The organism is Paraburkholderia sp. GAS33, from assembly GCF_050436645.1.
In the GTDB taxonomy this organism is placed as follows: Bacteria; Pseudomonadota; Gammaproteobacteria; order Burkholderiales; family Burkholderiaceae; genus Paraburkholderia; species Paraburkholderia phenazinium_B.
Genome location: NZ_JBNDMP010000011.1, coordinates 173,015 through 269,720, shown reverse-complemented (window position 1 = coordinate 269,720; position 96,706 = coordinate 173,015). Strand labels below are relative to the sequence as shown.

The 96,706-nt window shown below is 62.1% G+C and carries 93 protein-coding genes, 1 tRNA gene and 1 riboswitch (1 of these 95 only partly in view); of the genes, 42 read left to right on the top strand and 52 right to left on the bottom strand.

The window, feature by feature from the left end; all coding sequences use genetic code 11:
• Positions 1 to 253: 253 nt before the first annotated feature.
• Both miaA and mutL read right to left on the bottom strand, forming a co-directional pair.
• Positions 254 to 1,207 carry a tRNA (adenosine(37)-N6)-dimethylallyltransferase MiaA gene (gene miaA, locus P3T24_RS29620; RefSeq protein WP_074265801.1) on the bottom strand — a complete coding sequence of 318 codons (954 nt, stop codon included), beginning with the start codon at positions 1,205 to 1,207 and terminating at the stop codon, positions 254 to 256.
• Between the two features lie 55 nt (positions 1,208 to 1,262).
• On the bottom strand, positions 1,263 to 3,338 hold the full coding sequence (gene mutL, locus P3T24_RS29615) for a DNA mismatch repair endonuclease MutL (protein ID WP_074265800.1): 2,076 nt from the start codon (positions 3,336 to 3,338) through the stop codon (positions 1,263 to 1,265).
• Between the two features lie 257 nt (positions 3,339 to 3,595).
• Here mutL and P3T24_RS29610 point away from each other — a divergent pair, with 257 nt between their 5' ends.
• Complete coding sequence (locus tag P3T24_RS29610) at positions 3,596 to 4,267, top strand: VTT domain-containing protein (protein WP_074265799.1); 672 nt, start codon at positions 3,596 to 3,598, stop codon at positions 4,265 to 4,267.
• Positions 4,268 to 4,324: 57 nt separating this feature from the next.
• Here P3T24_RS29610 and P3T24_RS29605 read toward each other — a convergent pair whose 3' ends face one another.
• Positions 4,325 to 5,137 (bottom strand): mechanosensitive ion channel family protein, encoded by an 813-nt coding sequence (locus P3T24_RS29605; RefSeq protein WP_074265798.1) that lies wholly within the window; start codon positions 5,135 to 5,137, stop codon positions 4,325 to 4,327.
• A gap of 272 nt (positions 5,138 to 5,409) precedes the next feature.
• Between P3T24_RS29605 and P3T24_RS29600 the strand changes: the two genes are divergently transcribed.
• Positions 5,410 to 6,030: a ParB-like protein gene (locus tag P3T24_RS29600; protein ID WP_074265797.1), complete on the top strand. Its 621-nt coding sequence runs from the start codon at positions 5,410 to 5,412 to the stop codon at positions 6,028 to 6,030.
• Positions 6,031 to 6,070: 40 nt separating this feature from the next.
• Here P3T24_RS29600 and P3T24_RS29595 read toward each other — a convergent pair whose 3' ends face one another.
• The 10 genes from P3T24_RS29595 to ydfG all read right to left on the bottom strand — a co-directional run bounded on the left by P3T24_RS29595 (position 6,071) and on the right by ydfG (position 13,465).
• On the bottom strand, positions 6,071 to 6,493 hold the full coding sequence (locus P3T24_RS29595) for a hypothetical protein (protein ID WP_429440189.1): 423 nt from the start codon (positions 6,491 to 6,493) through the stop codon (positions 6,071 to 6,073).
• A 449-nt stretch (positions 6,494 to 6,942) separates the two neighbouring features.
• Positions 6,943 to 7,018: transfer RNA gene (locus tag P3T24_RS29590), tRNA-Lys, on the bottom strand.
• A gap of 161 nt (positions 7,019 to 7,179) precedes the next feature.
• A complete protein-coding gene (gene ybgF, locus P3T24_RS29585) occupies positions 7,180 to 7,929 on the bottom strand; it encodes a tol-pal system protein YbgF (protein ID WP_074265795.1) in 750 nt (249 codons plus the stop codon).
• 15 nt (positions 7,930 to 7,944) lie between these two features.
• Positions 7,945 to 8,454 carry a peptidoglycan-associated lipoprotein Pal gene (gene pal / locus P3T24_RS29580; protein ID WP_074265794.1) on the bottom strand — a complete coding sequence of 170 codons (510 nt, stop codon included), beginning with the start codon at positions 8,452 to 8,454 and terminating at the stop codon, positions 7,945 to 7,947.
• Positions 8,455 to 8,472: 18 nt separating this feature from the next.
• Entirely contained in the window at positions 8,473 to 9,765 is a 1,293-nt protein-coding gene (tolB, locus tag P3T24_RS29575; RefSeq protein ID WP_074265793.1) for a Tol-Pal system beta propeller repeat protein TolB, read from the bottom strand.
• Positions 9,766 to 9,879: 114 nt separating this feature from the next.
• Positions 9,880 to 10,890 (bottom strand): cell envelope integrity protein TolA, encoded by a 1,011-nt coding sequence (tolA, locus tag P3T24_RS29570; RefSeq protein WP_074265792.1) that lies wholly within the window; start codon positions 10,888 to 10,890, stop codon positions 9,880 to 9,882.
• Entirely contained in the window at positions 10,887 to 11,339 is a 453-nt protein-coding gene (tolR, locus tag P3T24_RS29565; RefSeq protein WP_074265791.1) for a protein TolR, read from the bottom strand. The genes tolA and tolR overlap by 4 nt, the downstream gene beginning before the upstream one ends.
• 10 nt (positions 11,340 to 11,349) lie before the next feature.
• Entirely contained in the window at positions 11,350 to 12,027 is a 678-nt protein-coding gene (gene tolQ / locus P3T24_RS29560; protein WP_074265790.1) for a protein TolQ, read from the bottom strand.
• A 154-nt stretch (positions 12,028 to 12,181) separates the two neighbouring features.
• The gene (ybgC, locus tag P3T24_RS29555) at positions 12,182 to 12,661 is read right to left on the bottom strand and encodes a tol-pal system-associated acyl-CoA thioesterase (RefSeq protein ID WP_074265789.1); all 480 of its coding nucleotides are present in this window, start codon (positions 12,659 to 12,661) and stop codon (positions 12,182 to 12,184) included.
• Between the two features lie 57 nt (positions 12,662 to 12,718).
• Positions 12,719 to 13,465 (bottom strand): bifunctional NADP-dependent 3-hydroxy acid dehydrogenase/3-hydroxypropionate dehydrogenase YdfG, encoded by a 747-nt coding sequence (gene ydfG / locus P3T24_RS29550; protein WP_074265788.1) that lies wholly within the window; start codon positions 13,463 to 13,465, stop codon positions 12,719 to 12,721.
• A 286-nt stretch (positions 13,466 to 13,751) separates the two neighbouring features.
• A riboswitch (ZMP/ZTP riboswitch) is annotated at positions 13,752 to 13,851 on the top strand.
• A 175-nt stretch (positions 13,852 to 14,026) separates the two neighbouring features.
• Here ydfG and glyA point away from each other — a divergent pair.
• The 7 genes from glyA to P3T24_RS29515 all read left to right on the top strand — a co-directional run bounded on the left by glyA (position 14,027) and on the right by P3T24_RS29515 (position 18,800).
• Entirely contained in the window at positions 14,027 to 15,274 is a 1,248-nt protein-coding gene (gene glyA, locus P3T24_RS29545) for a serine hydroxymethyltransferase (protein WP_074265787.1), read from the top strand.
• A gap of 3 nt (positions 15,275 to 15,277) precedes the next feature.
• The gene (gene nrdR, locus P3T24_RS29540) at positions 15,278 to 15,760 is read left to right on the top strand and encodes a transcriptional regulator NrdR (protein ID WP_074265786.1); all 483 of its coding nucleotides are present in this window, start codon (positions 15,278 to 15,280) and stop codon (positions 15,758 to 15,760) included.
• A gap of 148 nt (positions 15,761 to 15,908) precedes the next feature.
• Positions 15,909 to 16,475, top strand: a complete 567-nt coding sequence (locus tag P3T24_RS29535; RefSeq protein WP_074265785.1) for a GspH/FimT family pseudopilin — start codon at positions 15,909 to 15,911, stop codon at positions 16,473 to 16,475.
• Positions 16,472 to 16,897, top strand: coding sequence for a type IV pilus modification PilV family protein (locus tag P3T24_RS29530; protein WP_254368881.1), 426 nt, complete (start codon positions 16,472 to 16,474; stop codon positions 16,895 to 16,897). Before P3T24_RS29535 ends, P3T24_RS29530 begins: the two co-directional genes overlap by 4 nt.
• Positions 16,894 to 17,703, top strand: coding sequence for a type IV pilus assembly protein (locus P3T24_RS29525; protein WP_074265783.1), 810 nt, complete (start codon positions 16,894 to 16,896; stop codon positions 17,701 to 17,703). Before P3T24_RS29530 ends, P3T24_RS29525 begins: the two co-directional genes overlap by 4 nt.
• Entirely contained in the window at positions 17,700 to 18,305 is a 606-nt protein-coding gene (locus tag P3T24_RS29520) for a pilus assembly PilX family protein (RefSeq protein ID WP_429440186.1), read from the top strand. Before P3T24_RS29525 ends, P3T24_RS29520 begins: the two co-directional genes overlap by 4 nt.
• Positions 18,306 to 18,317: 12 nt before the next feature.
• A complete protein-coding gene (locus P3T24_RS29515; protein WP_083611482.1) occupies positions 18,318 to 18,800 on the top strand; it encodes a type IV pilin protein in 483 nt (160 codons plus the stop codon).
• A 72-nt stretch (positions 18,801 to 18,872) separates the two neighbouring features.
• Here the strand turns inward: P3T24_RS29515 and P3T24_RS29510 are convergent, their stop codons facing one another.
• From P3T24_RS29510 to P3T24_RS29500, 3 genes are all read right to left on the bottom strand, one after another.
• Entirely contained in the window at positions 18,873 to 19,334 is a 462-nt protein-coding gene (locus tag P3T24_RS29510) for a DUF3318 domain-containing protein (protein WP_074265782.1), read from the bottom strand.
• A gap of 72 nt (positions 19,335 to 19,406) precedes the next feature.
• Positions 19,407 to 19,793: a phage holin family protein gene (locus tag P3T24_RS29505; RefSeq protein ID WP_429286676.1), complete on the bottom strand. Its 387-nt coding sequence runs from the start codon at positions 19,791 to 19,793 to the stop codon at positions 19,407 to 19,409.
• A gap of 121 nt (positions 19,794 to 19,914) precedes the next feature.
• Positions 19,915 to 20,217 (bottom strand): DUF883 family protein, encoded by a 303-nt coding sequence (locus P3T24_RS29500; RefSeq protein WP_008919742.1) that lies wholly within the window; start codon positions 20,215 to 20,217, stop codon positions 19,915 to 19,917.
• 347 nt (positions 20,218 to 20,564) lie between these two features.
• On the opposite strand from P3T24_RS29500, the gene P3T24_RS29495 reads away from it, so the two are divergent.
• The gene (locus P3T24_RS29495; protein WP_429440185.1) at positions 20,565 to 21,203 is read left to right on the top strand and encodes a peroxiredoxin; all 639 of its coding nucleotides are present in this window, start codon (positions 20,565 to 20,567) and stop codon (positions 21,201 to 21,203) included.
• Positions 21,204 to 21,305: 102 nt separating this feature from the next.
• Here the strand turns inward: P3T24_RS29495 and P3T24_RS29490 are convergent, their stop codons facing one another.
• Complete coding sequence (locus P3T24_RS29490) at positions 21,306 to 22,496, bottom strand: acyl-CoA dehydrogenase (RefSeq protein ID WP_074265780.1); 1,191 nt, start codon at positions 22,494 to 22,496, stop codon at positions 21,306 to 21,308.
• Positions 22,497 to 22,599: 103 nt separating this feature from the next.
• On the opposite strand from P3T24_RS29490, the gene P3T24_RS29485 reads away from it, so the two are divergent.
• Positions 22,600 to 23,385: an IclR family transcriptional regulator gene (locus P3T24_RS29485; protein WP_429440204.1), complete on the top strand. Its 786-nt coding sequence runs from the start codon at positions 22,600 to 22,602 to the stop codon at positions 23,383 to 23,385.
• Between the two features lie 34 nt (positions 23,386 to 23,419).
• Here the strand turns inward: P3T24_RS29485 and P3T24_RS29480 are convergent, their stop codons facing one another.
• Complete coding sequence (locus P3T24_RS29480; RefSeq protein WP_429440183.1) at positions 23,420 to 24,253, bottom strand: EAL domain-containing protein; 834 nt, start codon at positions 24,251 to 24,253, stop codon at positions 23,420 to 23,422.
• Positions 24,254 to 24,532: 279 nt separating this feature from the next.
• Between P3T24_RS29480 and P3T24_RS29475 the strand changes: the two genes are divergently transcribed.
• The 3 genes from P3T24_RS29475 (at position 24,533) to fahA (ending at position 28,708) form a co-directional block, all read left to right on the top strand.
• Positions 24,533 to 25,888 (top strand): MFS transporter, encoded by a 1,356-nt coding sequence (locus P3T24_RS29475; RefSeq protein WP_074265778.1) that lies wholly within the window; start codon positions 24,533 to 24,535, stop codon positions 25,886 to 25,888.
• A gap of 112 nt (positions 25,889 to 26,000) precedes the next feature.
• Positions 26,001 to 27,395 (top strand): homogentisate 1,2-dioxygenase, encoded by a 1,395-nt coding sequence (gene hmgA / locus P3T24_RS29470; RefSeq protein ID WP_429440181.1) that lies wholly within the window; start codon positions 26,001 to 26,003, stop codon positions 27,393 to 27,395.
• The gene (gene fahA, locus P3T24_RS29465) at positions 27,392 to 28,708 is read left to right on the top strand and encodes a fumarylacetoacetase (RefSeq protein WP_429440179.1); all 1,317 of its coding nucleotides are present in this window, start codon (positions 27,392 to 27,394) and stop codon (positions 28,706 to 28,708) included. The genes hmgA and fahA overlap by 4 nt, the downstream gene beginning before the upstream one ends.
• Positions 28,709 to 28,729: 21 nt before the next feature.
• Here the strand turns inward: fahA and P3T24_RS29460 are convergent, their stop codons facing one another.
• Both P3T24_RS29460 and P3T24_RS29455 read right to left on the bottom strand, forming a co-directional pair.
• On the bottom strand, positions 28,730 to 29,896 hold the full coding sequence (locus tag P3T24_RS29460) for an MFS transporter (RefSeq protein WP_429286529.1): 1,167 nt from the start codon (positions 29,894 to 29,896) through the stop codon (positions 28,730 to 28,732).
• Positions 29,897 to 30,082: 186 nt separating this feature from the next.
• A complete protein-coding gene (locus P3T24_RS29455; RefSeq protein WP_429440177.1) occupies positions 30,083 to 30,892 on the bottom strand; it encodes a crotonase/enoyl-CoA hydratase family protein in 810 nt (269 codons plus the stop codon).
• A 205-nt stretch (positions 30,893 to 31,097) separates the two neighbouring features.
• Here P3T24_RS29455 and P3T24_RS29450 point away from each other — a divergent pair, with 205 nt between their 5' ends.
• Positions 31,098 to 31,589 carry a plasmid fertility inhibition factor family protein gene (locus tag P3T24_RS29450; RefSeq protein ID WP_367946958.1) on the top strand — a complete coding sequence of 164 codons (492 nt, stop codon included), beginning with the start codon at positions 31,098 to 31,100 and terminating at the stop codon, positions 31,587 to 31,589.
• On the opposite strand, the gene P3T24_RS29445 is transcribed toward P3T24_RS29450, so the two are convergent.
• Positions 31,586 to 32,584: a 2-hydroxyacid dehydrogenase gene (locus tag P3T24_RS29445; protein ID WP_429440176.1), complete on the bottom strand. Its 999-nt coding sequence runs from the start codon at positions 32,582 to 32,584 to the stop codon at positions 31,586 to 31,588. The two genes, P3T24_RS29450 and P3T24_RS29445, sit on opposite strands and share 4 nt — an antisense overlap.
• Positions 32,585 to 32,614: 30 nt before the next feature.
• On the bottom strand, positions 32,615 to 33,691 hold the full coding sequence (locus P3T24_RS29440) for a LysR family transcriptional regulator (RefSeq protein ID WP_429440174.1): 1,077 nt from the start codon (positions 33,689 to 33,691) through the stop codon (positions 32,615 to 32,617).
• A 545-nt stretch (positions 33,692 to 34,236) separates the two neighbouring features.
• On the opposite strand from P3T24_RS29440, the gene aspT (P3T24_RS29435) reads away from it, so the two are divergent.
• From aspT (P3T24_RS29435) to P3T24_RS29415, 5 genes are all read left to right on the top strand, one after another.
• Entirely contained in the window at positions 34,237 to 35,919 is a 1,683-nt protein-coding gene (gene aspT / locus P3T24_RS29435) for an aspartate-alanine antiporter (RefSeq protein WP_429440172.1), read from the top strand.
• A gap of 213 nt (positions 35,920 to 36,132) precedes the next feature.
• Positions 36,133 to 37,818, top strand: a complete 1,686-nt coding sequence (gene aspT / locus P3T24_RS29430; RefSeq protein ID WP_429440171.1) for an aspartate-alanine antiporter — start codon at positions 36,133 to 36,135, stop codon at positions 37,816 to 37,818.
• A gap of 121 nt (positions 37,819 to 37,939) precedes the next feature.
• Complete coding sequence (locus P3T24_RS29425; RefSeq protein ID WP_429411185.1) at positions 37,940 to 39,589, top strand: bifunctional aspartate transaminase/aspartate 4-decarboxylase; 1,650 nt, start codon at positions 37,940 to 37,942, stop codon at positions 39,587 to 39,589.
• A 232-nt stretch (positions 39,590 to 39,821) separates the two neighbouring features.
• A complete protein-coding gene (locus tag P3T24_RS29420; RefSeq protein WP_074265769.1) occupies positions 39,822 to 41,051 on the top strand; it encodes a pyridoxal-phosphate-dependent aminotransferase family protein in 1,230 nt (409 codons plus the stop codon).
• A gap of 231 nt (positions 41,052 to 41,282) precedes the next feature.
• On the top strand, positions 41,283 to 41,522 hold the full coding sequence (locus P3T24_RS29415) for a DUF6900 domain-containing protein (protein WP_074265768.1): 240 nt from the start codon (positions 41,283 to 41,285) through the stop codon (positions 41,520 to 41,522).
• A gap of 48 nt (positions 41,523 to 41,570) precedes the next feature.
• Here P3T24_RS29415 and P3T24_RS29410 read toward each other — a convergent pair whose 3' ends face one another.
• Entirely contained in the window at positions 41,571 to 42,782 is a 1,212-nt protein-coding gene (locus P3T24_RS29410) for an MFS transporter (RefSeq protein WP_429286522.1), read from the bottom strand.
• A gap of 379 nt (positions 42,783 to 43,161) precedes the next feature.
• On the opposite strand from P3T24_RS29410, the gene xdhA reads away from it, so the two are divergent.
• Genes xdhA through xdhC form a run of 3 tightly spaced genes read left to right on the top strand, consistent with a single transcriptional unit; the run spans position 43,162 to position 47,671 of the window.
• On the top strand, positions 43,162 to 44,679 hold the full coding sequence (gene xdhA / locus P3T24_RS29405; RefSeq protein WP_429440169.1) for a xanthine dehydrogenase small subunit: 1,518 nt from the start codon (positions 43,162 to 43,164) through the stop codon (positions 44,677 to 44,679).
• A gap of 31 nt (positions 44,680 to 44,710) precedes the next feature.
• Positions 44,711 to 47,086: a xanthine dehydrogenase molybdopterin binding subunit gene (xdhB, locus tag P3T24_RS29400; RefSeq protein WP_429440167.1), complete on the top strand. Its 2,376-nt coding sequence runs from the start codon at positions 44,711 to 44,713 to the stop codon at positions 47,084 to 47,086.
• 15 nt (positions 47,087 to 47,101) lie between these two features.
• Positions 47,102 to 47,671 (top strand): xanthine dehydrogenase accessory protein XdhC, encoded by a 570-nt coding sequence (gene xdhC / locus P3T24_RS29395; protein ID WP_429440165.1) that lies wholly within the window; start codon positions 47,102 to 47,104, stop codon positions 47,669 to 47,671.
• Positions 47,672 to 47,698: 27 nt separating this feature from the next.
• On the opposite strand, the gene P3T24_RS29390 is transcribed toward xdhC, so the two are convergent.
• The 3 genes from P3T24_RS29390 to P3T24_RS29380 all read right to left on the bottom strand — a co-directional run bounded on the left by P3T24_RS29390 (position 47,699) and on the right by P3T24_RS29380 (position 51,104).
• A complete protein-coding gene (locus P3T24_RS29390) occupies positions 47,699 to 48,685 on the bottom strand; it encodes a LysR substrate-binding domain-containing protein (RefSeq protein WP_429440163.1) in 987 nt (328 codons plus the stop codon).
• A gap of 182 nt (positions 48,686 to 48,867) precedes the next feature.
• Entirely contained in the window at positions 48,868 to 49,503 is a 636-nt protein-coding gene (locus P3T24_RS29385; RefSeq protein WP_429440161.1) for a 2-hydroxychromene-2-carboxylate isomerase, read from the bottom strand.
• A gap of 158 nt (positions 49,504 to 49,661) precedes the next feature.
• A complete protein-coding gene (locus P3T24_RS29380; RefSeq protein ID WP_429440159.1) occupies positions 49,662 to 51,104 on the bottom strand; it encodes a TAXI family TRAP transporter solute-binding subunit in 1,443 nt (480 codons plus the stop codon).
• Positions 51,105 to 51,787: 683 nt separating this feature from the next.
• On the opposite strand from P3T24_RS29380, the gene P3T24_RS29375 reads away from it, so the two are divergent.
• Both P3T24_RS29375 and P3T24_RS29370 read left to right on the top strand, forming a co-directional pair.
• On the top strand, positions 51,788 to 52,141 hold the full coding sequence (locus P3T24_RS29375; RefSeq protein WP_074265760.1) for a BON domain-containing protein: 354 nt from the start codon (positions 51,788 to 51,790) through the stop codon (positions 52,139 to 52,141).
• A 363-nt stretch (positions 52,142 to 52,504) separates the two neighbouring features.
• Positions 52,505 to 52,759, top strand: coding sequence for a hypothetical protein (locus P3T24_RS29370; protein WP_074265759.1), 255 nt, complete (start codon positions 52,505 to 52,507; stop codon positions 52,757 to 52,759).
• 102 nt (positions 52,760 to 52,861) lie between these two features.
• Here P3T24_RS29370 and P3T24_RS29365 read toward each other — a convergent pair whose 3' ends face one another.
• The 3 genes from P3T24_RS29365 to P3T24_RS29355 all read right to left on the bottom strand — a co-directional run bounded on the left by P3T24_RS29365 (position 52,862) and on the right by P3T24_RS29355 (position 54,698).
• Positions 52,862 to 53,650 carry a sulfite exporter TauE/SafE family protein gene (locus tag P3T24_RS29365; RefSeq protein ID WP_074265758.1) on the bottom strand — a complete coding sequence of 263 codons (789 nt, stop codon included), beginning with the start codon at positions 53,648 to 53,650 and terminating at the stop codon, positions 52,862 to 52,864.
• 151 nt (positions 53,651 to 53,801) lie between these two features.
• Positions 53,802 to 54,434: a LysE family translocator gene (locus tag P3T24_RS29360; RefSeq protein ID WP_429440157.1), complete on the bottom strand. Its 633-nt coding sequence runs from the start codon at positions 54,432 to 54,434 to the stop codon at positions 53,802 to 53,804.
• 123 nt (positions 54,435 to 54,557) lie between these two features.
• On the bottom strand, positions 54,558 to 54,698 hold the full coding sequence (locus P3T24_RS29355) for a hypothetical protein (protein WP_166660659.1): 141 nt from the start codon (positions 54,696 to 54,698) through the stop codon (positions 54,558 to 54,560).
• A 401-nt stretch (positions 54,699 to 55,099) separates the two neighbouring features.
• Between P3T24_RS29355 and P3T24_RS29350 the strand changes: the two genes are divergently transcribed.
• Complete coding sequence (locus P3T24_RS29350; protein WP_429440155.1) at positions 55,100 to 56,587, top strand: hypothetical protein; 1,488 nt, start codon at positions 55,100 to 55,102, stop codon at positions 56,585 to 56,587.
• 99 nt (positions 56,588 to 56,686) lie between these two features.
• On the opposite strand, the gene P3T24_RS29345 is transcribed toward P3T24_RS29350, so the two are convergent.
• From P3T24_RS29345 to P3T24_RS29330, 4 genes are all read right to left on the bottom strand, one after another.
• Positions 56,687 to 56,947, bottom strand: coding sequence for a hypothetical protein (locus P3T24_RS29345; protein WP_429440203.1), 261 nt, complete (start codon positions 56,945 to 56,947; stop codon positions 56,687 to 56,689).
• A 123-nt stretch (positions 56,948 to 57,070) separates the two neighbouring features.
• Positions 57,071 to 57,520: a lytic transglycosylase domain-containing protein gene (locus P3T24_RS29340; protein WP_429440201.1), complete on the bottom strand. Its 450-nt coding sequence runs from the start codon at positions 57,518 to 57,520 to the stop codon at positions 57,071 to 57,073.
• A gap of 234 nt (positions 57,521 to 57,754) precedes the next feature.
• Positions 57,755 to 58,102 (bottom strand): hypothetical protein, encoded by a 348-nt coding sequence (locus P3T24_RS29335; protein WP_429411205.1) that lies wholly within the window; start codon positions 58,100 to 58,102, stop codon positions 57,755 to 57,757.
• Between the two features lie 13 nt (positions 58,103 to 58,115).
• Complete coding sequence (locus tag P3T24_RS29330) at positions 58,116 to 58,484, bottom strand: hypothetical protein (protein ID WP_429440153.1); 369 nt, start codon at positions 58,482 to 58,484, stop codon at positions 58,116 to 58,118.
• A gap of 315 nt (positions 58,485 to 58,799) precedes the next feature.
• On the opposite strand from P3T24_RS29330, the gene P3T24_RS29325 reads away from it, so the two are divergent.
• The 3 genes from P3T24_RS29325 (at position 58,800) to P3T24_RS29315 (ending at position 62,054) form a co-directional block, all read left to right on the top strand.
• Positions 58,800 to 59,306, top strand: coding sequence for a cupin domain-containing protein (locus P3T24_RS29325; RefSeq protein ID WP_074265752.1), 507 nt, complete (start codon positions 58,800 to 58,802; stop codon positions 59,304 to 59,306).
• 189 nt (positions 59,307 to 59,495) lie between these two features.
• The gene (locus tag P3T24_RS29320; RefSeq protein ID WP_429440151.1) at positions 59,496 to 59,963 is read left to right on the top strand and encodes an N-acetyltransferase family protein; all 468 of its coding nucleotides are present in this window, start codon (positions 59,496 to 59,498) and stop codon (positions 59,961 to 59,963) included.
• 30 nt (positions 59,964 to 59,993) lie between these two features.
• Positions 59,994 to 62,054: a M3 family metallopeptidase gene (locus P3T24_RS29315; RefSeq protein ID WP_429440149.1), complete on the top strand. Its 2,061-nt coding sequence runs from the start codon at positions 59,994 to 59,996 to the stop codon at positions 62,052 to 62,054.
• A gap of 50 nt (positions 62,055 to 62,104) precedes the next feature.
• On the opposite strand, the gene P3T24_RS29310 is transcribed toward P3T24_RS29315, so the two are convergent.
• Complete coding sequence (locus P3T24_RS29310; RefSeq protein ID WP_429440147.1) at positions 62,105 to 62,839, bottom strand: SDR family oxidoreductase; 735 nt, start codon at positions 62,837 to 62,839, stop codon at positions 62,105 to 62,107.
• A gap of 74 nt (positions 62,840 to 62,913) precedes the next feature.
• Here P3T24_RS29310 and P3T24_RS29305 point away from each other — a divergent pair, with 74 nt between their 5' ends.
• Positions 62,914 to 63,582, top strand: a complete 669-nt coding sequence (locus P3T24_RS29305) for a TetR/AcrR family transcriptional regulator (RefSeq protein ID WP_429440144.1) — start codon at positions 62,914 to 62,916, stop codon at positions 63,580 to 63,582.
• 544 nt (positions 63,583 to 64,126) lie between these two features.
• Positions 64,127 to 66,355 (top strand): NADP-dependent isocitrate dehydrogenase, encoded by a 2,229-nt coding sequence (locus P3T24_RS29300; protein WP_429440141.1) that lies wholly within the window; start codon positions 64,127 to 64,129, stop codon positions 66,353 to 66,355.
• A gap of 134 nt (positions 66,356 to 66,489) precedes the next feature.
• On the opposite strand, the gene P3T24_RS29295 is transcribed toward P3T24_RS29300, so the two are convergent.
• Entirely contained in the window at positions 66,490 to 66,717 is a 228-nt protein-coding gene (locus tag P3T24_RS29295) for a hypothetical protein (RefSeq protein ID WP_074265746.1), read from the bottom strand.
• 503 nt (positions 66,718 to 67,220) lie between these two features.
• On the opposite strand from P3T24_RS29295, the gene P3T24_RS29290 reads away from it, so the two are divergent.
• Complete coding sequence (locus P3T24_RS29290) at positions 67,221 to 67,604, top strand: hypothetical protein (RefSeq protein WP_429440138.1); 384 nt, start codon at positions 67,221 to 67,223, stop codon at positions 67,602 to 67,604.
• A gap of 90 nt (positions 67,605 to 67,694) precedes the next feature.
• Here P3T24_RS29290 and P3T24_RS29285 read toward each other — a convergent pair whose 3' ends face one another.
• The gene (locus P3T24_RS29285; RefSeq protein ID WP_429440135.1) at positions 67,695 to 68,813 is read right to left on the bottom strand and encodes a lanthionine synthetase C family protein; all 1,119 of its coding nucleotides are present in this window, start codon (positions 68,811 to 68,813) and stop codon (positions 67,695 to 67,697) included.
• Positions 68,814 to 69,189: 376 nt separating this feature from the next.
• On the opposite strand from P3T24_RS29285, the gene P3T24_RS29280 reads away from it, so the two are divergent.
• The 4 genes from P3T24_RS29280 (at position 69,190) to P3T24_RS29265 (ending at position 75,097) form a co-directional block, all read left to right on the top strand.
• Positions 69,190 to 69,837 carry a glutathione S-transferase family protein gene (locus P3T24_RS29280; RefSeq protein ID WP_429440132.1) on the top strand — a complete coding sequence of 216 codons (648 nt, stop codon included), beginning with the start codon at positions 69,190 to 69,192 and terminating at the stop codon, positions 69,835 to 69,837.
• A gap of 155 nt (positions 69,838 to 69,992) precedes the next feature.
• Positions 69,993 to 72,221, top strand: coding sequence for a prolyl oligopeptidase family serine peptidase (locus P3T24_RS29275; RefSeq protein ID WP_429440129.1), 2,229 nt, complete (start codon positions 69,993 to 69,995; stop codon positions 72,219 to 72,221).
• Between the two features lie 86 nt (positions 72,222 to 72,307).
• Positions 72,308 to 74,494, top strand: a complete 2,187-nt coding sequence (locus P3T24_RS29270) for a prolyl oligopeptidase family serine peptidase (protein WP_429440127.1) — start codon at positions 72,308 to 72,310, stop codon at positions 74,492 to 74,494.
• Positions 74,495 to 74,578: 84 nt separating this feature from the next.
• Positions 74,579 to 75,097: an SRPBCC family protein gene (locus P3T24_RS29265; protein WP_429440125.1), complete on the top strand. Its 519-nt coding sequence runs from the start codon at positions 74,579 to 74,581 to the stop codon at positions 75,095 to 75,097.
• Positions 75,098 to 75,204: 107 nt separating this feature from the next.
• Here P3T24_RS29265 and mctP read toward each other — a convergent pair whose 3' ends face one another.
• Together mctP and P3T24_RS29255 are read right to left on the bottom strand one after the other, a co-directional pair.
• Complete coding sequence (mctP, locus tag P3T24_RS29260; protein WP_074265742.1) at positions 75,205 to 76,686, bottom strand: monocarboxylate uptake permease MctP; 1,482 nt, start codon at positions 76,684 to 76,686, stop codon at positions 75,205 to 75,207.
• Positions 76,683 to 76,880 carry a DUF3311 domain-containing protein gene (locus P3T24_RS29255; RefSeq protein WP_074265741.1) on the bottom strand — a complete coding sequence of 66 codons (198 nt, stop codon included), beginning with the start codon at positions 76,878 to 76,880 and terminating at the stop codon, positions 76,683 to 76,685. Before P3T24_RS29255 ends, mctP begins: the two co-directional genes overlap by 4 nt.
• 529 nt (positions 76,881 to 77,409) lie before the next feature.
• Here P3T24_RS29255 and P3T24_RS29250 point away from each other — a divergent pair.
• The 4 genes from P3T24_RS29250 to P3T24_RS29235 all read left to right on the top strand — a co-directional run bounded on the left by P3T24_RS29250 (position 77,410) and on the right by P3T24_RS29235 (position 80,626).
• Positions 77,410 to 77,736: a hypothetical protein gene (locus tag P3T24_RS29250; RefSeq protein ID WP_429411229.1), complete on the top strand. Its 327-nt coding sequence runs from the start codon at positions 77,410 to 77,412 to the stop codon at positions 77,734 to 77,736.
• A gap of 262 nt (positions 77,737 to 77,998) precedes the next feature.
• Positions 77,999 to 78,835, top strand: coding sequence for a glycosyltransferase family 9 protein (locus P3T24_RS29245; protein ID WP_429440199.1), 837 nt, complete (start codon positions 77,999 to 78,001; stop codon positions 78,833 to 78,835).
• Positions 78,836 to 78,944: 109 nt separating this feature from the next.
• A complete protein-coding gene (locus P3T24_RS29240) occupies positions 78,945 to 80,294 on the top strand; it encodes a hypothetical protein (protein WP_429440122.1) in 1,350 nt (449 codons plus the stop codon).
• Entirely contained in the window at positions 80,291 to 80,626 is a 336-nt protein-coding gene (locus tag P3T24_RS29235) for a YbjQ family protein (protein ID WP_429286497.1), read from the top strand. Before P3T24_RS29240 ends, P3T24_RS29235 begins: the two co-directional genes overlap by 4 nt.
• 41 nt (positions 80,627 to 80,667) lie before the next feature.
• Here P3T24_RS29235 and P3T24_RS29230 read toward each other — a convergent pair whose 3' ends face one another.
• The 12 genes from P3T24_RS29230 to P3T24_RS29175 form a co-directional block, all read right to left on the bottom strand.
• Positions 80,668 to 82,044, bottom strand: coding sequence for a VWA domain-containing protein (locus tag P3T24_RS29230; RefSeq protein WP_429411235.1), 1,377 nt, complete (start codon positions 82,042 to 82,044; stop codon positions 80,668 to 80,670).
• Between the two features lie 15 nt (positions 82,045 to 82,059).
• Entirely contained in the window at positions 82,060 to 82,707 is a 648-nt protein-coding gene (locus P3T24_RS29225; RefSeq protein WP_429440119.1) for a TadE/TadG family type IV pilus assembly protein, read from the bottom strand.
• Positions 82,707 to 83,192 carry a TadE/TadG family type IV pilus assembly protein gene (locus P3T24_RS29220; RefSeq protein ID WP_429440117.1) on the bottom strand — a complete coding sequence of 162 codons (486 nt, stop codon included), beginning with the start codon at positions 83,190 to 83,192 and terminating at the stop codon, positions 82,707 to 82,709. Before P3T24_RS29220 ends, P3T24_RS29225 begins: the two co-directional genes overlap by 1 nt.
• A gap of 75 nt (positions 83,193 to 83,267) precedes the next feature.
• On the bottom strand, positions 83,268 to 84,260 hold the full coding sequence (locus tag P3T24_RS29215) for a type II secretion system F family protein (protein WP_429411241.1): 993 nt from the start codon (positions 84,258 to 84,260) through the stop codon (positions 83,268 to 83,270).
• A gap of 38 nt (positions 84,261 to 84,298) precedes the next feature.
• Complete coding sequence (locus tag P3T24_RS29210; RefSeq protein ID WP_429440114.1) at positions 84,299 to 85,276, bottom strand: type II secretion system F family protein; 978 nt, start codon at positions 85,274 to 85,276, stop codon at positions 84,299 to 84,301.
• A 21-nt stretch (positions 85,277 to 85,297) separates the two neighbouring features.
• The gene (locus tag P3T24_RS29205; protein ID WP_429411245.1) at positions 85,298 to 86,725 is read right to left on the bottom strand and encodes a CpaF family protein; all 1,428 of its coding nucleotides are present in this window, start codon (positions 86,723 to 86,725) and stop codon (positions 85,298 to 85,300) included.
• Positions 86,726 to 86,788: 63 nt separating this feature from the next.
• A complete protein-coding gene (locus tag P3T24_RS29200) occupies positions 86,789 to 87,982 on the bottom strand; it encodes an AAA family ATPase (RefSeq protein ID WP_429440111.1) in 1,194 nt (397 codons plus the stop codon).
• 59 nt (positions 87,983 to 88,041) lie between these two features.
• Positions 88,042 to 88,347, bottom strand: a complete 306-nt coding sequence (locus P3T24_RS29195) for a hypothetical protein (RefSeq protein ID WP_429411249.1) — start codon at positions 88,345 to 88,347, stop codon at positions 88,042 to 88,044.
• Positions 88,348 to 88,393: 46 nt separating this feature from the next.
• Entirely contained in the window at positions 88,394 to 90,202 is a 1,809-nt protein-coding gene (locus tag P3T24_RS29190) for a type II and III secretion system protein family protein (RefSeq protein WP_429440109.1), read from the bottom strand.
• A 138-nt stretch (positions 90,203 to 90,340) separates the two neighbouring features.
• Complete coding sequence (gene cpaB / locus P3T24_RS29185; protein WP_429411253.1) at positions 90,341 to 91,174, bottom strand: Flp pilus assembly protein CpaB; 834 nt, start codon at positions 91,172 to 91,174, stop codon at positions 90,341 to 90,343.
• Positions 91,175 to 91,236: 62 nt separating this feature from the next.
• Positions 91,237 to 91,743, bottom strand: coding sequence for an A24 family peptidase (locus tag P3T24_RS29180; protein ID WP_429440106.1), 507 nt, complete (start codon positions 91,741 to 91,743; stop codon positions 91,237 to 91,239).
• 163 nt (positions 91,744 to 91,906) lie between these two features.
• Complete coding sequence (locus tag P3T24_RS29175; protein ID WP_429440103.1) at positions 91,907 to 92,116, bottom strand: Flp family type IVb pilin; 210 nt, start codon at positions 92,114 to 92,116, stop codon at positions 91,907 to 91,909.
• Between the two features lie 1,136 nt (positions 92,117 to 93,252).
• On the opposite strand from P3T24_RS29175, the gene P3T24_RS29170 reads away from it, so the two are divergent.
• Entirely contained in the window at positions 93,253 to 93,681 is a 429-nt protein-coding gene (locus tag P3T24_RS29170; protein ID WP_429440100.1) for a TOBE domain-containing protein, read from the top strand.
• A gap of 78 nt (positions 93,682 to 93,759) precedes the next feature.
• Here P3T24_RS29170 and P3T24_RS29165 read toward each other — a convergent pair whose 3' ends face one another.
• Both P3T24_RS29165 and P3T24_RS29160 read right to left on the bottom strand, forming a co-directional pair.
• Positions 93,760 to 94,680: a hypothetical protein gene (locus P3T24_RS29165; protein WP_429440097.1), complete on the bottom strand. Its 921-nt coding sequence runs from the start codon at positions 94,678 to 94,680 to the stop codon at positions 93,760 to 93,762.
• Between the two features lie 108 nt (positions 94,681 to 94,788).
• Positions 94,789 to 95,712 carry a LysR family transcriptional regulator gene (locus tag P3T24_RS29160; RefSeq protein ID WP_429440095.1) on the bottom strand — a complete coding sequence of 308 codons (924 nt, stop codon included), beginning with the start codon at positions 95,710 to 95,712 and terminating at the stop codon, positions 94,789 to 94,791.
• A 131-nt stretch (positions 95,713 to 95,843) separates the two neighbouring features.
• On the opposite strand from P3T24_RS29160, the gene metE reads away from it, so the two are divergent.
• On the top strand, positions 95,844 to 96,706 hold the start of the coding sequence (metE, locus tag P3T24_RS29155) for a 5-methyltetrahydropteroyltriglutamate--homocysteine S-methyltransferase (RefSeq protein ID WP_429440092.1). Its footprint extends 1,453 nt past the window's final position; the window shows 863 of its 2,316 coding nt (coding positions 1-863); it begins with the start codon at positions 95,844 to 95,846; the stop codon falls past the right edge of the window.

Genomic DNA, 96,706 nt, shown 5'->3' with positions numbered 1-96,706 from the left:
GAAAGCAGCTCTGAACCGCTTCACCATCCAGTTCGAAGAACGGCTGGTGCAGCGTTAAACACCAACCCGTTTACACAAAATTCGGGACACCCCCCTCGCTGCTTGGGCTTTTCCTTGCATTCCTGATGGTCTATTAGCGTCGCCCCGCACAGGGGCAACACAAGCAAACCGATAAGAATGCAAGGAGAGGCCAGCCCCAAAAGAAAAAAACCAAGGCGCCGCAGGCAAACCCTCCGCCTTAGGGGCAAAAAAATCACCGCCCAATCACCCCCTCAACAACCCCCAAAACCTGCTCAACCGAATCCCCCGCACAGCAATCCACAACGACCCGTTCGCTCATCCCCCGCAGCCAGGTAAGCTGCCGCTTACACAACTGCCGGGTAGCAAAAACCCCCTTATCCCGCATGGAAGCAAAATCCCCAACACCATCGAGATACTCCCACGCCTGCCGATACCCCACACACCGCATCGACGCCAACCCCGGATGCAAATCCCCCCGCGCCCGCAGCCGCTCCACTTCATCAATAAACCCGGCAGCCAGCATGGCATCAAACCGCTCAGCAATGCGTGCATGTAAAACACTGCGATCTGAAGGCTCCAGCGCCACCGGTACAAAACGCCACGGCAACGCCAAATCGTCAACCTGAGAAGGCGCAGCCAACAACTCGGACATCGGCCGCCCCGTCAACGTGAACACCTCCAGCGCCCGCTGGATCCGCTGCGAATCATTCGGTGCTAGCCGAGCAGCTGTGACCGGATCGACCTCCGCCAGCCGCGCATGCAAAGCCGGCCAGCCATCACGCAACGCCTGCGCATCGAGCGCGGCCCGCACTTCGGCATCAGCCCCCGGCAGGTCGTTCAAACCCTGTGTCAACGCCTTGTAGTACAGCATCGTGCCGCCCACCAGCAACGGTACCCGCCCACGCGTCGTAATCTCACCCACCAGTCGCAACGTATCCGTGCGGAATTGGGCGGCGGAGTAGGCATCGGCGGGATCGACGATGTCAATCAGATGGTGCGGTACGCGCTCGCGTTCTTCCGCCGTTGGCTTCGCCGTGCCGATGTCCATCTCGCGGTACACCAGCGCTGAATCCACGCTGATGATTTCCACCGGATGTCGCGCGGCCAGTGCCAGCGCAGCGGCGGTCTTGCCGGAGGCCGTCGGGCCCAGCAGGCAGACAATCGGAGTGACAGGGCGTTGCGTCATGAATGGCGGACCCGCAGCGCCTGCGGCTGCGGTAATAACGTGGCGGCGCGCAGAGTCATTGCCCGCGCATGAACAGTCGATCGAGGTCCGATAGCGTCAGCTGATACCACGTCGGGCGCCCGTGGTTGCACTGGTCCGCGCGCTCGGTTGCTTCCATCTGGCGCAGCAGCGCGTTCATTTCATCCAGCGTCAGACGCCGGTTCGCGCGCACCGCGTGGTGGCAGGCCAAGGTACCAAGCAGTTCGTGCTGACGCTCGGTCAGGACCCGCGAGCCGCCGTATGCGTGCAGATCGGTCAGCACCGCCCGGGCCAGCGCCTGGAGGTCGGCGTCCTTGAGCAGCGCCGGGACCGCGCGGATCGCGAGTGTCGTCGGCGACAGCACCGCCAGATCGAAGCCGAGTGCATCGAGCGTCTCGCGCTCTTCCTCCACCGTGCCGATTTCGACCGGGTCGGCCTGCATCGACAACGGAATCAGCAACGGCTGCACCGCAATCGCCCGGTCGGCCAGCGCATTCTTGAACTGCTCGTACAGGATCCGTTCGTGCGCCGCGTGCATGTCGACGATCACCAGCCCCTGGGCGTTCTGCGCCAGCACATAGATGCCATGGATCTGGCCAAGAGCGAAACCAAGTGGTTGTTCATCCGCGCTGTGAAATGCCGCGTTGCCGGCTGACGGCGGGGCGAAGAACGATGGCGTATCCGCACCGGAATCGCGTGCTTCCAGCGTGGTCGTGCCCTGCGCTGTCCCGACGCCGTTGTCCTTGCGGCCGCCGAATAATGCGTCGTAGAGCGCAAGCGGTTGAGCGACCGGCAGCGTGCCTTGAGTCATGCGTGCCTGACGCAGCCACGTGTTGCCCGCCTGGGCTCCAAAACCATTACCGCCGATGTTGCTGCTCCCGCCGGCGCTACCGCCCAAGCCATTCGCTCCGTACCCTGCGCTGCTAGCGCCAAGGCCGCCACCGGCGCTCCCGCCGGCGCCCGCACCTAAGCCACCACCGCCTGCTGCGGCTCCAAACGGCCCCGAACCACCCAACACCGGCTCAAGATGCGCAGCATGACCACCCGCGGTGGTCTCCGGCGACGCTCCTGCATGCCGTGCCAGCGCCCGCTGCACGGCGTGGAAGACGAACTGGTGGATCGAGCGCGAATCGCGGAAACGAACTTCGATTTTCGACGGGTGCACGTTCACATCGACGCCCTCAGGGGGCAGGTCGAGAAACAGCACATACGACGGGTAGCGATCGCCGTGCAGCACGTCTTCGTAAGCGGCGCGTACGGCGTGCGTCAGCAGCTTGTCGCGTACGAAGCGACCGTTGACGAAGAAGTATTGCTGATCGGCCCGGCCGCGGCTGGCGGTGGGCAGGCCGGCGCAGCCATAGACCGCCAGCGGTCCGGCCGATTCGTCGAGCGGCAGATGAGCCGTGGCGAAGGTCTCGCCCATGATCTTGCTGACGCGAGTGGCCGGATCGCTGGCGTTCCAGTGTTCGACCGCGCGGCCGTTGTGCAGCACCGAAATCGCTACGTCTGGCCGCGCCAGTGCGGTGCGGCGGATCATTTCGAGGCAGTGGCCGAGTTCGGTCTGCTCGCTCTTCAGGAATTTTCGGCGCGCGGGCGTATTGAAGTACAGCTCGCGTACTTCGATCGTCGTACCCTGCGTACCGGCCGCTGGGCTCAGCACGCCGGTTTGCGCTTCGATGCGCATCGCGTGCCGCGCTTCGGCCGTGCGGCTGGTGATGAACAGCTCCGACACCGACGCAATCGACGCCAGCGCTTCGCCACGAAACCCGAGCGTACCGACGGCTTCGAGTTCGGCGAGCGTGCGGATCTTGCTGGTGGCGTGGCGCATCAGGGCGAGCGTGAGTTCGCCTTCCGGGATGCCGCAGCCGTCGTCGGTGATCGAGATGCGCTTGACGCCGCCTTCGTCGAGCAGGATGCGCAGCGTCTGTGCACCAGCGTCGACGGCGTTCTCCAGCAACTCCTTAACGACCGACGCCGGCCGTTCGACCACCTCGCCGGCGGCGATCTGGCTGATCAGCAGGTCCGGCAGAGGTTGGATGGCCCGCAACGGACGTAGGACGGGCGCCACAGCCTGGGCGGCGGGATCGACAGGCGTTTCGGAGAATTCGGACATGGCGAAATTATAGCGACTTGCCGGGAAGCGGCAGGTAACCCGCTACGTCCGCTGAGCGCGGACTCATCTCCCGCCTGCTTGCCGGCGTCCGGTGTGCGTCTCCGTCCGCAGTTTTTTTATCGTAGCCGGGCACTTTCGGTATCATGGCGCGGTCAATTTTCGGCGCCTTCGGGCCTCGGATCGTTGCCCATTTCATCTCATGGCACGACGGCCTGCCCATTCGGCCGCTCGCACCACTCGCTCAATAAGGGACGCTTTTGGACACGCTGCTGCAGTTCGTGAATCTTGTCTTGCATATCGACAAGTTTCTGGGGGTTTTCATTCAACAGTACGGTGCCTGGGTGTATGCGGTGCTGTTTCTGATCGTGTTCTGCGAAACCGGGCTCGTGGTGCTGCCGTTTCTGCCGGGCGACTCGCTGCTGTTCATCGGCGGCGCGTTCTGCGCGAGCGGCGAAATGAACCTCGGCCTGCTGATTCTGCTGCTGCTGGTGGCGGCGGTCGGGGGCAATACGCTTAACTATCTTATCGGCAGGGCGATCGGACCCAAAGTGTTCGACTCGCATATTCCGCTGCTCGAGCGCTTCCTCGATCGGGCAGCGCTGCAAAAGACCCACAACTTCTACGAAAAGCATGGCGGCAAGACCATCGTGCTTGCACGTTTTATCCCGGTGGTGCGCACGTTTGCACCGTTCGTCGCGGGCGCATCGCAGATGACCGTGAGCCGCTTCCAGTTGTTCAACTTCGTGGGTGCGTTGTTCTGGGTGCTGCTGCTGGTGCTGCTTGGGTACTTCTTCGGCAACATCCCGTTCATTCGCCAGTACCTGAACGTGATCGTGCTGGTCGGTATTGGCGCGGCGGTTGTGCCCGTGCTGCTCGGTGCACTGTGGAAGATGCTGCGCAAGCCCGCGCCCAAAGCGGGTGGCCGCTAGGTTCCAGCTCGCGACAGCAGAAGTAGCGCCCGCTCCGGAGTAGCGCTCGCGTCGGACTTAGTTCGCGGCGCGACGCACGAGTGGCGTTTCCGGCGTCGGGAAGCCCGCTTCGCGGAAGGTCTCGATGATGGCCCGGTTAGTGTCGAAGTAGACCTGCCAGTAGTGGTCGGTATGCGTGTACGGACGCACGCATAGCAGCGGACCTTCCGGTGTGAAGGAGAGCACTTCGATATCCGGCGCCGGACTGTCCGCGACGTTAGGAATCTTGACGATCGCCGCCCGCAGTCGATTAGCCGCGTCGATCGGATCGACGCCGTTAGCGATCTTCGCCGTCAGCTCGACCCGACGCACCGGCAAGACGCTGTAATTAGAGATCGTGTCGGAGAAGATCTTGTTGTTGCCGACGATCGTGGTGACGTTGTCCGGCGTGATGATGGTGGTGCCGAAGAGGCCTAGCTCCTGAACAGTGCCCGTAACGCCGCCGGCCATGACGAAATCGCCGACCTTGAAGGGGCGCAGCACCTGCATGAAGATGCCGGCCGCGAAATGGGCGAGCAGGCCGCCCCACGCCGTGCCGATGGCGAGACCGAGGCCGGCGAGCAGCGCTGCGAACGAGGTGGTCTGGACTCCGAACACCTGCAGGATCGCGAGGATCAGCAGCAGGTTCAGCAAGGCGCCGAGGATCGAACCGAGATAGTGCGCGAGGGTGGGGTCGACGCGTCCATTGCGCGACAGCAGCTTGCGTAGCAGGCCGGTGATCACGCCGATCACCCAGCGGCCAATAATCCACAGCACAATCGCGCCGAGGACCTTGGTGCCGAGGTCGATGCCTCGGGTCATGAGGAAGATGCGTACGGTGTCGAGATTCAAGATGGCCTCGCTCGGGTCGGTTGCGCGTGACTGATGACGAAAATACTTCGATTCAACACAGTAGATGCAATGCCAGATGAGGAGCGAGATCCTTTCACTCTCGGTCTTCGCAAGTTATAGCCGACGGCTCGCGCGTGCGCAAGGACCATTCCTGCCCGTATGCGAAATGGTTCGCGGGTATTAACGGCGCGCGTGATCCGCGCTATTGTTTCCCGCGAGTTTCCCGCGAAAGTTTCCCTTGAAATTGATTTAACGATTTGATGAGGTAGACCATGGTTCCAAACAGAGACGTTCATTTGATCCCGGCAAACCTCGCGGCGCTGCGGCCTACCCAGATGACGGTGGGCTATCGCGAGGTCACCTTGAAGCGCGATCACTGGAAGACGTTGAACAAGAAGGAGCGCAGCGCAGCAATCGACTCGCACTCGTTTCCTGCTGTGCTGGGGCCGGAGAAGCTTTACTACATCGTCGACCATCATCACCTCGGACGGGCGCTGCTCGAAGAGGGTGTCAAGCAAGTGAAGGTGATGGTGCTGAAAGATCTTTCCTGGCTCGACTTTGAGATCTTCTGGCGCATGATGGAACACAACCAGTGGGTCCATCCGTTCGGCGCCGACGGCTCGCGTTACGAATACGAACACCTGCCGAAGGAGATCACCGAAATGACGGACGACCCCTATCGCAGCCTCGCTGGCGAGCTACGTAATGCCGGCGGCTATGCGAAAGATGCGACGCCGTTCAGCGAATTCCTGTGGGCCGACTTTCTGCGGCCGCGGGTCCCGGCGAGCAAGATCGCGAAGAACTTCGCGAAGGCGCTCGATCTTGCGAAGGCGCTAGCCCATAAGCCTGAGGCGCGTTATCTGCCGGGCTGGTCCGGTGTGATCAAGGCCTGAGGAACGCGGGTGGTCCGATGCCGGTGCGACCGATGCGTTACTACATCGGCAGGTGGGACTCGGTGTAGGCCGAAGTCCGGATGACCAGTACGTCGTCGGTCTTGGCCTTCGCCCTGCGGACTCGCGTGCGGCTGGCGCAGTAAAGCGCTAGCGCACAGGCAAGTGCATAAGCGCTCGCACGCTCGACGAATGCGCTGGGCGTGCTGAATTGGCCGTAACGACTCCGTGCGTCTGCGAATACCAGAAAGGTCAAAGCCGCATCGAACACCAGGGCGGTCGACGCCAGCACGAGGTAAACATAGCCGCCGTTCAAGGCGAGATCCGGCCGGGCGAGATTGCATAGGTGACACGCGACCAGCAGCGTTGCGAGGATCACGAGGTTCGCGGTCAGATCGAACAGAAAGTTGCTCATGGTATCGGAATGAAAGCGCGGGTTTTTCGGCTGTGCCGTTGTGTGTGTCATGCTGACTGGGGCACTGCGCAACACGTTGTTGACTCACCGGGCGCGATCATTACATGTCTTGGTGTCTCGATAAACGAGAAACTTCGGAGTCCAATTGAGTTGGTTTTTCGGGGTGGCGTAGGTATATGCTGCGCTGGAGTGGGGCGCTCCTGCGGAAGGGATCCGGCTTTCTGTCAGAGTGAGGTGACGAGCGCTGTGGGTGCGAGATAGTGCGGCGGCACTAGTTTGATTGGATATCTCGAAGCGGTACCCGACGACGATTTACGCCGGCTTGCCGGGACCGGTCGAACGATTCTCCGGACTCTCCCTTTCGATTTGCAGAGAGAAGCGGCTTCGACAGCCCAAGCGAGTTTTGGCGATCTGCGCATTGCGCGCAGCCACTGGGTTAGACGAACCCGTAAACGGACAAAGGGTTACAGGCCCAAGGCCTGTAACCCTTTGATTTTTCTTGGTAGGCCGTACGGGATTCGAACCTGTGACCAACGGATTAAAAGTCCGCTGCTCTACCAGCTGAGCTAACGACCCAAAAGAGAAGCGGAATTATAGCGATACGGCGTGCCGCCTGTCAACCCGGCAGCTGTCGCGCCTCTCGCCGGAAAGCCCAGAGCAACGACTGCCCCGGGCTTTCCGGCGAGAGGCGCGCGTGACGTTTAATTCGACACTACGCGTTTGCTGCGAGCTGCAAATTACTTGATTTGCGACAACTTGCCTTGCGCCGACTGCGCGACGTCCGAGCTGCCGTATTGCGCCACGATCTGCTCGAGGGTCTTCTTTGCTGCTGCTTTCTGACCTTGTTCGAGCTGATTGTTGGCAATCGCGAGCAGCGCTTCCGGCGCACGCGGATGCTGCGGGTAATTCTTCACGACGCCTTCCCACGTAGCCGTCGAGCCCTTGTAGTCACGCAGTGCATACAGTGCGTTGCCGAGCCAGTACTGCGCGGTCGGCTGATAGGGGCTCTGCGGATACTTGGCGATGAAGCTGCGGAAGGAGGCCGCCGCACTCTTGAAGTCGCCGTTGCGGAACTGCGTTGAGGCCGCATTGAACGCATCCGTCTCGCCAGGCTGTACCGTGCCTTCTACACCATCCACGGTCTGCTGCTGCGGCTCGAATTTCTTGAGCCGCGTGTCGAGATCGGTGTAGTAGTCCTTCTGCTGCTTTTGCACTGTGGCGAGCTGGTTTGCCATGTCCTCGTTCTGTCCGCGAAGCGTCGCGACCTGCTGGTTGAGCTGATCGAGGCGGTTGGACTGATCGAGGATGGTCCGCTGCGCGGCCGACAACTGACTCGACAGGCTATCGGTCTTGGTACGCAGATCGAGAATCGCCTGACGGGCCTGGTCGTCGTCGAACATGCCGGCGTGAGCCGGCACGGCCGTCAGGGCCGAGCCCGCCACGCAGGCGGCTGCAGCAAAGCGCAGCCAGGAGAAACGTTGCGTCATACGGCTCATCACCTATTACTGTTGGTAGACGAGATCAGCGCGGCGGTTTTGTGCCCACGATTCTTCGTCATGACCGGTTGCCTGCGGCTTTTCCTTGCCCAGACTCACGGCTTCCATTTGCGAATCCGGCACGCCAAGCAGCGACAGCGCGCGACGGACAGCTTCAGCACGCTTCTGGCCGAGTGCCAGGTTGTACTCGCTCGTGCCGCGTTCGTCGGTGTTGCCCTGGATCAGCACGTGACGTTCCGGATGTGCCTTCAGATAACGCGCGTGTTGTGCCAGCAGCGACTGGTATTCGTCCTTGACCGAGTAGCTGTCGAAGTCGAAGTAGATGCTGCGCTTGGCGAGCGGGCTGTTCGGATCGTTCAGCTCGTCGACGTTCACCTGTGCGACTGCATTCGGGTTCGGTTGAGTTGATACAGCGCCGCCCTTATTGGCGTTCTCGTCGAGCTTGACGCCCGAATGACATGCAGCGAGTGCACCGACCAGCAATGCGGCAAATACGATACGAAGTTTAGACATCATTGTTACTCTCCTTGTGTGTTATTGCATAAACGGGCCCCAGGACGGCTCGCGAACGACGCCGCCCTGAACGGACAGGACCTGCCGAGTGCGACCGTCGGTCGATACTGCGGCCAACACGCCACGGCCGTTCACCTGTGTGGCGTAAAGAATGTACTGACCATTCGCCGCGAAGCTCGGCGATTCGTCATGTGTTGTGTCGGTCAGGCCGGTTGCGGAACCGGACTGCAAGTCCTGAACATACAGCTTGAAAGCGCCGCCCACACGCGAGATATAGGCGAGCTGCTTGCCGTCCGGGCTCACGCGCGGGCTCGTATTGTAGCTGCCCGTGAACGTGACCCGCTGGGCCGCTCCGGCGCTTTCGCCCTGGGCCGGCATCTTGTAGATCTGCGGTTGACCACCACGGTCGCTGGTGAAATAAATCCACTGTCCGTCAGGAGAGTAGTTCGGTTCGGTGTCGATCGAGCTGCCTTGAGTCAGCCGGCGCAGACCGCTGCCGTCCGCATTGACGGCGAAAATCTGCGTGTTGCCGGTGCGCGAAAGCGCCACAGCCAACGTGCGTCCATCCGGCGACCAGGCCGGCGCACTGTTATTTCCCTTCTGGTCCGAAACGATCACACGACGGCCCGTGGGCAGATCGTGGATGTAGACGATCGGCTTTTTCTTTTCGAAGGACACGTAGGCGACCTTCGTGCCGTCAGGCGACCAGGCGGGCGAGATGATCGGCTCGGGGCTCGACAGCGCGATGTGCGCATCCTGGCCATCCGAATCGGAAATCTGCAACTGGTAGCGGTTGCCGGTCTTGATGACGTATGACAGACGGGTGGCGAACACGCCGCGATCACCCAGCAGCTTCGCATAGATGTAGTCCGCGACCTTGTGCGCGCTCATCCGCAGGCCGCTTTCAGGGCTCACCAGCACGAGGCCGCCAAGGCTTTCGCCCTTGACCGTGTCGTACAGTTTGAAGCGCACTTCGTACTGGCCGTTCGGCAGGTGGTTCACGCTGCCAGCCACGAACGCGTTGGCGCCCTTGGCCTTCCAGCTACCCAGATCGACCGAATCGGTTTCCGAAACGGGCGCGCTGCCGGCGTCGACGTTGGTGAATTTGCCGCTGCGTTGCAGATCCTGGCGCACGATCGTGCTGACCTGTTGCGGCGAGTTCGCTTCATTGGCGAAATTCGCCGTCGCGATGGGGAACTGGGTAGCTCCGACGCCCGTAACGAGGACGTTAAGTTGGGCGTGTGCGGCGCCGCCCGCTGCAATCAGGCACGACGCCACCAATGTCCGCAGGCCTAGCTTGGTCATCAAAGTCATGCTGTATGGATTCCCAAAAAATACGATTTCTATCACGGTATGACAGCAGACAGACCGGGAAACTCTCAATTCGTTCCCGGAGACGCCCCGCTGGACGGGGCGTTGGGCCTGCTATCAACCAGCCGGGCGTAAGGTAATCTTGAAGCTCGACGGCGTTTTACCATCAACATCGACCGGCATCGGATCGGACGCCCTGACGGCTCGCTCAGCGGCTGCATCCCACTGGGGATTGCTGCTGGGACGGGTGACCGTCACGTCCAGTAGCGTGCCCGTAGGCGAGCAACGTACGGAAATTTCGGTTTCCAGACCTTGCGTATCACCCGACCAAACGATGTTGGGCCGCACGCGCCGTCTGACCTTGTCCGCATACCCCGGCGAAGTCGACGTGCCGCCAGAGCCACTACCGGTGCCGCTCTTCGCAAGACCGTTGCCCGTCGAGCCTTCGCCCCCGGCCATACCTTGCATCTGTGCAAGCCGCGCACGACGCTCCTGATCGAGCTTCTTCGCTTGCGCTGCGTCGGCCGCCGCTTTAGCCGCCTTCGCCGCCTTCTGCTCATCAGCCTTCTTTTGCGCGTCGGCCTGGGCCTGTTGTTGCTGCTCCTGCAGTTGCTGCTGCTTCAACTGATCCTGCTTTTGCTGATCAGCTAATTGCTGCTGCTTGAGCTTGTCAGCCTGCTGCTGTTGCTGCTTCAGCTTGGCGGCCTGAGCTTTCTGGGCGGCCAGCTGCGCAGCCTGGTCGGCGAGTTGTTGCTGGCGCTTCGCATCGGCCTCCTGCTGGGCTTGCAGCTGCTGCTGTCGCTGCTGTTCGGCAAGCTGGGCCTGGCGTGCGGCTTCCTGCTGCTGACGTTTCTTTTCCTGCAACGCAATATCCGCCTGTTCATCAGGCAGCGGCGGAGCAGGGGCTACCGGCACCGGAGGCGGCGGTGGCGGCCGCGGCGTCGTGACGTCGGGCACCTCCGTCCACAGTTCGGCTTCGGCGCCCGCGGGCGTGCTGTTCTGCCATTGAATGCCGTGGTACAGAAAGAACGCAAGCAGCGCATGCATCACCAGCGCGAGCGCGAACGCTCGCCAGGTACCGCGTTCACGCGGCGGCTGGAGCGGGTAAGTGGAATTCTTGCGGATCATTGCGATTTGACGAGCAGGCCAACGCGCTTGACGCCGCGAGCCTTCAGGTCGGACATCACGTTCATCACCGCTTCGTACTTCACCGTCTTGTCAGCGGCGATCACAACCGGCTGGTCCGGGTGCGACTGCTCGCGGTCGGTGACGAAGCTATCGAGATCCGCCCGCGTCATGCTTTCCTGCTGCATGGCGCCATTGTCGTCTTTATATTTGACGTTCATGTTGCCATCTGCGCGGATATTCACGACAACCGGCGGTGTCTGCTGTTGCGGAGCGGCCCCGCCGACGGTAGGCAGATTGACGATCGACGGTGCGACGAGCGGCGCGGTCACCATGAAGATCACGAGCAGCACGAGCATCACGTCGATATACGGTACGACGTTGATATCGGCCATCGCGCGGCGCGAACGGCTGCCGCGCATACTGGAGGAGCGACTGGAGGAACCGGCCATCGTGGACTCCTTAGTGCGCCTGACGTTGCAGGATGTTCGAGAATTCTTCGATGAAGGTCTCGAAGCGGATCGCCAGACGGTCGATGTCGTGCGCGTAACGGTTGTAGGCCACCACCGCCGGAATGGCTGCGAACAGGCCGATTGCCGTTGCGGTCAGCGCCTCGGCGATACCTGGCGCGACGTTGGCGAGCGTGGCCTGCTGGACGTTGGCGAGGCCGCGGAACGCATTCATGATCCCCCAAACCGTGCCGAAGAGACCGATGTACGGACTGACCGAACCCACCGAGGCGAGGAACGCCAGATTGGCTTCGAGCACATCCATCTCGCGCTGGAACGCGGCGCGCATCGCGCGGCGGGCGCCGTCGAGGATCAGGCCCGGGTCGTTAAGTCGCTTTTCCTTGCCCTTCAGGAATTCGCGCATGCCGGACTCGAAGATGCGTTCGAGCGCACCGATCGTATGGCGGTTGTTCGCAGCGCTTTGATAGAGCGCCTGCAGGTCGCCGCCGGACCAGAAATCGCGTTCGAAACGCTCAGTCTGCGCGCGTGCGCGGCGGATCGCAAACCACTTGCGGAAGATGAAAGTCCACGACAGCAGCGACAGCAGCAGCAACAGTGCCATCACTGCCTGGGCCAGCAGACTCGCATTAAGAACGAGAGAAATGATCGATAGATCTTGTGTAGTGTTCATATAGGTTCGCTGTAACGTCCCGGAAGGGGGCGTCCGGCTGCAAGGTCAGTCGAAGCTTGCCGTGAGGAAACCGGAAGCTTCGGCAGACCGCGGGCCGAACCATGCTTTGTGTTGCTTGATCGATACGAGTTCACTGGCCCCGTAACAACGATGTTCAACCGTTGTCCGTTGACACGTTGCACATACTTACATCGGCCCCTCGACGCAATGCGGCGAGGACAGATGCAGGAATCGCGGCAGGGCGCAGCGTTACCCGGTCGACGCAGCCGACCCGAATGGTCCCCGTAGCAAGCAGCGTGCCCTCGCGCCAGGCCTCCTGGAAGAAATCGACCGACGCGCGGCCAATTCGTTCGGGGCGGCTAACAATTTTGACGAGATCGTCAAGCCGGGCGGGCGCGAGATAGTCGAGCGCGGTGCTGCGTACGATGAACAGGGCGCCCGTTTCCTGCACCAGGCGGTCCTGCTCGACGCCGCATGCTCGTAGCCATTCGGTACGTGCCCGCTCGAAAAACTTCAAATAATTCGCGTAGAACACGATGCCGCCAGCATCGGTATCTTCGTAGTACACGCGAATCGGCCAGATGAAGCCGATTCCCGCATCGGGCTCGCTGGGGGACATATTCATGCGGCGCATTTTACCCGGAACGCAAAACCCCACGTTATTTCGTGGGTCAGTCCGGATAAGGCGGCCTTAGCCGCGATGCACCGATAACCCCGCAAACGACTGCGCGACGGGCATCAGTTCGATCGTGTTGACGTTGACGTGTGCCGGGCGCGTCGCGGTCCAGTAGATCGCATCGGCGATGTCCTCGGCGGTCAGCGGCTGCACGTTCTGGTAGACGTTGGCCGCCTTCTCGTCGTCGCCGCGAAAGCGCACGTTGGAAAACTCGGTACCCCCGCACAAGCCAGGCTCGACATCGGTTACGCGCAACGGCGTGCCGGCCAGATCGGCGCGCAGGTTCAGGCTGAACTGGCGCACGAAAGCCTTGGTGGCGCCGTAGACGTTACCACCCGCATACGGCCAGTTTGCCGCCGCCGAACCTAGGTTAAACACATGGCCGCATTTGCGCTCGACCATCCCGGGTAGCAATGCATGCGTGACGTGCACGAGCCCGGAGCAGTTCGTGTCGATCATGGTTTGCCAGTCGTCGAGGTTCGCGCGTTGCGCAGGTTCAAGGCCAAGCGCGAGGCCCGCGTTGTTCACCAGCACGTCGATCGCCGCAAAGCTCTCCGGTAGCGCGGCGGGCACGGCGGCGACGGCGGCACGGTCGCGCACGTCGAGTTCGAGCGGCAAAAGCGCGTCGCCCAGTTCGTCGGCAAGCGCCTGCAGACGGTCTTTACGGCGCGCGGTGGCGACGACGCGATGGCCGCCCTTGACGAAAGTACGGGCGATGGCAGCGCCGAATCCTGCGGACGCCCCGGTGACGAAGACGATCATTGCGTTTTCCTGATGGGGAGAGGGGAAAGTCGCCAAGCCTACTTGCAATGCGGCGCTGCGGCAAGAACGCCCTTGCCGCCAGTGGAGCGTCTCCGGGCGCGCGGAGGCGGCATGAGAGACCGGTGGGTCATTCGCGGCCGGGCCGTCCGCCTCGGCGGGCGTTACGGGTGCCGGGACGGCTCCTGCTCGTTGCGGGATTTCGTCTGATGTTTGCAGGGCGCTTGCCCCTGCGGGCCACGCGGCGGGCCGGTTGCCTATTCCAGGCGGTTCCAATAAACTAACGCGCTCATCCCTGCGTGACTGGCGATAGAACCAAACAGGTTCAAGGTGGAGCGTCCCACCGTGAAGCGCAGGGTGCCGTTTTGCCGTTCGCCTGGGCAGCCGTGATCCGCGCGCAGTCAATTGCGCCGCCGGTGGCTGTCCTGCCTCGCGTGTGCGGCTTATCTTCATCCGCCACGTCAGGGCTGGCACAGCCGCCAGCAGCGCCGCGTACCCACTACGCTTTCTGCACGAAATTCGGCGCACGATCCGGTCAACCTGAAAACACTCAACGGAATCCGTATGTTTGACAGAGCCCAAAGCACCATCGCCAACGTCGATCCTGAACTCTGGAAAGCGATCGAGCAGGAAAACCGCCGTCAGGAAGACCACATCGAACTGATCGCGTCGGAAAACTACACGAGCCCGGCTGTCATGGCTGCGCAAGGCTCGCAGCTCACCAACAAGTACGCGGAAGGTTATCCGGGTAAGCGCTACTACGGCGGCTGCGAATACGTGGACATCGTCGAGCAGCTCGCTATCGACCGCGTCAAGGAACTGTTCGGCGCTGAAGCTGCGAACGTGCAGCCGAATTCCGGATCGCAGGCGAACCAGGGCGTGTTCTTCGCCATGCTCAAGCCGGGCGACACGATCATGGGCATGAGCCTCGCGCACGGTGGCCACCTCACGCACGGCTCGCCGGTCAACATGTCGGGCAAGTGGTTCAACGTCGTCAGCTACGGTTTGAACGAAGCGGAAGACATCGACTACGACGCGGCTGAGAAGCTCGCTCAGGAACACAAGCCGAAGCTGATCGTGGCCGGCGCCTCGGCCTTCGCGCTGCGCATCGACTTCGAGCGTCTGTCGAAGATCGCCAAATCGGTTGGTGCGTACCTGATGGTCGACATGGCGCACTACGCCGGTCTGATCGCCGCGGGTGTCTACCCGAACCCGGTGCCGCATTCGGACTTCGTCACCACCACGACTCACAAGAGCCTGCGCGGCCCGCGCGGCGGCGTGATCCTGATGAAGGCCGAGTTTGAAAAGGCGATCAACTCGGCAATCTTCCCGGGCATCCAGGGTGGTCCGCTGATGCACGTGATTGCCGGCAAGGCCGTTGCGTTCAAGGAAGCGCTGTCGCCGGAATTCAAGGAATACCAGCAGAAGGTTGTGGACAACGCCCGCGTGCTGGCCGAAACGCTCGTGAAGCGCGGTCTGCGCATCGTCTCGGGCCGTACGGAAAGCCACGTCATGCTGGTCGACCTGCGTGCGAAGCACATCACGGGCAAGGCAGCGGAAGCGGCGCTCGGCGCGGCGCATATCACCGTCAACAAGAACGCAATTCCGAACGATCCGGAAAAGCCGTTCGTGACGAGCGGTATTCGCCTCGGTTCGCCTGCCATGACCACGCGCGGTTTTGGCGTGAAGGAAGCGGAGCAGGTGGGTAACCTGATCGCCGATCTGCTGGACAACCCGGAAGACGCGGCGACGATCGAACGCGTTCGCACGCAGGTCGCCGAGTTGACCAAGCGCTTCCCGGTCTACAAGTAAGCGATGCGCTGCCCCTTCTGCCGGCATGACGATACGCAGGTCGTGGACTCGCGCGTATCCGAGGACGGCGCCGCGATTCGCCGGCGCCGCCGCTGCCCGGCCTGCGACAAACGTTTTACGACGTATGAGCGGGTCGAGCTGGCGTTGCCGTCGGTCGTCAAGAAGGATGGCAGCCGCACCGAATTCGATCGCCGCAAGATCGTCGCGAGCATGCAACTGGCGCTGCGCAAGCGCCCGGTTGCGGCGGACGCGGTCGACGCGGCTGTCGCCCGTATTGAATACCAACTGCTGGGTAGTGGCGAGCGCGAAGTGCGCAGCGAGCGTCTTGGCGAACTCGTGATGAACGAGTTGCGTGCGCTCGACACGATTGCCTACGTGCGCTTTGCTTCTGTCTACCGGCGTTTCGAGGACGTGTCTGAATTCGAAGACGTCATCGAAGAGTTTCGCCGCGCGGCGACGCCGCCCAAGCCTACCCGCAAGCGCTGATTGTTCGCGCAATAGCATCTTTTATTCTCCCTGTAGTCGTCACCGACATTGTTGCGGGTGACGCCGCTCGTCCGCTACCTGGCCGTTCGGCAGATTGTCGACGCACTCCTGCTTGCGTAAATTGATCGCATTCTTTTGAAGTTGAGGAATGCAGATGAAGCAGGATGCAGATTTACCGCGCGTGGCCCGCGGTTTTACGTTGATCGAAACATTGGTCGTGGTTGCCGTGCTGGCGGTCATTGCGGTTATGACGACACCATCGTTCGTCGCGTGGCATACGCGCGACCAGGTCGATGCGCGTGCGCGAGCCCTCCTTTCGACGTTGTCATACGCGCGCAGCGAAGCCGTCAGGCGCGGTGTGCGTGTGACTGTGTGCCGGGTCGACGCGGCGCGGCACTGTCTTGCCTCCGGGCAAGCTTGCCGCACCGGATTGGCGGACTGGTCATGCGGATGGGCAGTGATGGTCGAGCGCGCTGGAACGCCATCGGTGTTACGTGCGCAGGCCGAACTGGCTGCGGTGAGTATTGCCGGGATCGAGACGAATCTCACGTTCACGCCGCCCTCCGGTCAGTTGATCGGCAGCTTCCGTAACTTCGACATCGCACCGCACGCCGCTTCGCGGGCGACACAAGGGCAGTCGTGGCGGCGCTGCATCCGTATCGCGGCGGGTGGACGGCCGCGCATCGTCGACGGCGCATGCGGAGCAACGTCATGAACGCTGCACAAGCCAGATGGTCGCGCGGCGCATCGCTGATCGAGGTCATGCTTGCGGTTGCGCTGACAGCAGTCACGGCCCTCGGCCTGATTGCGACGCAGTTATGGATTGCGCGAGACACACGTGCTGCAGCACTGCGGGAACACGCCGCACTTCTGTCGGACGCCTTGGCGGAAGCGGCACGCGCACCGGCAGATGGCGACACCGCCTTGCGACAGTGGAGCGATCGCACCGCGAGTCTGCTGCCGAAGGGCGACGCGTCGATCAGCGAGCACGGCGGGGGAGTCTCGTTCGCGCGCGTCATATGGTCGGCTGTGGCCAAGACGCCCGCATCGGTGCAGGTGATAGACAAGCCCGATTCGTGCGGCGATCTGCCGGTTGCCGCTGGACTGTCGTGTTCTGTCGTGGCGTTTGTCAAATGAAACTACGTGCCATTTTTCCGCGCGGCCATACGCTCGTCGAAGTGACGATTGCCCTGGCGCTGGGGCTCGTCGTGACCGCTGGCGCCGTTTCGCTGTATCGCTCGCAACGGGCAGCGTTTGGCGAAGCCGGCGACGCGCTACAGATGCGCGAAGCGGGTCTGGCAGCGCTTACGGTGATCGGTCAGCAGCTCCAGATGACCGGGTTCATTCCCGTTGACGCACCTTTGCCGCAACTCCGACCGACTCTGTTCGGATGTTCGTCTGCGAGGCCCACGGGCGCCGACGACAACCCCACGTGCGAAGCGCTGGCCAGTCGGTCGGACGGCATTGCGATTCGGTATGTCGGCGATAACGTTTCGACGTGGCCGTCGTCGACCGGGCAGTCGACCGATTGTCTCGGCCAGGCGGTGAGCATCGGCGACGCAGCATTCGGTGCGGGCCGCATGTTGATCGTCAATCGGTTCTATGCGAAGCAAAGCGGCTCGACGAGCGAATTTGAGCTGTATTGCGACGGCAACGGCAAATCCGGTTCGGCGCAGCCGCTGGTGGAGGGCGTCGAGCGTCTACGGATCCGGTATTGGCTCGCGGGCGCACAAAGCGCGCTGGATGCGTCCGCAGTCGCAACAGCCCAATGGGCGAACGTCGTTGCCGTAGACCTCTGCGTGCTGGTGCGCGGTGCACCGCAGGGCCGGCGCGTGCGTTACGTCGATTGCGACGGTGCGAGCGTCATCGGAACGGACATGCGCGCGCGGCAGGCCTTCTGGCGGCGTGTGGCGCTTCGGAACAACGAAGGCGACGCGTTATGACGACCTGCCAGTCAAACGACCCGGCGTCGGTGGAGCGGCCGCTGGCGCAAGCGTCGCTGCGCTTTCCCGGCCTACGCCGTGCCTCGCATATGCCCGATCACGGCGCGTCCACCCAACGCGTGCGCGGCGCAGCCTTGCCAATCGTCCTGTTGATCTCATCGATGATGCTGGTGACGTCGGCCGCCTCGTTCGAAGCCTCATTGGCGGCGTCGCGCTCCACGAACAACCTTCGGGAGACCTTGCAAGCCTTCCACGCCGCCGATTCGGCGCTTACCTTATGCGCCCGGGCGGTTCTGTCGGGCACGGCACCCGTCGTCGGTGGAATCGCAATCGCCGCCGAGCCAGCCGGATGGAAGCTCGAGCCGACCTTCTCCGCCGGAGCTTTTACACCAATTGCACAGTGGCCCGGCTCAGTCTCTCCCCCGCAATGCCTGGTGGAAGCCTGGCAACTGACAACGCGTCCCGAGGCAAAGGCGTATCTGCTAACCGCACGGGGATTCGGCCGCACCCAGGAGACGCAGACGTGGCTGCAACTGGAACTGGTCGTGGACGGCGAGAAGATCGAGCGGCACTGGCGGCGGGTCGCTGCACGCCCGTTTTAGAGAAGTAACGGTATGAATGAGCACTATTCACATGCGAACTCGAAAGCGCATCGTTCGGCCTTCAGGGCCTTCGATGCCGCCAAGGCTTTCACGCTGCTCGAACTGATCATTGCGCTCGCAATCGCCGCAATACTGGTGGTCTACGCTGTGCCGTCGTATCGCGGACATGTCGCCCGTTCGCATCGGGTCGACGCAGCATCGGCGCTTTATCGGGCCGCGCAGTTTATCGAAGCCGGCGCCCCCGGCGAGGTGAGTCCGCTGCCGGTCGGTCTGGATCAGGCGCCGCCTTTCGGGACAGCGGTCTACCGCTTGCGCACGCTTCCAGCAGACGAAACAAACGGTGGCTACGCGGTGGAGGCTAACCCCACAGAGACAGGGCCGATGAGCGACGACCCGTGCGGGAGTTTCATACTCGATGCAACCGGCTCACGGGCCAATCGCACCGCAGAGGGGGTGGCAACGGCAGACTCAGACGTCTGCTGGAATACGAGATAAGTCCATCGTCCTGAAGGGCCGCCATCCGGATCCAGCCAGTCACGAGCCGCCCGCGCCCGCCAGACGCCAGACTCAATCCACACGCTCGCCCACGACATCGCCCGTCGTCCGGCGCGACTCGTTCTTCATCTGTTGCCAGATGCGATACGCTTCCCATGCCGCCAGCCCAAGGCTGCCCCACTTGAGCACCGGCTTCGCGCTCGCCACGACCGTTGCCCGCAACGGCTTGGCAAGCAGCATCGAAGCAATCGAGCTGATCAGCGGATATTCCTTCAGCAGCGAGCCAATCCCCGCGCTGGCGCTCCGGGCTTTACCCCAGCGCATGCCGGCAAAGCCCGGCACGATGAACTTGAGCCAACTGAAGTGCGTCACCGCCTGACGCAAGTCGACCGTGGCCTGCGCGAGCTCCATGCGCTCGACGTCCGCGCGTACCAGCAGCAGTTCCTTGCGCAACGCGCGCAGATGCGGCGCGCTCAGATCGCGGGCGGCCGGGCGTTTGCTGCGAAAGGCGGTATCGGGGTGGCTGGGGCTCATGATGTCTGGCAGCAGGGGTGGTCGGGAAGGCCAACGGCGTTGGCGCGCCGTCGCCGGGCCTGGATCAGGATGTCACGGTTTGCGAAATATCTCGCGGTCCTTTTCGAACTCGGCGAGCGTGGCTTCGAACACCAACGGTGCATTGTGCAAACCGCTGCGCGCCTTTAGTGCACAGGCGATCGCCGCGATTGCATAGACCGCTGTAATGCCGGCCAGCGCCTGCCACCGGTAAGTGTCCCAAAAGGCGATCGCAATCAGCGCCGTCAGCGCGATCAATGCCATGGTGGCGAGCATCATGGCGGCGAGTCCGAGAAACAGCACACCGAGCAGGCGGTCTTTTTCCTCGGCGAGTTCGATGCCGATCAGTTCGAGCCGCGTCTGCAAAATCGCAAACACGGAACTGAGGATGCGGCGCAATGGACTGTGCTCCACGCGCTGCGATTGATTGTCGATCGTCATGGCTTGAGCGCGTTGCCTGAGATGCGTGAGATGCGCCAGAAGAAGCGGACCGGCCATGGCTGCGCCGGTCAACCTGAGTCAGCGGCATGCCGGCAAAATCGCCCGGCAATACCGACTGTTTTTACTTGCGGTTGATCAGCAGGCCGACCAGAACACCAACGCCCGCGGCGATGCCGATCGAAGCCCAAGGATGCTCATGCACGTAGTCATCCGTTGCACGGGCAGCCTTCTTGCCTTTTTCGACCACCACGACCTGCACGTCAGCGGCCTTTTCCTTGGCCTGTTTCAGGCGCGTCAGCGCCGTTTCACGCAGTTCGGAAGCGCGTTCGCCGGTGGCGCTCGCGGCCTGTTTCAGCAGGTCTTCAGCGTCCGCGAGGACGGTTTTGATATCCGACATCAATCTCTCCTTGTTGACTTCCGACATTTACAGCTCCCATCTTGGTATGTCATGCGTGAATCGTAACCAAAGAAACGTCAGGTGGCGAGCGCAGCAGGCATATGCCGACTAACGCACGAACCATTCCCGGTTGATCCGCGGGCCGCCGAGCACGATTTTTTTGCTTCGTGCGCGCGCGTGGCTGGCCTCAGATCATGATGGAGTTGATCTGTCCCGCAAAGTTTCCTCTATTCCAGCGGAAATTACAAAAACTCATAAAGTTGTGACGCGATGTTCGTTCGTGGTGTACGCGCGCTCCCGTATGCTCTAAATTTGCGGAGTACCGCAGGCGTAAGCCTGAACGGACCGTCCAAACAAACTAAGGAGCATGCATCATGAGTCTACGTCTTGGCGACATCGCACCGGACTTCGAACAGGAATCGAGCCTGGGCCGTATCAAGTTCCACGAATGGCTGGGCGATAGCTGGGGCGTGCTGTTTTCCCACCCGGCAGACTTCACGCCTGTTTGCACCACCGAGCTTGGGTTGACGGCAAAGCTTGCCAGCGAATTTGAAAAACGCAATGTAAAGACCATCGCGCTCTCCGTCGACAACGCGGAGTCACACAAGGAATGGATCAAGGACATTAACGAGACGCAGGCCGCCAGCGTCGGCTTTCCGATTCTTGCCGATGGCGACCGCAAGGTCTCCGAGCTGTACGGCATGATCCATCCGAACGCAAACGAGACGCTCACGGTCCGTTCTCTTTTCGTGATCGATCCGAAGAAGAAGGTGCGTCTGATCATTACGTACCCGGCCAGCACCGGCCGTAACTTTGACGAGGTGCTGCGCGTGATCGACTCGTTGCAGCTTACCGACAGCCATCAGGTGGCGACACCGGGTAACTGGAAGCAGGGCGATGACGTCGTGATCGTGCCGTCGCTGAAGGACGAGGAAGTGATCAAACAGAAATTTCCGAAGGGCTACAAGGCACTGCGTCCGTATCTGCGTTTGACGCCGCAGCCGAACAAGTAAGTCGCGTAAGTTCTACGGCAATGTAAAAGGCCAACCGCTTGCGGTTGGCCTTTTACATTTGGAGATCAACTGGGCTGAACTCGCCTTTCCGCCGCAAGACGGTCAGAAGAACGCCTGAATCCCCGTCTGCGCGCGACCGAGAATCAACGCATGGATGTCATGCGTACCTTCGTAGGTATTTACAACTTCGAGGTTCACCAGATGCCGTGCGATGCCGAATTCATCGGAGATACCGTTGCCGCCCAGCATGTCGCGGGCGAGCCGCGCGATCTCAAGCGATTTGCCGCATGAGTTGCGCTTCATGATCGAGGTGATCTCGACAGCCGCGGTCCCTTCGTCCTTCATACGGCCGAGGCGCAGCACGCCTTGCAGCCCGAGTGTAATTTCGGTCTGCATGTCGGCAAGCTTCTTCTGGATCAACTGGTTAGCGGCGAGCGGCCGGCCGAACTGCTTGCGGTCCAGCACATATTGGCGCGCGGTATGCCAGCAGGCTTCGGCAGCACCGAGCGCACCCCAGGCAATGCCGTAGCGCGCCGAGTTCAGGCAAGTGAACGGACCCTTGAGGCCGCTCACCTTCGGCAGCATGTTTTCTTCCGGCACAAACACTTCGTCCATGACGATCTCGCCGGTGATCGAGGCGCGCAAGCCGACCTTGCTGTGAATCGTCGGCGCGGACAGGCCTTTCCAGCCCTTCTCCAGAATGAAGCCGCGAATCGCGTCCTTGCCGTTCTCTTCGAGTTTGGCCCACACGACGAACACGTCGGCGATCGGCGAGTTGGTGATCCACATCTTTGCGCCCGAGAGCGAGAAGCCGCCGTCGACCTTCTTCGCCCGCGTGACCATGCTGCCCGGATCGGAGCCATGGTTCGGCTCGGTCAAGCCAAAACAGCCGATCCACTCGCCGGTGGCGAGCTTCGGCAGATACTTGGCCTTCTGCGCATCCGAGCCGAATTCGTAGATGGGCACCATCACCAGCGACGACTGCACCGACATCATCGAGCGGTAGCCGGAATCGACGCGCTCCACTTCACGCGCGATCAGCCCGTAGCTCACGTAGTTGAGGCCCGGGCCGCCGTATTCCTCGGGAATGGTCGGTCCGAGCAGCCCGAGTTCGCCCATTTCACGGAAGATTTCGATGTCGGTCTTCTCATGCCGGAACGCTTCCAGCACGCGCGGCTGCAGCCGGTCTTGCGCATAGGCTGCGGCGGCTTCGCGCACCATGCGTTCTTCTTCGGTGAGCTGCTGATCGAGCAACAGCGGGTCTTCCCAGTGAAACTGCGCGGCGTCGGCCATGATGCGTATCTCCTGAATCGAATCTTGAGTGACTTGAAACGCTTGACTTGAGTTCCGCTATGCGAAACAATGTTTTGCAAATGAGCCCTGAGTGTATCATCCGCTGATGCCTGCATCTACTCCCCTCGATCCCCTGGACGAGCGCAAATTTGTCGTCGCACTCGCTCGCGGTCTTGATCTCCTGCGCGCGTTCCGGCCCGGCGAGACAATGCTCGGCAACCGCGATTTCGTCGAACGCACGGGCTTGCCGAAGGCCACCGTCAATCGTCTGGCTTACACGCTGACGGTGCTGGGCTATCTGCGTCTCGACGAGACGTTAGGCAAATATGCGCTCGACGCCGGGGTGCTGTCACTTGGCTTCGCGCTGCTTTCGGGTACCGACACGCTCGAACTTGCCCGGCCGCACATGCGCACATTCGCTCGCGAGGTGGGGGCGGCGGTATCGCTGGGATGTCGCGACGGCCTCGACATGATCTATCTGGAAACGATCCGCAGCGAGACAGCGCTCACGCTTGGCCTCGCGTCCGGGTCGAAGCTGTCGATGCTGACCAGTTCGATGGGGCGCGCGTATCTCGCGGTCCAACCGCTCGATATGCGCACGGCTTTGCTGGCGGAGTTGAAGAATGCGGCCGGCGAGGAGGGCGCCGCGCTGGTGGCGGATGCGCAGAAGGAGATTGAAGCGTTCTCCCGTGAACGCTGCTGCTACTCGTTTCGCGACTGGCACGACGATGTCAATGCGGTCGCGGTGCCGTTTCGCGAGCCGCGCGAGGGTCGCTGGATGGTGCTCAGTTGCAGCGGGCCGGCTTCGTCGATGGGGGAAGAGGTGTTTCGCGAGACGGTCGGACCGCGTCTGAAGGCGCTGGCGCGCCGGCTGGGAGACACGGGCTGAGGCATCGCAGCAGGAGGACACGTTCCGCCGAACCTCAAACCGCCCCATCATGACTGTGCACCGCAAAGAGCGGTCCCTGCACGAAGCGCACGTCATACTGCTGCAGCAGCTCGAACTGAGCTTCGGTTGCCACCCGGTTGAAGATCAACGGTATCCGCAGCCGGTTCGCATAACCCACTAGCGGCTTCACCATCGCATCGCGCAACGCGAGGCCCGCATCCATCTTGATGAAGTCGAGCCGCGCCATGTCGGACACAGAGAGAATCTGACCGGCATTCGGCAGATTGCCCGCCACCTTGAACCCATACCGCTGATAACTCTTCGTCAGATAGCCGAGGAAGGTGCGGTGCGCGACCGCTGCCGCCGGCAACTCGATGACAATCCGCGATGGATTAAGCCCAAACGAAACCAGCACCGTCGAGAAGTGCCGGCCGTGGTCGTACTTCACGCTCTTCAGCAGACGTTCGTGGACGCGCAGAAACAGCAGCCCGTGACGTTGCGCACCGAAGAAATTGATCGCGTGCAGCGCGCGCGACATGCGATCCAGTGTGACCAGTTGCGGGTCGTCTTCGATCCGGTCGAAAGGGGCGAGCGGGTCGAAGGGCTCGCCGTCGAGCCTCCGCGTGACGGCCTGGAATCCGAGTTCGTCGCCGAACCGGTCCACGCTCTCCGGCGCGGAAGAGAGCGACTGGGCCAGCGCGTGCACGCTGATATCGAAGATCGGCTCATAGGCGCTTGCGAGTTCGAGCCCGTCGAAATGAGCGACCGCGGTGTCGTGATGGATGCCCTCGCCCAGCGTCAGATACTCGCCGAGAAACGGATGTTCGGCGGCACGTGCGACGAGTTGGGGGACAGTCTGCGGAATCATGAGTGGTTGTGGTGGCGCATCGTTGGCGCGTCGAAGCGCGGCCCTGGGCCGCATCTATTGATGGTAGCAGTCCGCACAACGGCGTCATGAACTAATTGCTGATAACCATATGGGGTTCGTATGGAAATTCAGGGTTAACGTTAATTTCACTATTCGTAATTCGTTTTACCATTCGTAAATTGCGGGATAGCCGCGATGGTGAAGCCATGTGCGCCCGAGATTGCGGAGCCGTACGCGCCACTAAACAGTCCGATGCAGTCAGGACGAGGAGACGACTCGATGAACGCCCAACCAGGGTCTGCCAACGTAATCGAAGTGGAGCGCGTGCTCGGCGAAACGCATCACCCGGCATTTCAGTTGATGTTGCTCGTGTTGTGCGGCTTGTGTCTCGTGATCGACGGTTTTGACGCGCAGGCGATGGGCTATGTGGCGCCGAGCGTGATTGGCGAATGGCACGTGTCGAAGGCGGCGCTCGGCCCGGTGTTCAGTGCGAGCCTGTTCGGGATGCTGCTAGGGGCGCTAGCGCTGTCGGTGCTGGCTGACCGCATTGGAAGGCGGCCAGTGCTGATTGGCGCGACGCTGTTCTTCGCATTGGCGATGCTGGCGACACCACTCGTGACGACGATCCCCGCCTTGCTTGCGCTGCGCTTCGTCACGGGCCTCGGGCTCGGCTGCATCATGCCGAACGCGATGGCGCTGGTCGGCGAATTCTCGAGCACCGCGCACCGCGTCAAACGGATGATGCTGGTGTCGTGTGGCTTCACGCTTGGCGCGGCGCTGGGCGGCTTCATCAGCGCGGCGTTGATCCCGACGTACGGCTGGCGTGCGGTGTTCTGGGTAGGCGGCACGGTGCCGTTGCTGCTTGCCTTCGCGATGCTGGCGGCGTTGCCGGAATCGCTGCAATTTCTGGTGCTCAAGGGCCGTCACGAACGCGCCCTGCGCTGGCTCAGCCGGTTCGATCCGAGTCTGCCCATCGGCGCTGACACGCGCCTCGTCGTGCGCGAAAAGGCCGCGAGCGGCGCGCCCGTTGCGGAACTGTTTCGCGCCGGCCGCACGCCGGTGACGCTGATCCTGTGGGCCATCAGCTTCATGAACCTGATCGATCTGTACTTCCTGTCGAACTGGTTGCCTACCGTCATGCACGAGGCCGGCTATACGCCTGCCACAGCGGTGATCGTCGGGACCGTGCTGCAGACCGGGGGCGTGGTGGGGACGCTACTGCTCGGCTGGTTTATCGAACGCTTTGGCTTTGTACGCGTGCTGTTCGTCTGTTTTGTCGCTGCCACTTTGACGGTCGGCATGATCGGCATGGTCGCTCATGCGCTGCCGTGGCTGCTGGTCGTGGTGTTCGCCGGCGGCTTCTGCGTGGTCGGCGGCCAGCCTGCCGTCAATGCGCTCGCCGGGCATTTCTACCCGACCTCGTTACGCTCGACGGGCATCGGCTGGAGTCTGGGCATCGGACGAATCGGCTCGGTGATCGGGCCGCTCGTCGGCGGTCAACTGATTGCGCTTAACTGGTCCAACGCTGCGCTGTTTCATGCGGCCGCCGTGCCGGTGCTGTGCTCGGCGTTACTGGTAATTGCCTTGGCCGGTGCGACGCGGCAACGCGATGGCGCAGCGGCGCAAGCGTTCTAAAGACAAGCCGAAGAGGGCATCAACGTGGCCTGATAAAGGCAAGTGCGATCTGGAAGCGGTCTAAAAGCGGCTTGCGGCTTGCCACAGGCCGGAGTTTTAACGGAGAACCTGCATGAACAACCCCACATACAAGCCTTCGAACGTGACTCTCGGCGGTCACGCGAGCGGGCACGCCGGCCAGCGGGTCGACCACAGCGCGCGCCCTGACATCGTGCCGGGCTATCAATCGGGCTTTGCCAACGAGTTCGCCACCGAAGCGCTGCCGGGAGCGTTACCGCAAGGCCGCAATTCGCCGCAGCGGGCGCCCTACGGTTTGTACGCCGAGCAACTGTCGGGCACGGCCTTTACCGCGCCTCGTAGCCACAACCGTCGCTCGTGGCTGTACCGGATCCGTCCGGCGGCGGTGCATCAGCCCTTTACCGCGCTGCCTTCGCACCGTCTGGTCGCGAACTTCCACGACGTGCCGCCGACCCCGCCCAACCAGTTGCGCTGGGATCCGCTGCCAATGCCTGCCGAGCCGACCGATTTCACCGACGGCTGGGTGACGATGGCCGGCAACGGCTCGGCCGAAGCGATGAGCGGCTGCGCGATTCATCTGTATGCGGCCAACCGTTCGATGCAGGACCGCTTCTTCTATAGCGCCGACGGCGAGCTGCTGATCGTGCCGCAGGAAGGGCGTCTGCACATCGCAACGGAGCTGGGGCTGATCGACGTCGAACCATTCGAGATCGCTGTAATCCCGCGTGGTGTGCGCTTTGCTGTTTCGCTGCCGGACGGCACAGCGCGCGGCTATATCTGCGAGAACTTCGGCTCCTTGTTGCGTCTGCCGGATCTGGGGCCGATCGGTTCGAACGGTCTCGCCAACCCGCGCGACTTTCTCACACCGCAAGCGGCATATGAAGATCGCGAAGGCGCCTTCGAACTCGTGGCGAAGCTCAACGGCAACCTGTGGCGTGCGGACATCGGCCACTCGCCGCTCGACGTGGTCGCGTGGCACGGCAACTACGCGCCGTACAAATACGATCTGCGCCGCTTCAACACGATCGGCTCGATCAGCTTCGATCATCCCGATCCGTCGATCTTCCTCGTGCTGCATTCACCGAGCGATACGCCCGGCGTCGACACGATCGACTTCGTGATTTTCCCGCCCCGCTGGCTCGCTGCGGAAGATACCTTCCGCCCACCCTGGTTCCATCGCAATGTGGCGAGCGAATTCATGGGGCTGGTGCACGGCGTCTATGACGCAAAGGCCGAGGGCTTTGTGCCGGGCGGCGCGAGTCTGCACAACTGCATGTCGGGTCATGGTCCGGATGCGGATACCTTCGAGAAAGCTTCGCATAGCGACACCTCGAAGCCGCATAGGGTTGGCGACACGATGGCTTTCATGTTCGAAACCCGCACGCTGATCAAGCCGACTCGTTTCGCGCTGGAAACGGCGCAACTGCAGGCGCATTACTACGAGTGCTGGCAAGGTCTCAAGAAACACTTCAACCCGGAGCAGCGATGAAGGTATCGAGCGATCTTCAGGCGACGCTCGATGCGTCGCGCAAAAGCTGGATCGAAGCGGCGAACGAGCCCGCGTGCGACTTCCCGATCCAGAATCTGCCGTTTGGGATTTTCAGCGACGCGCACGAGGGCGCGCCGCGCGCGGGTGTGGCGATTGGCGACACGATTGTCGACCTGGCGGTGCTGCAAGCGGCAGGTTTGCTGCGTCTGCCGGGTGCGGCAGCAAGTCAGGACGTTTTCTCTCGCGACACGCTTAACGATTTCATTGCCCTCGGCCGCGACGCGTGGCGCAGCGTGCGGATCCAGTTGAGCAGCCTGCTCGCCCGCGAGACCGCTACGCTGCGCGACGACGCTGGCTTGCGCGAACGAGCGCTGGTGCCGCAGGCCGACGCCACGCTGCATCTGCCGGTACAGATTCCTGGCTACACCGATTTCTACTCGTCGAAGGAGCATGCGACCAACGTCGGTTCGATGTTCCGTGATCCTAAGAATGCGTTGCTGCCGAACTGGTTGGAAATGCCGATCGGCTACAACGGGCGCGCTTCATCGGTGGTGGTGAGCGGCACGCCGGTACGGCGTCCGAACGGTCAGCTCAAGCTGCCCGACCAGGAGCGCCCGGTATTCGGTGCGTGCCGCAAGCTGGATATCGAACTGGAAACCGGCTTTATCGTCGGTCGCGGCAATACGCTTGGCGAGCCGATTGCGTGTGCCGACGCGGAGGACCACATCTTCGGCATGGTGCTGCTCAACGACTGGAGCGCACGCGACATCCAGCAATGGGAATACGTGCCGCTCGGACCGTTCAACGCCAAGACTTTCGCCACGACCATTTCGCCATGGATCGTCACGCTCGACGCGCTTGAGCCGTTCCGCGTTTCACAACCGATGCAGGAACCTCAACCGCTGGAGTATCTGCGGCATGACGGTGCGCACGCGTTCGATATTGCGCTCGAAGTCACGCTACGTCCTCAGCAGGCGCAACAGGCGACCACCATCTCGCGCACCAATTTCCGTCACATGTACTGGACGATGGCGCAGCAACTGGCGCACCACACCGTATCCGGCTGCAACGCGCGGGTGGGCGACCTGATGGGCTCGGGCACGATCAGCGGACCGGCCGAAGACGCGTATGGCAGCCTGCTGGAGCTGACGTGGAACGGCAAGAATCCACTAGAGCTGAAAGAAGGCGGCAGCCGTGCGTTCATCGAGGACGGCGACGAACTGACGCTCGCAGGATGGTGCCAGGGCGATGGTTACCGGGTGGGTTTCGGCAAGTGCGTCGGGGAAATTCTGCCGGCGCACACGCACAAGTAGAAGCAGGAAGCGCGCTGCGGGTTAACCGGCCACCGCAGCAGGCGGCGTACGCCGCTCCAGCGAAGCCGACCACAGCGTCAACCCGAGCGCGCCGACCGCAGCGGCGACGCCGACCCACGGCAGCGTGGTCAATGGCGCGCCCGCGCCAATCGCCATGCCGCCGAGCCATGCGCCGGTGGCATTGCCCAGATTGAAGGCACCCTGATTCAGCGTGGAAGCGAGGTTCGGCGCATGACTCGCACGATCGACAATCAGCATCTGCAGCGGCGGCACGATTGCAAAGGCGAGCACACCCCACATGAAGATCGTGGCCATCGCGGGCACGGCCGAGTGCATCGTGCCGGCGAAGATCGTCAGGATCACTACGATGGCGAGCAGGAACGCCACCAGCGAAGGCATCAGGCGCCAGTCGGCGAGCTTGCCGCCGAGCGTGCTGCCCACCGTCAGCCCGAGGCCAAACAACAGCAGCACCAGCGTGACGGCATGCGGCGTCAAACCGGTGACGTCTTCGAGGATCGGTGTGATGTAGGTGAAGGTGGAAAAGAGGCTTGTCGAGGCCAGCACGCTGATGCCCAGCACCATCACCACTTGGGGGTTTTTCAACACGCTGAACTCGCGCAGAAGGCTCGCCTTCTGCATCTCGATCTTTGCGGGCAGGCACACGGCCAACGCTGCGGCGGCCAGCATGCCGATGACGGTTACAGCCCAGAACGTGGCCCGCCAGCCGACGGCCTGACCTAGCGCGGTGCCAAGCGGCACGCCGAGCACGTTGGCGAGCGTAAGACCGGTGAACATCAGGGCAATCGCCTGGGCCCGCCGGTTCGGCGCCACCAGGCCGGCTGCGACCACCGAGCCGATCCCGAAGAAGGCGCCATGGCAAAACGCCGTCACGATGCGCGCGACCATCAGGACACCGTAGTTGGGCGCCATGGCACATAGCAGGTTGCCGACGATGAACACGCCGATCAGGCTCATCAGGGCTTTTTTGCGCGGCATATTGGCGACCGCGATGGCGACGATCGGGGCGCCGATCGTCACGCCGAGCGCATAGGCCGACACCAGCATGCCGGCTGCGGGGATCGAGACGGCGAGGTCGCGTGCCACGTCGGGCAGCAAGCCCATGATGACGAATTCCGTGGTACCGATTCCAAACGCGGCAACAGCAAGGGCGAGCAGAGGCAAAGGCATGATGTGGAGATCGGTACGAAGGCTGCGCATTCCACGCATTGCCGGCGCGCGTTTTCGAAGTGAGAGCGCGAGCGCAGGCAGGGCAAACAAGTAAGGGATTGTACCTAAGCCAAAACGGCGTAGGTGGGGCGCGATCAAGTTGTTGTTTTTCGTTGAAGGCGTTGCCCCGCAGGGCTGCCGGCGAGGTTAGCCGCCGCCGGGTTCAAGTGCGTCGCCATGTCGTCCGGCGCCCTCGGCAAAGCGCAGCGCGCCTGCTACTCCCTCCGCGAATACCGCTTGATATCCTCCCTCGCCCTCGCGGCGGAAGGCCTCGGACAGATCGTCGAGGGCGCTGCTTTCGAGAGCCGAGCAACGGTCCGCCAACAATGCGGCCTGGGGAAGTGTCGCCAGTTCTGCGGCAAGCTTTTCGGCAGCGGTGCGCGCGGTGCCGGTTGCCACTACCCGATTCGCGAGCCCGAACGCCAGCGCTTCCTGCGACCCGACTGCGCGCCCCGTCAGGATCAGATCCAGCGCGCGCGACAAGCCAATCAGCCGCGGCAGCCGGATCGTGCCACCGTCGATCAGCGGAATGCCGACCCGTCTGCAGAAGACGCCTAGCACCGCATCCTCTTCGACCACCCGCAGGTCGCACATGGCCGCGAGTTCGAGGCCGCCCGCGACGGCGTACCCGGCAATCGCGGCGATCACGGGCTTGGTGAATACCATGCGGGTCGGACCCATCGGCCCGGGACCGCTGCCGTCGGCGTGCAGTTCGTTGCGACGGGTCTCGTCGCCGAGCGCGGTGAGGTCGGCACCCGCGCAGAAGGTGCCGCCCGCGCCGAACAGGACCGCCGCCCGCCACGCCGACTCGGCTTCGAAACGCTCGAACGCCGCTCGCAACGCGTCCGCAGTCGGACGGTCCACCGCGTTGCGGCGCGCGGGCCGCTCGAGCACGATCGTGGCAACCGCATCGTTTGCTTCGATCCGCACGTGGTCGCCGAAGTGTTCTGAAGTCATCGCCGTCTCCACTGTTATTCGTCTTCGCCACATACGCCATATACGCCACATGCTGACTGATTAATGCAGGGCGTTGTCACATATACTTCACAGGGCACCCGTAGCGTAAGCGCTTTTTTAGCGTGCCGCGTGCTGGTGCACCGGCCCATTGAGTCTGCACCTGTTATTGTCCATGTCATCACCCACGCCGACTCTCGAATCCTCCATGGCGGAACCTATCTGGATCGTTCCGCTGTCTGAACATGCGTGGTACGACCACGTCCGTCTCAAGCGTGTGTTCGTCGCCGACGGCACCCGTCACCAGGTGGTGCTCGTCGATGCGCGCAAGCTGCTCGAATGCGCCGATCGCGACAATACCGACTACGTGCTGAAACCCGTCAACGAATGGCACACCGGTAAGGTGCGTGGCATTCGCGAGTTTCTCGATCCCGCCAATCCGCGCATCCCGCAGATGCCATATGTGACCATCTCGAAGCGCCGCGCGCCGGGCCTGATGGGTTGGCTCGGACTCGAGCACGAGGGGGTGGTGGCGTTCCGCAATGGCCAGCATCGCGCGCGCTATCTGGCCGAAGCGGGCGCACGCTGGTTTCCGGTAGAAGTCCATGAGCGCGAAGTCGCGTTGCTGCGTGAAGTATGCGGCGCCGCGGACGACGCGCGCACGGCGGTTCGCACTGCGATGGATGGGCGAGGGCGCTAGCCGCGCGCCTGCACCATGTTGCGCGGCGTACCGGCGAGCCATGCGGCCACGTTGCCGAGTGTCGTCTGCGCGATCTCGTTCATCGCCTCGCGGGTGAAGAACGCCTGGTGAGCCGTGACGATCACGTTCGGGAACATCAGGAGGCGCGCCAGCACGTCGTCCTGCAGCGGCCGGTTGGAATGGTCCTCGAAGAACAGGCCGCCTTCTTCCTCGTAGACGTCGAGCCCCAGGTTGCCGAGCTGGCCGCTCTTGAGCGCGCCGACCAGCGCATTGCTTTCGACGAGGCCGCCCCGGCCCGTGTTGATCAGCATCGAGCCGCGCTTCATTTTGGCCAGCGCGCTATCGTCGATCAGATGGTAAGTGTCTGGCACCAGCGGACAGTGCAGGCTGACGACATCGCTTTCGGCAAGCAGCGTATCGAGTGGCACATAGCGCGCGCCAAGCGCCAGCAGGTCCTCTGCCGGCGTGCCGGGGTCGTATGCGAGGATCTGCATGCCGAAGCCGGCCATGATGCGCCCGAACACCCGGCCGATCATGCCGGTGCCGACCACGCCGACCGTCTTGCCATGCAGGTCGAAACCGAGCAACCCATGCAGCGAAAAGTCGCCTTCGCGGGTTCGCGCTGCGGCGCGCGGCAGGCGCCTGTTGAGGGCGAGAATCAGCCCCACCGCGTGTTCGGCGACGGCATACGGCGAATAGGCTGGTACGCGCACCACGGTGATGCCCAGGCGTTCAGCCGCAGCCAGGTCGACGTGATTGAAGCCCGCCGAGCGCAGTGCGATCAGGCGCGTGCCGCCGGCATGCAGCCGCTCCAGAACCGCTGCGTCGGCACAGTCGTTGACGAACGGGCAGACCACCTCGAAGCCGTCTGCCAGCACGGCGGTTTCCGCGTCGAGATGCGACTCCTGAAAGTGCAGATCGTAGCCATGCGCGGTGTTCGCTTCGCGAAATGTCTCGCTGTCGTACTGACGGCTACTGAACAGGATCATGCGCATGGGAGCCTCCACCGACGGGATGCCGATAGTTTAAGCCCCCCGCGGCGCATGCAGACCGGTGCGCATTTCTTTCGCCATGGGTGGTGGCGTCTGTGCTGGCGGTTCCGGCATGGATACGCCATTCGTGTCCGGCATGCGTGAGGCGTCGACGGCGGCGTCCGCAATACCTGCGATGTCTGCGGCGTCGGATGCGTCCCACGGGCCTGCCGCCACACGGCTGAAATGCTCGAGCGTATGCTCCACGAACGAGCGTGTCCTCGCCGGCAGGAACTGCCGGTTCGGATACACGATCGACACCTTGAGGTCGGGATCGTCCACGCGATGATCCGCCATGATTCGCTTCAAGGTACCGGCGGCGAGATCGTCGGCCACCATCTGCCATGGCAGAATCGCAATGCCCATACCGGCCAGCACCCCAAGCCGCACCATCTGCGCGTTGTTGACGGAATACACCGGTTGAAGTGTGACCTCTTCGGTGCGATGCGAAGGCCCACTGAAATGCCAGGTGATGCTGCCTTGCTCCGATGGCAGCGCGACAAACGCTTGCAATGCCAGTTGTTCGGGCAGTTGCGGCTCGCCGTGCTCGGCGAGATACGCAGGCGCCGCGCAGACCACCAGCGAATGCGTGCCGATTGGCCGTTCGACCAGATCGTGGCTTGGTGCCGTGAAGCCGGTGACGATACCGACGTCGTACCCATCTTCAATCAGGTCGACGCGCCGGTCGGTCAGCGTGAGCCGCACCTTGATCTTCGGATACAGCCTGCGAAAGCTGTCGAGCAAGGGTGTCAGCGAAAGCAGCGAGAGCGCACCGGAAGCGACGAGGCGCAACGTACCGCCAGGCTCGGCCTGGGTATCGCCCAATGCGGTTTCCAGACGGTCCAGTTCTTCCAGCAGCCCACGGCATCCTTCGAGGTAACGCGTGCCGGCCTCGGTCAGGGCGACATTGCGGGTGGTCCGATTGATGAGCCGGGTTTTCAGATGAGCTTCGAGCGTGGCGATGGCGCGCGTGACCAGCGCGTTCGACACCTCGAGTTGCTGGGCGGCGCGGCGAAAGCTCTCAGTCTCGGCCACCCTGACGAAAACGCGCATTGCATGAATCTGGTTCATTGAAAACCGCCCTCGTGTATTTGTTGGAAGGCCACGTTATGAGCCACGTAGCGGCATGCGGGCCAATTCGGAATCGCCCGGGATCCTGGTCTTGCGTCTTCTGTTGAAAATAATATTGACTATTTCAAAAAATTACAATATTTATTGATAAGGCATGCTGAATTTGGAAGTGTGTACATTCCGCCACCTGTCTGTAATGAATTAGGGATTGGCGGAATTATTCTGAATTAGTCAAACAATTCGACGGTGCAATCATGCCCATAACCTTTGCATAAGGTGTTGGGCCACTTCACGAGGCAATCGATGCGTGTCGTCAATATGAGCTGTACTGCACGTCTTCACCGCACTGCCGCATGACGGCGTTAAACGTCTTCATGGCCCGTCATGAAGGTGCAATAAAACCTGAATCGAATGGTGGATGTTGCGCCCCTTTGATGCAGTAGCTCGTCCTAGCTCAAAAATATCCCGAAATGGGCTTTTGAGAATTTCAAGGCTATTTTTTCTCATAAATATTCTGAATTCACCGTAAAGAGACGAACCGGAACATGATCGGCGAATTGCTCAGGTCGCAACCGGAAATCGCGTTGTTCGCGAGCCTTGCGCTCGGATATTTCATTGGCTCATTCAAGATCGGACCCATTCAGCTTGGCGGTGTCTGCGGTACGTTGATCGTGGCGCTACTGTTGGGTCAAACCGGCGCCCGCCTCGCGCCCGATCTGAAAAATATCGCTTTTGCATTGTTCATCTTCGCGCTGGGCTTCACCGGCGGTCCGCAGTTTTTCGCCAACATCGGACGTGGCTGGCGCTATGGACTGCTGTCGATAGTCGAAATCGTTTCCGTGCTGATCCTCTTCATGGTCGCGGTGTTCGCGCTGCGTCTCGATGCGGGTACCGCCGCCGGGTTGCTGGCGGGCGCCGCTACGGAGTCGGCAGTGATCGGCACGGCTTCCGAGGCGATCTCCAAACTTGGGCTTGCCGACGCCGAAACGGCGCGTCTGCAGGCCAACATCGTGACCGCCTATAGCGTCAGCTACCTGTTTGGCCTGATCACAATCGTGCTGTTTACGAGCCAGTTTGCGCCGCTGCTGCTGCGCGTCAATTTGCGCGAAGAAGCGGAACGCGTGTGGCACAAGCTCGGCGGTGACGGTGCGCTAGACGAAGGACAACGGATGGGTGCGCCTGCTTTGGTGGGGCGGGCGTTTCGCGTCGGTCCCGCAGCGGGATTGTCGATCGGGCTGCTCGAACAGCGTTACGGTTCCAATCTGACAGTCGAACAGGTCGACCGGAACGGCGCGAGTGTGCCCATCGCCCCTGGCGTGCTGCTGGCAGCCGACGATCTCGTGCTGGTGGCCGGCCGCCGCGAGGCGCTGGTCGCGGCGGCTGCGGCAATCGGCACGGAGGTCGCCGATGCGCGCTTTGGCGCGCTGCCGGTCGAGCGCGTGGACGTGGTGTTGACGCGGAGCGAGGTGCACGGTCAAAGCGTTGCCCAACTGCGCGAACAGGCGGGACCGGAGCAAGGGCGAGGTGTCTACATCGCCGCGGTAACACGTCTCGAAACGCGGATTCCTGCCCTACCCGGTACCGAACTGAACCGCGGTGACGTGCTGACCCTGGTTGGCGCGAAGGCGGATGTGGCGCGCGGTGCGCGTCAGCTCGGCTATGTGCTGCCGCCTACCCAGAAAACGGATTTCGTCTATCTCGGACTGGGCGTGCTGGCCGGCATGGCGATCGGACATCTGGGCGGCCGGATCGGCGGTGTTTCGGTCGCATTGGGTACAGGAGGCGGCTGCCTGCTGTCCGGTTTGCTGTTCGGCTGGATCCGCTCGCGCTATCCGCTGATCGGCTCGTTGCCGTCCGCCGCCGCGCAGATCCTGAAGGACTTCGGTCTTGCCACCTTTATTGCTGCGGTCGGTCTTTCAGCTGGGCCGGATGCGATCAAGCTGGTTCGCGAATACGGCGTCGCGTTGCCGTTCGTAGGGATCCTGATGGTGCTGATTCCTGGGCTGCTGTCGCTGTGGATCGGTCGCATGTTTCTCAAACTGGATGCCCCCATGTTGCTCGGTGCGATTGCCGGGCAGCAGTGCAGCACGCCGGCCATCAGCGCGCTGGTCGGCGTCACCGGTAATTCGACGCCGGTGATCGGCTACACGATCACCTACGCACTTTCCAACATTCTGCTGCCGTTGATGGGGCCGGTGGTCGTCGGCCTTGCGGGCAAGTTCGGATAAGCACAGTGACAGCAATCGCAGCACAGACGCCGCGCGTGGAACAGATGCCGCGCGGTGCACGAAAGCGCATCGCACGAATGCGCGGTGTATGACGCGCGGGGCAGGTTTGGCGCATGGCTAGCGCAATCAAGGGCGCAGATGGGAGTGCCGCAACGCTGACTTCCATCGGCCATCACACCGGGCAGTCCGGTCAATATTTATTGCGAGGGCAAGATGGACTGGCTACACAACATCTTTCATAAGTCACCTGAGATCGCGTTGTTTCTTTCCCTGGCAGTGGGCTACTACATCGGCCAGATCAATTTCGGCAAGTTCCAGTTGGGCGGTGTGGGCGGTTCGCTGCTTGCCGCGGTGGTGATCAGTCAGGCCGGGGTCACGATCGACAATGGGGTGAAGTCCGTGATGTTCGCCGTGTTCATTTATGCGGTCGGCTACGACTCCGGACCGGGCTTCTTCAACTCGCTCAATCGCAAGACGCTGCGCGAGATCGCGATGGCGATTTTCCTGGCCGTATCGGCGCTGATCACGGTCATTGTGTGTGCGAAGCTTTTTCACCTCAACAAGGGGCTCGCGGCAGGGCTCGCGGGCGGTGCGTTGACCCAGTCGGCCATCATCGGCACAGCGGGTGACGCGATCGCGCGGCTTGATTTACCGCTCGATCAGATCAAGTCGCTGCAATCCGACGTGGCAATTGCCTATGCCGTTACCTATGTGTTCGGCTCGTTGGGGGCGATCATCGTCTGCGTGAATATCTTGCCGAAGTTCATGGGGCAGGGCTTGCGCGAGGCGTCGATCGAGGCCGAAAAGGAGTTGGCGGGCAATGCGTCGACACAGGCAGCCGGTCAACTGTCGGCGTTGCCGGAGGTCGTGGGACGCGCGTACCGGGTGGGAACCGGCGCGGGTCGCAAGGTCTCCGAGATCGAACTGGCGCAGAAAGACATGATTACGATCGAGCGCATCCGCCGTGGCGGCAAGGCGCTCGAGCCGGCTCCGGATCTCGTGCTCGAAGCGGATGACGTGGTGCTGGTAGTAGGGCGTCGCGAAGGCGTGGTCGGCCTGTGGAATCTGATCGGCGACGAACTCGCGGAAACCGATGGCGTCAGCATCGTGATGCAGACCCGTCAGGGCGTGTTCACACGCAAGGGCATGAATCACACCACGATCGCGGAAGTGCGCCAGAACGTGGATCGCGATCTGCGTCACGGCGTGTATATCGAGGGCGCGACGCGTGCCGGCCAGCCGCTGCCCATCCTGCCGGAAACCAGGCTTGAACACGGCGACGTGATCACGTTCTACGGCTCGCCGAAAGACACCAAACGCGCGGTCGATGCTGCCGGCTACGAACTGCCGTACAGCAACAAGACTGACTTTATCTACATGGGCGTGGGCCTCGTACTCGGTTTGCTGATTGGTCTGGTTGTGCTCGATGTGGGCGGCATTCCGCTGACGCTTGGCTCGGGTGGCGGTTGCCTGCTGGCCGGCCTGCTGTTCGGCTGGATGCGCGGCAAGCATCCGATGTACGGCGTGCTGCCCTCGGCCGCCTCGCAATTGCTGAAGGACTTTGGCCTTGCCGCGTTCGTCGCGGTCGTGGGCCTGAACTCCGGTTTGCAGGCAGTGGTCACGGTCAAGCAGAGCGGCATGACGATCTTCCTGCTCGGCGTGTTCGTCACGCTATTCCCGCTGCTGCTGACGATGCTGTTCGGCCGCTACGTGCTCGGTTACCGGAACGCCGCGATTCTGGCCGGTGCACTGTCCGGCTCGCGCAGTGCGAACCCCGCGTTCGGCGGTGTGCTCGACAAGGCGGAGAGCGCCGTGCCCACCGTGCCGTTCGCCATCACTTATGCGATCGCCAATGTGGCGCTGACCCTGCTTGGGCCGCTTGTCGTGGGTCTCGTCTGACGCTGGCTCACTCTCACAAGGTTCGATCAAGGCTTGATTCGCAACCCTTAATTCCTTCACGCCGGCGCTGCCGCAGGAGCGCGCCCGCCGGCGCATCCCACCCTTGAATGGAGAATGCATCATGGCAAAAGGCAAAGGCGAAACCGAACAGGACAAGCTGGCAGCACTCAGCCCGTTCGAACTGAAGGATGAACTGATCAAGGCCGCCGGCGGCGGCGCGGTCGAGCGTCCCGCAAACGTCTCGATGCTCAATGCCGGCCGCGGCAACCCGAACTTTCTGGCAACCATTCCGCGCCACGGCTTCTGGCAACTCGGTCTCTTTGCGATGCGCGAGTCGGAGCGCTCGTTCGCGTATATGCCCGAGGGTGTGGGCGGCTTTCCGCGCCGCGAAGGACTGACCGAGCGTTTCGATCTGTTCCTGCGCGAAAACAAAGGTGTGCCAGGGATCGATTTTCTGAGAGGCGCGGTTTCGTATGTGCGCGATCAACTCGGTCTTTCCGCTGGGGATTTCCTGTACGAAATGTGCGAAGGCATCCTTGCCTCGAACTATCCGGTGCCGGACCGCATGCTGAAGCTCTCCGAGGTGATTGTCGGCCAGTACCTGCGGCGCGAGATGGTCGGCAAGCATCCGTTTGTCGGCGAGTTCGACATTTTCGCGGTGGAGGGCGGCACCGCGGCGATGACGTACATCTTCAACACGATGCGCGAAAACCACCTGATCAAGGCTGGGGACACCATCGCGCTCGGCATGCCGATCTTCACGCCGTACATCGAGATTCCGCGTCTGAACGACTACCAGCTCAATGTCGTGAATCTCGAGGCTACGGTGGAAAGCGGCTGGCAATATTCGAACAAGGAACTCGACAAGCTGCGTGATCCGAAGGTGAAGGCGTTCTTCCTCGTCAATCCGAGCAATCCACCTTCGGTGAAGATCAGTGACGAGAGCCTTCAATACATCGCCGAGATCGTCAAGGAACGCCCGGACCTGATCCTGCTCACCGACGATGTCTACGGCACCTTCGCCGACGACTTCGTGTCGCTGTTTGCGCTGGCGCCGAAAAACACGATCCTCGTGTACTCGTACTCGAAATACTTTGGGGCGACCGGCTGGCGTCTCGGCACGATCGCGACGCATCGCGACAATGTGCTCGACAGACTGCTCGCAGAATTGCCGAAGGACGTGAAGAAGGAACTGCATACGCGCTACGAATCGATCACGACCGAGCCGGACAAGCTCAAGTTCATCGACCGGCTGGTGGCCGACAGCCGCACCGTCGCGCTGAATCACACGGCCGGTCTGTCGACGCCGCAGCAGGTGCAGATGGTGCTGTTCTCGCTGTTCTCGTTGATGGATACGCCGGACGCGTACAAGAACGCGCTGAAGCGCCTGATCCGCAGCCGCAAGGAGGCGCTGTACGAAGAGGTCGGCATCTCGTTCAAGGACGACGATCCGAACCAGGTCGACTACTACACGATTCTCGATATCGAGTTCCTCGGGGAACGGATGTTCGGGCGCAAATTCGTGGAGTGGCTGCTCAAGAATACCGAGCCGAGCGAGCTGCTGTTCCGGCTCGCGCGCGAGGCGCGGGTGGTGCTCCTGCCGGGTAAGGGCTTCGGCACGCAGCATCCGTCGGGGCGGGTGTCGCTCGCGAACCTCAACGAGTCGGACTATCGCCAGATCGGCCGGGCGATGCGCAGGCTGATCGAGGAGTATGTCGAACGGTACAACAAGGACACGGGCGGCAAGCTCGACAAACATGCGGTGAAATAAGCACAAGCGCGGGCAATCCCCCCGTGCTGGCGGGCGACTAGCACTGTCAAAAAACTTGCACAATCGCCCGGATCGGTTAATGATCGTCGTTCAGGATGTGAGCGGCCTCGCCAGCGTCAAGATTGGCGAGGCCGTTTGCATCTGGGCAGCCTGACGTGTTCATGCGTCGCTTCACGATCATGAGCGCGTTCAGCCTCTGCCGCACTTTGAAATCCTCCGTACCGATCAGATCATGCCGACCACATCTTCCACGCCCGTCCCCTGTCCCGACGTCGAATCGCTCGACGCCATCCTCCCCGAAGAACCGTTGCTGATGATGGGCGCCGGCCCTGTGCCGATTCCCGCTGCCGTCGCCAAGGCCAATACGGTGGTGATCAATCACCTCGGCAGCACGATGGTGAAGGTGATCGGGCAGGTGAAGACCATGGCGCGCTACGTGTTCCAGACGCATTCGAAGTGGGTGCTGGGTGTGGCGGGTCCGGGCTCGGCCGCGATGGAAATGGCTATCTCGAACCTGGCCTGGACTGGCACGCGCGTACTCAGTATCAAGAATGGCTTTTTCAGCGAACGGATGGCGGAGATGGGCCGGCGCGTCGGCGCCGAGGTATCGATGCTCGACGTAGCGGACCGCACGGTCGCGAGTCTCGATCAGGTCGCCGAAGCGATCCGCCGCGAGCGGCCCGAGATCGTCACGATCGTGCAGGGCGAGACCTCCAACACGGTCGTGAATCACCATCTTAAGGACATCGCCGCGCTGGCGAAGGCGGCCGGTGCGCTGGTGATCGTCGACGCCGTCTGCACGCTCAGCACCATGCCGCTCGAGATGGACGCGTGGGGCATCGACGCGGTGATTACTGGTGGGCAAAAAGGGCTTTCGTCGATTCCGGGCGTCTCGCTGATTGCTTTCTCGGACGCGGCGTGGGCGCGCGTGAAGGGTCGCAAGGCGCCGAACGCCCACTGGTGCCTCGATGCCTCGCTCGCGGAAAACTTCTGGCACAACGCTGGCTATCACTACACCGCGCCGGTCTCGGGCGTGCTGGCCTTGCATGAGGCGCTGCGTTTGGTGTGCGCAGAGACGCTTGAGAAGCGGTTTGCGCGACATCTGAAGTGTTCGGTGGCGCTGCAGGAAGGCATTACGGCGCTGGGTTTGCAACTCTATGCGCCGCAGGAATGCCGTCTGAATTCCGTGGTCGGCATCGAGGTGCCCGGTACCTTGAGTCCGGCGGATATCTGCGGCCACATCTCGCGTCAGCATCAGGTGGAAATCTCCGGCTCATTCGGCTTACCGATTGTGCGGATCGGGCAGATGGGCGAGCAATGCCGCGAGCACAATCTCTTCCGCACGTTGCATGCGCTCGGCCGCACGGTGCTGGATCTGGGCGTCGCGGTCGATTTGCCGGCGGGCGTAGCGGCGTTGGAGAAGTCGCTGTCCGGCGGCGCACGCGGCGCGGCGGCGCGTTAGATCACCTCAATGTGCGGGCGGGCTGGCGAGTTGCCCGCTTTTGCGCGTCAGATCGCCGCAGATGGCGTTAGCTTTTTTGGAATAGAGCCTCAAACTGCGACTGCAGGTCACGTGCCAGGTTTGCGTTTCCTTACTATTATTACAACTGAACGATGACGCAAATCAAGGCTAACAGGGCAACAGTGATTTCTCATGTGAGGTGTCACGCCCCGCCTGTAAAGGGGGTACCAAATGAGCAAGACCATCCATCACGAACGTCTCGCGTTACTGGAGACTATCGCCACCGAAGTACTCGGCATCGACACGCTTGAGCAGACCGGAAAGTTGACGAAGGATCTGCATGTCATCCATATCGAGGACCTCGCCCATGTGCTCGAGGCTGCCTACGATGCAGGACTAGTGGTCGGGCATCGCGTAGCCCGCGGCGGCGACGCCGATCCGCAAACATCGCAAGAAGTTTTCTTTCCTTGAACGCCTGAACCGCAGCAGGCTTGCCCCAAACGGGGCTAAGCCTGTCAGTCAGGTCGCAGCGGGCGCGTTCGGTACGCGGGCGTTTCGCAGATACAGCATGGTCGACAGCGCCACGGCTGCAGCCGCGGCCACCGCGGCAAACAGGAACACCGAGCCGTAGCCAAATTCACCCGCAATGTACCCGGCGAGCGGTCCGGTGATCCCCAGCGACAGGTCGAGGAACACCGAGTAAGCGGACAACGCCGCGCCGCGGCTAGCCGGCGGCACGAGGCCCACGGCTTCGACGCCCAGCGCCGGAAACACGAGCGCAAAACCAAAACCGGTCAGAGCGGCCCCAGCCAGCGCGAAATGGGGCTCGGGCGCGAGCCACAGCATCAGCAGGCCAACGCATTCGAACGAGAACGACGCAATCGCCACCCGAAAGCCGCCATACGTCTTGATGGTATTGGCGAACAAGAGGCGTGCGCCGATGAAAAGCGTGCCGAACACGGTCAGTGACAACGCCGCATTCGGCCAATGCCGCGCCGCATAGAACAGTGTGATGAAGGTTGCGATCGAACCGAAGCCGGCCGAGCCGAGCGCGAGCCCGATCCCATGCGGCAGCACGCGCATGAACACGCTGCGGTACGACATCCGTTCGCCGTGCACGACCGGTACGGGTGCGATCAGCCGCGCCAGATAGTAGCCAAGCGCAGCCAGCGCGATGACCACGATACCGAGCGCCGTATAGCCGACCGTATGCGCAATCGCCACGCCGAGCGGCGCGCCGATGGCCAGCGCTCCGTAGGTAGCGATGCCGTTCCACGAGATCACGCGGGCGTTGTGCGACACGCCGACTCGCCCGATCCCCCACAGAATCGCCCCCGTCCCGCACAGGCTTTCGCCGAAGCCGAGTACCAATCGGCTCAGCACCAGCAGCGCCAGGCTCACCCCGGGCCAGCGGCCACACAGCACGGCGAGCAGCAGCATGATGCCGCTCGTGCCGCAGCCGATCAGTCCGATTGCCACGGTCCGCTTCGGGCCGAGCGTGTCGGCAGAGCGGCCGGCGAGTGCGCGCGAGGCGAGCGTGGCCAGGTACTGCACGCTGATCGCCGCCCCGGCGATGATCGCGCTAAAACCGAGGTCATCGTGGACGTAGCCAGGTAGCACCGCCAGCGGAATCCCGATGGTCAGGTAGCAAATAAACGTGAAAAAGACGACCGGAATGATCTGCAGAGTGGTCGCAAATTCGCTGCGCGATGTGGCTGTGTCGGCGGACATGGGGAAAACGAGACTTGAAAACGGCGGAAAGCCGTGATTTTCCCATGGAACCGATTCCGTTGCAGGATTTGCTTAATATTTTTCGCGTCAAAAATACGGCGGCGGGTCGATATAGAGGTGCGATTTGGGCGGCTGGCGGGCGGTCAGGCCCGATCTGAGAAATGGCGATATGGCTGAAATAACGTATTGAGCATGAAAATACGGCGATCAACCATGCTAGATATAAGTCCGATTCGCTCAAAACCTGTCTCCTTATCGTCCAAACGATATGTCCCGCATGTGCTCCTCGCTATGGGTTGCAGATATTGACGGTGATAGCGTTCGAATCATCAATGCAGCACTGTCCCCGCGGACATAGAACAATCCCCGAGTAAGAGACATGACCCAGCCGATCCGCTTCTACCACCGCAACGCGATCCGTGAGATCACGAACGCTCCCGTCACCCGCACTGTGCTTCAGTACCTGCGCGAAGATGCGCACTGCACCGGCACCAAGGAAGGGTGCGCCGAAGGCGACTGCGGCGCGTGCACGGTCGTGGTCGGCGAGCGCGACGAAGCCGGCGGTGTCAACTTCAAGGCAGTCAACGCCTGTATCCAGTTCTTGCCCACGCTCGACGGCAAGGCGCTCTTCACGGTCGAAGACCTGCGCCAGCCGGACGGGTCGCTCCATCCGGTGCAGGAAGCGATGGTCGAATGCCACGGCTCGCAGTGCGGCTTCTGCACGCCGGGTTTCGTGATGTCGATGTGGTCGCTGTACGAAAAGCACGGCCACGAACACAGCTGCGCCAACAAGACGGTGCCCTCGCGCGATGACATCAGCAACGCGCTGACCGGCAACCTGTGCCGCTGCACCGGCTACCGGCCGATCGTCGACGCAGCCGTGCGCATGTTCGAAGCTCCCGCGCCGAAGGCGCCGGTCGACGTCGCCGCGCTGTCGGCCAAACTCGCCACGCTCAAGCGCGGTGAGACGTTCCATTACGAATTCGCCGGCCAGCAGTTCGACGCGCCACGCACCGTCGAAGCGCTCGCGCAGATCAAGGCCGCGCAACCGGCGACGCGCATCCTCGCCGGCAGCACCGACATCGGTCTTTGGGTCACCAAGCTGATGCGCGAACTGGGCAATATCGTCTACGTCGGCCAGATCGAAGCGCTGCGCCGCATCGAGGTGTCAAACGACTGGATCGAGATCGGCGCGGGTGTGAGCGTCGAAACCGCGTACGCTGAACTCGCGAAGCACTATCCAGAGCTCACGGAAATGTGGAAGCGCTTCGCCTCGCTGCCGATCCGCAACGCGGGCACGCTCGGCGGCAACATTGCAAACGGCTCGCCGATCGGCGATTCGATGCCCGGTCTGATCGCGCTGGGTGCCCACGTGGTGGTGCGCGGCGGCGAGATTGAGCGCGAGATGCCGCTCGAAGATCTGTACCTCGCGTACCAGAAGAAGGACATGGCCGAGCATGAGTTCGTGGTCGGCCTGAAGGTGCCGACCCGCACCGGCGTGCGCCAGAACCTGCAGTTCCGTACCTACAAGCTCTCCAAACGTTTCGACTCCGACATCTCGGCGGTGTGCGCCGCGTTCTCGTTTATCGCGGATGGCGATACGATCCGCGAGCCGCGCATTGCGTTCGGCGGCATGGCCGCGACCTCGAAGCGTGCGACCCACGCCGAAGCAGTGCTGCGCGACGCCGAATGGCACGAGGCCACCGCGCAGGCAGCGATGATCGCGCTCGGCAACGACTACGCGCCGCTCTCCGACATGCGCGCCACCAGCAACTACCGCCTCGACGCGGCGAAGAACACGCTTTACCGCTTCTGGCTCGAAACCCGTCCGAATAACCCGCTGCCCAGGTCCGCGCTCGACGTGCGCGCGGTCCTTGCAGCCGGCGCGAACGCCTGAACCCGTCCTACGGATACGGAGAACGACTCGAATGAATCAGCAAGCAGAACCGTTCCTGAAAGACATTCAGGACCTCGACAATTTCGCCCAGGTGCATGTCTCGCGCCCGCATGAATCCGCGCATCTGCACGTGAGTGGCCGCGCCACCTATACCGACGACATCCCTGTGCTGGCCGGCACGCTGCATGCCGCGCTCGGCCTTTCGCCGAAAGCGCATGCGAAGATCGTCTCGATGTCGCTCGACAAGGTGCGCGCCACGCCGGGCGTGGTCGCTGTCTTCACGGCCGAAGATATCCCCGGCGTCAACGACGTGGGCCCGATCATCCACGGCGACGATCCGATTCTCGCTGATGGCGTGGTGCAGTATGTCGGCCAGCCGATGTTTATCGTGGTTGCGGTTTCGCACGATGTGGCCCGCCTCGCCGCACGCCGCGCCGAGGTTGTCTACGAAGAGTTGCCGGCGGTTCTCACCGCGCAGCAGGCGCGCGCCGCCAATCAATATGTGCTGCCGCCGATGAAGCTGGCGCGCGGCGAAGCCGGTGCGAAGATCGCACGTGCTGCGCACCATGACGCGGGCGAGATGCTGCTCGGCGGTCAGGAACAGTTCTATCTGGAAGGCCAGATTTCGTACGCAGTGCCGAAGGACGACGACGGCATGCACGTCTACTGTTCGACGCAGCACCCCACCGAAATGCAGCACCTGGTGGCGCACGCGCTGCACGTGCCGTCGCACAACGTGCTGATCGAATGCCGCCGGATGGGCGGCGGTTTCGGCGGCAAGGAATCGCAATCCGGCCTGTTCGCCTGCTGCGCGGCGATTGCCGCGTGGAAGCTGCTGTGCCCGGTCAAGCTGCGTCCGGACCGCGACGACGACATGATGGTCACCGGCAAGCGCCACGACTTCCACTACACCTACGAAGTCGGCTACGACGACAAGGGTGTAATCGAAGGCGTGACGGTCGACATGACCTCACGCTGCGGTTTCTCCGCTGACCTGTCCGGCCCGGTGATGACGCGCGCGCTGTGCCACTTCGACAACGCCTACTGGCTGTCCGATGTGACGATCGACGGTTTCTGCGGCAAGACCAACACGCAGTCGAACACGGCGTTCCGTGGCTTCGGCGGTCCGCAGGGCGCGTTTGCGATCGAATACATCATGGACAACGTCGCGCGTTCGCTGGGCGAGGATTCTCTCGATGTGCGCCGCCGCAATCTGTACGGCAAGACTGAGCGTAACCAGACGCCGTATGGCCAGGTGGTCGAAGACAACGTGATTCACGAACTGATCGACGAACTCGAAGCCACCAGCGACTACCGTGCGCGCCGCGCCGAGATCCGCGAGTTCAATGCCAACAACGAAGTGCTGAAGAAGGGCCTGGCGCTCACGCCGGTGAAGTTCGGCATTGCGTTCAACGTGACGCACTTCAACCAGGCCGGCGCGCTGGTGCATATCTACACGGACGGCTCGGTGCTGGTGAATCACGGCGGCACGGAGATGGGGCAGGGCCTCAACACGAAGGTCGCGCAGGTGGTCGCGCATGAACTCGGCATCAGCTTTAACCGCGTGCGCGTCACGGCGACCGACACCAGCAAGGTGGCGAACACGTCGGCTACGGCCGCTTCGACCGGCTCCGATCTGAACGGCAAGGCTGCTCAGGACGCTGCTCGCCAGTTGCGCGAGCGCCTGGCTGCGTTTGCCGCCGAGCGTTTCGGCGCCGGCGAGGTGAGCGCGGCGAGCGTGCGCTTTGGCCATGACCGCGTGAAGGTGGGCGACGCCGTGCTGCCGTTCGAAGAGATCATCGCGAAGGCCTACCTGGCCCGGGTGCAGCTCTGGTCGGACGGCTTCTACGCGACGCCGAAGCTGTACTGGGATCAGTCGAAGCTGCAGGGCCGCCCGTTCTACTACTACTCGTACGGCGCCGCGGTTTCGGAAGTCGTGATCGACACGCTCACTGGCGAAATGCGTGTGCTGCGCGCCGACGCGCTGCATGACGTGGGGGCTTCGCTGAATCCGGCGCTCGACGTCGGTCAGGTGGAAGGCGCCTTCATCCAGGGCATGGGCTGGCTGACGACGGAAGAGCTCTGGTGGAACCCAGGTGGCAAGCTGATGACGCACGCACCGTCCACGTACAAGATTCCCACGGTGAACGACACGCCGCCCATCTTTGACGTGAGGCTCTTCAAGAACCGGAATGTGGAGGACAGCATTCACCGTTCGAAGGCAACCGGCGAGCCGCCGTTGTTGCTGCCGTTCTCCGTGTTCTTCGCAGTCCGTGACGCCGTGGCGGCTGTGGGTGACTACAAGGTCAATCCGCAGCTCAACGCGCCTGCGACGAGCGAAGAGATCCTCAAGGCAGTCGTCGCCGTGCGCGCAGCAACAGCTGCCGCGCCCGCGGTACGACAATAAGCGGAGCTAACGGGAATGCTTGCGATCAACGCACCTTCTTTCATTCAGATCGGCCGTCGCAGCAGCCATGCTGCGACGCGCCGGGCGCCGATGCATATCGTGCTGTTCGGCGCCGGCCATGTTGGGCATGCGCTGATCACGCTGCTGGGAAACCTGCCGTGCGTCGTGCAGTGGGTGGACGAGCGCGACGAGCTGTTTCCCGATGAAGTGCCCGCCAATGTGCAGGTGGAGGCGACCGACTCGCCTGATGCGATCGTCGACAGCGCGCCCGCCGGCGCCTACTTCCTCGTGATGACGCACAATCACGCGCTCGATTTCTCGCTCGCTGCACGCATCATGCGGCGGCGCGATTTCACCTACTTCGGGATGATTGGCTCGAAGACCAAACGGGTAAAATTCGAGCGGCGTTTGATCGAGCGTGGCGTCGATCCGGAACGAATGGGGGCGATGACCTGCCCGATCGGCGTGGCTGGAATTGTCGACAAGGCGCCGACCTCGATCGCGATTGCAGTATGCGCGGAGCTGTTGCAGGTGCGTTCAAGCGAAACAGCGCGCGTGCCACGCGAACTCTGCGTCAGCGTCTGAACCCTCGTCCCCAACGCCGGGAACTTTCTACCGCTCCGCTTCCGACGCTTCCCGCTGCACCGCAGGCGCGCGCTTCACGCGCCGCGCCTTCTGCGACACCAGTCGCTCCGACACGTCTGACATCAACGTCCGCAGCCAGCCGATATCGCTTGGCCTGTCCGGCTGCGGATGCCACAACTGATAGCACTTGATGCGTGGAAACGGAATCGGCACGTCCACGACCGCGAGCGGCAGCATGTTTGCGTAGTGCATCGCAAAGCGGCGCGTCGTGGTGAAGATCAGGTCGGACTGCAGCAGCACCTGTGGCACGAGGCCGAAGTAGGGCAGTGTCGTGACGATGCGGCGCTCGGCACGTGCCCGCGCAAAGCCGGTATCGACGGCGCCGCCCCGCGCGCCGCTATACGGCGTGGGTGCGAGATGCGGAGCGGCAAGATAGGTTTCGCGCGTCATCGGCTGCTGCGCCAGCGGATGATCAGCGCGCATCAGGCACACCACCGTATCCGAGAACAGATCGCTTTTCTCGAAGCGAGGATCGGGCTTTGGCCAGTTACCGATCACCAGATCCAGTTCGCCGGCCTCTAGCGCGGCAGCGTGGTCGAGCGTGGGGTTCAGCGAATCGATTTCCAGACGCGCGTGCGGCGCCGCCTCGCGAAACTGTGCGATGACGGTCGGCATGAAAAAGTCGTTCAGATAGTCCGGGGCCGCGACCCGGAAGGTGCGTCGCGAGCGGCCCGGATCGAAATCTCCATGCGGGGTCGCGACAAAGTCCACTTCACGCAGCACCCGTTGCGCGGACGGCAGCAGCGACGCGCCGTATTCCGTCGGCACCATGCCGGATTTACCGCGTACGAGGATCGGGTCGTTCAGCGTTTCGCGCAGCCTGCGCAGCGCGGTGCTGATGGCAGGCTGGGTCTGGTTCAGGCGCTGCGCTGTCAGCGTGACGCTTCGCTCGACGAGCAGCGTACGCAGCACGCGTACGAGCCAGATATCGAGGGAGGCAGCGGTGTCGTCCATGGATCAGGTGGGCGGATCAGACTCTGTGAGTGCGCCGTTTGGAGCCCCAGCCGAAGAGCTCGCGAAGCGGGGCGCGAAGTCTATAACCTTAGGCCTGTTTGCCGTGCGCCCGCCATAGCGGGCGCGGTATGGCCGGGATCACACACCGCGAGCCCGGCAGTACCTGCGGCGAGCTCGCAAGCCTACATCCCGGAGGGCAGCGAACTGATGCGCTTCACTTCCTTCGATTCAAGCCAGTTCGGCGTGCGCGCGCTGTACAGCACCATCGGCAGGGCATCTTCTCCCCAGAACAACTGGTCGTTGAGCCAGAAGGTCGGCACTCCGAAGACACCGAGCTGGATCGCATCTGCCGTGTTGCGGCGCAGTTGCGCCTTGATCTCTTCGTCCTGGACCAACTGGGGGCCGTCAGGCAGGCCAACCCGTTCGCACAGCGCGGCAAAACCTTCCTCGCTTGACGGATCCCGCCCTTCGCGCCAGATAAAGCGAAAGATCTCGCGTGCGCAATGGATGTCGGCCTTGGCGGCGACGGCGAGCAGCAGCGGTTTGGTCGAATCGAACGGATGGGCCGGCGGCATCTTGAACGGGATGCCGAGCTGATCCGCGCGAAACAGCGCGTGACGATACATGTACACGCGCTTGGTGGGCACGCCGTAGGCGGGACGCTGGCCCCAGTGCTGGTACAAATCGTTCAGTACAACCGGCGTGAAGACGAACGGAAATCCCGGCCACTTGTCATGTTGCTCGAGCAACAGATACGTAAACGGCGAGACGAAGTCGTAAAACCACAACGGTTGCCTGGCGTCGATGCCATTGGTCATAGGTGTCTCCCGGATTGCTCGGATCTGGACGGAACGTGCAGGTTTTATAAGCGTCCGCTACGCGTGTCTGCTACGCGCGTCTGCTAAACCATCCAGTCTGCTGTGATCTTACGCGGAGCCGGGGCCGAGTGCAGCGCTCGTTGCACCGGCCAGGCAACTCACGCGGTCTGAGGCGGTGCAGCGGACGGCCCACCCGAGGCGCCCGGCGCGTCGGAATCGTCCTCGCCGCCGGAGGCTCGCGCCGCTTCCTGCGCAGCCTCGTGCTCCTGCTGCAGCGTCAGCCGTTGGCGTACGAAGCCAATATGCTCGCGCAGCACGTAGAACTGGTCCGCATAGGCGAGCGGCATCTTCAGTCCGTTGACCGATCCCTCGATCTCGTCGAGCTTTTCGATCAACTGTTGACGCTCTTCGGGCGAGGTGTCGTTGAGCGCGCCGCGTTCGAGGGCGATCAGCGCGCCATACCAGCGGTAGATTCGCGACTTGACCCGCCACGCGTACAGCGCCGGCACCAGCCGCAGCGCCGGCACCAGCAACACGATCAGCGGCACCACGACGACCAGCAGGCGGTCGGCGAGGCTCGCGATCCAGAACGGCAGTATCCGGTACAGGAAGCTTTTGCCGGACTTGTAGTAGCGCGCGGCGTCGTCGCTGATCGGGAAGTCGTGCGCGAGCGGTGCCGGGAATTCCCCCGCACGCTGCATGACGTTAGCGCGGCCGTGCACTTCGCGGGCCGCTTCGATCAGCAGATCGGAAAGCGCCGGGTGCAACGAGTCGCGCGCCACCAGTTCCTCGGTCGGCGCGACCATCTGGATCGGCGCCGGCGGCAGGTTCTTGCCGAGGTCGAAGGCGCCCATCGGCAGATGGATCTCAGTCAGGTAAGGAAAGCGCCGCGCATAGGCTTCAGCCTGCGTGAAATTGTAGAACTGCACGTTGGGTGTGCGGTAGAGCTTGCCCATCACCGGCGGTTGCGCGGAATCGCCCGTCAGGAAGGCCGCGTCGATCTGACCGGAGACCAGCGCCTGGGCGGCGTCGTCGCTAGACAGCGGCAGCAGGGTGGTGGGGCCGCCCGGCTCGATGCCGTTCGCCTTCAGCAGGGCCAGCGCCAGTTCGCGCGTACCGCTGCCCTCGGCGCCGATCGCGAGCCGCAAGCCCTTGAATTCCGACAGCCGCGTGGCGGTGCGGCCGTGATAGAAGATCGCGAGCGGCACGTAGGCCACGCTGCCGAGCGACATCAGCCCGTCAGGCACCGGACCGGGGGCGACACGGTCCTGCACGAAACCCACGTCGACCTTGCTGTCCGGATTGGCGAGGCGCATGAGGTTCTGGGCCGAGCCCTCGGAGGTCAGGACGTTGAGCGTGATGCCATTGCGCGCGAGGATTGTCTTGTACTTCTGCGCGGCATTCCAGAACGTACTGCCCTCGGGACCGGCGGTGATGGTCAGCGTGTGGGGCGGCGCGGGCTGAATCAGGCGCACGGCTACCCAGATGGCGACGGCGGCGATCAACACAATCGGACCGAACGACACCGCGAGATCGCGCCAGGAGATGGCCACGAAACGGGCGACCAGGCGGGGCGGTTTGCGGCCGGAGGAAGACTTCATGGGCTGACGTGAGGGCTACGGATCGTTCGATGAATGCGGTGGCTATGGCACGCAGGGGGCCCGCAGGGCACGTGGCGGCTCGCGGCAAAGCCCGCAGCGGCATGTTCGCGCCGATGGTACATGAGATTGTCACGGCTTCGGCGCATGAGCGGTGGGGATGGGCTGACAAACCCGTAACAAAACGTGAGATGCGCATGAGATGCGCGTGTGATGCGAGCGAAACCTGCGTTAACTGCCCTTGAATCGCGCTCGAGATAGCGGCAAAACCCGCATAACACCGGCCTGCAACCGGCACGCAATTGACGTAAAACCCAGGAGAAACCCACCTGAAATGGGGTCCACAATGCCTCCGAACCTTACGCGCCGGGCCGCGGACCCTCGCTAAACCCTTTGCGCTTCTCGCGCGCGTAGATTAAATTGTGCATCGCTGCCGCGTTTCAACGTTTGCGCAGCGCGACCCGGCGCGACAAAGTAGAACCGGGCGCGTTGGCGGACCTCACGGCATGCTGGCTTGTGCATCGCAATGCGATCGCCGGGCCGGCCACTCTCGCCTCTCGCAACTCCGTGTCGAAGCCCAATCGGCCGTGGCCCAGCCGTGCCTTGTCGCGCGCTGTCATGGCAGTCCGGAGTCGTAACGAAGCCGCTTGGTAGATGCGGTCATAACCGAAGTAAAAGGAGAAATCATGAAATCGGTCGATTTTCTGAAGGCGCTGGGTGGTGTGGTGGCGGTGGTGATAGCGTGCAACACGTATGCGCAATCAAGCGATGCAATGGCTGCGTCGGGCGCGATGGCTGCCCCGAGTGCCAAGGCCGTCAAGAAAGAAAACCGCACACTGGGCCGCAAAGTGCGCAGCGCGCTCGCCAAGGCTCAGGGTATCGACGTGTCGAGCATCTCTGTGCGCGCTCGTGGCGGCGCAGTGACGCTGACGGGTTCGGTGCCTGACCAAGGCCAGATCGACAAGGCTGGTGACGTCGCCAAGGGTGTCGACGGCGTGACCTCGGTGTCGAACAAGCTGACGGTGGTGCTGCCGAACTGATGGAGGCCGCGGGCGTGATCGCCGCGGCCGGATGATCGGCCGTGGCTCGCGCGCCGTTGCAAGCGGCGCCGGCCTGCAGGCCCGTGAGGCTCCTGCAGGTTCGGCCTGCACAGTTTTCCTGATGATGACCAGCGCCTGAGCGCGTCGCGCTCGGCTATACCCAGAACGGGCTCCGATGAATCGCCGGGGCCCGTTCTGCTTTTGGCGAGGCGATGCGCCGTGGGTAGCGCGGCATGGCGTTCCGGTGCTGGCCGACGCGAGCTATATCCGTCGTGCGCTGTGACACACAAATTTCGCTGGTTGAAGCGTACTGTTGAGGTTGGGAGCCGGCCTGCACCCGGAACACACCCGGAGCGAACCAAAATGGACGCTATGCTTCAGCGCTACACGGACCTGCCAATCGGCGAACGGGCAGCCTTTGAACTGGTGTGCGCACGGCACGGCTTCGCGCCGGCGCATTTTGAAATCACCGGGTCAGCCGATCCGGACGACGTCGCCCATCACCGGCGTCTCGTGACCGTGCGGCGCGGCGGCTGGGCGCAGTCGTATCGCGTCGATGACGCCGGCCATTGGGTGCGCCAGTTCGAAACCGATCTGACCTGCCGGTTCTTCAAGTAGAAGTCGAGCGGCAGCGGCGAACCGGCGTTTGCCCGGGTGTACCGGGCATATACGGCGAGGTAAGGCGAGGGTCTTCGCAGAGCCCTCTGCTGGTGGCGTGCGTCAGGAAAGCACCAGCCTTACGCCGACCAGCGTCAGCGTAGCGGCGAGGACATTACGCAGCAGCGCATCCGGCGCTCGAGCAGACAGATAGCTGCCGATCGCGATACCAGGCAGCGAACCTACCAGCAGCGACAGCAGCATCGACCAGTCGATCGAGCCGAGCAGCCAGTGTCCGGCACCGGCGAGCAGCGTGAGCGGCACGGCATGCGCGATGTCCGAGCCGACGATCCGCGTAGTGGGCAGGCGCGGATACAGCAGCAACAGCACCGTGACACCGATCGCCCCGGCGCCCACCGAGGTCAATGACACCAGAACCCCCAGCACCGCCCCGGTCAGCACGGTCAAACCGAGCGTGCGGCCCTGCGTGAGCGAACTCTGGCGGCCTGCGCCGAGTTTCGCCAGTTGCGGCCTGAACACCAGCGCCACCGAGGTAATCAGCAACGCCGCACCGAGTACGATCTGGATCAGCCGGCTCGCGCCCGGCGTGTCCATGCCGTATCGGTGCAGGAGGATCAAGGTGACGGTCGCGGCGGGGACGCTGCCGGCGGCGAGCCGGGTTGTCACCTGCCAGTCCACCGAACCCTTCAGGCCGTGCACGAGTGTGCCGGTTGCCTTGGTGGCGGCCGCGTAGAGCAGATCGGTGCCCACCGCGGTGGCGGGATGGACCTTGAACAGCAGGACCAGGATCGGCGTCATCAGCGAGCCACCGCCGACGCCGGTCAGCCCGACGAGAAAGCCGACAAACAGGCCGGAAAAGGAATACAGCAGTTCGATATGCGGGAGTGACATGGAGCGGACCGCTGGCGGCCGTGTGGGGTTGCGAACCGCATCCGAACGCCGGCGCGCCTCACGGCAAACGTGGACGCGGCGGCGCGAACTGGCGCGGCAAAGGCGCTATTGTCGCAAAACTGGAACGCGAGCGTGCCGGGTGCGTGAACCCTCAGAGCGCGCGGCGAATCTCGACCACGCCGAATACCGCCAGCGCCATCCCCACGCCGCGGTCGATCCACCTCCGCAGTTTGCTGCCGAGGGCATGACGGGCCAGCGTAACGGCCGTGACGAGGCAACACCACCATGCAATCGAGCCGCAGAACACACCCGATACTGTTGTCAGCGCAACGGTCGTCGAGAACGGGCCGCGTGGCGCAAGCGTCGTGAATAGCGCGGCGAACATGATGACGGTCTGTGGGTTTGTCAGCGTGAGAAGCAGTGCGCTCGCATAGGCTCGCGCCGTGCCGGCGTAGCTGTTGCGGGCGGAGCTGCCGTCGTTTGCGGCGTCAGCGGGCGTTTTCTGCAGCAGCGCGCGTATTCCGAGGTAAAGCAGGAACAGGCCGGCGGCGAAATGCAGCGGCCGGTCGTAGGCGAGCATGAAGTGCGATAACCCGACCAGTCCGAGTGCCGCGACGAGACCGTAGACGGCATCGCCGCTGGCGATTCCAATGCCGATGGCGAGTCCCGCTTGCGGGCCTTCGGCGAGCGTGCGACGGATGCACAGCATGCCCATCGGTCCGACGGGTGCCGCAACCGCCAATCCGACGCCCGCAGCGGTGAAGAACAGAGCGGTACTCGACATATGAGTTCCTTGCTGGTTGACCAGAAACTAAAACGGCGAGCCGCGGGGACTTTCGTCCCCGGCTCGCCGTAAGCAGCGCTGCACCGTTAGGTGCGGCGCATGCCGGCGTTGATTAGCTCAAGCTTAATGCTTCTTCGTTGTCGACGACGAAGCGGGCGCTACCCGAATGGGCGGCGAGCCTGACGGCAGGGTGGTGGGCGTCGGCTTTTTGGCCTGCTTCGGTTTCTTGACTTCGCGATTACTGCGCATCTGACCTTTTGCCATGACAGGACTCCCTTTTGCGTGTGTGCTCGTCGAAATTGTTCGAGCCTCCACTCAGTGTGCGCTGAATTGCGCGCGCTGTCGCGCAACATTTGCGCCAGCTGGGTGCCGTCATTTCAGACAGGAAGCCACCCGCGCCGGCTGTTGCGCTCAGGCGACGCAAAACAGGTGATACAACGCACTTTATTTAGCGTTATTTCGCCTCTAACGCGTGTGAATATCATCCATCCGCCAAATGTCTGAAATCGCCGATTGATCTTTGTGCACCGGCAGATCATATTGCGCTAAACCTGCTGACCTGTAAGCAGGATCTGCCTGTTATCGCAACGTAGGTAGCGGTTCGGACAATGCTTAGTGATATAACCTCCGATCAGCGCGATTCGACACAGTGCCGGCACTGTGGTGTGACACTAGCCACCAATCTGCTGTCCTGTCCGTCTTGCGGGGCCAATCAGCTCGATCCGCTCGGCTGGTATTCGCCGTCTGCCGCTTCTGCCAGCGTCCGTCTTCCCCCTCCCGCTTCCTCGATCGCGCCGCAACTGGCGGCGCCTGCGGCGTGGAACACGCCGGCGGGTGTGGAGGACGACCGGTTTCACGCCAAATATGATCCCTGGCGTGCGCCCAGGCGATCTCCGTTTGTCTGGGTCATAGCGGGACTTGTGGTGTTGTTCTTCGTGGCGGCGGTGGCCGGGTACGTTGCCTTGCGGCCCAGTAGCCCGGTGGTTGCCGTGGTGCCAAAGGCGGTGTCCGGCACGGTGTTGACGCAGCAGGCCGTGCCGCGTGCCGCGGTTCCTGCGCCGCCCGCGGCGAGTTCTGTGGTGACGACGGCGCCGTCTGCGCCTGCGTCCCTTGCGGCGAAGCCCGCTTCGCCCGCGACGCTCGTAGCGAAGCCCTCTGCCTCTGTGCCGCTTGCAGCGAGGCCGGCAACGCCTGCGCCGCTCGCAGTAAATCCTTCGCTTGCGGCTAATCCCTCTGCCTCCGTGCCGCTTGCAGCTAAATCGAATCCTCCTGCGTCACTCGCGACGAAACCCGCTGCGTCCGCAACGCTCGCAGCCAAACCCGCCGCGCCCGCGTCGCTTGCGTCGAAACTGCCTGAAGCCGAGACCGCCGCACCTAAAGCAGTGGCTCCCAAGCCGATGTCTCAGCTCGCGAACTTACCGCCTGCGGTAGCGCCGAGTCGGACCATCACTCAGGCTCCGGTCTCACCGGCTCCGGTTGCGCAGAATCCGGCCGCTCAGAATCCGGCTGCGCACGTCGCAACTGCGCAGAGTTCGGCCGCCCGAAGCGCAGCCGTGCAGAGTTCAACGGCACCGCGTCCGATTGCGCAAACGCCTCCCGTGTCGAAGCCTGCCTCGTCCACACCTGCCATTGCAACCGCCTCCAGGCCATCGACCGTCGTGCCCAAACCGGCGCCAAAGACTCTGGCCGCTGCGCCGCATCCCTCGACGTCGTCAACGCCTGACGTCAAGCGCGATGCCATCACGAAGGCCAATGTCAATGGCAAGCCAGATCAGGTGCGTCCAGAGGTAACGAGGAATCTTCAGATCGCTCGGGCGATGCTGCAAAAGGACAACCTGACCGCAGCCGAGTCGCATCTCTCAGCCGCCCTCGCTACGCAACCGAAGAATCAGGAGGCGCTCGACATGCGCACGGATCTGACCGGCCGCGAACAGCAGCGCGACGCCGCGCTCGATGTCGCGCGGGGCTGTATGTATATGGAGCGCTGGAACTGCGCCTGGCACAACGCCGGCAACGCTCTGGTCGTCGATTCGGGTAGCGCGGAGGCGAAGAGCATCATCGCGCAGGCCATGAATGAGGCGCAGCCGCCCGCGAAATCAGCGGCGACTCCGGCGCAGCCTATCCAGTCGCATGAGCCGCCCGACCACCATTGAGCGCGGGTTGCTGGCGCGCGATGGTTCGAGCCGGGCGGATGCGGACGTAAGTGAAACCCCGCGCCCGACAACGACGCAAGGCGATTTCCATCGCAGCAGCTAAGCGAAGTCCGACGGACCAGGTTCTGGCACACTCGGCGGCGTGTCGGTATCGCCAAGCAAGCCGGCGCTCGCATCGCCTTTATTCTTCTCTTTCTCCTCGGGCTCATCCGCTGGCTTTTCGGGCAGCGGTTGGTCGAGGCCAGGTTCGACAGGCGTTGGGAGGGCGTCGCCAATGGGTCTCGAAACGTCAATCGGAGGGTCATCAGCGGGCTGCTTCGTGTCCTTCTCTACATCGGGAGAGTGGCTCGTCACGTGGATCTCCGGGCAGGAGTGGGGATACGTTACAAGGCAGCAATCCCCGTACCACTTCCTCTCCTAAACCTGTCAGCCCAGACTGACATCAACCTGCCCAGGCACGCGCAAACACCCACGCAGACCCGCTTATTGGGAATTCGAAGCAACCTGCAATTCACCCCACATCACGAGGATTTTCTGAATGCTGCGCGCGTAAGCGTCGCGCAGCTTCGGCGATTCCGAGTGGTACGCGCCGATCGCGCGCCACGTGTTGCCGTACTTGACCATCTTCTGCTTCAGCAGCCACGCGGCCACGTAGACGTTCACGCAAGGATCGGTGAGCGCGCGATGGGGCACCCCCTCGCGGGCCAGGTCGCCGAAGTGGATGGAATTGATCTGCAACTGGCCGACATCGATCGAGCCGTTCGCGTTGCGGTTGATCGCGCTCGCGTCGCCTTTCGATTCGAACCACGCGACCGCGCGCAGCACGGACGGGTTGACGCCCTGATACGCGGCGGCCTGATTGAAGCAGTCTTCCTGCGCGTGCACTGCGCCGCACAACAGCGAAACGGCGAGTGCTGCGTACGCATGCCGCAGCAGGTTGTGGCGGGAGCGGCGGCACAGTGGCGCCGCGGCGATAGGTGAATGGTTGGACAACACGGGTCATGCCTCCGCGTGCTTGCGATACGTAATGAAGCCCGGTGTTAAGTGGGCGTTCGCGGTTGAACAGGAATTGCGCGACTTACGGGACTTGCGAGACTTAGCGAAATTGCGGGAACTGCACGAACGACGGGAATTACGTGGGTTGCTACGACTGTGGGTAGTAGGGCGTTATTTGGCCAGGGCGAGATCGAGTTGCTTTTCGATGTTGCCGAGGTACGCGTGCGATGCATCCGACACAACCATGTGCGGGACCGGCGCGACGCTCTTGCGGTCCGGTATGCGGATTTTCTTTTTCCGCTGCTGCGAGAGTTTGGGCTGCGGATCGTCTTCGTCGTCGCTGTTCGGCGGCAGCATCGCCAGGGTCGGCAACGGCGGATAGACCTTGTCTGATGCGGCGGGTGCGCCTGGCATGACGAGCGCGCTCGCAGCGGCGGGTGGCGCTGCGCTGGCGGGCTGGCCCGCAAACGCGGATGTCGCCAGCAGCAGACTCGTTGCCATTACGGATAGGCGATACATAAACCCAGCTTCCTTATGGCGTTGGCTTGATCGACACGCTGTACGGCTGGTTCGCGCCTGCCGTCAGGTTGTCGAGATTCAGTTTCACCGCATGTTGCGCGGGCACGCCTCGCCAGATGGCCTGGTTGAGGTACGGCAGGTCCTGCCCGAGCGCGGTCACGAGAATCGTCGTCGGCTGTTTCTGTGCCGCCGCCAGCGTGCCCACTTTGGCGAGCACGGCGGTCAGTTGCGGATCGCGAGCGCCGAGCGCATCCGGCGGGATCGTGAAACTCATGATATCGGTCGAGACAGGCGTCTTCTCTGGCTGCGTGGCGGTAACCGGGGGCACTTGCGCGCATCCGGCCAAAGCGAGAAGGGCCACGAAAATCAGTAGCGGCTTCACAAGATGCTCCCTCAAGTGGCATTGACGCTATAAACGCGTTTTCGGCAGCCTGGGCGGTGAACTTGATATGCAATTCGCAAACGTTTGGCAAAAAAGAAAACGTGACTCAATAATGAGGGCCAGGCGTGCATCTACGGCTTCGCAGTGCGCGTCCGGAAGTGAAGTTGCCCTGCCTGTTAAACAGACAGGAAAGCTGCTTTTTGTCGGATGAAAGGCGATGGGCGCGGAATAATAAAAGATCAGACAAGACCCGTCGCTTCGGACGTCATGACGGCGGAGCGTAACGGTTCGATCCATCCTCGGAGCGAAAAAGATATGAGCGGTAAGGTCAAGGAGCTTGCAGCACAGCTCATCAGAAACTTCAACGATGCCGAACTGGGTGCGGAGGTTCGGCCGCCACTGTATGAAACGCTGTGTACGCGTCTCGCGATGGGTACGGCGGCGCAGAAACTCGGCGCGTCGATCGATATCGTGGCCCCGGGCAAACGCTCGTGTCCCTATCATTTTCATTACGCGCAGGAGGAGATGTTTGTGATTCTCGAGGGCGAGGGCACGCTACGGGTGGCAGGAGAAATGTTGCCGATCCGCGGTGGCGATGTCATTTTCATTCCGCCGGGTCCTCAGTACCCGCATCAGATCATCAACTCGTCTGCCGCACCCCTGAAATACCTTTCGATCAGCACGCGCGACGATCCGGAAGTAGTCGAGTATCCCGACTCCGGCAAGTACCAGGCAATAGTGCGCGGCGCGGGAGCGAGCCGCGCGTTCGTCGGCATTCAACGCAAGGAAAATTCGCTCGATTACTGGGACTCCGAGCCCTGAGCCCTGAGCGTGGAGCGTGGAGCGAACTGAACGCGCAGCGACGAGTTGGAGCAGTTAGAGCGCGAGCAGGATTATGCGAGCGCACCTCGGTATTTTGGAGGCAGCGACGCGCCCGGAAGATTGCAGATAGAATGCGGCCTCCGCGCGATCCAGGCGGTTGATCTCGATCTTGCGCGAAGGAGTGCGGTTGTGAATCCCAGCCATACCGTCAGAAAAGCACGGCCTACCGATCTCCCGATGGTCTACAAGGGTGAGCTGAACTACATCCAGACGATCGAACCCGAGCACGAGCAGCGTTGGAAAGATGCGATGCACGCTCATCTGCGACAGTGGACCGGTGCGCTCGAGCGCATGTCCGTCGTCGAGCAGGGTGGCGTGCCGGTTGGATACTGCTTCTGGGAGATCATCGACGGTGCGGCGTGTCTCGCATCAATCCACGTGGTGCCCGAATTGCGGCAACGCGGACTGGGCCGGCTGCTCCTCGATCACTACATGAACGACGCGCGCACGCAGGGTTTTGCGAAACTGACGTTGAGCGTGTTCCGCGGTAATCCGGCCCAGTTTCTGTACGAGTCGGCCGGATTTCAATGCGTAAGGAAAGGCGAGGAGTACGTGGACTACGTCTATCCGGATGTCACGGCATCAACCGAGGACTAGAATAGGGACCCCGCGTTAAGGAAACCATCCATGTCCCTCTCGCAAGAAGCCAATCCTCTACTCGAAGAATGGCAAACACCGTACGGCTTACCTCCGTTCGACCGCATTCTCCCCGAGCATTTTCCTGCCGCCTTCGACGCCGCGATGCTTCAGCACAAGCGCGAAATCGAAGCCATTGCCAGCGCCGCGCAGGCCCCCACCTTTGAGAACACCGTAGCCGCGCTCGACGCGTGCGGCCAATTGCTACTCCGCGTCGAACTGGCGTTCGACAATCTCTCGTCGAGCGAAACCTCGCCCGCGTTGCAGGCCATCGAGCTTGAGTATTCGCCGCGTCTGGCGGTGCACGCAAGCGCGATTTACCAGAACGAAGGTTTGTTCACGCGACTGCACGCTCTTTACGAGCGGCGCAGCAGTCTGGGTTTGTCGACCGAGCAACAGCGCCTGCTCGAACGCTTTCATCTGGACTTCGAGCGCGCAGGCGCCAAGCTCGGCAAAGACGACAAGGCCCGCTTCGCTGCGATTGCCGAAGAACTGGCGATACTTACCACGCAATTTTCCCAGAACGTGCTCGCCGATGAGTCGTCGTTCGCCTTGACGGTTGCAGATGACGAGCTCGCTGGCTTGCCATCGTTTGTGCTTGCCGCCGCATCGCAGGCGGCGCGTGAGCGCGGGTTGCCCGAGGGCGCTCACGTCATCACGCTGTCGCCTTCGCTTGCCGAGCCGTTCCTGACGTTTTCCGAGCGCCGTGATCTGCGTGAACAGGTCTGGCATGCACGTCGCCAACGCGGTGCCTATGCGGGCGATCACGATAATCGCCCGTTGACCGCGAAGATCGTTGCGCTGCGGCAGGAGCAGGCCGCGCTGCTCGGTTACGCGACGTTTGCCGACTACAAGCTGGCCGATCGCATGGCGCCTTCGGTGGCGGCTGTGGATGAACTGCTGCAGCGTGCGTGGAAGCCGGCTATCGCCAAGGCGCAGCATGATCGCGAACAACTGACGGCGCTGGCTACTGAACTGGGGCAGCCGACACCGATTGCCGCGTGGGACTGGCGTTATCTGTCCGAGAAGGTGCGGCAGAAAAGCTTTGCCATCGACGATGCCCAGGTCAAGCCATATTTCTCGCTCGATGCAATGCAGGCTGCGATGTTCGATTGCGCGTCGCGGCTCTTTGGCGTGCGCTTCCAGGAACGCCACGGCATCCCGCTCTATCATCCCGATGTCCGCCTGTGGGAAGTGACGGACTCCGAAGGAAAGATGATCGGCGTGTTCATCGGCGACAACTTCGCGCGGCAGACCAAGCGAAGCGGCGCGTGGATGAGCATCCTGCGCTCCCAGTCGGGCCGCAACGGCGGTACGCTGCCGATCGTGCTGAACAACAACAACTTCGCGAAGGGCTCGCCGACGCTGCTCGGCTTCGACGACATCCGCACGCTGTTTCACGAGTTTGGACACGGCCTGCATGGACTGCTGTCGAACGTGCAGTATGAGCGGCTCGCGGGCACGCGAGTACTCGCGGACTTCGTGGAACTGCCGTCGCAACTGTTCGAGAACTGGGCCCAGGAGCGCGAGGTGCTATTGCGTCACGCCCGGCACGTTGAAACCGGTGAACCAGTTCCCGCGGAACTGCTTGAGCGGCTGCAAGCTGCGAGCCGCTTCAACCAGGCCTTCACGACCGTGCAGTATGTTGGCCCGGCGTTGATGGACATGGCCTTGCATGCGCGGACCGATACCACGCCGGTGGATATCACGCAGTTCGAAGCGGAGCAGGCTGAAAAGCTCGGCATTCCTGAAGATATCGGCATGCGTCACTATCTGCCGCATTTCAAGCACCTGTTTTCCGGGGACCAGTACGCGGCGGGCTACTACGTCTATATGTGGGCCGAGGTGCTCGAGGCCGACGGCTACGCGGCGTTCGAAGAGACGGGCGATCCGTTCGATCGCGCGACTGCGGAGCGTTTGCTGAAGTGGATCTACAGCGTGGGCAATTCGATCGATCCGGGTACAGCGTTCAGGTCGTTCCGTGGGCGCGAGCCAGCGGTCGAGCCGATGCTGCAAAAGCGTGGTCTGCTCGACGCGGCTGTGCCGGGTTGATCTGTCGAGTGGCGAACCCTTCGCCACTCACTCGTTTATTCACTCGCCACTCACCACGGGTTCGCCCCGCTCGAATTGAAGAACCCGCCGGTGGGTCCGTCTTCCGGCAGCAAGGCAAGACGAATCGCTTCGGCCGCGCCCTGTTCGATGGTTTGATAGCCGCGATGCTGATTGAGATCGGTCGCGGTAAAGCCGGGATCCGCTGAATTTACCTTGATCGGCGTGTCGCGCAGTTCGGCGGCGAGTTGCACTGTGAGCATGTTCAGCGCGGCCTTGGAGGCGTTGTAGCCCAGAAACTTGACGCTCGCAAACTCCCAGGCGGGATCGCCATTCAACGTGATCGAACCCAGCCCGCTGGACACGTTGACGATGCGCCCGGCTTCCGACTTTCGCACGAGCGGCAGCATAGCCTGCGTGACCGCAAGCGTGCCGAAGAAATTCGTCTCAAACACGCGCCGCACCGCATCGATATCCGCCTTGGCAGGCGAGCCGTCACCCGCACTGGTGATGCCCGCATTGTTCACAAGCACGTCGAGCTTGCCGGCGTGCTTTTCGATCCACGCGGCCGCGTCCCGGAGAGTCTCGGGACGGCCGAGATCGAGTTCGATGAATTGCACATCCAGACCCTCTTCCTTCAACTGCGCAGCGGCTGCGCCGCCCAGTTTGGCGTTGCGTGCGCCGAGCAGCACGCGAATGCCTTTGCGCGCCAGCGTCCCCACGATTTCCAGTCCGATTCCCTTGTTGGCGCCTGTGACCAGCGCGATTTGTGACGATGAACTTTGCATTGCAATCCGTCCGTACTTGAAGAATGGTTTAGGATTCCAGTTTATGAAGGATTCTTCAGCTTTACCATTCGCATATGGATAGCAAGCACGCCCGGGCGCTCACGCCAAGAAAGACGCCACGTCAGGCCCGTTCAACGGTCACCGTCGACGCAGTATTCGAAGCCACCATTCAGGTTTTGCTGAGCGTGGGCGCGCAGCGTCTGACCACCACCCGCGTGGCGGAGCGGGCCGGCGTCTCGGTGGGCACGCTGTACCAGTACTACCCGAACAAGCAGGCGCTTCTCCATGCGGTGATGCAGCGTCACCTCGAGCACGTCGCCGCAGCCGTCGAGCAGGCCTGCGAGCGGCATCATCACGTACCGCTCGGTACGATGGTGCAGGGGCTCGTGCATGCATTCGTCGCGGCCAAGACGGCTCGCGTGGACGAAGCCCGGGCGCTGTACCTCGTGGCCGCCGAGCTGAACGCCGCCGAACTGGTGCTAGAGATCTCCGGACGGACGCGGCGCGCGACCTCGGCGATGCTGGCAACGGCGACCGACGCCTCGTTCGAGGATCTGCCGACCGTGACCTTTATGGTCAACAGCGCCATGGTCGGGTCGACCCGTGCGGTGCTCGAGGGCCGCGCGCCGCCGAAAATGCTTCGGGTGCTGCGCGAACAGCTGATCACGCTATGCGAGGCTTATCTGAAGCGCGTGGCGCTGCCCGTGACGGCGCGAGGCGAGAAAGCGCGCAAGACTGCGTGAAAGGACAGGGTGAACAGCTCGTTTCCGATGAAAAGAGCGCGTCGTCAGCCTCGCCTGCCGAAATTTGGCGTGGTCAAATTGCGTCCCCATTGGCTGTTTGTACTTTTTGTTGTACGGCGTGCGCCTGATTGTTGGCGTGACGAGCAAGGATGTGTTTCCCCGCTTTGACGAAGCGTTGCCATTTCGGGCCCGCTGGCCCCGCGAAGCGCCCGCGCCTTGAGGGTAGCGGAAGCAAGGCCGGCAGCGCGGAAAGCGTTGCCACACGGTGCTTTCGCCCGCCTGACAAGGCAGATCGCAGGCGCAGCGAGTGACCCCCGAATCCACCGGATCAGCACGGCCAGGGCAACCCGAAAGCTGACCATTATGTCAAGGTCTGGAAGCGTATTCTGGTAAACACGCCTATACTCACGGGCGCGCCCTAAAGGTAGTCCGTGGGCCGTGTCGGAGTCCGGTGCGCATTCGTCTGCAGTTCGCGACGGTGCAATCCAGCTGGCTCAGCGCGACCGACGCTCTGTTTATCAATTCACCAAGCACCACCTCAGATATGTCTACATCGCCGAAGATCATCTACACCCTTACCGACGAAGCGCCGGCTCTGGCGACCTACTCGCTGCTGCCGATTGTGAAGGCTTTCACGCGCTCATCGAACGTCGCTGTGGAAACACGTGACATCTCGCTGGCCGGCCGCATCATCGCCGTGTTCCCGGACTATCTGACTGCGGAACAGAAAGGGTCCGACGATCTCGCCGAACTCGGCGCGCTGACCACCCGTCCCGAAGCGAACATCATCAAGCTGCCGAACATCAGCGCTTCGGTGCCGCAACTGAAGGCCGCGATCGCCGAACTGCGCGATCAGGGCTACAAGCTGCCGTCCTATCCGGACGTCGCCACGACCGACGAAGAGAAAGACGTCAAGGCCCGCTACGACAAGATCAAGGGCTCGGCCGTGAACCCGGTGCTGCGCGAAGGCAATTCGGATCGCCGCGCACCGTTGTCGGTCAAGAACTACGCCCGCAAGCATCCGCACAAGATGGGTGCATGGAGCGCGGACTCGAAGTCGCACGTCGCGCACATGAACAACGGCGATTTCTACGGCAGCGAAAAATCCGCGTTGATCGGCGCAGCCGGCAGCGTGAAGATCGAACTGACTGCCGCTGATGGCAGCAAGACGGTTCTGAAAGAAAAGACCGCGGTGAAGGCTGGCGAAATCATCGACGCGTCGGTACTGAGCAAGAAAGCGCTGAGCAGCTTCATCGAAGCGCAGATCGCCGATGCGAAGGCCAACAACGTGCTGTTCTCGGTGCACCTGAAGGCCACCATGATGAAGGTCTCGGACCCGATCATCTTCGGCATCGTGGTCTCGGTGTTCTACAAGGACGTGCTGGCCAAACACGCGGAAGCGCTGGCGAAGGTCGGCTTCAATCCGAACAACGGTATCGGCGACCTGTACGCGCGCCTGAAGGATCTGCCGGAGCAAACGCGCGACGCGATCGAAGCCGACATCAAGGCGCAATACGAACAACGTCCGCATCTGGCGATGGTTAACTCGGACAAGGGCATCACGAGCCTGCACGTGCCGAGCGATGTCATCGTCGACGCATCGATGCCCGCCATGATCCGCGAGTCCGGCAAGATGTGGGGCGCCGATGGCGCACTGCACGACGCCAAGGCAGTGATTCCGGACCGTTGCTATGCCGACGTGTATCAGGCTGTGATCGAAGACTGCAAGAAGCATGGCGCGTTCGATCCGGTCACGATGGGCAGCGTGCCCAACGTCGGCCTGATGGCGCAAGCGGCGGAAGAATACGGTTCACACGACAAGACATTCCAGATCAAGGCGAACGGCGTGGTCCGCGTGACCGACGAAGCCGGCACTGTCCTGCTCGAGCAGAAGGTTGAGGAAGGCGACATCTTCCGCATGTGCCAGACCAAGGACGCGCCGATCCAGGACTGGGTCAAGCTCGCGGTGAACCGCGCCCGCGCGAGCAACACGCCGGCCGTGTTCTGGCTGGACGCAGCGCGCGCGCACGATGCGCAGATCATCAAGAAGGTCGAGACGTACCTGAAGGACCACGACACGAGCGGTCTGGATATCCGTATCCTGACGCCGGTCGAAGCCACGAAGTTCTCGATCGACCGCATTCGTGCCGGCAAGGACACGATCTCGGTCACCGGCAACGTGCTGCGTGACTACCTGACCGACCTGTTCCCGATCATGGAGCTGGGCACGAGCGCGAAGATGCTGTCGATCGTGCCGCTGATGGAAGGTGGCGGCCTGTTCGAAACAGGCGCTGGCGGTTCGGCGCCTAAGCACGTTCAGCAGCTCGTCGAAGAAGGCTTCCTGCGTTGGGACTCGCTCGGCGAATTCCTGGCGCTCGCCGCTTCGCTCGAACATCTGAGCAACGCGTATCACAACCCGAAGGCGCAGGTTCTGGCGAAGACGCTCGACCAGGCTACCGGCAAGTTCCTCGACAACGACAAGTCGCCGGCGCGCAAGGTTGGCGGTATCGACAACCGCGGCAGCCACTTCTACCTGGCCTTGTATTGGGCCGAGGCGCTGGCTGCGCAAACGGAAGACGCTCAGTTGCAGGCTCAGTTCGCTGGTGTGGCGAAAGAACTGGCTGCGAACGAAGCGAAGATCGTTGAGGAACTGGCTGCAGCGCAAGGCAAGCCGGCAGACATCGGCGGCTACTATCGTCCGAATACCGACCTGACGAGCAAGGCCATGCGTCCGAGCGCGACGCTCAACGCGATCGTGGATGCGGTTGCGTAAGGTTCGGCTTCGGTTGAAGCTGGCTGGACGTTAGAGCTGGAGGCAGTAGAAAGGAAATGGCGCCCTCGGGCGCCATTTTCGTTGTGGCGGGGCGTGCCTCGCCGTGGGATGCGCAACTGACCTAGGCGGCCCCATCAAACGTGAACGATTTCCCAGTCGCCGATCTTCTCCGGTATCTCGAGCATCGAAGTATCAGCCTCGGACAGATGCGGACAGCACACACCATTGGCGAGGTCATCGGCGGCCTGCTGAGGGCTGGCAAATGCGCCAAGCGTCTCGTTGCCGAACGAGGCTTCCCAGCCGTCCTTGCCGGGCAAAATGTAGAACGATCCTTCCGTCGAACCAAAGCGAAAGCCTTTCATTTTTCGTCTCCCGATCATCGTAAAAAAATGCATTTGCCTGGCTGACCTGCGTACGGGACGCGGGCCGGTCCTGGGATGGTCTTCGCGGGTCGGCTACTGTGGCCCGCTAAAACCAGTCGTCCAGAACGCCGGCTCATGTAAAAGAGTCTACGTGAGCGAGTCGCTAGCACAGCACGGATAGCGAGATCGGCAGATAAAAAATTATCTATAAAAAACAATATCTTATTGGATTTGTTCCGGATTACGGAATGTGGGACGGCATTGCGAAACGGCTGGTTTGTGCCATGCACCACGATTTTTTGTAGTGCAATGGATCGTTCCACATCGTGAAATTTCCCGATATGTGGTCGTTCGGTGTGGCGCTTCGGGACGGACTGTTAAGGGAGCGCTTCCTCCTTGGTCCCGTCCTGATCGGCGCAGGAAGCAACAACGCCCCCCGCAAATGCATTGGGAATACCCGTTCGGGCATAATGCGCCGATGTTGATGACCTGGTGAAGCTGACATGCTTTATGACCAATCGTGGATGGGTTACGGCATCGTCGGCGGTATCGAAGCGGGGGCGATTGCGGCGGTGATCGGATTCTTTGTGCTGCTGCTGCTGCACTGGCTGACGCGCAAGCAACCGTGGAGCCATGGCCGCGTGCTCGCCGTGGCTTATCTGCTGTCCGTGCTGCCCAGTTCCAGCGGCGATTTGTGGAACATGTTCTATTTCAACTACGCTGACCTCCAGTCGCCGGCTCTGATGCGCGCGTCCCTTGCCGGGATTCACGATCCAGACGGCATCGGCACACGCGTGCTATGCGAGTTCCTGGGTGTGGCGGTGGGAGTATCGTTGGCCTGGGCTTTGATGTTTTGGCGTGATCGTGCGCGCGCCGGCAGCGCATGACATCGCTTCATGCGATAGGTAGATAACCCGGTCGTTCAATGGAAAACCCGTATGCCGCCTGGCGCACGGGCATCCGCTTGAGCGAGGGCTTTACGCGGCGCTGCCGTAGAAAACATCCAGCGTCGGAAACGCAGCCTGCCCGCGCAGGCAGTCCCACAGGTAGATTGCGAATCCCGGGTCTCCGGTCCAAAGCGAATAGCGCAACTGTCCGTAAGCCGCTTCATCAGCCTCAGTCTGCGCAATGCCATGCATCGCAAATGCCCTCGCGCGCTGGAGCCATTTGACATCGCCGGTACGCTGGTAGAGCACCAGAAACGCATAACCATTGCCGCCCGTCCCGTGGCACAGGTTGGAGCCCTTCGCTAGCGGTCCCGCAGCCCATGTCGCCTCACCACCCGCAAGCAGCAGCGAATCCAGTTCACGGCTTGGCAACTGCGCGAGGCAGACAATGAAACCAGGTGCGCCATGGCACAACTGCATGAGCCAGCGCGGCGTGCGGCCTTCCGGTAGCGTGAGAAACGCGCGCCAGTTTGCGTGGTGGTCCTCGAGCGTCGCGGTGCGTTGCACGGTATTGACGATGCGTTGTTCCCATTCGCTCCAGCTGGCAGCGTCGAGCAGATGGCGACCGCGAATCAGCGGCAACGCAGTTCCCACGAAACCATGCACGCCGTCGAGATAAGTCGTCTGCGAGCCATACATGTCCTGCGTCCAGTAGTGGCAGCCATGTTCCTCCGACCACTTCAGTTCGCTCGCGAGTTGCGCAGCGCTCTTGCGAAACAGCTCGGCCCAGCGTTCGTCCTGAGTGTGCTCATGAAGGAACGACGCGGCGAGCAGCGTGCCCGGCGAACCCCACATGAGTTCGCGGGTGGCATTGTCGAGATTGCCATTGATCAGATCGGCAAGCTGCCCGGCCAGCGCTTCGCTCGGCGTGCGTCCGTATTCGAGCATCAGCCACGGCGTTTCGCCCATCATCCACGAAGCGAAGAAGGTGCACGCTTCCTCTTCGAGCCACCGCCGATTCAACGTGCGTAGCGTTGCCGCATGCGCCAACGGATCGCGCTGAAGTTTGACCGCGCCAACCGCTTCAAGATAGCCAAGTGCCCAAACGACTCCACACGCGCCGTGATAAAGCGGCGTTAGCGGCGCGCGTGGATTATCTTCATCGCTGCCGTCGCGAGGGTGGGCCGGCCACAGTCCGTCCTCGTTCATCTGAGTTTCCGTTTGGCTGACGATCCGGGCGATGCAATCTCTCACCCGTGTTTCATCCCATTCGATTGCTTGCAGAGGCTCATGACGGCTCGGATCGAAAAGCATGCATACCTCGCTAGAAATAGAAAAGAGGGTGGCGTCGCGCGGGCATCAGCGGATGTCATGCGCGGCGAATCGATGGGCGCGTCGAACTCGTGTTGAACGTCGAATCCGCTTGCGCAACGACTGACGCTGTCCGATCATTTAGCCCTCGCCGCCCTGACCGATGCCGATGATGCCTCAGGACGCGCACGTTGTCGAAAGGCGCCAGATTCCGCATCATTTGTGCGGTGTGCATCGATGCGTTCAACATGAATCAACTCGAAGGAGGGAAGGCATGACCTACGCGCTTTATTATTCGCCCGGCGCGGCGAGCATGGCGGTTCACTGGATGCTGCTCGAGGCGGGCATTCCCTTCGAGGCCCGGCTGATCAATATCGACGAGGGCGCGCAACACGACCCCGAGTATCGGCGTCTCAATCCAGCAGGCCGCGTGCCGACGCTCATCGTCGACGGTGTGCCGCGCCACGAATCCGCCGCCTTGCTGATGTTGCTGGCCGAGCGTCATCCGGATGCCGGTCTTGCGCCGGCGCCCGGCTCACCTGATCGCGCCGAGTGGTTCGAGCTGATGGTATTCATGGCCAATACCGTGCTCCCCGCAATGCGTGACTGGTTTTACGCCGACGAGGACGGCGACCCCGCTGGTGCCGAAGCAGTGCAGGCGCTCGCGCAGCGCCGGATCGAACAGTCCTGGGAGCGGCTCGACGCGCTGGTCGCCGACGGCCGCAACTGGCTGGTGGGTGGAAAGCTCAGTACAGCAGATTTTCTTGCGGTGATGCTGATGCGCTGGTCGCGCAATCTGCCGTGCAAGGCTACGAACTGGCCGCACCTGGTGCCCTATATCCAGCGCTTGCGCGCGCTGCCGTCGTTTATCGAGCTGAACACGAGAGAGGGCTTGAGCAACTGGAGCAATCCGGCGAGCTAGCGCGAACCAGGAACGCGTCTATCAGTCGACGCGGATTCCAGAACCACGAGAGACTGCAGCAGCGCCGAGGTTAGAACCCCGCCTTTATGATTCCACTAGTCGAAGGGTTACGAGTCGCGGTAATCTTGCCGCGCCTCGTTCCTTTGGAAGCGTAAATGACAGCAACGAAGAGTTTGACACTGACAAAGAATTTGATACCAACAAAGTCTGTTCTTGCCTTAACGCTCGCAGTCGCGTTTGTCTCCTCCGCCGCCTGTTCGCCTGCGTGGGCGGCCGACGGCCCGCCCGTCGCCCCGGTACGTCCCGTCACCGATACCTACTTCGGCACACCAGTAGTGGACAACTACCGCTACATGGAAAACCTGAAAGACCCGCAGGTCCAGCACTGGATGAAAGCGCAGGCGACCTACACGCGCAAGGTGCTCGATGCGATTCCAGGCCGTGCCGCGCTGGCGAAGCGCATCCTTGCACTCGGCGGAAAGGATCTGCGCCGCGATGCATTTACACGCCGCGGCGAGCGGCTCTTTTACGAAGTGATGGACCCAGGCGCCAACCTGCCCAAGCTCGCGTATCGCGATGGCATCAACGGCGAGGAACACGTTCTGGTCGACCCGGCGAAGCTCGCGAAAGATCGCGCGCATCACTTCGCGCTCGACTGGTTCTCGCCGTCGTGGGATGGTCGTTATGTGGCCTATGGCGTTTCCGAAGGCGGCTCGGAAGAGAGCGTGCTGCACATCGTCGATCTGAGCACCGGGACGCAGCTCGCAGAGAGCATCGACCGTACTTCCGATTGCGTGGTCTCCTGGCGCGACGACAACCGCTCGTTCTTCTATCTGCGCTATCCGAAGATCGGCCCCGACACGCCGCCGTCGCAATCCGAATATAACGCGGTGACGCGCCTTCACGTACTTGGCCAGAATACCGATGGCGAGGGCGACGTGGCGGTGTTCGGCAAGGGCGTATCCGCGAGTCTCGATGTGCCGGAAGGCCAGGCGACTTACGTGTTGCTGACGCCGGATTCGCCGTACGCGGTGGCGGTTGCCAATCACAACATGGACGACGCGCCGAACTCGTTTTACGTCGCACCGCTCGCGCAGATCGATGGTGCGCAGACCCCGTGGCAACAGATCGCCGCGCCCAGGGATGGCGTGACCGCTGTGCGGCTGCACGGCGACAAACTCTACTTCCTGTCGAACAAGGGTGCTTCCCGCTATCAGATCCTGTCGACGCCGCTTGCGCATCCGGACATCGCGCATGCCGACGTGGTGGTGCCCGAAGGCCCGAACGTGATCGACTCGTTCTATCTTGCCAGCGACGCGATGTATATCAGCGAACGTGCGGGCCCGAGCTTTCAGCTCAAGCGCGTATCGTTCGACGGCAAGGACACGCAGACGATCGGCTTACCGTTCGAGGGCAGCATCTCGAGCCTGACCACCGATCCGCGTCAGCCGGGCGTCCTGTTCGACCTGCAGGGCTGGGTCAAGGCGCCGCGCGAACTGGCCTACGATCCAGCTACCCATGCGGCTACCGACACCGGCCTGATTCCGCCAGCGAAGACCGAGTCGGACGACATCGAGGCACACGACGAGTTCGCTACCAGTTACGACGGCACGCGCATTCCGGTGTCGATCATCGCGAAGAAGGGCACGGTGCAGGACGGCTCGCATCCAACCATCGTGACGGGCTACGCCAGCTATGGCACTTCGTCGGATCCGTACTATGACCCAACCTTGCAGGCGTGGATCGAGCGCGGCGGCATCGTCGCGGTCTCGCATATGCGCGGCGGCGGCGAGTACGGCGATGCGTGGCATCGTGCCGGACAGAAGCTCACGAAGATCAACACGCTGCTCGATTTCGTCGCCTCGGCGCAATACATGGCCGACCAGCACTACACGCAACCGAAGTTGCTTGCAGCGAACAGCGCAAGCGCAGGTGGCATCGTAATGGGCGGTGCGCTCGAGATCGACCCGGGCCTGTTCCGCGTGATTCTCGATGACGTCGGCGACTCCGACACGCTGCGCTCCGAAACCGAGCCCAACGGACCGCCGAACGTGCCAGAGTTCGGATCGACCTCGACGGAAAGCGGTTTTCACGGCCTCTATTCGATGAGTTCCTATGCTCACGTGCATGACGGCACACCCTATCCGGCGGTGTTGTTCACCACTGGCGCCAACGATCCGCGGGTGGCGTCCTGGCACATGCTGAAGATGACGGCGCGCGTGCAGGCAGCGACCAGCAGCGGGCGTCCGGTGCTGTTGCGGGTCGACTATGACGCGGGCCATGGCATCGGCTCCAGCCTGTCGCAAGAGGCCGATCAACTCGCCGACGAGTGGTCGTTCGCACTCTGGCAGATGGGCGAGCCTGGCTTTCAGCCGAAGCATTAGCACGGTGATGGCGCTTTATTGACCCTCTAGTCGTCCAGCCGCAAGTCGGGGTAATCTTGCGGCGCCTCATTCTTTTGGAAGCTCGAATGAAACAGAACAAGTCTTTTCTGGCTGTAACGCTTGCTGCTACCCTGCTCGCCGCCAACGGTGCGGCGCAGGCTGCCGATGGCCCGCCGGTGGCGCCCGTGCGCCCGGTCACCGATACCTACTTCGGTACGCCGGTGGTGGACAATTATCGCTACATGGAAAACCTGAAGGACCCGGAAGTTCAAAGCTGGATGAAAGGGCAGGCAGCTTACACCCGTAAGGTGCTGGACGCGATCCCCGGTCGCGCATCGCTCGCACATAGCATCGAATCGCTGATGGGCAACGATCTGCATCGCGGCGAATTCATGCGTCGCGGTGACCGGATCTTTTATGAGGTACTGGAGCCGGGCGCCAATCTGCCCAAGCTCGCGTATCGCGACGGCGTGAACGGCGAGGAACACGTCCTCGTCGATCCGGCGAAGCTCGCCACGGACAGCGCGCATCACTTCGCGCTCGACTGGTATTCGCCGTCGTGGGACGGTCGCTATGTCGCTTACGGCATCTCCGCCGGCGGCTCGGAAAAGAGCGTACTGCACGTGATCGATCTGCAGACCGGCAACGACCTCGCCGAAGTGATCGACCGCACGAGCGATTGCGTCGTCTCCTGGCGCAAGGACAACCAGTCGTTCTTCTATCTGCGCTATCCGAAACCCGGCCCGGACACGCCGCTCTCGAAGACCGAGTACAACGCGGTGACGTACATCCACGTGCTCGGTCAGAACGCCAATGGCGATGGCGACGAGGCCGTGTTCGGCCGCGGCGTCTCGCCGAAGCTCGATGTTGCCGAAGGCCAGGGGACCTATGTGTTGCTGGCACCGGATTCGCCGTACGCGGTCGCGGTGGTGAATCACAACATGGACAACAACCCGAACATCTTCTACGTTGCGCGGCTCGATCAGATCCATGGCGCGGATACGCCCTGGAAAAAGATTGCGGACACGGATGACGGCGTAACGGATGTGCAGCTGCGCGGCGATCGCCTGTATCTGCTGAGCGAGAAGGGTGCTTCGCGCTTCCAGATTCTGTCGCTGCCGGCGGCGCATCCGGATCTCGCAACGGCCGATGTAGTCGTGCCGCAAGGCACGAACGTGATCGACGCGTTCACGCTGGGTAGCGACGCGATGTATATCGGCGAGCGGGCGGGCGGCAGCTTCGAGTTGAAGCGCGTGTCGTTCGACGGCAAAGACACGCAGTCGATCGATCTGCCTTTCGCGGGCAGGGTAGCGGGCCTGACGGCCGATCCACGTCAGCCGGGTGCGCTGTTCAACCTGCAGGGCTGGGTCAAGGCGCCGCGTGAGTACGCCTACGATCCGAAGACCAACGCGGCCACCGACACTGGCCTGATTCCGCCTTCGAAGACGGAATCGGACGATATCGAAGCGCACGACGAATTCGCCACCAGCTACGACGGTACGCGCATTCCGGTGTCGATCATCGCTCAGAAGGGCGTGAAACGCGACGGCTCGCATCCGACCATCGTGTTCGGCTACGGCAGCTATGGGTTGTCGATGGATCCGGTGTACCGTCCGCAATGGAAGGCGTGGGTCGACCACGGCGGCATCGTCGCGGTGTCGCATATGCGCGGCGGTGGCGAGTACGGCGACACGTGGCACCGTGCGGGTCAGAAGCTCTGGAAGATCAACACTATGCTCGATTTCAACGCGAGCGCGCAATACATGATCGACCAGCATTACACGCAGTCGAAATACCTGGGCGCAAACAGTGCCAGCGCCGGCGGTATCGTGATGGGCGGCGCGATGGAGATCAACCCGGCGCTGTTCCGTGTGGTGATGGACGACGTGGGGCTGTCCGACGCGCTGCGCTTCGAAACCGAGCCTAATGGGCCGCCGAACGTGCCTGAAATGGGTTCGTCGTCGGATGAAGCGGGCTTCCATGGTCTCTATGCGATGAGCGCTTATGCGCATATCCATGACGGCACGCCGTACCCCGCTGTCATCTTCACGACGGGCGCCAACGATCCGCGTGTGTCCTCATGGCATATGCTGAAGATGGCGGCGCGCATGCAGGCGGCGACGAGCAGTGGCCGGCCAGTGTTGTTGCGCATCGACTTCGACGCGGGCCACGGAATGGGCTCGAGCATGTCGCAGCGCGCCAACCTGCTGGCCGATGAGTGGGCGTTTGCCCTGTGGCAGATGGGTGAGCCGGGCTTCCAGCCGAAGCACTAAGCCGGTGGGGGACTGGGCGTCGGCGGTTCGGCGTCTGGTCCCCGTTTGCGTTGTGGCGACTCGCGTGTCGTTGAGGAATCGATCTTGAGACTAGCCAGGCGTTTTGCGCTCGCTGTACTCGGCATCGTCTGTGCGGGCGTGCTTGCGCTTCTCTTCCTGCACCACGACGGGTCGATAGAGACGGACATCTGGATCGACAGTCCGCCGCAGACGGTCTGGAAGGTACTCACCGCGACGGCCGATTATCCGCGCTGGAATCCGGAGATCTCGCGGCTCGACGGTGAGCTGGTTGAAGGCAAGGTGATCGAGTTTGCCGAAGGATCGGGTCAGGATGCGATGGTGTTCCGCCCGACCGTGCTGACGGTTCGTCCCGGGCAGGAATTGCGCTGGAAAGGGGCGCTGTGGGTTCCGGGTCTCTTCGATGGGGAGCACCGGTTTCAACTCGAAGCGTCGGGCAACCGTACGCACTTTATTCAGAGCGAACAGTTCACGGGGATCCTCGTCGGAAAGCTAAGTGACGATGCCTTGAAGGCTACGGCTGAGAGTATGAAGGCGATGAATGCTGCGTTGAAAACGCGTGTGGAAGCGTTGAATACGAAGTAGGCCACCCGAAAGTAGCCCGCCCAAAAAAGTCGGCAACTCGAAGAAGTCGACCGCTCGAAAACCGGACCAGCCCTGAACCTCCGGGCTGATCCAGTCAAACAAGGTCGTTAAGCGCTGACGCTCGCCCGCTTGGGCGTCACCAACGACACCACAAACGTCACGACAATATTCGCTGCCAGCGCGATCAGGCCGATATACAGCGGATAGGTTGCATCACCGAGATGCAGCGCAAACACCGGCTTCAGGCCCTGCGAAATCGCCATCCCGCTACCCAGCACGATTCCCACCAGCCAGCCGAGGAACAGACCCGGCGTATTCAGGCGGCGCGTGTACAGCGAAAACACGATGGCCGGGAAAATCTGCAGGATCCATACGCCGCCGAGCAGCTGCAGATCGATCGCGTACTGCGTGGGCAGGAACACGATAAACAGCAGCGCACCGAACTTCACCGCTAACGAGACGATCTTCGCAGTCGAGGCTTCCGCGCTCGACGACATGTCCGGCGACACGATCGGACGCCACAGGTTGCGCGTGAACAGGTTCGCCGCACCAATCGACATGATCGCCGCCGGCACCAGCGCGCTGATCGCAATCGCCGCGGCCGCAAAGCCGACGAACCATGACGGGAACAGCGTGCCGAACAATGTCGGCACAACGTCTGAAGCCGACTTCACATGCACGCCGGCCGCGATCGCCATATAGCCGAGCAGCGCGATCAGGCCAAGCAGCAGCGTATAGGCCGGCAGGAAAATCGCATTCTTGCGCACCGTCGCGGCGGAAGACGACGACAACACCGCCGTCATCGTATGCGGATACATGAACGCCGCCAGTGCCGAGCCCAGCGCGAGCGAGGCATACGCGGTGAACTGCGTCGGCTTGAGGATGATGCCGGTCGCGCCGCCCTTGGCCTTGAAATACGTATCCGCCGCATCGAACACGTGCGCGTAGCCACCGAGTTTCGCCGGAATCAGCCACACGGCCGCGATCACGACGATATAGATCATGATGTCCTTGACGAACGCGATCATCGCCGGCGCCCTCAGGCCGCTGGTGTAGGTGTAAAGCGCAAGGATCACGAAGGCGACGATCAGCGGCATTTCGCCGGTGACGCCCAGACCCTTGATCACCACCTGCATGCCCACCAGCTGCAGTGCGATATACGGCATGGTCGCAACAATGCCCGTCAGCGCCACCGCGCCCGGGAACCACTTGCCACCGTACTCGCCCTGCACGTAATCGGCCGCGGTGATGTGATTCTTCGTATGGGCGATCTGCCAGAGCTTCGGCATCACGGCAAACACGAACGGATAGACGATGATGGTGTAGGGCAATGCAAAGAAGCCATACGCACCGACCGAATACACGAGTGCCGGCACGGCGATCACCGTGTAGGCGGTGTAGAAATCGCCACCCACCAGGAACCACGAAATGATCACGCCGAACTGCCGTCCTCCAAGCCCCCACTCATGCAACTGCGTGAGGTCGCCGCGCTTCCAGCGCGCCGCGAAAAAGCCCACGACGGTGACCAGCAGGAAGAAGAAAATGAAAACGGCCATGGCGACCGGATTGACTGGAATCGCATCGCTCATTTGAGCCCCCTGTAGACAACGTAGATCAGCAGGGAGGTGAGCGGCACCCACAGGAACTGATACCAGTAGAAGAACGGGAAGCCGGCGAACGACGGATGCGTGTCGTTATAGAACGGCAGCCAGAGCAGCGCGATATACGGTATCAGCAGGATGAGCCATAGCCAGGAGCGGCCGGCCGGAGCAGTAGTTTTCAAGAGATCCCCAAGATTGTATGTAGTGGAAACGGGTATCGGTGGTTTCGCGTCAGCGCAGGACTTGTACGGCATCCGTGTCGGTGACGGTAGCGCGCATTATCTTAGAAAATGTGGCGGGATGCTCTGGGCAGGACCGCTACGCCGTGCCTAAGGGTGCCGGAGTGTATCCGCGCCGCGCCTCTACAGGCAAAATAGCCGGCGATGCGACCCGCATCGAAAGCGATGCAGGCCGGCACGTAAAAGGACATCCGACACCGGGCAATCCGGCGCCAAACCGGTCCAGGCGAACATGAAGCGCCTATGACAAAACGACACAAATATAGACGAACGATCCACAGATCGCGCGGGCCATTCCGTTTACGATCCGTGCTTACCGGCACTGCATATCGCGCTATCGCGCAGTCCTGTTAGCAATGCGTAGGGTGCTGCGCCAAACAGTCCTCGTACTGCGGCCTGGATCGACGGCGCATGTAATTAGGCATACATATAAAGCGAATTCGACGTGCTTGAAATCATTCAAGGATTGGATGTGAGTTTGAACCTGTCGTCCAATGGCCCGGCGTTCACGGCTTGCGAAACCCGGCAAGGCGTGCCGCTTGGATATGTCAGTGAAAAGCTGGCGCACGCGATCATCGATACGCATGCGGCCGGCGTGGCGCATCCTGAGGCCCGCAAGCGTCTGGCCCACGTCATGTATTCGCAAACAAAGGCGTTTCTTGCGCTGCACAACGTGCTGGCCGTCGCCGATGCACCCGGCTTGCCCGAACAACTCCTCGGGATGGAACGGCACGAACTGCACAGCTGGATCGCCGCAGTCGTGACCCATGGCGATCTGCTCGGAGCCGGCGAGGTCTGACTACCGGTACAAGTGACTCGCCGCCGGCGTAGGCTTCCGTCAAGCTTTCCGTAAACGTCCGTAATGAAACCTGTAACGCGAATAATATGCTCCGGTTCTAGACTCCTGCTGGTTCGGAAAGCGGAAATTACTGCTGTTCTGGACTGGCAAGCGTTCTCCCCATCAGTGGGCGCGTCATCCGGATTGAGCTATGTGGCCTACCGTTCAGCCAATCTCTCGCGTAGCGTTGGTTCTTTCGCCAGCAATCGGCGACTCCTTGCTGATGATGACGATCGCGCGAAATCTTCAGCAAAACGGCATCGCCGTGACCATTTTCGGCCGGCAGATCCAGTCGCTGGGCGCGTGGTTTCCTGAAGTCGAAACTCTCGATGACCTCTCGGTCGCGGACCTGACAGCAAAGCTTTCCGGGTTCGACCGGGTGATCCAGATGCACAGGAACAAGCCGTTCGTGGGCCTCGAGCAATATCACCCGCGGGTTAGTTTCCTCGATCACATCTGCCGGGTGCGGTCCTCCGAATCCATGGCCGACCGGCTGGCGAAGTTTTGCGTCGACGAGTTTGGTCTCGCGGGCGCCGACAAGAGCAACGGCATGACGCCGCCGCCGGGACTGCAACACCGGAAATACCCGCTGCGCGTGGCGATTCACCCCACCGCCAGCACCGCCGACAAATGCTGGCTACCGTCGCGCTTCATCAGACTCGCGATCCGGCTGCGCGAACTGGGCTTCAGCCCTGAATTCGTCGTAGCGCCCCAGGAGCGCGCGGACTGGCTCCATATCGAACGCCTTGGCCTCAAACTGCCCGATTTCGGTTCGCTCGATAACGTCGCCACCTGGGTCTACGAGTCCGGCTGGTTCATCGGCAACGACTCGGGCATCGGCCATCTGGCCTCCAGCCTGCACATTCCTACCTTGTCGCTGTTCATGCGCCGCGGCATTGCGCGGACCTGGCGGCCGGACTGGGGGACAGGGCAGGTACTGATAGGCAGCACCTACCTCCCAACCGGATTCCTGAAAGAGCGGTACTGGAAATACATGTTGTCGGTCAGGCAGGTCTCCCGCGCATTCGAGCAACTGCGCGCCAGCTTAAGCTTCGCATGAAGCCCCCCACGTTTTTCAATTTGCCCGGAACCGCGTCTGGATGCGCCCCATTGGCGGCGCTCGACGTGCCGCGCGGCACACCTCTCCCGATCTGCATCTCTCCGATTTAATGACTTCAAAATGCCAGGCTGTCTTTCTCCACACCGGTTACCGAACGGCCGGAACGTGGCTGTGGTCGTGTTTTCGTAAGCTCGACAACGTCACGGCCTACTACGAACCGCTGCACGAGATGCTGGCGAGCATCGATCAGGAGAAACTGGCGACCAGTACCGCAGATAGCTGGCGTTCCGGACACCCCGCACTTGAAGCCCCTTATTTCGCGGAGTATGCGCACCTGCTGGAACCGGGCCTGAAGGGTATCCCCGGGTACGAGTCGGCTTTTTCGGTCGATCGCTTCGACCGCCAGGTCCCGGAGGGCGCCGGGCGCATCGAAGCATACGTGCGCGGATTGATGCGCGCAGCGCACGAACAGGGCCGCGTGCCCGTGCTGAAGTTCTGTCGCTCGCTCGGCCGGCTGGAATGGTTTCGCACCACGTTTCCGGACGCCGTGCACATCGTGGTCGAGAAGAATCCGATTTCGCAATGGCAGTCCTGCTGGCACCTGTTTGCCGCGTACCGCAATCCGCACTTTGTGGCCGTGCCGTTTGCCGTGCTGGCGTTGAACCGGGATGTGCCGGTTGTCCAGCAGACCATGAGCGCGCTGGGTGTCGAGTTGCCTCCGCAGCCAGACGGTGCGGTTGCGCAGACGATGGAGTCGTACCTCACGCTATTTAAGGACCATGTGGTGGCGATTACGCCGCTGCAGGCTTACCGCGCCTTTCTCGCGCACTGGCTGCTGACGCTAAGAGACACGGCGAAGTACGCCAATGCGATTTTCGATTGCGATCTGGCGGCACATTCCCCCGCGTATCTGGAGGGAGCGGAGCGTTGGATCGGCGAGCTCACGGGCATTCATCCATCGCTGCGAAGCGCGCGCAGGGAGGAGGCAAGCGAACGCGGCAACGGCTTCGATGCGGTCGAAGGTTTGCAGGTTCACCTCGAAGCGCTCCAGGTCGCGAGAGCGCTCGCCGCGAGCGGCGGCGCCGAGGCGGATACGCTGACGTTCTGGACCAGCAAGCTGGCGCAGGCCACCCAGACGATGGCATTCGGTGCGGCCGCGAACTGGCCGCAGCCGCAGGTGGGGGCAGGTCACGCGACCCGCGTGGTGGATGTGGCGCTGATCGACGGTGCGGGCATCGACGACGTGCTGCTGGGCGAACTGGCCTCGACCCGGGCCGCGTTGGCGGAAGTTAAAAGCGAGCTCACGCGCGTGCAGAATGCCCCGTTGTGGCGGCTGATAAGATATGTGCGAAAGCTGCGGGCGCCGAAAATGTTTTGCCGCGCTCGCCGTGGTGCGAGGCGTCATGTGGGCGCCTCGCCGCCCACATCCGCCCGTCACTCGTCAAAAAGAGCGCAATGATAGAACGTCACATGGTGTCGACCGCATTCGAGATTCCCGGTTACCGGGTTGAACAGTCACTGGGTATCGCGCGCGGCATCATTGTCCGTTCGCGTTCCGTGGTGGGTTCGATCGGCGCCTCGCTGCAGACCATCTTCGGCGGCAATATCTCGCTCTATACCGCTCTGTGCGAACGCGCGCGGCAGGACGCCTATGAGCGGATGGTCGCGGAGGCCGCGCAATTCGGCGGCAACGGCATCGTCGGGATGCGCTACGACGCGACCGAGATCGCCTCCGGCGTGACGGAAGTTCTCTGCTACGGGACCGCCGTGTACGCAAGGCCGGCCGGCTAATCTGGCGCAGCGGGCCTTGCCTGCGGTTGCACGGCTTTCACCTATTTCGCAATCCGTAGTATCTCCGAAGCGAGCTTGGAGAAGCACGGCGTCATATCCGATGGCGTCAGCGCGCTGCAGTACACGCCTACCGGCTGCTTCGGGTTGTAACAACGCGACAGAGAGTCGGTCGTGTTGGCCATGCACTTCAACACATTCTGGCCGATTTCGTTATTCGCACCTTCGGGTTGCAGAAGCTCCGAGCCGCGGCCAATCGCGTAGACGTAGGTACCTTCGTTGCGGGCGACATTGGCCATTCCTTCGGCAATATTGCGTGCTGCATTGTTCACGTTCGCGTAGTTCACCGTACTGGTCACGACGCGCGGCGTATTGGTGATCACCGGAATGGTCTGGTTGTCGAGCCAGGGCGTGTTATGCGCGTTGAACCATGTGGGCATCTGCGTGATGACCTTCGACGCGTTGTTGTTGTAGCAGGGCGAGGAGAGTTGCTGGCTCTGTACGTTGTCAGCGTAAAGCGCGGCCGGCGTGCTCGGCGTATCGCCGCTGATCACGGTCCCCGCAATCGAGTTGCAGGCCTTGTTGCTGGTCGGAAAGATCGACGCGAAGCTGTTGGGTGCGCCGTCCGAGAAGAACACGATGACCCGCAGGCTCGACGGCTCGGTGATCACGGTGTTCAACTGGTTGAGCGCGTTCCAGTAGGCCTCTTCCGAATTGGTGCTGCCAGCGAAATTGAACGCGTTGATGCTCTTGGTCATCGCCGCCATGTCGAAGCCGCGGGCGTTGCCGTTAAACGGCTGGTCGACCACCGTGCCGTAGGCGAAGTGAATCAGCGAAACGCGGTCGGTAAGCGGGTCGAATTGCTGCAGGAAGGTGATCGCCGCGGAACGGACTGCGGGCGGCACGGCCGAGTCGGTCGCCATCGAGCCCGTGGTGTCGATGATCAGCACGAGGTCCAGATCCTTTCTCACGGTCTGGGATGAGCTCGCAACATTCAGCAGATTGAAGCCGAACAGGTGCATGAAGCTGACGGGGTAGCTCGCCTGCGCTGATGTGTCGATCGTAATCGTGCCTTGGTTGAAGACCACCGACGGCGAATTCATCGACGCCGTTGTGCCGAGGTAGCCCGCCGGGTAGTTGGCCGCAAAGAACGTGTTGGCGGCTGCGATCGCATTGGCCGCTTGCGTGGCCTGATTGCTGCCGGTCGTGACAGCTTCGCCCGCGGCGATGGCCGCGGCATCGGTCGCGGCGTCGAGCTTGGCCTTGACCATGTAGCCCATGCCCGCATCGACGGCGAGGCCCAGGACACCAATCAGCAGTACGATGGAAGCGGCGACGATGATACTTACCGCGCCGCGCTGTTTATGTTTGCTGTTACGTCTGCTGGATCTGCGTCCAGAGTAGCCGGTTGTTTTCATCATGCCCCCGCAGGCCGGTCAGAACACATTCATCGAATACAGATTGGGATTGAGTACTGGGGTCGACACGCCGAAACCGAAGTTCGCCGCGCCGAACACGTACTGCATCTGGTAATAGCTTTCCACCACATAGACGATCTGGCCGGCCATCAACTGTCCCGTCAGCGCATTCGCAGTGGGTGCGGCAAGCCCCGTGCCGATCCCGCTGCAACTGCCGTCGCTGCCCCAGTTGCCCGAGCTGCAGTTCCATACCGCGCTGGTCGGCGCGTAGCTGCTCTGCTTGCCGTTGGGCTGCCACTCGTACTGCGCAAGCACGATGTTGCGAATCGTGCAGTTGTTGCCTTGTGCGTTGCAGTTCTCGTTGTCGCCCATCACCTCGGTGATGTAGATCATGCCATGGTCGACCATGTCGAGCGGCGGCGTGGTCGCCGCGAGATCGTTCATGATGGTTTCCATTGGGAACGTCAACGAGGCCCGCAAGGCGAGGTTGGCGCCCTCGCGGCTCAGGTTCACGAGAATCATGTTCGCCTGAATGTTGCGCGCCAGATCGTAGGTCGGCACGGCAAGCAGCAACAGCAGGGGTAGCAGCACGACAAATTCGATCGCGGCGATGCCGCCCATCGCGCGTCTGCTTTTGCCTCGACGGTAGTGACGGGTGACTTTCATTAGAACCCCTCGTTACGCATGGTGGCTGCGACGCTGAAGGTGTATGCGCCGCCGTTGAAGAACGGCGCAATCAGCGGGGTGAGGAGGGACCACGTGCAGTTCAGTTGCAGCACGACCAGATCGCCTGGGCCTCCAAACATATTTGCGCCATACGCGACGGGAGTGCCGTTGACCGTCACCGAGATCACCGGATTGACGAGCGTGTACAAGCCCATCGAGGAGTCTTCGATGTCCTGGATCACCGCGAGATAGCGTTGCTGGTTGGTGCTGTCCGGATCGAGGTTGTCCTGGCCCGTGACCGCGTAGCGGGCGCCTTCGTGCACGGCGTATTGCATGGTCAGGTTGACCCAGAACATCAGGCCCAGGTCGATGATCATGCAGAGTACAAACAGCAGCAGTGGCGCGATGATCGCGAATTCCACTACGGTCGAGCCGGATTGGTCTTTGCGTGAGCGTCTGCTGATTCTTCGTTTTGATGTGTGCATGTTGTGTTCCCCCGCTGCGGCATTTTTTTTATCGTGTTTTTTGACACTGGCTTCCGCTGATTTCTGCCAGTGCGTTTATCCCCCAATTCCGGCGACCGTCGGCAACATCACGCGATAGATCTGAATCACAGCCGGTCCAAGCAACACGATCAGAAGCGCCGGGAAAATGAAGAACATCAGCGGAAACAGCAGCTTCAAGGCAACCTTGGCGGCGCGTTCTTCGGCCAGGTGACGGCGTTTGGTGCGCAGCATGTCGGTATGTACGCGCAGTGCGGCTCCTACACTCGTGCCGAAGCGCTCCGCCTGGATCAGCATCGCGACCAGCGTTTCCACATCGTCCACGCCCGTACGCATGGCCAGATTGCGCAGAGCTTTCGAGCGGCTCGAGCCGGCACGCAACTCCAGCAGCACGAGCGAGAATTCATCGCTCAACACCTGGCTCTTCACATGAATCTCGTCGGCAACGCGCAATATCGCGGCGTCGACCCCGAGGCCCGCCTCAACGCAGACGGTCATCAGATCGAGCGCATCCGGCAGGCTCTCGAAGATGTCCTGTTGCCGCCGGTCGATCCGGCGCGTCAACACGGCATTCGGCACGTAGTAGCCGAGCGTCGCCAACAGCATCAGCAATGCGGCGACCAGCGCTAGGCTGTGCGGCACGTTGCTCGGCAAACTGCCCAGCATGAGCAGGGCGATCAGTGGCAAGCCGAGCGCCAGCACCGTTTTCGCGGCGAAATAGATCGCTGGCGCCGAGGCGCCGCGCCAGCCGGCGTTCATGAAGCGGGTGCGCAACGCCGACTTGTCCCAGCCCTCGGTGGGTAGCGAGAGCTTCGCTACGTGGGCCGAGGCTTTGGCGATCGTCTCCATCCATTGCGGGCGACCGTCCCCCATTGCACTTCCCGCACTTCCGGCGTTCGTGGCGCTCACACCTCGCCCGACGACCCCTGGTGCGATTGCGTCGAGGCGTCGCTGCAAGACGTTAGGCCGCGTGATGAGCATGACGCCCAGCGCCGCGCCAAAGACGATGATGAAGGTCGCGCCCAATAACACGATCTGCATGGTGTTCATGATTTCCTCGCAAACTTGCCGCTCATTGCTACGGGTGCTCAGACGTGGATCCGGATGATCTTGCGCATCCAGACAATGCCCAGCAACATGCTGATCAGCGATCCACCGATCATCTTTTCGCCTGCCGAATCGTTGAACAGCCCCATAAAAAAGCCTGGATTGATCAACATGATCACGCCGGCCAGCGCAAACGGCAGTACGCCGAGAATCCATGCGGACAGACGCCCTTCAGCAGACAGCACTCTCACCTTGCTGAGCAGCTTGAGCCGCTCGCGAATGATCTGGCTGATGTTGTCGAGGATTTCGGACAGGTTGCCCCCAGCCTCGCGCTGGATCAGCACCGCGATGACGAAGTAGCGCAGATCCATGACCGGCACGCGCGCGACCATGTTCTTCAGCGCGTCGTTCATCGACACGCCGTAGCTGATCTCATCGAAGGTTGTCTGAAACTCGCCGCCCAGCGGGTTGGCCAGTTCTTCTGCCACCATGCCAAGTGAACTCGGAAACGAGTGGCCGGCACGCAACGCTCGGGCGATCAGGTCTGCGGCTTCGGGCAATTGCTGCTCGAGTATCGCGATGCGCTTCGAGCGACTGCGGGAGACGAGTCCAAGCGGCAGCAGCGCAAAAGCTGCTGCGAGAGCGAGCGTAGGCAGGATCGGCAGGCCGGCAAATAGCCCAATGACCGCCACTATGCCCGGTAGCGCCAGCGTATACGTCAGAAACCGCGCCACCGACCAGTCGCGGCCGGATTGCATGAGCAACCGGTCCAACGAATGGATGCGCGGAATCGTCAGCAGCCATCGCGTCAGCGACGGCGAATCGCTCAGCATCCGCGCCTTCAGGATCGACATTTGTCCGGTGCCGATCTGACCGCCTGCTGACATCGCGCGAATACGCTGGTCGAGCCGCTTGACGCCCGCGCCGTGATGGCTGTTCCACCACACATAGGCCGCCTCGATCACCAGCACGACGGCCAGGAACAGCAATACGGCAAAGCCCAGAAATAACCGGTTCATGACGCACCCCTGGAGATCGGTTCAGACTTCGTAGCGCTTCTGCGGATCGTAGATATGGTCTGGCACGCTCACGCCAAAGGCCTGCAGACGCTCGGTGAATTGCGGCCGCACCCCGGTCGCGCAGAAATAGCCTTTCACGCGTCCCTCGCTATCGAGGCCCGTGCGCTTGAAAGTGAAAATCTCCTGCATGTTGATCATGTCGCCTTCCATGCCGGTGATCTCCTGAATGCTCATCAGCTTGCGGCGGCCGTCGGTGAGACGCGAGGCCTGGACGATCACCGTGATCGCCGAGGCGACCTGCTGGCGCATCGCTTTGGCCGGTAGCGCGAGGCCCGCCATGCTGACCATGTTTTCGAGCCTGACCAGCGCATCGCGCGGCGTGTTCGCGTGGATCGTCGCCATCGAGCCTTCGTGACCGGTGTTCATCGCGTGCAACATGTCGAGCGCCTCGCCGCCGCGTACTTCGCCGAGGATGATGCGGTCTGGGCGCATCCGCAGCGCGTTCTTCACGAGCGAACGCTGGCTGATCTCGCCTTTGCCTTCGATGTTCGGTGGCCGCGTTTCGAGGCGAAGTACATGCTCCTGGCGCAGTTGCAATTCGGCCGCGTCTTCGATCGTGACGATCCGTTCGTCCGATGGAATGAAGCCCGACAACAGATTCAGCATGGTCGTCTTGCCGCTACCGGTGCCACCCGAGATCAACACGTTGATCTTTGCTTTGATGAGCGCTTCGAGCAGTTGCACCATCGGCGTAGTGAAACTCTGGTATTCGATCAGGTCCGACACTTTCAGCGGGTTGACCGCGAAACGCCGGATCGAGAGCAGCGGGCCGTCAATTGCCGAAGGCGGAATGATCGCGTTGATACGCGAGCCGTCGGCCAGCCGGGCATCGACCATCGGCGTGGACTCGTCGATGCGGCGCCCGACCCGCGAGACAATCTTCTCGATCACCTTCATCAGGTGCGCGTTGTCGTAAAACTGCACGTCGGTGGCCTCGAGCTTGCCGCGCCGCTCCACGTAGACGTGATGCGCGGTGTTGACGAGGATGTCCGAGATAGTGTGATCCTTCAGAAGCGGCTCCAGGGGGCCGAGCCCCAGCATCTCGTCCTTGACATCCTGTACTAGCGCGCGCCGCTCGACATCATTCATCAGGATGTTGCGCTCTTCCATGAGCTTGCCGACCAGTTGCGTCAACTCGCGTCCAACCTGCTCCTGGGACAAGTGCTGCAGCTTGTCGAGTTCGACGCGCTCGATGATTGCCTCGTGGATCTCCATCTTGAGTTGCTGATAGGCGCGGCGTGCTAGGGCACCGTTCGGAGCCGGATCGGCCGTGCCGTTCGCCGGACGTACCGCAGGGCGTTCGACGGCGACGACAGCCTCCGCCATGACGAGGCTGGGCTCGATCTGTGCCTCGGCGGCTTGCTTGAAAAGGTGTTCGCGCAGTGACATGGCGGTACTCCGGTTCTTGTCTCAGGTTGTTGCTCGAGCCGTCTTGACTGACTCCGCGCGGCTTCAGGCCGGACTCGGCTGAACCCGCGCCTTGGAGCGGAACAGCTTGGTAAGCCTGGTGGTACCCGACGCCCTGGGCGCGGGCGCGAGGCTCTCGGCGAGTTCGGAGAGACTCTTCGAAATGGGGCTGTTCTTGTGCTGCTTGATGACCGGAACGCCCTGATTCACCGAATCGAGAACCGCGCGGACATCGTTTGGCAGTACTTTTGAAATCTTTGCACCGATCACGTCCTCCATGGTCTTCAGGGCGATCTGGCCGCGCTTGTCGTGCTGGTTGACGAGGACCCGCACGCGCTCGCCCGGATAACCGAGCGACTGGAACAGCTGCAAGAGTCGCTGGCCAGCGCCAATGTGCGGCACGCTCGAATGCAGTACCGGGAAGATCACGTCGCTGTGGTCGAGCGCGAAGATTGACACCGGGTTCACGCTCTGACCGACATCGAATATCACGAAGTCGTACTGATGGCGGATCAACGCTACGATCCGTTCAAGATGGGGCACCTTGATATCGACGGCCTTCACCGGGTCGCCGGCGCCGGCAAGCACATCGAAGTTGGGGTACGCATGAGTCAGGCAGGCATCGAAAAACGAGGCATCCAGACGGTCGATCTGCGCGCACACGTCTGCGATTGTCGCTGGAGGAGTCTTGTCGCAGACCAGATGGGCCGCACCCCCGAATTGCTGGTTCAGATCGACCAGCAGTACGCGCTTGTCACGCAGCGACGCAATGGCATAGCCGAGGTTGGCGGCAAGGAAGGTGGTGCCGCTACCGCCCTTGCACGAGACGAACGACAGCACCTGGCCATCGCGATGGTCCGCCTCGGCGCGGCGTCCGGCGACGCGCTTGAGGTCGGCCACGAAGCTGTCACGCTCGATCGGCCACAGCGCGACGTTGCGCACCCCGGCGCGCATCGCCTGAATCAGCAACTCGTGTGACGGCGACGGCGTGATCAGCGTGCAGACCAGTTCGCGACGGCGACCCGATAGCTTTTCGAGCGCGCTGATATCGTCCCCGGTAAGATGGTAGCCGTCGAAGATCAACAGGTCGGTGACTTGCAGCGCATCCTTGTCGGTGCACACTTGCTGCAGGCCGTTCGCGAGCGTGCGAAGCTGATGCCCGATGCCGCTCGCGGCAATGATTGCGGTGATCTGCTGGGTACGCCCCGGGTCCGATGAGACTAACAGGATATTGATCATTTCTTGTGCTCCACTTCACTTGTTTGCGGCCTGCCTGTCGTACGACACCGCAGCGATGATTACGGCGATCCCGTGCTCGAACCCGAAGAGCCGAGGCCGACGCCATACGGCGAGCTCACGAATGCCGGTTGAGAGAACGACTTGTCGTAGCGGAACATCGTGGCTGCCGCGGCGCCGCCGTCGATTCCAGTGACCGGATCGGCATTGGTGCCAGCTTGCGGATTCAGCACCTGCGAGGCGCTGATCTGTTGGACGCTCTCGCCGAAGTGCGCGTCCCACTGTGGCGTCGAGGTCAGGCAACCGGCGAGCGACAGGCTGATGCCTGCACAGACGACAGCGCGAATCAATGGTTTGAGCGTTTTCATGTTCGGCCCCAGTTGAAGGTGAAGTTCGTAAGCGCTGCTGGCGGGCTTAAGGCGCTTTCGCGGTGTTGACCGGCAGCATGACGCCGTGATCGGGCACACCATCCGGAAGAGCCGTCGCGACTGGAGTCGTTACAGCGACCGGGGTTGTCACAGCGGGCGAGGCGGTGGGAACAGCGGGAGCAACCGGAACAGCCACGTTCGCATTTCCGGCAGCCGGGCTGGTTGGCGGCAGTGCGGATTGAGGCGCGCCTGCAGCAGGCGGCGGTGTGTGTGGTGCCTTGCCTTCCATGTTGCCCATCAGCAGCACACCTGCCTCGTTGACGTCGCCGAAGCGATCGGTCGGCAGCGTGTAGTTGGCCGGTAGCGGCTTGACGAGACGCGGCGTCACGACAAACACCAGTTCCGTGCGGTCCTGTTGGAAGTTTGTGCTGCGAAACAGTGCACCGAGAACTGGCACTTCGCCGGCACCCGGCAGCGCGTTGATCGTGCCCGTAACGTTGTTTTTGATCAGGCCGCCAATCGCGAAGCTCTGACCGTCCATCACCTGAAGGGTGGTCGAAGCGCGGCGTGTCGTGATCAGCGGCAGCACCGAGGTGGTGTTGCCGGTCGACGAGGTGACCGTGGCGCCGGTCGGCGACAGGTCCGACACTTCGGGTGCGACCGTCAGGTTGATGCGGCCGCCCTCAAGCACGGTCGGTGTGAAGGTCAGGCCGATACCGAAGTCTTCTTCCTGCAACGTGATTGTCGTCGTGCCGTTGGCCGTCTGCGCAACCGGGATGAACACCTTGCCGCCAGCGAGGAAGCTTGCCTGCTGGCCGCTGATAGCCATCAGGTTCGGCTCCGCAAGCACCTTGACCAGTTGATCGCTTTTTTGTGCGTCTATCGCCAGGCCGAACGGCAGCTTGTTCGACTTGACCGCTGCGGCCTTACCCGCACCACCGCTCAGGAAGTTGGCGAGCAGGCCGAAGGACCAGCTGCCGAAGCCTCCATTCAGACTTGCCTCTGCGCCGAGTTCGTCGATGAGGGTCTTTGAGACTTCCGCGACCTTCACTTCCAGCATGACCTGCTGCGGCGCGGCTACCGTCAGCATGTTGATGATGCGAAGGTTCTTGTCGGCAGGCTGCGCCTGGCCGCCCCCGCTTCCCGCGGCTGCCGCGCCCGCGCCGGAAGCGCCGCCGGCCGGGACTTGCGCGACAGCCTTGGTGGCGCGCTGCAAGAAGGCGTTGGCCAGTTCGACGACACGCTGTACCTTGACGGCATCCGCCACAGTGCCGCTCAGCACCAGGCTATCGGCGGCGGCACTGATGCGCACGTCGTGTTCTTCCGGCATCAAGGCCGCGAGTGTCGCCTGCAGGCCGCCGGGGTCGACGCCGACCACCACGTCGATCACGCTGCATGAGCCGCTGCGGCCCTGGATGATCATATTGGTTGCGCCGACGTCGGTGCCAAGCAGGTACAGGGTCTGCGGCGACACCAGCATGGCCTGGACGATATCCGGGTTGCCGACAGTACGGGTGCGCACGGCTTCGGGCAACGCGACCATCGTCGACTTGCCGACCGCTACGTTGACGGTGCTGTGCTCGCGGACGTCGCCCGTGCAGCTCGGCCCCTTCGACTGACCAGCCTCGGCGGCTGTCGCGGCGGCGCGGCTCACACCTATGGTCAGACTCACGCCGTTGGACGCTACCGTGAGCGGCCTGGCGGTGTCGGCGCCGCTCGATTGCGCATCGACTTGCGTAGTGCACAGCGCGAGGCACGCCAGTGCGACCAGCGTGATCCGCCCGATCTGCTCGATTTTCCGCTTCGACTCGCTATGCGGACGGCGTTGCGTGCCGCTGTCATGAAGGTGGTTCATTTGCATTCCCCCGGATGAAGCTGTGAGCCGCCACCAGCCTGTCGTCAGCCTGATTGGTCAGTCCCGTTGAATTCTTGTTTTACTGCACCTGCTTCTCGCTGTCTGTTGCTCGCCAGCCGGTCTCGCGGCGAGGTCAAATCAGAAGCATTCCTGACCGTTTTGCGTACCTGTAATCACCCGGATGCAGTTTCCGGGATGCGCCGCCACCCGCTGCACGACCCGCACGGTCTTGACCTCGGGCTTCGGCGCGGGCACGGCGACCGGCTCCTTTAACAGCGAAACTTTGGTTGCGCCGCCGGTGGTGTCGTCAGCGGTATCCACCTGGTTGCGTAGCACCAGCGAGAGCGTGCCGACACTTCGGGCAAGGTCGATCTTTTCCGCCTGTTCTGGCGATACCTCGAGCGTCACCGCATTGACGACGCGCGGCTTGGTATCGTCGCGGCTCACCTCCTGGGCGACTGCCAGTACGAGAATCTTCTCGAGCACGATCTTCGAGATGTTGCGGTCGTGCGCATCACCGGTCGCAGCAGTGCTGTCTTTCTGCGTATTGACGATGATGTCGACGTAGTTGCCCGGCAGAGCAAAGCCCGCCACACCGATCACGTCATTCACCCGCACGGTGATGGCCCGCTTGCCTTCGCCGATCACCGCCGAGAGGCCGCCCAGCGTGCCGACCGGCGCGAGCTTGGCTTCGAGCAGCGGTTCGCCACGTTGTGCGCTTGTCTTCAGTACACGGCCGTCGAGCTTTTGCGGGTCGGTGAAGGCGCCTGCCGGAATGCTGCCGGCGGGCCAGTCGACCAGCTTGACGAATTCGGGCGTGAGGCGTTGTCCGAGGTTGATGTCCGTTGCCGCGACGACAACCTTCGTCGAAGGGGTCGCCTGGGTTTGCATCCAGCGCGACGCGAACAGGACGGCGGCCAGTGCAGCGATGGTCGCCACAGTCAGCATTGCCAGCGCTCTCATATTTTTCATGTCGTACTCCTTAACGGATTGACTCGCCAGGCTCGCGCCTGCGCCCCCGGAAATCCGATCTGTTAATGCAGCAATACCATTACAGCCATGGTTCCAAGCGCGATGGCCACACCGTATGGAAGCCGTCCGAGCGAGGTCGTCTGTGTCTTGTGTTGCTCAAAACTGGTACACATCAGGAACATGCTGTTGCCCGCGTGACGCAACTGACGGCGTTGGACCACGAGAATCAGCGCCCACAAGCCGCCCACAAAAAAGGTCAAGAGCGCAATCAGCAGCACAGCCGAAGGCCCGACGAAGGCACCGATCACCCCCATCAGCTTCGCATCGCCCGCGCCGAATGCTCGCAGCACGTAGAACGGGAGCATTACTGCAATGCCGGCGGTAAGTCCCTGCAGTCCCAGCCACAGTCCCGCGGTTTCGCCATGCGCGGTCCACTGAACCGGCACTGCCACGATCAAACCGAGCAGGACCAGCACGTTGGGAATGCGGCGCGACCGCAGATCGAAGGCGGCGGCAGAGATCACCAGTGCAAAGACACACAGCCCGGTCGGAAACGCGAAAGTGTCCATGAGGAAACCTGTTTTATTTCTGTGTTCTAAAACCTTGTGGTCCGCGTCGCCAGCGCCCGTGTGGGCGGCTGGCTCTGCCCCATCCGCAGCTCCGGGCGTTTGGTCGTCGGCGCCGGCGTTGGTTGCCAGCGCATCGACCGGGGCGCCCGGAAGATGCGTGTGCTTACTTGGCTGCGCCGCCGGTGGTGTTGTTCGAAGCGGTCTGCAGCTGATTCCCGACGTTGGTGAACAGTGCGCTGAGACTCGTCCCTGCCAGCGTCGCGCCAGCGATAATCATCACCGCGATCAACCCAGCCAGCAGGCCGTATTCAATCGCAGCAACACCTTCTTCTTCACGGACAAAGCGCTTTACTTCGTTGATGATCGTGTTCATGGTCAGTCCTCGTTGTGTTAAGAATTTAAAAGCTCATGAGAAGAAAGCACCCGCTGCGGGTCGGGCACCGAAACATCTGCCGCTTTGGGCGGCTCGGGCAAGGTCCGACTCGGGTGGCGCTGACCGGTTGAGCGATGCGAAGCGTTTATTAAGGAGTGCTTCGCGGGTATCACCGGCTGAACCATCCAAACCGTCCCTGCCTCGTTCCAGGCGCTGGACATGCCGATCAACTGGCTCTCCAGCCCGGCCTCCAGGATTCGCCTCGCCGTATCCGGCATACCGCGCCCCGAAGTCCGTTGTTGCCGCTTGACTGTTTCCCCCGGCAGCAGTCAAACGACACCTGAATCTGCATCTACTGCATTGCTGCCTGGTGCAGGACATTTAGCGACGATCGTGCCAGGGACCTCAAAAGCCTTGTGGGTGCTGGGTCTGGCGACCGTCGGCCGAAATCAGACATGGCACTCGAAAAGGTGTTAGTAAAAGTTGTTTCAGAATGTTTCTGAGATCAAAGCGCGAAGTTCGCGTGTTGCGAGGTGTTCTGTGCGAAAGCGCACATAGCGTTCTACGCGGTATGCGGACTATGCGGAATGGCTAGAAGTGGCTTGCAGACTGGATCTGCGGCCATATCCGGGGTGGTCGCACCGGGTGTGCTCGGGAAGAAAGGTGTTATAGCGCACAGAGACGGAAATGTCTCAATCACGAGACGGGCATCGGGTTATGTAACAGGCCGCTGGCGCGGATTACCTGCCAAGCAAAGGTTTGCCTGGTACGGTAAAGGGGGATGGGTTTTTGCGGATATCGGTCAGAAATGCCCGTCGATATTGAAGGCAGGTCAAAAATGCCGTGCGAAATCCGGGAGAAAACGGGGCGTCGTCGTGTTTCTCAAAGTTGAAACGAGTCGCGGATTGAGTGTCTCAAGAATCGTCGTTTGGACGCAAAGATGAATGCGCGCGGCGTGTGTGCAAAGTACCGCGGACCGATGGTTGCAGACAAAACCCGGTATCCCGCATCGCTCCGCCGCAATGACATTACCGCTCGCCCGCCACGAGACTTATCGATAGACTTGTTGGCTGACGTTATACAGAGCAAAGCGTGCGCGCATCATTGTGCGAGCACGCAACATCAGGAGATTGAAAATGCGAACCAGTGCCCGAAACCAGTTTGAAGGCGAAGTGGTGGAACTCAAGCACGGCGCCGTGAACGACGAGGTCACGCTACGCACGCAGGACGGCCTCGAGATCGTCGCGGTCATCACGCATGGCAGTGCAACATCGCTTGGTCTCGCCCAGGGTAAGCCGGCAATCGCGCTGGTGAAGGCTTCATCGATCATCGTGATGGTGGACGTCAAGAGTAGCCAGGTGTCGGCGCGTAACTGCATTGCCGGGACGGTGTCTGCTGTCACCAAAGGCGCGGTTAATTCCGAAGTCGAGATTGCTGCACCGAACGGCGCGCAGATCGCTGCGATCATCACCAATGAAAGCGTCGACCGGTTGGGTCTCGCAACGGGTAAATCCGCCACGGCCATTTTCAAGGCGTCGAGCGTGATCGTAGGCGTCGAGCAATAACGAGGTGTTGGGCGGTGGGGCTGCTCGCTGTCACAGCCGGCAGCCCCATCCCCTGTCTGATACACCGCCTGAGCGCCGTCACTTGATAGGAAAGCTGCGCACATAACTGGTCCCGCCGGATGACGGCCCGCGGTCGACCGCATACAGGACATGATGCGCGGCATCGATCGCGACGCCTCGGGCATCCTGGAAGTCGTTGGCGATCACGCTGACCGTGCCGTCCGGGGCGATCGCGCAGAGGCCGTTCTTGTTGCATTTCGTATAGAGCCGACCCTTGCTATCCACGGTCATCAGATCGGGGCTATCTACGCGTGCAAACACGGTAGGCGTCACCGGCGCCGGAGAGCTCAGAAGCGCACCCAGGTTCGCCTTCACGATATTGCCGTTGGCCTGATCGGAGACAAACACGTTCCCCCCTGATACGGCAATCCCAACCGGTTTGCCGAGCCCTGTGAGCAGATCGCGTTCGGTTGCGGCGTGCGTCGCCTCGTCATAGGTCACCAGACTCAGGGCACCTTGCGGCGGGTTGCTGCCGGTCTTGATGAACCAGGTAGACAGGAGCTGGCCAGGCGCAAGCTCAACCAGTCCCAACCTGCGCCGGGCCGGATTGGGTCCGCTTAGCGCCACGGTTGTGCCATTGCCGCTGACTTCGAATATCGCGCTCGCGGTACCAAACCCGAACCGTTCGGCGAGCAGGGCGCCCGACTGCGCGAAGGTGATCTGGCTGAGGCTTTTACCCTGGGCCACTCCAACCGGAATCTCTGCATATGGCGTGAATGCCCCTCCGTGCGAGGACAACACGCTGCTGGTGCGGTCATCGGTGATAAAGAGCGCGCCATCGGCTGGCCGCACGGCAATCCCGTTTGGCAACGCATCGACGGCGGTTTTCTGCGCCTGGACAACGGTTCGAGGGGTACTGCAACCGGCCAGCGCTGCGACAAAGCTAAACGTTGCGATGACCGCTGCGGTTTTACGCAGCCTGACAGGCGATGCAAGCATGTTTTCTCCAGAGGGCTTCAGCCTGATTAGACGGGAGACGCACAACTCGCGTTACACAAGGGCGCCGGGTTCAAGCTAAGGTACCAGCGACCGCCGACTGACGCACGATCACTCGACACTCGTCAGCAGTTCGATACTGTCGAGCTGCGCCGCGCAGGTGTCGCGCACTATCGACACGAAATCCTCGAAGTAAGGACGGCCCGCTGTCCCCTTCGGCGCGATGGCGTAAAGCTCGCTCCATAGCCCGCTCGTGCCGACGCGTTTCGCCAGCACATAGTCGTGGTCGACGTAATTCTTCAAGCCCCAGTTCGGCAACGCTGCGATACCCCGGCGGCTCGCCACCAGTTGCATGATCGCAATGGTCAACTCGGCGGTACGGCGTTCGAGCCGGATGCCGGCCGGCTCCAGCACCTCGCGGATCAGGTCGATGCGCGCTTCGGGAACCGGGTAAGTGATGAGGGTTTCGCCGCGCAGATCTTCAGCGGTCAGACGCCGCTTGCTGCGCAGACGGTGTTCATTGGCAATCACCACCTGGATTTCAAACCTGAACAGCGGTGCGATATCCAGATTGCGCCGGGTGGCCGGTTTTGATCCGATCACCACATCGGCTTTGCCCTCGCTCAGGAGCCGCATTGGATCTGCGTGAAATCCCGCCACAAGGTCAACCTCGACCTCCGGCCAGCGGCGCCGGAACTCATCCATCACCGGCATCAGCCAGTCGAAGCACGTGTGGCATTCCAGCACGATGCGAAGCTCGCCGCGCACTTCGTCCTTCAGGCGAACCAGATCCCGTTCAGCGGCCGCTACTCCCGCCACCGTTTCGCGAGCGAGAGCCAGCAGCCGTTCGCCTGCCACCGTAAAGCGCAGACCTTGCCGGGTCCGCTCGAATAGCGATACCTCGTAGTGGGCTTCCATGTCGCGGATCTGGTGGGATAGGGCGGACTGACTGAGATTCACGCGCTCGGCGGCAGCGACGAGCTTGCCCGAATCGGCAATCGCGATCAGCGAGCGAAGATGACGCAGTTCAAGCATGCTGCCGCCCGCGGTGGCCGTAAGCCAGGGTGTAGTTGATATGAATGTGGCTCATACGATAATGAAAAGATGTCGCTTGATGAATCATAGCGTGCCTCTCAAACTGTGCGCCATTCAGTCAAGGATCGGCAATGGCTCGCACCCACATACATAGTTTTCCGCGCATCGGCGCGCATCGCGAACTCAAGTTCGCCCAGGAATCGTTCTGGCGTGGGGAGTCTGACGACGCGTACCTGCGCGGCGTCGCGCGGGAATTGCGCGCGCGTCACTGGGAGCAGCAACGCGCGGCAAAGCTGGACTTCGTGACGGTCGGCGATTTCGCGTACTACGACCCCATGCTGAATCTGACCGCACTGTTGGGCGCGCTGCCCGAGCGCTTCGAATTCGAGCCGGCGGCGTTGTCGTTGGCTCAGTACTACGAACTGGCGCGCGGTAACAAGGCGCAGCCGGCCATGGAAATGACCAAGTGGTTCGACACCAACTACCACTACCTCGTGCCGGAGCTGGGACCGCATACGACCTTTAACGGCGGCGTGAACTGGTTCTTCGAAGAGATCGATGAAGCGCTTGCGCTCGATCTTCCGGTCAAACCGGTGTTGATTGGGCCGATCACGTATCTGTGGCTGTCCAAGAGCCAGACGCCGGGTTTCGACCGCTTGTCGCTGCTGCCGAAGCTCGTGATCCGCTACTTACGCATTCTTGATGAGTTGAAGCGGCGTGGTGTCGAGTGGGTGCAGATCGACGAACCCGCGCTGTGTCTCGACCTCGACGCTGAGTGGCTCGAAGCGTTTTCAGCCGTGTATGACGTGCTGGGCGCCGCAGGCGTGAAGGTATTGCTGGCCACCTATTTTGACACCGCCGCCGATCACGCCGCGCTCGTCGCGAAGCTCCCGGTCCACGGCGTGCATATCGATCTGGTCAGGGCTCCGCAGCAACTCGACACGTGGCGCACGGTGCTGCCGAAGGACAAGGTGCTGTCGGTCGGTGTGATCGA

Excerpts from the sequence above, each read along its gene's own strand:
- xdhC (WP_429440165.1), top strand. The coding sequence starts at position 47,102 with ATGCTTGCGATCAACGCACCTTCTTTCATTCAGATCGGCCGTCGCAGC.
- P3T24_RS29525 (WP_074265783.1), top strand. The coding sequence starts at position 16,894 with ATGAAACTACGTGCCATTTTTCCGCGCGGCCATACGCTCGTCGAAGTG.
- P3T24_RS29360 (WP_429440157.1), bottom strand. The coding sequence starts at position 54,434 with ATGTCGAGTACCGCTCTGTTCTTCACCGCTGCGGGCGTCGGATTGGCG.
- tolQ (WP_074265790.1), bottom strand. The coding sequence starts at position 12,027 with ATGAACACTACACAAGATCTATCGATCATTTCTCTCGTTCTTAATGCG.
- P3T24_RS29175 (WP_429440103.1), bottom strand. The coding sequence starts at position 92,116 with ATGAACACGATCATCAACGAAGTAAAGCGCTTTGTCCGTGAAGAAGAA.
- P3T24_RS29230 (WP_429411235.1), bottom strand. The coding sequence starts at position 82,044 with ATGATGAAAACAACCGGCTACTCTGGACGCAGATCCAGCAGACGTAAC.
- P3T24_RS29335 (WP_429411205.1), bottom strand. The coding sequence starts at position 58,102 with ATGTATCGCCTATCCGTAATGGCAACGAGTCTGCTGCTGGCGACATCC.
- P3T24_RS29515 (WP_083611482.1), top strand. The coding sequence starts at position 18,318 with ATGAATGAGCACTATTCACATGCGAACTCGAAAGCGCATCGTTCGGCC.
- pal (WP_074265794.1), bottom strand. The coding sequence starts at position 8,454 with ATGATGTCTAAACTTCGTATCGTATTTGCCGCATTGCTGGTCGGTGCA.
- P3T24_RS29535 (WP_074265785.1), top strand. The coding sequence starts at position 15,909 with ATGCAGATGAAGCAGGATGCAGATTTACCGCGCGTGGCCCGCGGTTTT.
- P3T24_RS29370 (WP_074265759.1), top strand. The coding sequence starts at position 52,505 with ATGGACGCTATGCTTCAGCGCTACACGGACCTGCCAATCGGCGAACGG.
- P3T24_RS29380 (WP_429440159.1), bottom strand. The coding sequence starts at position 51,104 with ATGAAGTCTTCCTCCGGCCGCAAACCGCCCCGCCTGGTCGCCCGTTTC.
- P3T24_RS29190 (WP_429440109.1), bottom strand. The coding sequence starts at position 90,202 with ATGAACCACCTTCATGACAGCGGCACGCAACGCCGTCCGCATAGCGAG.
- tolR (WP_074265791.1), bottom strand. The coding sequence starts at position 11,339 with ATGGCCGGTTCCTCCAGTCGCTCCTCCAGTATGCGCGGCAGCCGTTCG.
- P3T24_RS29160 (WP_429440095.1), bottom strand. The coding sequence starts at position 95,712 with ATGCTTGAACTGCGTCATCTTCGCTCGCTGATCGCGATTGCCGATTCG.
- P3T24_RS29600 (WP_074265797.1), top strand. The coding sequence starts at position 5,410 with ATGGTTCCAAACAGAGACGTTCATTTGATCCCGGCAAACCTCGCGGCG.
- P3T24_RS29210 (WP_429440114.1), bottom strand. The coding sequence starts at position 85,276 with ATGAACCGGTTATTTCTGGGCTTTGCCGTATTGCTGTTCCTGGCCGTC.
- tolB (WP_074265793.1), bottom strand. The coding sequence starts at position 9,765 with ATGACTTTGATGACCAAGCTAGGCCTGCGGACATTGGTGGCGTCGTGC.
- ybgC (WP_074265789.1), bottom strand. The coding sequence starts at position 12,661 with ATGCGCCGCATGAATATGTCCCCCAGCGAGCCCGATGCGGGAATCGGC.
- P3T24_RS29425 (WP_429411185.1), top strand. The coding sequence starts at position 37,940 with ATGGCAAAAGGCAAAGGCGAAACCGAACAGGACAAGCTGGCAGCACTC.
- P3T24_RS29420 (WP_074265769.1), top strand. The coding sequence starts at position 39,822 with ATGCCGACCACATCTTCCACGCCCGTCCCCTGTCCCGACGTCGAATCG.
- P3T24_RS29245 (WP_429440199.1), top strand. The coding sequence starts at position 77,999 with ATGATGACGATCGCGCGAAATCTTCAGCAAAACGGCATCGCCGTGACC.
- ybgF (WP_074265795.1), bottom strand. The coding sequence starts at position 7,929 with ATGACGCAACGTTTCTCCTGGCTGCGCTTTGCTGCAGCCGCCTGCGTG.
- P3T24_RS29440 (WP_429440174.1), bottom strand. The coding sequence starts at position 33,691 with ATGAACCAGATTCATGCAATGCGCGTTTTCGTCAGGGTGGCCGAGACT.
- P3T24_RS29510 (WP_074265782.1), bottom strand. The coding sequence starts at position 19,334 with ATGAGCCCCAGCCACCCCGATACCGCCTTTCGCAGCAAACGCCCGGCC.
- P3T24_RS29240 (WP_429440122.1), top strand. The coding sequence starts at position 78,945 with ATGACTTCAAAATGCCAGGCTGTCTTTCTCCACACCGGTTACCGAACG.
- P3T24_RS29475 (WP_074265778.1), top strand. The coding sequence starts at position 24,533 with ATGAACGCCCAACCAGGGTCTGCCAACGTAATCGAAGTGGAGCGCGTG.
- P3T24_RS29215 (WP_429411241.1), bottom strand. The coding sequence starts at position 84,260 with ATGAACACCATGCAGATCGTGTTATTGGGCGCGACCTTCATCATCGTC.
- P3T24_RS29365 (WP_074265758.1), bottom strand. The coding sequence starts at position 53,650 with ATGTCACTCCCGCATATCGAACTGCTGTATTCCTTTTCCGGCCTGTTT.
- miaA (WP_074265801.1), bottom strand. The coding sequence starts at position 1,207 with ATGACGCAACGCCCTGTCACTCCGATTGTCTGCCTGCTGGGCCCGACG.
- P3T24_RS29500 (WP_008919742.1), bottom strand. The coding sequence starts at position 20,217 with ATGTCGGAAGTCAACAAGGAGAGATTGATGTCGGATATCAAAACCGTC.
- P3T24_RS29285 (WP_429440135.1), bottom strand. The coding sequence starts at position 68,813 with ATGAACGAGGACGGACTGTGGCCGGCCCACCCTCGCGACGGCAGCGAT.
- P3T24_RS29180 (WP_429440106.1), bottom strand. The coding sequence starts at position 91,743 with ATGGACACTTTCGCGTTTCCGACCGGGCTGTGTGTCTTTGCACTGGTG.
- P3T24_RS29490 (WP_074265780.1), bottom strand. The coding sequence starts at position 22,496 with ATGGCCGACGCCGCGCAGTTTCACTGGGAAGACCCGCTGTTGCTCGAT.
- fahA (WP_429440179.1), top strand. The coding sequence starts at position 27,392 with ATGAAGGTATCGAGCGATCTTCAGGCGACGCTCGATGCGTCGCGCAAA.
- cpaB (WP_429411253.1), bottom strand. The coding sequence starts at position 91,174 with ATGAAAAATATGAGAGCGCTGGCAATGCTGACTGTGGCGACCATCGCT.
- P3T24_RS29300 (WP_429440141.1), top strand. The coding sequence starts at position 64,127 with ATGTCTACATCGCCGAAGATCATCTACACCCTTACCGACGAAGCGCCG.
- P3T24_RS29455 (WP_429440177.1), bottom strand. The coding sequence starts at position 30,892 with ATGACTTCAGAACACTTCGGCGACCACGTGCGGATCGAAGCAAACGAT.
- P3T24_RS29270 (WP_429440127.1), top strand. The coding sequence starts at position 72,308 with ATGAAACAGAACAAGTCTTTTCTGGCTGTAACGCTTGCTGCTACCCTG.
- nrdR (WP_074265786.1), top strand. The coding sequence starts at position 15,278 with ATGCGCTGCCCCTTCTGCCGGCATGACGATACGCAGGTCGTGGACTCG.
- P3T24_RS29205 (WP_429411245.1), bottom strand. The coding sequence starts at position 86,725 with ATGTCACTGCGCGAACACCTTTTCAAGCAAGCCGCCGAGGCACAGATC.
- P3T24_RS29295 (WP_074265746.1), bottom strand. The coding sequence starts at position 66,717 with ATGAAAGGCTTTCGCTTTGGTTCGACGGAAGGATCGTTCTACATTTTG.
- tolA (WP_074265792.1), bottom strand. The coding sequence starts at position 10,890 with ATGATCCGCAAGAATTCCACTTACCCGCTCCAGCCGCCGCGTGAACGC.
- P3T24_RS29355 (WP_166660659.1), bottom strand. The coding sequence starts at position 54,698 with ATGGCAAAAGGTCAGATGCGCAGTAATCGCGAAGTCAAGAAACCGAAG.
- P3T24_RS29530 (WP_254368881.1), top strand. The coding sequence starts at position 16,472 with ATGAACGCTGCACAAGCCAGATGGTCGCGCGGCGCATCGCTGATCGAG.
- P3T24_RS29520 (WP_429440186.1), top strand. The coding sequence starts at position 17,700 with ATGACGACCTGCCAGTCAAACGACCCGGCGTCGGTGGAGCGGCCGCTG.
- mutL (WP_074265800.1), bottom strand. The coding sequence starts at position 3,338 with ATGTCCGAATTCTCCGAAACGCCTGTCGATCCCGCCGCCCAGGCTGTG.
- P3T24_RS29170 (WP_429440100.1), top strand. The coding sequence starts at position 93,253 with ATGCGAACCAGTGCCCGAAACCAGTTTGAAGGCGAAGTGGTGGAACTC.
- P3T24_RS29375 (WP_074265760.1), top strand. The coding sequence starts at position 51,788 with ATGAAATCGGTCGATTTTCTGAAGGCGCTGGGTGGTGTGGTGGCGGTG.
- P3T24_RS29450 (WP_367946958.1), top strand. The coding sequence starts at position 31,098 with ATGGCGGAACCTATCTGGATCGTTCCGCTGTCTGAACATGCGTGGTAC.
- glyA (WP_074265787.1), top strand. The coding sequence starts at position 14,027 with ATGTTTGACAGAGCCCAAAGCACCATCGCCAACGTCGATCCTGAACTC.
- mctP (WP_074265742.1), bottom strand. The coding sequence starts at position 76,686 with ATGAGCGATGCGATTCCAGTCAATCCGGTCGCCATGGCCGTTTTCATT.
- P3T24_RS29460 (WP_429286529.1), bottom strand. The coding sequence starts at position 29,896 with ATGCCTTTGCCTCTGCTCGCCCTTGCTGTTGCCGCGTTTGGAATCGGT.
- hmgA (WP_429440181.1), top strand. The coding sequence starts at position 26,001 with ATGAACAACCCCACATACAAGCCTTCGAACGTGACTCTCGGCGGTCAC.
- P3T24_RS29165 (WP_429440097.1), bottom strand. The coding sequence starts at position 94,680 with ATGCTTGCATCGCCTGTCAGGCTGCGTAAAACCGCAGCGGTCATCGCA.
- xdhA (WP_429440169.1), top strand. The coding sequence starts at position 43,162 with ATGACCCAGCCGATCCGCTTCTACCACCGCAACGCGATCCGTGAGATC.
- P3T24_RS29305 (WP_429440144.1), top strand. The coding sequence starts at position 62,914 with ATGGATAGCAAGCACGCCCGGGCGCTCACGCCAAGAAAGACGCCACGT.
- P3T24_RS29200 (WP_429440111.1), bottom strand. The coding sequence starts at position 87,982 with ATGATCAATATCCTGTTAGTCTCATCGGACCCGGGGCGTACCCAGCAG.
- P3T24_RS29235 (WP_429286497.1), top strand. The coding sequence starts at position 80,291 with ATGATAGAACGTCACATGGTGTCGACCGCATTCGAGATTCCCGGTTAC.
- ydfG (WP_074265788.1), bottom strand. The coding sequence starts at position 13,465 with ATGATCGTCTTCGTCACCGGGGCGTCCGCAGGATTCGGCGCTGCCATC.
- P3T24_RS29315 (WP_429440149.1), top strand. The coding sequence starts at position 59,994 with ATGTCCCTCTCGCAAGAAGCCAATCCTCTACTCGAAGAATGGCAAACA.
- P3T24_RS29280 (WP_429440132.1), top strand. The coding sequence starts at position 69,190 with ATGACCTACGCGCTTTATTATTCGCCCGGCGCGGCGAGCATGGCGGTT.
- P3T24_RS29310 (WP_429440147.1), bottom strand. The coding sequence starts at position 62,839 with ATGCAAAGTTCATCGTCACAAATCGCGCTGGTCACAGGCGCCAACAAG.
- P3T24_RS29410 (WP_429286522.1), bottom strand. The coding sequence starts at position 42,782 with ATGTCCGCCGACACAGCCACATCGCGCAGCGAATTTGCGACCACTCTG.
- P3T24_RS29290 (WP_429440138.1), top strand. The coding sequence starts at position 67,221 with ATGCTTTATGACCAATCGTGGATGGGTTACGGCATCGTCGGCGGTATC.
- P3T24_RS29325 (WP_074265752.1), top strand. The coding sequence starts at position 58,800 with ATGAGCGGTAAGGTCAAGGAGCTTGCAGCACAGCTCATCAGAAACTTC.
- xdhB (WP_429440167.1), top strand. The coding sequence starts at position 44,711 with ATGAATCAGCAAGCAGAACCGTTCCTGAAAGACATTCAGGACCTCGAC.
- aspT (WP_429440171.1), top strand. The coding sequence starts at position 36,133 with ATGGACTGGCTACACAACATCTTTCATAAGTCACCTGAGATCGCGTTG.
- P3T24_RS29195 (WP_429411249.1), bottom strand. The coding sequence starts at position 88,347 with ATGAAAACGCTCAAACCATTGATTCGCGCTGTCGTCTGTGCAGGCATC.
- P3T24_RS29390 (WP_429440163.1), bottom strand. The coding sequence starts at position 48,685 with ATGGACGACACCGCTGCCTCCCTCGATATCTGGCTCGTACGCGTGCTG.
- P3T24_RS29275 (WP_429440129.1), top strand. The coding sequence starts at position 69,993 with ATGACAGCAACGAAGAGTTTGACACTGACAAAGAATTTGATACCAACA.
- P3T24_RS29385 (WP_429440161.1), bottom strand. The coding sequence starts at position 49,503 with ATGACCAATGGCATCGACGCCAGGCAACCGTTGTGGTTTTACGACTTC.
- P3T24_RS29495 (WP_429440185.1), top strand. The coding sequence starts at position 20,565 with ATGAGTCTACGTCTTGGCGACATCGCACCGGACTTCGAACAGGAATCG.
- aspT (WP_429440172.1), top strand. The coding sequence starts at position 34,237 with ATGATCGGCGAATTGCTCAGGTCGCAACCGGAAATCGCGTTGTTCGCG.
- P3T24_RS29505 (WP_429286676.1), bottom strand. The coding sequence starts at position 19,793 with ATGACGATCGACAATCAATCGCAGCGCGTGGAGCACAGTCCATTGCGC.
- P3T24_RS29225 (WP_429440119.1), bottom strand. The coding sequence starts at position 82,707 with ATGAAAGTCACCCGTCACTACCGTCGAGGCAAAAGCAGACGCGCGATG.
- P3T24_RS29415 (WP_074265768.1), top strand. The coding sequence starts at position 41,283 with ATGAGCAAGACCATCCATCACGAACGTCTCGCGTTACTGGAGACTATC.
- P3T24_RS29445 (WP_429440176.1), bottom strand. The coding sequence starts at position 32,584 with ATGCGCATGATCCTGTTCAGTAGCCGTCAGTACGACAGCGAGACATTT.
- P3T24_RS29220 (WP_429440117.1), bottom strand. The coding sequence starts at position 83,192 with ATGCACACATCAAAACGAAGAATCAGCAGACGCTCACGCAAAGACCAA.
- P3T24_RS29595 (WP_429440189.1), bottom strand. The coding sequence starts at position 6,493 with ATGACACACACAACGGCACAGCCGAAAAACCCGCGCTTTCATTCCGAT.
- P3T24_RS29480 (WP_429440183.1), bottom strand. The coding sequence starts at position 24,253 with ATGATTCCGCAGACTGTCCCCCAACTCGTCGCACGTGCCGCCGAACAT.